The organism is Streptomyces sp. ACA25, assembly GCF_028200735.1.
Lineage (GTDB): Bacteria > Actinomycetota > Actinomycetes > Streptomycetales > Streptomycetaceae > Streptomyces.
This window is the reverse complement of the sequence record NZ_JAQKPV010000009.1, coordinates 170,849-285,625: the sequence shown is the minus strand read 5'-3', so window position 1 is coordinate 285,625 and position 114,777 is coordinate 170,849. Positions and strand designations below refer to the sequence as shown.

Below are 114,777 nucleotides of genomic sequence, written 5' to 3'. Positions count from 1 at the left end.
GCATGCTCCGCCGCGTCTCTCCCGCGTGAGCGTCCGAGCAGAATACGCGGCAGTGAGCTGATCCGTGCGACGGTCGCCGAAGATGGACCGGCACGGGGGAGCCTGTTGTCCGGTTCCCACCGGAACGGGATGATCCGCTCCGTCGGACGCTCGGGCCGCACCGTGCTCCAGGAGCACTGATACCCTGGTAGCCCGTGGACCGGAGGGCAGGAAACCCCCGAACCGCAGCGACGGCACCCCGAGCATCCATCAACGGGGCGCCGGTGTGCAAATAACCTCGCGACCACGGGAGCGCCCCTCTTGGCCATGCCGCCCAATCACTCCACGACCAAGCACATCTTCGTCACCGGAGGCGTCGCTTCCTCCCTCGGCAAGGGGCTCACCGCATCCAGCCTGGGAGCCCTGCTCAAAGCGCGGGGGGTGCGGGTCACCATGCAGAAGCTCGACCCGTACCTGAACGTCGACCCCGGCACCATGAACCCGTTCCAGCACGGCGAGGTATTCGTCACCAACGACGGCGCCGAGACCGACCTGGACATCGGTCACTACGAGCGCTTTCTCGATGTCGACCTCGACGGCAGCGCGAACGTCACCACCGGCCAGGTCTACTCCACGGTGATCGCCAAGGAACGGCGGGGTGAGTACCTCGGTGACACCGTCCAGGTGATCCCGCACATCACCAACGAGATCAAGCACCGTATCCGGCGGATGGCCGCCGAGGACGTCGACGTGGTGATCACGGAGGTCGGCGGCACGGTGGGGGACATCGAGTCCCTGCCCTTCCTCGAGGCGGTCCGCCAGGTCCGGCACGAGGTCGGCCGGGACAACGTCTTCGTCGTGCACATCTCCCTGCTGCCGTACATCGGGCCCTCCGGGGAGCTGAAGACCAAGCCCACCCAGCACTCGGTGGCCGCTCTGCGCAACATCGGTATCCAGCCGGACGCGATCGTGCTGCGTGCCGACCGGGAGGTGCCGGTTTCGATCAAGCGCAAGGTCTCCCTGATGTGCGACGTGGACGAGGCCGCGGTGGTGGCAGCCATCGACGCCAAGTCGATCTACGACATCCCCAAAGTGCTGCACAGCGAAGGGCTGGACGCCTACGTGGTGCGCCGCCTCGACCTGCCTTTCCGGGACGTCGACTGGACGCAGTGGAACGACCTGCTGCGCCGGGTCCATCAGCCGGATCACGAGGTCACGGTCGCGCTCGTCGGCAAGTACATCGACCTGCCCGACGCCTATCTCTCGGTCACGGAGGCGATCCGGGCCGGCGGCTTCGCCAACAGGGCGCGGGTCCGTATCAAGTGGGTCACCTCCGACGACTGCCGCACCGCGGCCGGGGCTGCGGAGCAGCTGGCGGACTGTGACGCGGTGTGCGTTCCCGGCGGCTTCGGCGACCGCGGGGTGACCGGCAAGGTCGCGGCCGTCACTTACGCCCGGGAGAACGGCATCCCCCTGCTGGGTCTGTGCCTGGGCCTGCAGTGCATCGTCATCGAGGCCGCCCGGAACCTGGCAGCCATCGACGGCGCGGACTCCACCGAATTCGACCAGGGTGCGGCGAGCCCGGTGATCTCCACCATGGAGGAGCAGCTGGACATCGTCGCCGGTGAGGGGGACATGGGCGGAACGATGCGGCTCGGCCTGTATCCGGCGAAGCTCGCCGAGGGGTCACTGGTACGGGAGCTCTACGGGGGTGAGCCCTATGTCGAGGAGCGGCACCGTCACCGGTACGAGGTGAACAACACCTACCGTGCCGAGCTGGAGAAGAAGGCCGGCCTGGTGTTCTCCGGTACTTCTCCCGACAACAAGCTCGTCGAGTACGTCGAGTACCCGCGGGAGGTTCACCCCTTTCTGGTAGCCACCCAGGCACATCCGGAGCTCCGTTCCCGTCCCACTCGTCCGCACCCGCTCTTCGCCGGCCTGGTCAAGGCGGCCGTCGAGCGGCAGAGCGCGCAGCGGGAGGCCTGAGCCGTGCCGGCAGAGCTGCACGACACCCCTGCCGCGTGGCCGGTGACCGCCACCGCCACGCCGTTCACCGGCAACAAGACCAGTGTCCGCACCGACGAGGTGCGGATGCCGGATGGTGCTGTTGTCCGCCGGGACTACCAGGTGCACCCCGGTTCCGTCGCGGTCCTCGCCCTCGATGACCGCGACCGGGTCGCCGTCATACGGCAGTACCGGCATCCGGTGCGCCACCGGCTCTGGGAGATCCCGGCGGGCCTGCTCGACGTTCCCGGTGAGAACCCGCTGCACGCGGCGCGCCGTGAACTGTACGAGGAGGCGCACATCCAGGCGGAGGACTGGCGGGTCCTCACGGACGTGTTCACCACTCCGGGGGGATGCGACGAGGCGGTCCGCGTGTTTCTGGCCCGCGAGCTCTCGGTGGTGGAAGGCGACCGGTACGAGGTCTCCGAGGAGGAGGCTGATCTGGAGCACGCCTGGGTTCCGCTCGACGAATTGATCGGCGCGGTACTTGCCGGGGAGCTGCAGAACACCTGTCTGGTGGTCGGAGTGCTCGCGTTGCACGCCGCCCGCACGGCGGACGGTCCCGGCGCCCTTCGCCCGGCAGACGCGCCCTGGCCCGCACGGCCTTTCGAGTCCTGAGAGAGATCGGTTCCCTATGTCCCGTTATGGCATGTTTTGACGTGTCCTGGATGGTGAGGTGAGCGGATTGGCATACGCTCGGTCCTGTGACGGAACAGGCGGTGCACAGCAGTGGTGCGGCGCAAGGGCTGGACTCCCCGGACGCGGCCGGGTTTCTCGGCCGGCGCCGGGAACTGGCGGCCCTCCGCGCCGACATCGGTCGGTCAGGGCTCGACACGCTGGCCGGCCGGCCGGCCGCCCGCAGCCGGGTTCTGCTCGTTGCCGGGCGGCCCGGCACCGGGCGGACCGCTCTCGCCGAGGAGTTCGCCCGACAGCGCACCGTCACCGGGGAGTACCCGGACGGGGTGCTGCGGGCCCGGCTGACCGACCCTGGTGGCGCTCCGGTGCCCGTGGAGCGAGCCGCCCGTGACCTGCTCGGCGCGCTGGGTGCCGTGGCACCGGCCGGCGCCGCGGACGACGAGCTCACCGAGGCCCTGCGCGCCGCTCTGGCGGAGCGCAGGGCCCTGCTGCTGCTCGACGACATCAGTACCCCCGAGCAACTTGTCGAACTGGTGCCGGACAACCGGGACTGTCTCGTGCTGGCAGTGGCCCGCGGGCCACTCACCGGAGTCCCCGACGTCCGTCCGTGCACAGTCGGCTCCCTCGACCAGCCTTCCGCGATCCGGCTGCTCGCCCGCGGCGCCGGCCCGGTCCGGGTCACCGTCGATCCCCGGGCGACCGAGAGCCTGGCCGCTGCCTGCGCCCATCTGCCCGCGGCGCTGGTGCTGGCGGGCGGCTGGCTGACGGCGCACCCCGACGCAGCGGTCGCCGACGCAGCCAAGCGGCTCGCCGATCCTCCGGCGGACGGCATGGAAGGCGCCGAGGAGCCACTCGCGCTGGCCTTCCGGCTCGCCCACTCCGCCCTGCCGCTGCCGGCCGCCCGTATGCTGCGGCTGCTCACCCTCGCTCCGGCCGGCCGGGCCGATGCCCAGACGGCCGCCGCCCTGGCGGGCTGCTCCGTCGCTGCCGCCCGCGACCTCTTGCGGGACTTCGCACGGCTGGGGCTGCTGCGGACGGTTTCCTCGGCCCGCCCGGCGGCCGGCGTGCTGCGGGAGGAAATCTGCGGGGGTCCGCAGTATCTCGTCCCCGGGTGTCTCGATCCCTTTCTGCGCAGGCTGCTGAACGACCGGGAGCGGCCGGCGGAGGTGTTGCTGGCCCGGGCCCGGATGCTGGAGCGGGTGGTCCGGCAACTGCGGTCGTGCCGGGCGGTGACCGAGCCGCTGGGCTCTCCCGCCCGCAACTGGCTGGCCGGGCTGCCCGGCTCCCTGCGGTTCGAGGGCCGCGGGGCTGCCGCCGGATGGCTGGAGTCCCGGCTGCCCGCTCTGCTGGCTGCCGCCCGGCTTGCGGTGGCCGACGGGGAACTCGACACCCTCGCCCGGCGGCTGATCGCGGCACTCACCGCTGCCCTGGTGGCACACCGCGGGCCGGAAGCCGCCGCCCCCGAGCTGTACCGGCTGCACGAACTGGTCCTGGGTGTGGCGGAACGGCAGAAGCTGCCCCGCGAACGGGCTGCGGCCCTGCTCAATCTCGGTGATCTGGACAGCAGGACCGGGCGGGTCCCCGGCGCACTGGAGCGGTATCGCTCCGCGCTCGCCGCCGCACGGTCGGAAGGGGAACAGGCGGACCCGGTGGCTGTCGGCCGGGCGTTGGAGTCCATCGGGGGCACCTACGCGGAGCTCGGCGATTGGAAGCGGGCCGCGGACTGGTACGGCCGCGCGCTGGTTCTCACCCAGTCCCGGCGGGACGTCCCTGCTCAGGCCCGCCTGCACGGCCGGATCGGAGCCGTCCTGACCTTCGACGGGCAGTGGGGGGAGGCGCTGGTGGCTTGGCGGGCAGCGGCTGCCGCCCACCGCAGGCTGGGGGACGCCCGGGCGCACGCCCGGGCGCTGGCCGAGGCGGCCCGGGTGCAGGAGTATGCCGGCCGTCCCGAGGAGTCCCTGCGGACCTGCGGGGCAGCGCTCCGGGCGGCGGAGCAGGCCGGAGACAAACGGCTTCAGGGGGCCCTGCGGCTGCGGCTCGCTGACGGCGCGGAACGGCAGGGGCGGGTCTCCGAGGCGGAGGGGCACCGAGCCGCCGCCCGGTTGCTGCTGCGCTATTCCGCCGCAGGCTCGGCAACACTCAGCACTACTGACGGTCACGCCTAAGAAACGTAGACAACATCGAAAAAGACTAGTCGATTGCAAGGCTGGACACGAGTCGATCCTTCATTAAGAATGGCGGGGCCGCGGTCGTCCGGCTGCTTCCGGTATCCACCCCATATGCCGGTGCATCCCGAAAGGCCGGTATCTTCATCAACCCTCCGCAACCCAAGGACCGTGATCGAACGTGCAGGTCGGCATCCCCCGCGAGGTAAAGAACAACGAGTTCCGTGTGGCCATCACCCCGGCCGGAGTGCACGAGCTCGTCAGGCACGGCCACCAGGTCACGGTGGAGCGGGGGGCCGGATCCGGCTCCTCCATCAGTGACGAGGAGTACCAGCGGGCGGGGGCCCTGATCCTCGACACCGCAGACGAGGTGTGGGCCGGTGCCGACCTCCTGTTGAAGGTCAAGGAGCCCGTTGCCGAGGAGTACCACCGGCTCCGCAAGGACCAGGTGCTCTTCACCTACCTTCACCTGGCTGCCTCCCGTGAGTGCACGGATGCCCTGCTGGCGTCCGGCACCACCGCCATCGCCTACGAGACGGTGGAGACCGCGCGACGTGCGCTCCCGCTGCTGGCTCCGATGTCGGAGGTGGCCGGCCGTATCGCCCCGCAGGTCGGCGCCTATCACCTGATGCGCTCGGCCGGTGGCCGGGGCGTGCTCCCCGGGGGCGTCCCGGGGACCGCGGCCGGTGAGGCGGTGGTGATCGGAGCCGGGGTTTCCGGCTGGAACGCCATGCAGGTCGCTCTCGGCATGGGCTTCCATGTGACGCTGCTGGACACCGACGTCAGCAAGCTGCGCGAGGCGGACAAGATCTACGGCGGTCAGGTGCAGACCATCACCTCCAACACCTTCGAACTGGAGAAGGCCGTGCTTGCGGCGGACCTGGTCGTCGGCGCGGTGCTGATTCCCGGCGCCAAGGCACCGAAGCTGGTCTCCAACGACCTGGTGTCACGAATGAAGTCCGGAAGTGTACTTGTCGACATTGCGATCGATCAGGGTGGCTGTTTCGAGGACTCCCGGCCGACGACACACGCCGAGCCCACCTTCCGGGTGCACGGCTCCGTCTTCTACTGCGTCGCCAACATGCCGGGCGCCGTGCCGAACACCTCCACCTACGCGCTGACCAACGCCACGCTGCCGTACATCGTGCAGGTGGCGAACCGTGGCTGGCGGGCGGCCCTTTCTCGTGACGCTGCCCTTGCGCAGGGCCTCAACACGCATGAGGGGGAGGTTTTTTACACCCCGGTTGCCCAAGCGCACGGGCTTCCGCACGCCGAACTGAACACCCTCCTGGGCTGACGGGCGGGCCCTCGGGCCGACGCGTCAACCTGGCACGTCTCGTTCACCCGGCCGGATCTCTCCTCAGGGATCCGGCCGACGGGGCGTCAGGGGCCTCGACGCGCGCGGGTGACTCGTCGTGAACTTGACCATTCGGCCGATTCGTCGCCGCGGAATCATCCAGGTGATGCGCCATGTGCCCTTGACAGAGGGCCGGTCAATCACCGACAGATCGGTACCGGTCCGGCGGATTGTGTTGCTGCGGACCACCGACACGCCATAGAGTCGCCAAACGTCGGCATGGTGCCACGCTGACTCTGTCGAGAAATATCCTGGTCCCCAAGGAGGTAGGACGACTTGTGAATGAGTCGACATTCACCCCCGGGGGACGGCTTCCAGGAGCACCGCAGCGGATCGTCCCCCCGGTAATGACGGGCAGGGGACCCGTTGCCGTCCAGTCTTCCGCAACCCACCAGAGTCCACCGAGCATGACAGCCCATCAGAGCACGGAAGGCCATACTCCGAACGCTATGGCCCGAGACCGTACGGGAGGCGACCATTCTCGCCTGCCCTCATACGAAGACATCGCCGACGGGCAGTTCTACGACCCCGACGCGGAGTACGAACCCGACCCGGAGTACGCGGCCACCATCGCACCGGACGCCGCCCGGCAGCGCCGGGAACGCATCGGGCCCACCGGCCGTCCGCTCCCGTACTTTCCGATCCCCGGTCCGCTGACCGAACGCGGTCCGGCCAAGGTGATCGCGATGTGCAACCAGAAGGGAGGGGTCGGCAAGACCACCTCGACCATCAATCTGGGCGCTGCGCTCGCCGAATACGGGCGCCGGGTGCTGCTGGTCGACTTCGATCCGCAGGGAGCCCTGTCCGTGGGCCTCGGCGTCAACCCGATGGAGCTCGACCTCACGGTCTACAACCTGCTCATGGAGCGGGGTATGGCACCGGACGAGGTACTGCTGAAGACGGCGGTCGCAGGGATGGACCTGCTGCCCAGCAACATCGACCTGTCCGCGGCCGAGGTGCAGTTGGTCAGCGAGGTGGCAAGAGAATCCTCGCTGCAGCGGGCACTCCAGCCGATGCTGAACGATTACGACTTCATCGTCATCGACTGCCAGCCGTCCCTCGGCCTGCTCACGGTCAACGCGCTCACCGCTGCGCACAAGGTGATCGTTCCGCTGGAGTGCGAGTTCTTCGCGCTGCGCGGCGTCGCACTGCTGACCGAGACCATCGAGAAGGTCCAGGAGCGCTTGAACCCGGCTCTGAGTCTGGACGGGATCCTGGCGACGATGTACGACTCCCGCACCGTGCACAGCCGGGAGGTGCTGGCCCGTGTGGTCGAGGCGTTCGACGACAGCGTTTACCACACGGTCATCGGGCGCACCGTCCGCTTCCCCGAGACCACTGTCGCCGGTGAGCCGATCACCACGTATGCCTCCAACTCCGTGGGGGCTGCTGCTTACCGTCAGCTTGCCAGGGAGGTGCTCGCCCGGTGCCACGCAGAGTGAGTCTGCCGGCAGCCGACGAACTGTTCCGCACCACCGGAGGGGCTGCCGTGCAGTCCTCCACTCCGCACGACCCCGGCGGTACCGCCTCCGCCTCCCCGGGCCGCGGGGAGGCGGAGGACCGGCTTTCCGGCCGGGAAGAGGAACGTCGGTCCGGCCGGAAAGCGAGGACCGGAAGCGACGGTGACCGTTCCGGCGGCGGACCGGATAAGGCGGAGAGAGCCGGGCGGGAAGAGCCGGAGGTTCGGCCCGCTCGGGACACCCCGGTGCCGGCCCAGGCGATGCGGGAGGCCGCCCGGTCCGGCTCCCGGTCCGGATCCTCCGCCGGTGACTCCGGCAGGAGCGGGCAGCCGTCCGGCACAGCCCAGCGGCGCGGCCGGGCGGCCCGCCGTCCCACCGGTCGCGAGCGGCACGACGAGAAGATCACGGTCTACGTCTCTGCCGAGGAGTTGATGGACCTGGAGCACGCCCGCCTGGTGCTCCGGGGAGAGCACGGCCTGGCGGTGGACCGCGGCCGGATCGTGCGTGAGGCGGTCGCCGTGGTGCTTGCCGATCTGGAGTCCCGCGGCGACGCGAGTATTCTCGTCCGCCGCCTCCGGGGTCGATGACCTTTGGGGCGGTAATGTGCCCCCGCGATGAGCTTGTCCGACCCTGACCCCTCCGACCCCCGGATCCCTCGCCGACCACTCGGCCGCGGCCCCGGGAAGGCGGACACGGCTCCCTCCGGCGAGCCGCAGTCCGTCGGCTCTTCTCCCGGGCCTCGGCGGGACGCCGGCCCCGCTCCGGACACCGAAGCCGCCCGGGGGCCGGAGCCCGAAAGGCCCGAGCCGGCTGCGGAACCGAACGAGGGAGCCGCGGCCGGTGACGGTGGGTTCACGATTGTCCTGGACAACTTCGAAGGTCCTTTCGACCTGCTTCTCCAGTTGATCTCCCGGCACAAGCTGGACGTCACCGAGGTCGCCCTGTCCAGGGTCACGGACGAGTTCATGACGCACATCCGCGCCAAGGGGCCGGACTGGGACCTGGACCGCACCACCGAGTTCCTGGTGGTGGCCGCGACACTGCTGGACCTCAAGGCGGCCCGCCTGCTGCCGGCTGCCGAAGTGGAGGACGAGGCGGACCTGGCCCTGCTGGAGGCCCGCGACCTCCTCTTCGCCCGTCTGCTGCAGTACCGCGCGTACAAGGAGATCGCCGACATCTTCCAGGACCGGATGGTGTCCGAGACCCGCCGGCACCCTCGCACGGTCGGTCTGGAGCCGCAGCACGCGGCTCTCCTGCCGGAGGTGGTCCTCAGCCTCGGGACCGAGGAATTCGCGCGGCTCGCCTTCCGGGCCATGCAGCCGCGGCCGGAACCCCGGATCTACATCGAACACATCCACGCCCCGCTGGTGAGCGTCCGGGAGCAGGCCGACGTGCTGATCAGCCGCCTGCGGGAAGTGGGCGAGGCCGACTTCGCCGACCTCGTCCGGGACGCACCGGACACCCTGACCGTTGTGGCCCGGTTCCTCGCCCTGCTGGAGCTCTACCGTGAGCGGGCAGTGTCGCTCGACCAGACGGAGGCCCTCGGGCCGCTCACCGTGCGCTGGAGCGGAGCCGACACCACGCGGCCGCTGGTGACGGGTGAGTTCGACGAGGAGGACACGGGGACGGACGGACGTGCCGAGCGGAGAGGGAGCCGATGACCGAGGGAACCCCTGACGAGCCCGGAGCCCACGGCGTCCCGGGCGGCGCCCGCCGGGAGTCGCGGCGCCCGCCGGGCGCCACGCACCGCGCGGTTGCGGAACTGGCACTCGCGCCGGCCCTGGAAGCGGTGCTCCTGGTGGTCGAGGAACCCGTCACCGAGGAGCACCTCGCCAGGGTGCTGGGCCGGCCGAAGCCGGCCGTAGCGGCCGCCCTGCGTGAGTTGTCGGAAGACTACGCACGGCAGGGCCGCGGCTTCGAGCTGCGGTTCGTCGCCGGCGGCTGGCGGTTCTACACCCGCCCCGCCTACGCGGAAGCGGTCGAGAGCTTCGTGCTGGACGGTCAGCAGGCACGGCTCAGCCAGGCCGCCCTGGAGACCCTGGCGGTGATCGCCTACCGGCAGCCGGTCAGCCGCTCCAGGGTCTCCGCGGTCCGCGGAGTCAACTGCGACGGGGTCATGCGCACCCTGCTGCAGCGCGGCCTGCTGGAGGAGGCGGGCACCGAACCCGAAACAAGTGCGATCCTGTACCGGACGACGCATTACTTCCTGGAGCGGATGGGCCTGCGCGGCCTGGAAGAGCTCCCGGAACTCGCGCCCCACCTCCCCGAGGCGGACGCGGTCGAGGCCGAGAGCCAGGAGGGAGTGCCGTCGTTCGACGTGGATTCAGAAGAATCAGACGACAGCGGCAACCTCCAGACGGAACACTGATGCGAAGCAGCGGCAGGAACAGCAACCGGAACAACCGGGGCGCGGGCAAGGGTCGCGACGACCAGAAAAAGCGCGCGGAGCGGCCGCGTCCCGAAGCCCGCCGGTACGAACAGGCCGGTCAGGAGGGCGGGCCCGGGGCCCGCCCGGCCGGCGCGGGCAAGGGGCAGGGCGGCAAGCCCGGGGGCCGCCCGGCCGGCGCGGACAAGCAGGGCCAGGGTGCGCGCAAGCGTTCCGCTCCCGCGCGCCCCCGCGAGTACGAGGCCCAGATTGAGGAACGCAACCGCAGCAGACACACCAAGCCTGCCCTCAAGCTGCCGAAGACCTTCGGGGAGCCGGAGGGGGAGCGGCTGCAGAAGGTTCTGGCCCGGGCAGGCATGGGCTCCCGGCGGGCCTGTGAGGAGCTCATCGACCGGGCCAGGGTCGAGGTGAACGGCAGCATCGTCCGGGAGCAGGGCATGCGCGTCGACCCGGAGAAGGACGAGATCAAGGTCGACGGACTGACCATCGCCACCCAGTCGTATCTGTTCTTCGCCCTGAACAAGCCCGCCGGGGTCGTCTCCTCCATGGAAGACCCGGACGGCCGTCAGTGCCTGGGCGACTACGTGCAGAACCGGGAGACCCGGCTCTTCCACGTCGGCCGCCTGGACACCGAGACCGAGGGTCTCATCCTGCTCACCAATCACGGGGAGCTCTCCCACCGGCTGACCCACCCGCGCTACGGCGTGACCAAGACGTACCTCGCCGCCATTCAGGGACCGCTGCCGCGTGACCTCGGCAAGCAGCTCAAGAGCGGCATCCAGCTCGATGACGGCTTCGCCCGGGCCGACCATTTCCGGGTGGTGGAGAACACCGGTAAGAACTACCTGGTCGAGGTGTCCCTGCACGAGGGCCGCAAGCACATCGTCCGGCGCATGCTGGCCGAAGCCGGATTCCCCGTCGACAAGCTGGTGCGCACCCACTTCGGGCCGCTCGCCCTGGGCGACCAGAAGTCCGGGTGGCTGCGCCGGCTGACGCAGCCCGAGGTCGGCCGGCTCATGAAGGAGGTCGGTCTCTGACGGACCGGGGGACACCACGCCGGTGGCGGAGCACCGGTGCGGTGTCCCCGGGCTGCTTCCGGCGGCCGTACGGAAGGGCCGCCGCGGCCGATTAGGCTGGGGCGATGCGCACCGCACTCATCATCGGGACCGGTCTGATCGGTACCTCCGCAGCCCTCGCCCTCACCGGCAGGGGTGTGCGGGTGCATCTGCAGGATCATGATCCGGGGCAGGCCCGCACCGCTGCCGCTCTGGGGGCGGGCACCGAGGAGCCCGCCGAGGGGCAGGTCGACCTGGCCCTCGTCGCGGTACCCCCCGGGCACATCGCCGCGACGCTGGCCGCCGCGCAGAACAGCGGCCTGGCCCGCGGCTACCTCGACGTCGGCAGCGTCAAGGGCCGGCCGCGCCGGGAGCTCGCAGCCCTGGGGTGTGACCTCACCTCGTACCTGGGCACCCATCCGATGGCGGGCCGTGAGCGCTCCGGGCCGCTGGCCGCCACCGCCGACCTCTTCGAGGGCCGCCCCTGGGTCCTCACTCCCACCGCGGACACCGACACCGAAGTGCTCAATCTCGCTCTGGAGCTGGTCTCCCTGTGCCGGGCCGTGCCGGTCGTCATGGATGCGGAGGCCCATGACCGGGCGGTCGCGCTGATCTCCCATACTCCGCAGCTGCTCTCCAGCCTGGTCGCCGCCCGGCTGGAAGACGCCGGAGAGGCCGCCGTCCGGTTGTGCGGACAGGGCATCCGTGATGTGACCCGCATCGCGGCCTCGGATCCCCGGATGTGGATCGACATCCTGTCCGCCAACCCCGGGCCGGTCGCTGAGGTCCTGATCGAGGTCGCGGAAGACCTTCAGGAGACGGTCCGCTCACTGCGCGCGCTGGAGTCCCCGGACAAGACAGAACGGGACAGCGGAGCCGCGGGAATCGAGGCCGTGCTGCGGCGTGGGAACGCGGGGCGTGAGCGGGTGCCGGGCAAGCACGGTGCCGCCCCGTCGGTCTATGAGACGGTCGCCGTGCTCATCTCCGACGAGCCCGGCGAGCTGGCCGGGATCTTCGCCGACGCGGGCCGGGCGGGCATCAACATCGAGGACGTCCGCATCGAACATGCCACCGGCCGGCAGGCGGGGCTCGTGCAGCTCATGGTCGAGCCCGCAGCGGCGCCACTGCTCAGCGCCGCGCTGCGCGACAAGGGCTGGTCGATCCGGCAGTAGGTCTGCCCCCACCCGGAGATCCGGGGCGACCAGCGCCCGCCGCGAACGGATACCCTTGCTGCGGGCTGCCGCGCCCGCCACTTCCTCCCGTGCTCGAGCAACTGCAGAAAGGTGTGCACCATCGTGGCTGCAACCACCACCGCCGTCGTCGTCGCCATCGACGGCCCGTCCGGCACGGGCAAGTCGAGCACGTCCAAGGCCGTGGCCGCCCGGCTGGGCCTCGGGTACCTCGACACCGGTGCGCAGTACCGCGCGTTCACCTGGTGGATGCTGCGCCACGGCGTCGACGTGAACGACCCGGAGGCGGTTGCCGCCGTGGCTGCCAAGCCGACCGTGGTCTCGGGGACCGACCCCCTCGCCCCGACGATCACCGTGGACGGCGCCGATGTGGCCCGGCCCATCCGGACCCAGGAGGTCACCGGCGCGGTGAGCGCGGTGAGCGCGGTCCCGGAGGTGCGAGCCCGGATAACCGCGCTGCAGCGCCGGATCGCCGGGGACGCCGGGGACGGAATCGTTGTGGAGGGCCGGGACATCGGCACCACGGTGCTGCCGGACGCCGATGTGAAGATCTTTCTGACCGCCTCGCCCGAGGCCCGCGCGGCCCGCCGCAATGGTGAGCTCACAGGGGCGCCAGGTGCCGCCGGAATCGAGGCGACCCGGGCGGCACTCGCCCGGAGGGACGCCGCGGACTCCAGCCGCAAGACCTCGCCGCTGGCCAGGGCGGAGGACGCGGTCGAGGTGGACACCACCGAGCTGACTCTCGAGCAGGTCGTCGAGTGTGTCGTCACGCTGGTCGCCCAGCATGGGCAGCAGGTCCGGTGACGGCTCCCAGCCCGCGCGGAGCAGCGGTCGGACGACGTGTCGGGATCGGCCTGATGCGGGGTCTGTGGAAGCCTCGGGTACTCGGTGCCTGGCGGGTGCCCGCGACCGGGCCGGTGATCCTGGCCGGTAATCACGTGCACAATCTCGACGGCCCGATGATCATCGGTACCGCGCCGAGGCCCGTGCACTTCCTGGTCAAGAGCGAAGCGTTCGCCGGTCCGTTCGGCCCGCTGCTGCGCGCGCTCGGACAGGTGGAGGTGAACCGGGAGAGCGCCGACCGGGCCGCAGTCACCGGGGCCCTGCGGGTACTCGCCCAGGGCGGCGTGCTGGGCATCTTCCCGGAGGGGAGCCGGGGGGAAGGCGACTTCGCGGAGCTCCGGTCAGGGCTGGCCTACTTCGCCCTGCGGTCAGCGGCGCCCGTCGTCCCGGTGGCCGTCCTGGGTTCGAAGGAGCGGCGAAGCCGGGCGCTGCCCGGCCTGCCACCGCTGCGCGGGCGGATCGACGTGGTCTACGGCGAGCCCTTCCGGGCCGGCGACGGAAGCGGACGGCGTACCCGGGCGGCGCTGGACGACGCGACCCGGCGCATCCAGCGCCGGCTGACCGCACACCTGGAGGAGGCCGGTTGCCGTACCGGCCGCCGGGTGCCAACGGACTTTGCATACCAGGACGAGGGCTGAACTCATGACCGATCGTAATCACCCGGGCGACACCGAGGGGCACGGTGCTCTCGGTGATGCCGAGTACGCCGAGTTCGTGCAGCTCGCCGCGGAAGAGGGTTTCGACTCCGAGGAGATCGACAGTGAACTGGCTGCCGCGGCGGGGGCGGGCCGGCTGCCGGTACTCGCCGTCGTGGGGCGTCCCAACGTCGGCAAGTCGACACTGGTGAACCGCATCCTCGGCCGCCGCGAAGCGGTGGTCGAGGACCGCCCCGGAGTGACCCGTGACCGGGTCACCTATCAGGCCGAGTGGGCGGGGCGCCGCTTCAAGGTCGTGGACACCGGTGGCTGGGAGCAGGACGTGCTGGGCCTGGAAGCGGCCGTGGCCGCACAGGCCGAGTTTGCCATCGCCGCGGCCGACGCGGTCGTCTTTGTCGTCGACGCCACGGTGGGTGCCACCGACACCGACGAGGCAGTCGTCAAGCTGCTGCGCAAGAGCGGAAAACCGGTAGTCCTGTGCGCCAACAAGGTGGACGGCCCTTCCGGGGAGGCCGACGCGGCGTACCTCTGGTCGCTGGGTCTGGGCGAACCGCAGCCGGTCTCCGCTCTGCACGGCCGCGGCACCGGCGATCTGCTGGACGTCGTCCTGGAGGCCATGCCGGAGGCACCGCCGGAGACCTTCGGGGACCTCTCCGGCGGTCCGCGCAGGGTCGCGCTGATCGGCCGCCCGAACGTCGGCAAGTCCTCCATGCTGAACAAGGTCGCGGGGGAGGAGCGGGTGGTCGTCGACAAGACGGCGGGGACCACCCGGGACCCGGTGGACGAACTGATCGAGCTGGGCGGTAAGACCTGGCGGTTCGTGGACACCGCGGGCATCCGGCGCAAGGTGCATCTACAGGACGGGGCCGACTACTACGCCTCGCTGCGTACCGCGGCGGCGCTGGAGAAGGCCGAGGCCGCCGTCGTGCTCATCGATGTCACCGAGCCCATCAGTGTCCAGGACACCCGGATCATCTCGATGGCCGTGGACGCGGGCCGCGCCCTGGTCATCGCGTACAACAAGTGGGACACCCTGGACGAGGAGCGTCGCTACTATCTGGAACGGGAGATCGAACGCGATCTGGTGCAGGTGCAGTGGGCTCCGCGGGTGAACGTTTCGGCGCACACCGGCCGGCACCTGGAGAAGCTCGTGCCGGCCATCGAGACCTCCCTGGCCAACTGGGAGAGCCGGGTGCCCACCGGCAAACTGAACGCCTTCCTCGGGGAGATCGTCGCCTCGCATCCCCACCCGGTGCGGGGCGGGAAGCAGCCCCGGATTCTGTTCGGCACCCAGGCGGGTACGAGGCCGCCGCGTTTCGTGCTGTTCGCCTCGGGCTTCCTGGAGGCCGGCTACCGCCGCTTCATTGAGCGGCGGCTGCGCGAGGAGTTCGGATTCGAGGGCACACCGATCCAGGTGTCCGTGCGAGTCCGCGAGAAGCGCGGCCGGAAGAAGTGACAGCCGGCCCGGCTCACAGGGGGTGTGAGCCGGGCTCCGAGCTGCCGGGGGGCAGGGCCGGAGGAAATCTGTGAGGCGGGAGCCGGAGAGCACCCGGCCCAGGGGGGCCGGGGCTTCTGCCGAACTCCTCGAACCGCAGCTCGTCCTCCTCGCTGCGGTCCCCGGGGAGGGCGCGGAAGAGTCTGCGGTACTCCGCACAGAGCGCGTCGTAGATCGGTGTGGCCGAACCACTCGCGGACTGCTCGTACGAAGGACGCATGCCGGGAATGGGCCGGTACCGGCGGGACGGCTCGGGGCGGGGTTCAAAAGGCTGCACGCCCGTCCAACGATCAGGCGGTCCGGCGGATGCGGGGAGCAGCCGCCGGGCACCTGAATGCCCCTGTGACGCGGGCCCGCTCAGGTGCCGGCCAGCGGCATCGCCGCGGCGACCAGGACTCCCCCGGCCGCGGCCTTCTCGAGCGCTTCCCGCAGCAGGTCCTCACGGGGCTGCTGGCCGATGGCGCCGGCCGGTGCGGCGTAGAGGAGGATGCTCTGTCGCTGGGCCGCGCCGGTGCGCCAGGCATCCGTCACCGGGAGCGGCTCGTGGGCCTGCCACCAGGGGCCGTCCCCGCCGGGCTGCAGCACGGCGTGCAGCTGCCCCATGGCCAGGAGCACCGACCAGCCGGGCAGCACCGGCGGGGCCTTCTCCAGATCGGTCACGGGCATGAAGCCCTGCTCGATGAGCAGCGGCAGAAAATCGTCGCCCGGCCCTTCCGAGCCGGGGCGTGCGATGGGTCCGTCGGGCTCCACCACAAGCGCCGAGTACACCTCGTCGTCCACCAGCACCTGGCCACACGTCACGCCGAGCACGGCCTGGCCGGGCGGGGCCTGTGTGTGCTCTCCGGAAAGGACTTCACCGGTGATGGACCGGACAGCTCCCTGCAGTTGCTCCTCGGAGACGGCGACCACCTGCGAGGCGAAGCACTTGGCGTGCGCGAAGGCCAGCACGGCTGTCTGTTCCCCGACGAAGAGCACTGTGCTCGTGTGCTCCGTCCCGGTGTCGCCCGGAGTGCGGCACGACGTGCAGTCGTAGCTGCCCGGGGCGCTCTCACCGGCGAGCAGCCGTTGGGCTTCCTCTTCACCGATCTCGGCACGTACGTCGTCGCTGACGTCGAGCAAGGGGGACACAGGCACTCCTCGGTTCCTCGGGATCTTCGCCGCCGCGGATCGGCTGCGGCTTGGATGCGCAGTGCTCAACGCCGGAGGGCCGCTCGGAGTCACGCCTGCCGGTGCACGAATCGGACCGGGCGTCCCGCACCGGACGGGCGGGGCTGTCCGATCCCCCGTCGGCCGAAGGACCACGGAATTCTCTTCTGCAATGACCGTCGAGGGCCACCGATGACCGGTGCGGAATTGTCGGGGAGAGTGCCAGGAAATCCGCGTTCCCGGCCTCGGACAAGGCCCGGTGGGACCGGACGGCACCGAATTCGGGGTACCGCCGTAAGAGTGATGGACTGCCGTTGCCGGGGCCACCGTGAGCGCGCGGGCTTGTGACAGAAGTGTGACAGTGCGCGAGTCCGGACGGTACTTCCGGGTGACGACGGCAGGCCGTACGGTGGCGCCATGGCACCTGTACCTTCCGACGCGGGGACTCCTCGCGACAATCCCGACGACTACCTCGGCCTCCCGGCCGGCCGCGCGGAGCAGCAGGCGCACGAACGCGGCTGGACGACAGTGCGAGTCCTGCCTCCGGACGCGATCATCACCATGGAGTACCTGAGCGGACGACTGAACCTCGCCGTCAAGGACGGCGAGGTCGTGCGCTGCTGGCCGGGCTGACCCGGCTCAGTGGCTGCCGACCGGCCGGCCGGGCCGGTCGGCACGCACCGGATGCGTGCGCTCCGGGGCCCGCAGCCGCGCGGTGCTGAGCCGAGGACCGGTGCGCCGGGCGACTCCGGCCGTCACTGGCTCCGGGTCGCCGCGGCGGGCGGGCGGCCCATCGGGCAGTGCGGCACCCACCGGATGCAAGGGCTGGGAGGCCAGCGGTGGAAGCCCTGCCGGGCTGTCGGGCGTGCCGGGCACCAGCCGGGCACGAAGCCGGTCCCGAAGGGTGAGGATGCGCACCTCTGCCCGTGCGATCAGCGGCTCGCACCACGGCAGTGCGAGCAGCACCAGCAGGCCGGCGGCCCAGCCGAGCAGCACGTCGCTGACCCAGTGCGTGCCGAGGTAGACCGTGGTCGCGCCGACGCCCAGCGCGAACACCGCCGCGATCACCGACAGGACCCGGCGGGCCTGGGGGGTGGTCGCCAGGTAGGCGAGGATGCCCCAGGTGACGACAGCGTTGGCGGTGTGCCCGGACGGAAATATGTCCCCGGTCAGGAACATCTCGTTGGAACCGACCACGTTCGCGTAGTGCGGCCCTTCCCGGCCCATGCCGATCTTGGCCGCTCCGACCGTCACGTTCAGCAGGAGGAGGGCGGCGCCCATGATCAGCAGAGGGCGCAGCGTCCGCTGCCGCCAGGAACGCCAGCCCAGCCAGGCGGCGATCAGTACCGCCGTGGGTCCGCGCTGGCCCAGGACCACGAAGTAGTCGAGGAAGGCATGCACCTCGGGCCACTGCTTGTAGGGCCGGAAGAGCATGACCTGCCAGTCGATCCGGACCAGCCAGGAGGTGCTCAGCACCGCCGCCACGATGACCCCGTAGAAGGCCAGGATGGCGCCCAGGAGCGACCGCCGGACGCGGCTCATGCCGGGAACCGGTGCGTCGGGACGCTGAGGCTCCTGCTCCAGGCGGGCAAAGATCTGGTGGGTACGCACTCGCTCAAGATTACAGGCGGTGATAGGAGGGCTTCGACTTGAGCTCGCCTTTGTGATCCCCATGTGATGAAATCGCGATCCGCAGAAGCGTGCCGGAGGTGCAGGAATTCGGGAGATCCAGTGCCGGTCGCGGGTTGTTTCCGCCATTCGGGTGGCTGTTCATATTTCCATTCCTCCGTTCCTTCAGGCGGGTGAGGACGCCCCGGTGGACAACCGGCGCCCGAACGAGGTGCACGGCCGCACCGAAGGCTGGCGTACGCTGTCTGATCGTCCGCCCCTCCCGCTTCGCGCCCGCACTTCCTGGCGGGTCCGCCCGTCGGTGCCGGGAGGCGCGGGCCCACACCCGCGAGGCCCGACTGGGAGGTGCGCAGATGTCCGGGACGACCCCGCCCGGTACCGCATGGGCGAAGGACGTCCCGCCCCGGCCCCGGCCGCCCGCAGCCGGGGAGAAGAGCCGCTGGACGATTCTCGTGGTCCTCTGTGTGAGCCTGCTGCTGGTCGCCATCGACGCCACCGTGCTGCACGTGGCTGTGCCGGCCGTGACCGCCGACCTGCGTCCCGGGCCGGTCGAGCTGTTGTGGATCGTCGACGCCTACCCGCTGGTCTGCGCCTCCCTGCTGATCCTTTTCGGCACCCTCGGGGACCGCATCGGACGCCGCAAAGTACTGCTGATCGGGTACGCGACGTTCGGGGTCGCCTCGGCACTGGCCGCCTACGCGGCCAGCCCGCACCTGCTGATCCTGGGCCGTGCGCTGCTCGGTGCCGGCGGGGCGATGATCATGCCGGCGACGCTGTCCATCCTGCGGCAGGTGTTTCCCGACCGGCGTGAGCGTGCCCTGGCCGTCGGGATCTGGAGCGCCGTGGCTGCCGTGGGGGCGGCCATAGGCCCGCTGTTCGGGGGGGCGCTGCTCGAGCACTTCTGGTGGGGCTCGGTCTTCCTGATCAACATTCCCCTGATGATGATCTGCCTGCCCGTCGGACGCTGGCTCCTGCCCGAGTCGCACGGGGACGGGGCGGGCCCTTGGGACCTCCTCGGAGCCTTGCTGGCCGCGGTCGGCCTGCTCAGTCTCATCCTCGCGCTGAAACGCTGCGGCAGCGGTGAGCTGTTCACCCCGGTCACCTTCCTGGCGGCGGTGGTGGGGGTGGGGCTGCTGGTCGCCTTCGCCCGCAGGCAGCGGGCCCGCAGGTACCCGCTGATCGACCTGTCGGCGTTCTCGCGCCCGGCGTTCGGCACCTCGGTCGGCTGCATCGTGCTGACGGTGCTGGCTCTGGTCGGGCTCGCGCTGATCGCCGCCCAGTACTTGCAGTTGGTACTGGAGCTGAGCCCGCTGCAGACCGGCTTGCGCCTGTTGCCGCTGAGTATCGCGGCCATCGCCGCCGGGCTGCTCGGCTCCCGGATGCTGCACCTGCTCGGCCCGCGTGCCATGGTCGCTCTGGGCTTCGTCCTCACCGCGCTGGCCGTGGTGTGCCTGATGGGCATGGGAGTGCAGGACCGCCCGCTGGTGCTGGCCGGGGGCTTCGTGCTGCTCGGCTTCGGGCTGGAGACGACCCTGTTCGGGGCGTACGAGTCCATGCTGAACGATGCTCCCGCCGAGGAGGCCGGCGCAGCCGCAGCGGTGGGCGAGACCGCGTACCAGTTCGGAGCGGGGATGGGCATAGCACTGCTCGGCAGCCTCATGAACGCGGTCTACGGTCCCGGGATCGGTGGGGTGGCGGGCGTGGGGACGGAAGACTCCGAGGCCTCCGCCCGCTCGCTCGGCGAGGCCCTGGCGGTGGCCGACCGGATCGGCGGTGAGACCGGCGCGGCCCTGGCCGCGTCAGCCCGGGAGGCCTTCGTGGCCGGTATGCACATGACGCTCGTGGTGAGTGTCCTGCTGCTGCTCGCCGGGGCGGTGGCGGCCCTGCGGCTGCCCCGCGGGCTCGGCCCCCGGCTGCCGCCCGCTCCGGCCGGGGCCGGAACCGGGGGCGGCAGCACCTCCGGGGCGGCTGCGGGGCGGGTTCCCGGCCCGGCGGCCGGCGGGCTCGGCGACTCCTCTCCCGAGCCCGTCCGGCAGCCCTGACGCAGCGGCCGGGCCGTCCGTCTCCAGCCCGCCCTGTCGGGTGTCAGCGGTAGGCCGACTGCCCGGTCAGCGCCTGTCCCACCACCAGGGTGTGGATCTCCGAGGTGCCCTCGTAGGTCAGGACGGACTCCAGGTTGTTCGCATGGCGCAGCGGGGGGTACTCCAGACTGATGCCGTTCGCTCCGAGGATGGTGCGGCACTCGCGGGCGATGGCGATCGCCTCCCGGACGTTGTTCAGCTTGCCTGCGCTCACCTGCTCCGGACGGATCCGGCCCTGCTCCTTGAGCCGGCCCAGGTGCAGCGCGAGCAGCATTCCGCTGTTCAGGGACAGCGCCATGTCGGCCAGCTTTTTCTGGGTGAGCTGGAAGCCGCTGATGGGCCGTCCGAACTGGGTCCGGGAGTCCGCATACGCCAGGGCGGACTGCAGGCTGTCGCGGGCAGCTCCCAGGGCGCCGAAGATGATGCCGAAGCGTGCCTCGCCCAGGCAGGAGAGCGGAGCACGCAGACCTGTGGCCTCCGGGAGCTGTGCGGAGGCCGGCAGCCGCACGTCGTCGAAGGAGAGCCCGGAGGTCACCGAGGCACGCAGCGACATCTTCTGTTTGATGTCCTGGGCGGTGAAGCCGGGAGTTCCGCTGGGGACGAGGAAGCCCCGTACCCCGTCCTCCGTGCCGGCCCAGACGGTCGCCACGTCCGCGATGGAGCCGTTGGTGATCCACATCTTGGAACCGTTGAGGATCCAGTCGCCACCGTCGCGCACGGCCCGGGTCCGCATCGCTGCCGGGTCGCTGCCGTGGTCCGGCTCGGTCAGCCCGAAGCAGCCGATCGCCTCGCCGGCGGCCAGCCGCGGGAGCCATTCCTGCTTCTGCTCCTCGGACCCGTAGGCCCGGATCGAGTACATGGACAGCGACCCCTGGACCGAGGCGAAGCTGCGCAGCCCGCTGTCCGCCGCCTCGAGCTCCATACAGGCCAGCCCGTAGCCCACCGCGTTCACTCCGGCGCAGCCGTACCCCTCCAGGTGCATGCCCAGCAGCCCGAGCCTGCCCAGCTCGGGCACCAGTTCCCGGGGGAACCGGCCTGCTTCGAACCATTCCCCGATGTGCGGCCGCACGTGGTCGGAGAGAAACCGGGCGACGGTGCGCTGGATCTCCCGCTCCTCGGCGGTCAGGGCCGAGGAGACGTCGAGGAGGTCGAGCGGGTCCTTGAGTGGCGGAGTGGAGGTTCGCATGGCCCCAGTACAGCATCGGTGGGCCGGAGGCATTCCTCGTGGGAGCGAGACGTGACGAAGATCGCTGACCTGCCCGGACGCAGGCTTTCCGGCGTGCTCAGGTCCGGCCCGGGCCAGGGCACCGGCCAAGGCACACGGCCCCGGGCGGGCGCCCCGCAGCGGCAGGGCGCCCGCCCTTCTCAGCTCTGGTTGAAGAAGCCGCTGTCCGAGGTGCGGCGGCTGTCGCCGCTGACCACCTGATAGTCCGCGGGAGTCAGCAGGAAGACCCGGGTGGCCACTCGCTCTATGGTGCCGCGCAGACCGAAGGTGAGCCCGGCCGCGAAGTCCACCACCCGCTTGGCGTCGGCCGGGTCCAGCACGGTCAGGTTCACCACGACCGGCACACCGTCGCGGAAGAGCTCGCCGATACGGCGGGCGTCCCGGAAGCCGCCGGGTGTGACCGTGGCGATGCGCCCGCCCTGGTCCTGCGCCGTCTCGGCCGCCACCTGGACCCGGGGATCCGTGGTCCAGGGCTCGGCGTCCCCCGGCTCCGGTCCCTCGGAGTATTCGTCGTCGTAGTAGCGCATCTCGCGGTCATCGACGAGCCCCAGCCACGCACTCGCCTTGCGCACCGATCCCATGGACGCCTCCTCTCTCTGTGCGGCCCACTTCGTCCGTCAGCGGCTCGCCGCGGGCCGCCCGCCTTCCTATGGTCGTCCATGCGGCGGGTGATGCACCAAGCGAATAGCCACTCGCACCGGGTTTCGTGACGGTTCTGGTGCACACGATATGGCCATCCATCAGAAATACAGTCTTATGCGCTGGTTGACGGTGTGTAGGATCCACCGCCCGCTTCTGAACGGGTGAGTCCGGTGGTCCGGACGTGAGCATGCTGTGCAGAGTCAGCGACCGCCGGGTGCCGGGCGGGTCCGGCCGGGAGGCCTGCGGAAGCTGAAGCGGACTCGCTCCTGCCCCGGAGCCCTCCCTTCTCCGCCCGGCGAAGCCGGAGCGTGCTCGCGAAACAGCTGTCCGTGCTCTGTTCGGGGTCGTGGCGTCCGCAACTGTGAAAACCCTGTGACGTTAGCGGAGAGGTGCCAACTCTCCCTTGCGAAAGGGCTGGTGAACTCGACATACTCACCGGCACCGCTTGGCATGGACGCGCCTTCACGGTCCGTCCATGCCCTTCCAGGTGTCTTCGCAGCCGAGAAGGCGCCACCCCCACAGGAGGACTCACAAGCGTGACACACCGACGTATTCCCCAGCGACGCGCCGTCATAGCGGCGTCGAGCGTTGCGGCCCTGATGGCCGGAACCTTCCTCGCGACTCAGGCAGGTGCCAGCACTCCCGCTCCGGCTTCGGCTCCTGACACCCTCTCCTCGAGTGCCGCGGGAGAACTCGCCGAAACGCTGGCCTCCGGTCTGCAGAGTGATCAGAACTCCATGTACTACGACGCCGAGGCCCGGACGCTCGTCGTGAATGTGACGGACGAGGCGGAGGCCGCCGAGATCCAGGAGGCCGGCGCCGAGGCGCGGGTCGTCGAGTACGACGCGGCCGAACTGGACACGGTCATGGCGGAGGTGGACGCGTTCGCGGTCCCCGGCACCGCGCGGGCGATCGACCCGGCTACCAACTCGGTCAGGATCACGGTGGACAGCACGGTCACCGGTGAGGCACTCGCCGAGGTCGAGGCCGCTGCCGAGGCACTGGGCGACAAGGCGTCCGTGGAGAAGGTGCAGGGCGAGTTCGAGACGTTCATCATGGGCGGCGACGCCATCTACTCCTCCGGTTCCCGCTGCTCCCTCGGGTTCAACGTCACGGTGGACGGCCAGCCGCACTTCCTGACCGCCGGCCACTGCGGCAGCACAGGCAGCGGCTGGGCCGGTGCTTCGGGCGGCAGCCAGATCGGCCAGATGACGGGCAGCACCTTCCCCGGTGCCGACCACGCGCTGGTGCGGTACACCGGCTCCGTCGACCACCCCAGCGCCGTCAACCTGTACTCCGGCACCCGCAACATCACCGGAGCCGGCAACGCCACGGTCGGCCAGGCGGTGGAGCGCAGCGGCAGCACCACCGGCCGGCACTCCGGCACGGTCACCGGGCTGAACGCGACGGTGACCTACCCGCAGGGCACCGTGCGCGGTCTCATCCAGACCAATGTCTGTGCCGAGCCCGGTGACAGCGGTGGCGCACTGTTCGCCGGCAGCACCGCCCTGGGGCTCACCTCCGGAGGCAGCGGAAACTGCAGCTCCGGCGGAACGACCTTCTTCGAGCCGGTGACCCGGGCGCTGGACGCGTACAACGCGACGCTGCCGTAGTCCGATCCTCACCCGACCGCTTCCGGGGCCTCGCGGTGCCCCGGCGGGGCGCGGAGCCCCCCGCCCGTCAGGGCGGGGGCTCCGCTGTGCTCCGGGGCGGCGGCCTGCCCGCCCGGGCGGCTCAGCGCGGTTCGGCCGCCACCAGTTCCGCGATCTGCACGGCGTTGAGCGCCGCTCCCTTGCGGAGATTGTCGTTGGACAGGAAGAGCGAGAGCCCGTTCTCCGCCGTCTCGTCCCGGCGGATCCGGCCCACGTAGCTGGCATCCCGGCCCGCCGCCTGCAGGGGGGTGGGGATGTCGGAGAGCTCGACGCCCTCGGCCTCCGCGAGCAGCTCGCGGGCCCGCTGGGGTGGGAGCGGGCGCTCGAAGCGGGCGTTGACCTGCAGCGAATGACCGGAGAAGACCGGGACTCGCACGCACGTGCCGGAAACCTTCAGGTCCGGAATCTCCAGGATCTTGCGGCTCTCGTTGCGGAGCTTCTGCTCCTCGTCGGTCTCCTCGAGCCCGTCGTCGACGATCGAGCCCGCCATCGGCAGCACGTTGAACGCGATCGGCCGGAGGTAGTTGTCCGGGGCCGGAAAGTCCACCGCGGTGCCGTCGTGGGTGAGCCGGGTGGCGTCCTGGGTGACGGCGCTGCGCACCTGCTCGTCCAGCTCGGCGACACCGGCCAGCCCGCTGCCGGAGACCGCCTGGTAGGTGGAGACCACCATGGAAACCAGCCCGGCCTCCCGGTGCAGGGGCCGGAGCACCGGCATGGCGGCCATCGTCGTGCAGTTCGGGTTGGCGATGATCCCCTTCGGCCGCTGGGCGACGGCGTGCGGGTTGACCTCGGAGACGACGAGCGGCACCTCGGGGTCCAGCCGCCAGGCCGAGGAGTTGTCGATCACCACAGGGCCGGATCGGGCCACCCGCTCGGCGAGGGCGCGGGACGTGGCGCCGCCCGCGGAGAACAGCACGATGTCGAGCTCGGAGAAGTCGGCGGTGGCCGCGTCCTCGACGGTGACCTCACCGTCGAGCCAGGGCAGCTCGCGGCCCGCTGACCGTGCGGACGCGAACAGCCGCAGCCGGCTGACCGGGAACTTCCGCTCGGCCAGAATCCCGCGCATCACCGCGCCGACCTGCCCGGTGGCTCCTACGATCCCGATCTTCATGACGCTCCTTGCTTTCGTGGGCACATCCCTGCCTGGTTCCCCTACCCTGCCCTGCGGGATGCAGCAGGTGCGAATTCTTTGACTTCGGTCACATCCGCTTCCGCTGCGGTCCGGCCGGCCCGCCCGGGCCGTGGGGACGGGAGCCGAGGAGCAGCGCGGGGAGTTCCCGCATGTCCTGGAAGACGACGGTGCCGGGCCCCTGCAGCCAGGCGGCGGGAGTCAGTCCTCCCGCGTATCCGAAGGAGCGCATTCCGGCCGCGCGGGCTGCCCGGACCCCGTACTGGCTGTCCTCGACCACCGCGCACCCCGCGGGGCCGGCCCCCATCGAAGCAGCCGCGTGCAGGAACAGGTCGGGGGCCGGCTTCCCGCGGCTCACCTCGGTGGCGCTGAAGATCCGCCCCGCGAAACGCTCGTACAGCCCGGTGCGGCCGAGCGTGCGCCGCATCTTGGCATGCCCGCCGCTGGAAGCGATGCAGAACGGCACTCCGAGGGAGTCCAGTACCTCGGTGACACCGTCCACCTCGGTCAGCTCCGCGTCGATGGCCTCGTTCATCCGCCGGGCGTAGCGGTCCTCCCAGAGGTCCGCGGTCTCCTTACCCAGCCGCTCCGCGATCTGCCCGTGCACGGAGCGCTGCGAGCGGCCGAGGAACCGGTCCACGATTTCCCGTTCGCTCATCACCCACCCCAGCTCGGTGCCCAACTGCACGTTGATGCGCAGGGCGAGGCGTTCGCTGTCCACCAGGACGCCGTCGCAGTCGAATATGACCAGATCGAGAGGGGAAGTCACCCGGCCAGGCTATCCGGAGCGGCGGCTTCCGCGCCGGTGGCCACGTTCCGGGGCCGACGGGGAGTACGGGTAACGCTGCCGTAACGAGGGCCGGTTACCATGCGGGCCAGCTTCTTCACGGGGCGTGCCCGGAAGGTGAGAGCGAAGGCGAGGTGGCGGAGCGTGCGACTGACCCCGCACGAGCAGGAGCGGCTGCTCATCCACGTGGCGGCGGACGTCGCCGCAAGGCGGCGGTCCCGCGGTCTGCGGCTCAACCATCCCGAGGCCACGGCTCTGATCACCGCCCATCTCCTCGAGGGCGCCCGGGACGGCCGCACGGTCGCCGAACTGATGGCCTCGGGACGCAGGGTGCTGACCCGGGCCGAGGTGATGGAGGGCGTCCCCGAGATGATCCGCGACGTCCAGGTCGAGGCGACCTTCCCGGACGGCACCAAGCTCGTCACCGTTCATGAGCCCATCACCTGACCCGGAGGCCGCTGTGCCGCACACGTACGAGGCGAAGCGCCGGCCCGCACCGGTCGTCCCCGGTGAGATTCTCCACGCCGCCGGTCCGGTGCGGCTGAACGAAGGCGCCTCCGTCATCCGTCTCACCGTCCGCAACACCGCGGACCGGCCCGTCCAGGTGGGGTCCCACTATCACTTCGCCGAGGCCAATCCCGGCCTCGGCTTCGACCGGGACGCCGCCCACGGCCGGCGGCTCGCGATCGCCGCCGGGACGTCCGTGCGCTTCGAGCCCGGTATCCCCGTGGAGGTGGACCTCGTCCCGCTCGGCGGTCACCGGATCGTGGCCGGTCTCCGGGGGGCCGTGGCGGGTGGGCTCGATGACTGAGCTGAGCCGCGCCGCGTACACCGACCTGTTCGGTCCCACCACCGGGGACCGGGTGCGGCTCGCCGACACCGACCTGCTGATCGAGATCGAGCGGGACCTGAGCGGCGGGCCCGGACGCGCCGGTGACGAGGCCGTCTTCGGTGGGGGCAAGGTGATCCGGGAGTCCATGGGGCAGTCCCGGGCGGGTCGGGCCGCCGGTGCCCCGGACACCGTGATCACCGGTGCGGTCGTGCTCGACCACAGCGGCGTTCTCAAGGCGGACATCGGCATCCGGGACGGCCGCATCACGGCGCTGGGCAAGGCCGGGAACCCCGACACGATGGACGGGGTGCATCCGGAGCTCGTGATCGGCCCGGAGACGGAGATCATCGCGGGCAACGGCCGGATCCTCACCGCGGGCGGCATCGACGCGCACGTGCACTTCATCTGCCCGCAACTCGTCGACGAGGCGCTGGCCTCCGGCATCACCACCCTGGTCGGAGGCGGCACCGGGCCTGCCGAGGGCACCAGGGCCACCACCGTCACCCCCGGCCCCTGGCACCTGGCGCGCATGCTGGAGTCGATGGATTCCAGCCCGGTGAACCTCGCCCTGCTCGGCAAAGGCAGCACCGTTTCCCGGGAGGCGCTGTACAGCCAGCTGCGCGGGGGCGCGGCCGGGTTCAAGATCCACGAGGACTGGGGTGCCACCCCGGCAGTCATCGACGCGTGTCTCACGGTGTGCGAGGAGACCGGTGCGCAGCTGGCCCTGCACACCGACACGCTGAACGAGGCCGGGTTCGTCGGCGACACCCTCGCCGCCCTCAAGGGCCGCACCGTGCACACGTACCACACGGAGGGGGCCGGCGGCGGGCACGCGCCGGACATCATCACGGTGGTCGCCGAGGCCCATGTGCTCCCCAGCTCCACCAACCCGACGCGTCCGCACACCGTCAACACGGTCGAAGAGCACCTCGACATGCTGATGGTCTGCCATCACCTCAACCCCGCGGTGCCCGAGGACCTTGCCTTCGCCGAGTCCCGGATCCGTCCCTCCACGATCGCCGCCGAGGACGTGCTGCACGACCTGGGCGCCCTCTCCATCATCTCCTCCGACGCCCAGGCCATGGGCCGCATCGGCGAGGTCGTGCTGCGCACCTGGCAGACCGCACACGTGATGAAGCGGCGACGCGGTGCGCTGCCCGGCGACGGGCGGGCGGACAACCACCGGGCCCGTCGCTATGTCGCCAAGTACACCATCAACCCGGCGGTGGCACAGGGCCTGGACCACGAGGTCGGGTCGGTGGAGCCGGGCAAGCTGGCCGACCTGGTGCTCTGGGACCCCGCCTTCTTCGGGGTCAAACCGCAGCTGGTGATCAAGGGCGGGCAGATCGCCCACGCGCAGATGGGGGATGCAAACGCCTCCATCCCCACCCCGCAGCCGGTACTGCCCCGGCCGATGTTCGGTGCCTTCGGCCGCGCCCCGGCGGCCAACTCCGTCACCTTCGTCTCCCCGCTCGCCCTGGAGGACGGGCTCCCTGAGCGGCTGGGACTGGGGAAGCGGTTCCTCGCCGCAGGTGATGTCCGGAAGGTCACCAAGGCGGACATGCGCCACAACGATGCCCGGCCCGACGTCCGGGTGGACGCCGACACCTTCACCGTCACCATCGACGGTGATCCGGTCGTCCCGGCCCCGGCGGCCGAGCTTCCGATGGCTCAGCGCTACTTCCTGTTCTGAGACGCTCCCGGCGGAAGGCGGTCAGCGGTGCACCCACCCGGAGCGGCCCTCCTGATCCTTGCCGACGGCAGGTTCCCCGCGGGCGGGCACGCCCACTCCGGCGGGGCGGAGGCCGCGGTCCTGGCCGGCCGCATCACCGGCGCCGGCGACCTCGAGGACTTCTGCCGGGGCCGGCTGCACACCACCGGCCTGGTGGCCGCCGCCCTGGCCGCCGCGGCCTGCGCCGGCCACGACCCCCTGACTCTCGACGCCGCGGCCGACGCCCGGACCCCCTCGCCCGCCCTGCGCGCCGTGGGCCGCAGGCTCGGCCGCCAGCTGCTGCGCGCCGCCCGTGTCACCTGGCCGTGCGCCGCGCTGGAGTCCCTGGCGGAGCTCCGGCCGCGCGGCGCGCATCAGCCCGTGGTGCTCGGCCTGGCCGCCCGCGCCGCCGGTACGACCCCGTACGGGGCGGCGCTGGCGGCCGGGTACGAGGCGGTGTCGGGTCCCGCCACCGCCGTGGTCCGGCTGTTGAGTCTGGATCCCCTGGACGCCACCGCGGTGCTCGCCCGGCTCGCCCCCGACCTCGAGCAGGTCGCGGAGCGGGCCGTGGCCGCCGCGGCCGAGGTGCCGGCCCACGGCACCGACGCGCTCCCCGCGGCCTCCGCCCCGCTCCTGGACATCAGTGCGGAAGCGCACGCCGCCCGTTCCGTCCGTCTCTTCGCTTCCTGACCAGACCGCCCGGCCCTCCCGCGGCCGCAACGACACGGAGCCGCACATGCACCTCGACCCCCCGCACACCTTTCCCGGCCGGCACAGCCGGAGTGCCCCGGACCGTCCCGGCGGCGGGCGGCGGGCGCTGCGGATCGGTCTCGGCGGCCCGGTCGGCTCCGGCAAGACGGCCACCGTCGCGGCGCTCTGCCGCGAGCTGCGCGGGCGGCTGTCCCTCGCCGTCGTCACCAACGACATCTACACCCGGGAGGACGCCGAGTTCCTGCTGCGCAACGCCGTGCTGCCGCCCGAGCGGATCGCCGCGGTGGAGACCGGGGCCTGCCCGCACACCGCGATCCGGGACGACATCTCGGCCAATCTCGAAGCCGTCGAGGACCTGGAGGACGCCACCGGCCCACTGGATCTGGTGCTGCTGGAGTCGGGTGGCGACAACCTCACCGCCACCTTCTCCCGGGGACTGGTGGACGCCCAGATCTTCGTGATCGACGTCGCCGCCGGGGACGACATCCCGCGCAAGGGCGGCCCCGGGGTGACCACCTCCGATCTCCTCGTCGTCAACAAGACGGACCTGGCCCCGTACGTGGGGGCCGATCTGGCGGTGATGGCCCGGGACGCCGCCGAGCGGCGCGGAGCCCTTCCGGTGGCCTTCACCTCACTCACCGCCCCCGATGGGGTGCGTCCGGTCAGCGACTGGGTGCTGGCCCGGCTCGCCGACTGGACCGGCGCCCCGTGACGGCGCCCGCGCCGGCCGGGGTCACGGCCGCCGCCCGGATCACGGCGGTCCGGGGCGGGGCGCTCCCGGTACTGGAGAGCGACGGCCCGCTGGCGCTGCGCCGTACCCGGGCCTCCGGCCCGTACACCCAGGTCACCATGGTCGGGGCGATGAGCGTGCCGTTGGGCGGGGACCGGCTGCGGGTGACGGTGCGGGCCGGGGCGGGCGCCGCGTTGCGGGTCACCTCGGTGGCCTCCATGGTGGCGCTGCCGGGTCCGGACGGCGGCGCCGCGGAGTTCGTCACCGAACTGTCGGTCGGGGACGGCGCCGAGCTGCACTGGCTCCCGGAGCCGCTGATCTCCGCCCGCGGCAGCGAGCTGCGGATGACCACCAGAATCCGTCTCGCCGCCACGGCACGGCTGGTGTTCCGGGAGGAGCAGGTGCTCGGCAGGGCGGGGGAGGAGCCCGGCCGGCTGTCCAGCCGCCTCACCGTGCACCACGCGGGGCGGCCGCTGCTCGACCAGGAGCTGAGCTACGGACCGGGCGTTCCCGGCTGGGACGGCGCGGCGGTGCTGGGCGGCTGTCGCGCGGCCGGCCAGTTGCTGGTGGCCGGCCCCGAGTTCCGGGAGCAGCCCGTTGAGCCCGTGCTGCTGGGCGGGACGGCTGTCCGAACCCCGCTGGCCGGTCCGGCCTCACTGGTCACCGCCGTCGCGCCGGACGCCCTGGAGCTGCGCCGGCTGCTCGACCGCGGCGGAGCATGACGCTCCCGGCCCCTCCGCCGCAGTGCCCCGTCAGGCCTTGCGGAAGCCCGGGGTGCGGTACGCCGCTCCGGTGAGTGACCGACGCTCCGCCGTCGCTGCTCCCCACCACCTGGAGGCCACCCCGATGGCGGAGGTGGCGCACGCCACCCGGGGGTCCGGGTCCGGTGCTGTCCGGAGCCAAGTGCCCCCGGCTCAGAGGGCGATCGAATTTCGCCACAGAGTGCATGTCTCACCCCACTGACCTGCTGATACCTCGTAGTCGCACAAATGTTCGATGGCTGGTTTATGGTGGGTGGGCGTTCGAGGTGTGACGGGTGGCGCGAAGAGGGCAGGAGGTAGATATGTCAGGTTTTGTGCACCTGCATGTGGCCTCCGGGCTCTCCCTCCGTTATGGGGCTTCGCACCCCGAGCGGCTGGCCGAGCGAGCCGCTGAACGGGGTATGGAAGCGCTGGCTCTGACCGACCGGGACACCCTCGGCGGTGCTGTGCGGTTCTCCAGAGCGTGCGCCGGGGCCGGGGTGCGCCCGGTCTTCGGGGTGGAGCTGGCGGTGGAGTCGCCCGCCGAGGAGGCCCGGGAAGCCGCGGCACGGCGCCCGGTGCCGGTGCGCGGCGGAGCCTTCACCGACGAGTCGGTGCCGCGCGCGGTCTTCCTGGCCCAGGAAGGCGCCGCCGGCTGGGCGCAGCTGTGCCGCCTGGTCACCGCGGCCCACGCGGGAGGCGGCGAGCCCGTGCTGCCCTGGCAGGAAGTGACCGGGGACGGGCTGATCGTTCTGCTGGGCCCCGCATCGGCGGTCGGGCGGGCACTGACCGCCGGCCGGCCGGACCGGGCGGCCCGGCTGCTCGGGCTCTGGCGCGAGAGGTGCGGGGACGCGCTGCGGCTGGAGGCCGTCGGCTCGGGGCCGCTGCGGACCGCGGCCCGGACCCTGCAGCTGGCCGCCGGGCAGGGCGTCACTCCGGTGCTCAGCAACGAGGCGCGCTACGCCGACCCGGGGCAAGGTCCGGTCGCCGATGTCCTGGACTCCGCCCGCAGGCTGGTGCCCGTCGACCCCCGCAAAGGGCTCGACAACGGGGACCGGTGGCTCAAGGACCCCGCGGGGATGGCGGCCTCCGCCGGGCGGATCGCCGAGGCGGCCGGCTACCGGCCGGAGGCCGCGCGGCGGCTGCTCGACCTCACCGCGGAGACGGCCGCGATGTGCCGGGTGGATCCCGAGGACGACCTGGGACTGGGCCGCGTGCACTTCCCCGAACCGCAGCTCGTCGGCGCCGGCCGGCGTACCGCGGACCGGGTGCTGCGCTCGCGCTGCGCGGCGGGCATGGTGCTCCGCGGATACGACCGGGACCCGAAGCGCTGGCACCGGCTCGAGCAGGAGCTGCGGATCATCGGGCAGCTCGGCTACGCCTCGTACTTCCTGACCGTCGCGAGCGTCGTCGACGACATTGCCGGACTCGGTATCCGGGTCGCCGCACGCGGCTCGGGAGCCGGATCGCTGGTCAACCACCTGCTCGGGATCTCCCAGGCCGACCCCCTCGAGCACGGCCTGCTGTTCGAGCGCTTCCTGTCCCCGCGCCGGGACGTGCTGCCGGACATCGACATCGACGTGGAGTCCGCCCGCCGGCTGGAGGCCTACCGGGCGATCTTCGCCCGCTTCGGCGAGGAGCGGGTGGCGACCGTCGCCATGCCCGAGACCTACCGGGTGCGGCACGCGATCCGGGCGGTGGGACTCGCGCTGGGCATGGACCCGGCCGAGACCGACCGGCTGGCCAAGGCGTTCCCGCACATCCGGGCCAGGGATGTCCGGAGCGCGCTCGCTGAGCTGCCCGAGCTGCAGGGCATCGACGCCGAGGCGTACGGGCCCCGGATGTGGGACCTGGTCGAGGCGCTGGACGGGATCCCGCGCGGGATGGCCATGCACCCCTGCGGGGTGCTGCTGTCGAACACCTCGCTGCGCTCCCGCGCGCCGGTGGTACCCACCAGCGGCGAGGGATTCTCCATGGTGCAGTTCGACAAGGACGACGTGGAGGACCTCGGGCTGCTCAAGCTGGATGTGCTGGGGGTACGGATGCAGTCCGCGATGGCCCACGCGGTCGGTGAGGTGGAACGCGCCACGGGCGAGCGGCTCGACCTGGACCGGGTGCCGCAGGGCGACCCGGGGACCTACCGGCTGATCCGCTCCTCCGACACCCTGGGGTGTTTCCAGATCGAGTCGCCAGGCCAGCGCGACCTCCTCGGACGGCTGCAGCCCTCCACTTTTCACGACCTTGTTGTCGACATATCGCTGTTCCGGCCCGGCCCGGTGGCCGCGGACATGGTGCGGCCCTTCATCGAGGCCAGGCACGGCCGGAAGCCCCCGCACTACCCGCACCCGGACCTGGAACCGGCGTTGCGCGAGACCTACGGGGTGGTGGTCTTCCACGAACAGGTCATCCGGGTACTGAGCACCATGACCGGCTGGGACCACGCGATGGCCGACGCGGCCCGCCGGGCGCTGGCAGACCGGGAGTGGCGGGAGAGGCTGCGGGCCCGGTTCCGCACCGCGGCCGAGGAACGCGGCTACCCGGCCGCGGTCATCGACCGCACCTGGGAGATCGTGGAGGCCTTCGGTGCCTATGGTTTCTGCAAGGCGCACGCGGTTGCCTTCGCCGTGCCCACCTACCAGTCCGCCTGGCTCAAGACACACCACCCGGCCGCCTTCTACGCCGGGCTGCTGACCCACGACCCGGGGATGTACCCCAAGCGGCTGCTGCTCGCCGACGCCCGGCGCCGCGGGGTGCCGGTGCTGCCCCTGGACGTGAACCGGTCAGCGGACACCTACCGCATCGAGCCGGTACCCGGAGGCAAGGACGCGGAGGCCGCGACGTGGGGACTGCGCCTCGCGCTCGGGGAGGTCCAGGGCATCACCGCGGACGAAGCCCGGCGGATCGCCGCCGGAGCCCCCTACGCCTCGCTGCCGGACCTGCTCGGCCGCGCCCGGCCCTCCAGGACCACCGCCGAACGCCTCGCCAGCGTCGGCGCACTGGACGCCTTCGGCGGCAACCGCCGGGACCTCCTGCTGCATCTGGCCGAGCTGCGCGGGCGGTCGCGCACCGCCGGCGCCCGCCAGGGACAGCTCATGCTGGACACGGACCCGGACACCGGGCCCGACCTGGCCGCTGCCACCGGGCTTCCCGACCTCGACCGGGACGAGCGACTCGGTGCCGAGCTGGGGATTCTCGGCCTGGACGCCTCCCGTCACCTGATGTCCGACCACCACGACTTCCTGCGGGAACTGAACGTGCTGACGGCCCGCAGTCTGCGGCAGGCCCGGCACGGGGAGACGGTCCTGGTCGCCGGTGCCAAGGCCGCCACCCAGACCCCGCCGATCCGGTCCGGCAAGCGCGTCGTCTTCACCACCCTGGAGGACTCCACCGGGCTGATCGACTGTGCCTTCTTCGACGACAGCCACGGCGCCTGCGCCCACACGCTCTTCCATTCCTGGCTGTTGCTCGTGCGCGGAGTGGTCCAGCGCCGCGGTCCGCGCGCCTTCAGCGTGGTCGGCGCCGCCGCCTGGGACCTCGCCGAGCTCGTCGAGCTGCGTCGCACCGGTGGCCTGGACGCGGTTGCCGCCCGGCTGGCGGAGCCCATGGGAGCCGCTCGGGCCGGTCCGGACCGGCGGATCGAGATGTCCACCGGCTACACTCTCCACCCCTGGGCCGATCTGCGACCGGCCGGCGACTCCGGTCAGCCGCCCCGGCACGGCCGCCGGATGTGGCACTCCAGCCCCGGGAGTGCGGGATGACCGCCGGCGAACACCACGGGCATGTGCTGTACGTGCGCTTCGACGGCTGCTCCGAGGAGGTGTACCCCGCGCTGATCGGGCTGCTCCACGGCATCACCCCCGTGGTGCAGCCGGTGCCTCGCGACGCCGCGTTCGCCGATGTGCGGGGAAGCCTGCGCTACTTCGGGTGCGATGCTCTCCAGCTGGCCCAGCGGCTCCGGGTCCAGGCACTCGCCCGGTACGGCGCGGACTGCACCGTCGGGGTCGCGGGCAACCCTCTGCTGGCCCGGATGGCGGCCGAGGACGGACCGCCCGGTGCGGTCCGCCGGGTCCCGGACGAACCGGAAGCCGTCAGCGGCTTCCTGGCCGGCCGGCCGACGGTCGCGCTGCCCGGCGCAGGCCCTGCGACGGTCCGCACGCTCACCCACTACGGGCTCGGCCGGATCGACGCGGTCGCCGCCGCACCCCCCGCCACTCTGCAGCGGATCCTCGGCGCGGCCGCCGGCCGCCGTATCCACGATCTGGCCCGCGGGATCGACCCCACGCCGGTCACCCCGGCCGCGCTGCCGCGTTCGGCGTCGGCGGAGCACCGTTTCGGCCACGACGAGCTCGATCCGGTCATGCGCCGCCGTGCCCTCCTCGCTCTCGCCGACCGGCTGGGCTACCGGCTGCGCGGTGAGGAGCGGACGGCCCGGACCCTGACGCTCACCGTCCGCTATGCCGACCGCTCCGTCACCACGCGCAGCCGTTCGCTCGCCGAGTCCACCGCCCACACGCCCGAGCTGGCCGCCACCGCCTACGCGCTGCACGACGGCCTGGGCCTGCAGCGGGCCCGGGTGCGCGCGCTCACGCTGCGCGCAGAAGGCCTCGTGGCGGCCCGGCATGCCACCCGGCAGCTGTCCCTCGACCCCGCGGACGAGCGGCGCCGACGTGCTGAGGCAGCCGCGGACCGGGCCCGCGGCCGGTTCGGCGGCGGAGCCGTTGGCCCCGCCGCCGCCCACCCTCCGCCGGGCACCGCCGGAGCCGCGTGACGCCGATCGACGTGTCCGAACACGGCGGGGGACCCGCCGGCATGGGCCTGCGGTGCTCCTTCGCCGGGCCGGGATACGGCATCAGCGGGACAGAGCGAGTAGTTCGTCGATCACCGGCTCTGGACCGTCATAGGTGAGGTGTGCGATGGCTGCCATGGGTGCGATCACTCGGCTCCAGGTGTACAGCCGGTCCCCATCGAGCCCGCAGGTGGTCGCCACCCGCTGGCAACGGGCCTCGACACCCTCTTGTCCGGCACCCGCCACCACGTAGTCGACGGCGTCGAAGCACGGGTCACCCACACATGCCTTGGGGTCGATCGCGATCAGACCGCGCGACGGGCCGCCGTCCAGGACGTTGCCGAGGTGCAGATCACCGTGCAGCAACACGAGCCTGGCCTGACTGTCCAGCAACCTCTCACAGCGCCGTATCGCCCGCTGCCACGCGGCCTGGTCGATCCGTGTGCCGATGGCCGGCTCGGACAGCCGCCGGCCGATCCGGACGAAGGCTTCGTCGAACCGACCGCGCAGATCCAGTGGCCAGTGCGCGGGTGGGGCCACGGCGTGCAGCGCGGCAAGCAGCTCTCCCCACTGCTGCGGCAATGACGCCTGCGGCATGTCCTCGGCCTCGGTGCCGGGCAGGACCTCCTCCAACACCATCGCCCCGGCCTCCGCGTCAGCAGACAATACGGCCGGCACCCGACCCGACGGCGCGAACACGCGCAGCATCTCCACCTGCTTGGTCAACAGCACCCGATCCCAACTGAGTTTGAGGACCGCTGGCGTTCCGTCAGGCCATCGACAGCGAAAGACGACAGAGGAGGCTCCACTCTCGAACAGCTCACCGAGCACGAAACCCCACCGCGTGGCCAGCCGCGCAGCGAGGTTCGGAACCTCAGCGAGCCAACCCTCGGCCTCGGGGCCGAATCGACCAACCAACCGCGCGCCGACCTCTTCCATGTTCACCCCGATAGCTTGCACCTCGAACTGCCGCCATGCACAGACATATCGACGCCGCTCCGGGGGACGGCATGCCTCGCCGCAACGCGACACCGCAGGGACTCTCACCCCTCGCGCAAAGCGACGTCCCGACCGTGGACAAGGCGGTGCCGCCGCTTCCCCGAAGGTGGGGGACGGGAAGCGGCGGCACCGGGTCAGGGGGCGGTCAGGCGCGGGGACGGGCCGCGGCGCGGCGGCGGAGGCTCGTGAACACCAGCCCCGCACCGGCAGTCAGAGCGGCGGCGCCACCGGCGGCCAGCAGCACGGTGGTGCTCTCACCGCCCGTCCTCGCGAGGGAGGGCTCCTCCTCGGTGGCGCCCTGCGGGGCGGGCTCGTTTCCCGCGGGTGAGGCCAGGTTCTCCGGGCCGGACTCCGCAGGGTCCTTGGCTGCCCCGCCCCGGTCGTCCGCGCCGCCACCGGCATCCTTCCCGGGCTCGTCGTGGTCTCCGTGGTCCTCAGGGCCGGCGGCGTCCGCGCCGGTCCCGGGCTCCGCCGCAGGCGCTCCGGCCGGCTGAGCGCCTGCGGCGGAGCCGCCGCTGTCCCCGCCGAGGACGACGTCCGAGCAGGTGTAGAAGGCCTCCGGACTGTCGGAGCGCTGCCACACGCTGTAGATCAGATGGCGGCCCTCCCGCTCGGGGATCTCCATGCCGAAGACGTAGGCGCCTTCCTCCAACGGCGGATCGGTGACCTCGCCGAAGGACTCCAGGTCCGCCCAGCGCAGCGGCTGCGTCGGGTCGTACCCCTCCCGCGTGATGAACAGCTCGAAGGACCCGGTGTGCGGCGCGCTGGCCGCGTACCGGAAGGTGTGGGAACCGCTGCTGAGTTCGGTGGCCGGCCAGTCGGCGCGGGGCTGGTCGAGCCCTGCGTACTTGTCGCGGCCCGCGCTGCACAGTGTGCCGTCCGGAATGAGGTCGCGGTGCCGTCCGTCGGCGTTCGCGAGGTTGACTTCGTTCCAGTCGTAGAGGGGCTGCGTGCCGCCGATGGCCACCATTTCCTTGCAGGCGTCCGACTGCGGGTTCTCCGGACCCTCCTGGTGGCACGTCGAGATCCGGCTGACCGGGTTGTCCATCGACCCGTGCGCTGCGGCGGGGACGGCTGCCATCAGGCTGAGCGCCAGTGGGGCGACGGCGAGGGCGCCGACAGTGGCTGCCTTGCGACGGACGGTCATGGGGGGAGTCTCCTTCGGCTGGGACGAATGCCGGCGGGCCGGGAGCCGGTCCCGGCTGGACACCGGCTCCGCGAACTTCGCCCGACGTCTTGGACGTTAGCCGCGCTCACCAGGGATTTCGGCCCTCCGAGGGCTCGCGGGACGATCCTTATGGTCCTCTTAAGGAAGGGCTCACGAGCGGTTAAGAACAGCCGGCCGGGGAGCGCGGAGTCCGCCGTTCCGGTGCGCACGGACGGCCCGCGGCCCGGCACCGTTCTGCGTCCGGCACAATCGGCCGGGTGAAGGTCACCATTGATCAGCAGATCCCGACCGCGCCGTACGAGCAGCTGCGCGCCCAGATCGCCCGACAGGCCAGGGAAGGGACGCTGCCGGCCGGTTACCGGCTGCCGACCGTGCGCGGCTTCGCGGGGGAGTTGGGGCTCGCTGCCAACACGGTTGCCAAGGCGTACCGTGCCCTGGAGGCCGACGGAGTGATCGAGACCCGAGGCCGCAACGGTACGTTCATCGCCGCGGTGGGGGGCGCCGCCGAGCAGGAGGCGGTGACCGCTGCCCTGGAGTTCGCCCGGCGCGCCCGCCGTCTCGGTCTGGACCGTGACGCGGCGCTCACCGCGGCGGAGGACGCCGTCCGGGCGGTCTACGAGGCCCCCTGACCCTTCCGAGCCGCCCCGCTCTCCGTGCACGGCGGGTGCGGCACCTGGCTGGGGCCGCACCCGGCCGGGGTGATTTTCGTTTGGCGGGGCAGCCGATTTCCTCCGCCGGCGCGAGGAGCAGGCCGCGCGCTCGGAACGGCCCAGACAGTTGCCGACCTCGGGCAGCTCGGCACCGTCACGCACATCGAACCATCAAGCACGCGCTGACTGTGGTCTCCGGACCCCCGTGCAACACTGCGGCACATGTCCCTCGCCGATCTCCGTCTTGCCCAGTGGCGGTCTGTCGACCGGCCGGCCGCACACCGCATCGCCTCCGAGGCCGCGGAGCTGGTCGGGGGGCGCGTGACCGCCGTCGAAACCGTTGAGCACCTCAACGCCCCACTGCATCGTGTCCGGATCGAGCGGAATGATCAGGAATTCGCGCTGATACCCGGCGGCACGGTGGTGCTCGGCTTCGATCTCGACGCCTGGCAGCCGACGCCCGAGCAGGCTGCCGATTTCGCGGAGAGCCTGGGTCACGGCTTCGGCCGTGGTCCCGACCTCCGGGCGCACCTCGCCCACGTGCTCAGCCCACGCCGACGTGTCACCCTGGCCACCGTGCTCATGGCCGTGGAGGCCGAGGACCTGACCGGACTACCCGCCGACACTCCGGCCGTGCTCGCGGCTCGCGGCCTGCGGATGCCGAGCTCGGACGAGTGGGAGCACGCCTGCGGAGCCGGTGCCACCACGCTCTTCCGGTGGGGCAACACCTGTCCCCTCGACCGTACCCCCACCGGCGATCACTCCGGGCCGCACAAACAGCTGAACGCCTTCGGCCTGCGGATCGCCCACAACACCTACAGTTCGGAATTGACCAGCGACGTCACCGCAGTACACGGTGGTGACGGCGGCGAGTCGGTATGCGGCGGCTACGGCTGCATGTTGGCCTGGCTGCCCCTGGCCACCGCCAACCGCAACCCTTCCATGGTCGAGTTCGTGTACGGCCCGGACGGAGAAGACCTCTGCGAGGGCTTCTCCACCCGGCCTGTGCTGACGCTCTGAGCCTGCGGCCGGACGGGCCCCCCGCGCACCACGGAGACGTCAGCACCGCACCGGTCCGACCCGCGCGGGCGGCCTGTCAGGCGTGTCGGGACGGGGCACGGCACTACCTGCGGATCCCTGGCCTACGATCACGTGGTGGCTCATTTCCGCGTGGCGCGTCAGTCGTCACTGTCCCCGGCCGAGGCATGGCAGCGGCTCACGGACTGGCCGCGGCACGGCGCCCACGTACCGCTGACCGAGGTCACCGTCGAGCCGCCCGGGCCGACGCGCCCGGGCACACTGGTCGTGGCACGCACCGGGATCGGCCGGCTCGCGTTCGACGATCCGATGGAGGTCGTGCGCTGGGACCCGCCCCTGGGCGATCGTCCGGGCACGTGCCGACTGGAGAAGCGCGGCTCGGTGGTCGAGGGGTGGGCGGACATCGAGGTGTCCTCCCGTAACGGCCGGTCACAGGTCGTATGGAGCGAGGACGTACGGGTGCGGAAGCCCTTGCGGCTGTTCGACGCGCCCGTGGCCTGGTCGGGGCGCCTGCTCTTCGGCCGTCTGGTGAGGGCTCTCCTCAAGGAGTAGGACCGAGCCGCGACCCGGTGCTCGCGAGGGCCGGAGTATGGGCCAACACCGTTGTGGGCAGGCTGATTACAGAGGCCGGAATACCCATGGGTTGCGTCCGGGCGTTAGGGTTACTGTGCCCGCACCGGGTGCCCTCGTACGGGTGGGAGAGTCATGGAGCAGATAACAGCGCGCAGCAGGCCCCGAGTGCCTGCTGTCAACTGCGGGAGCGGTTCCTCCGGTTCGCGGCTGGACCGTCACCTCAGCGTGCTCTCCGGCCCGGCCGTGCCCCAGCGTGAAGCCGACGAGGCGACCATGCTGATGCGTGAGCTGACCAGGCGTGACACACAGCGCACCGCCGCCGCGAGGGGAGCGCAGGTTCTGCTGTTCGCTCCGCTGCGGCGACTGCGCCGCACACTGTTCGGCGGGCGCGGCTGACCGGCCGGTACGACGACGTGACCGGGGTCGCCGCCCTTCTTTTCACTGCGGGGCGGCGTCCACGGACACGGCGAAGGAGAATCGGTCGCCCCGGTAGTGGATCCGCACCACATCCACCGCGCGGTCCTTCTCGTCGTAGGCGATGCCCGTGCAGTGCAGGATGGGACTGAGCAACGGCACGTCGAGGAGCTGGGTCGTCTGCGGATCGGCGAGCCGCGCCTGCACCGTGTTCGCGATCCTGGTGACGGTCACGCCGGCGCGGTCCCGCAGTATCTTCGTCATCGGCCAGCGCTTCAGGTCCGCCGGGTCGAGGCGCTCCGCCACCTCCGCGGGGAGCAGGTTCTCCGCCCAGTTGGAGGGTTCGCCGCTGGTCCGGTCGCAGCGCAGCCGGCGGAAGCTGATGACCTCGGAGAGCCCGGGAAAATACTCGGCGAGCTCGGGGGGCACCGGCACGGGCCCGTGGCCGAGCAGCGTCGTCACGTCTCCGGACTGCTGGGCCACGATGGCGTCCACGGAGCCCAGCAGCCGTACCGGCGCCCCGCGGCGGACGTCCGGTTCGATGAAGGTCCCCCGGCGGCGGTGCCGGCTGATCAGCCCTTCGGTCTCCAGCTCCTTGAGGGCCTGCCGCATGGTCAGGACGCTCACCCCGTAGTGCTCGGCGAGCTGTTCCTCGGTCGGCAGGCGCAGGGGTGCCTCCCGGGCACGGCCGAGTATGGAAGCTCGCAAGGACTGCGACACCTGATACCAGAGCGGCAGCTTCCGGTTCAGCTCGAGTGAGTCGGGAGCGAAAACGGTCACGGCTGGCCCTCCGGACGACGAGGCGAGGAGATGGCTTCAGAGACTGAAGTTGCGTGCAAGACCATCCCACACCTGGTCGTACCCGTGCTGCAGCTGTCCACCGGAGCGCGCCTGCTCGGTGAGGGTCACCGGCCAGCGGGTTTCGAACATGAAGGCGAGGCCGTCGTCGGTCTTCTGCGGCACGAGGTCGGCGGCGCTTGCCCGGTCGAAGGTCTCCCGGTCGGGGCCGTGCGCCGACATCATGTTGTGCAGCGAGCCGCCGCCGGGGCGGAAGCCCTCGGCCTTGGCGTCGTAGGAGCCGCTGATCAGGCCCATGTACTCGCTCATCACGTTGCGGTGGAAGTACGGCGGGCGAAAGGTGTCCTCGCCGACCAGCCAGCGGGGAGCGAAGACCACGAAGTCGATGCCGGCCAGCCCCGGGGTGTCGGAGGGCGAGGTGAGCACCGTGAAGATCGAGGGGTCGGGGTGGTCGTAGCTGATGCTCCCCAGCACGTTGAAGCGTCGCAGGTCGTAGAGGTAGGGCACGTGGGTGCCGTGCCAGGCGACGACGTCCAGCGGCGAGTGGCCGTAGGTGGCCGCCCAGAGGTTCCCGCAGAATTTGTTGATCACCTCCACGGGCCGTTCGATGTCCTCGTAAGCGGCTGACGGCGCCAGGAAGTCGCGGGCGTTGGCCAGCCCGTTCGCGCCGACCGGGCCGAGGTCCGGCAGCACGAACGGACGTCCGTAGTTCTCGCAGACGTATCCCCGGGCGGTGCCGTCCGGCAGGTCCGCGCGGAAGCGCACCCCGCGGGGGATCAGCGCGATGTCACCCGGGGTCGCCCGGATGATCCCGAACTCGGTGTGCAACTGCAGCGTGCCGTGCTCCGGGACGATCAGCAGCTCACCGTCGGAGTTGCTGAACACCCGGTCCCGCATGGAGGTGTTGGCGGCGTAGAGATGGATGGCCAGGCCGCTGCGCTGCCGGATGTCGCCGTTTCCGCCCAGGGTCCGGAGCCCGGTGATGAAATCGGTGTCCGGCGCGGGCTCGGGCAGTGGGTCCCAGCGCAGCCGGTTGGGGTCGGGCTCGGTCTCCGTGAACGGCGCGCCGCGCAGCCCTCCGTTGGCGATCCGGGCGAACGGAGGATGCACCGCGGAGGGCCGGATGCGGTAGAGCCACGAGCGCCGGTTCTGTGCCCGGGGTTCGGTGAAGGCGCTGCCGCTCACCTGCTCGGCGTACAGCGCCAGCGGAGGGCGCTGCGGCGAATTCTGCCCGACCGGGAGCGCGCCGGGGACGGCCTCGCTGCTGTGCTCGTTCCCGAAGCCCGGAGAATACGCAGGCTTCCCGGGGTGCTCGCTGCTCATGTCGGTAGCTCCCGCCGCTCAACTAATCCTGTACTGAACCATAGGAATGAATACGGGGCGCGTCAACGACTCCGACGGAGCGGCCCGCCTTCCGGTTGCATTTCTCCTTTGGCGGCCGGGTGATCCGGGCGAATCTTCTTTCGGTGCGCGCGGGGATCACAAAAGATGAACATTGCTCTACTCTCGGCGCATGCTGAGCCTCCGGAGGGTCCTCACCGTTCTGGCCGCACTGACCGCCGTCCTGACCGGCGCCACTCCCGCACTTGCCCACGACGAACGGGAGGTGGACTTTCCCGACGGCACGCACGGCGTACCGCAGTACCGGGAGGAGGATCCCGACCTCCTGGTGTGCAAGACCGATCCGGGCGACTTCGCCGACCGGATCGCGGGTTTCCCGGCTCCGCTGCGCGAACGGAACGAGCAGCTCTTCGCGCGCTGTACGGAGGAGGGATTCCGGCATCTCCAGGAGGCGGTGAACGCCGTCGAGGAGCCGGGGACGACCATCGCGCTGCTGCCGGGGGAGTACCACGAGGAGCCCTACCGGGCCGAGCCCACCGGCGCCTGCGCCGAACTCGACGCCCCCACTTCCCGGTTCGGGGTGACCGAGTACCAGGTGCTGACCTGGGAACAGCAGCTCCAGTGCCCGCACAACCAGAATCTGGTCGCCGTTCTCGGAATCGAGGACCTGCAGATCGAGGGCACCGGAGCCGGCCCCGAGGACGTCGTCATCGACGCCGGGTACACCAAGCTCAACGCGATCCGGGCCGACCTGGCCCACGGAATCTACCTCCGCAACCTCACCGCCCAGCGGACCCTGTTCAACGCGGTCTACATCCTGGCCACCGACGGCTTCGTGATCGACCGGGCGACCGGCCGGTGGAACGAGGAGTACGGATTCCTCACCTTCGCCAGCGACAACGGCCTCTACACCGGCTGCGAGGCATACGGCAACGGCGACTCCGGCATCTACCCGGGAAGCGCCTCCGACATCAACGCCGGAGTCGACGGATACGAGGTGGAGCGCTACGCGATCGAGATCACCGGCTGCCGGTCCCACCACAACATGGTGGGCTATTCCGGCACCGCGGGTAACTCCGTGTGGGTGCACGGCAACGAGTTCGACCACAACCAGGCCGGTGCCTCCATGGACAGCGTCTTCCCCGGACACCCCGGCCTGCCGCAGAACCACGCGCTGTTCGAGAACAACCTGATCCACACCAACAACCAGAACTACTACGGTCACGTCCGGGACGGCACCTGCTCCCTGCCGGTCGCGGAGCGGGGCTACGAGGACGGAGTGGTCTGTCCGGCGGTCTCCATGCCGCCCGGCACCGGCATCATCACCGCCGGAGGCAACTGGAACCTGTTCCGCGGCAACCATGTGTACGGACACCAGCGCACCGGGTTCTACCTCACTTCCGCACCCGCGTTCCTCCGGGAGGAGACCGCGCTCGGCAAGCAGGCCGACACCTCGCACCGCAACCGCTACGACGACAACGTCCTCGGCCTGACCCCGGACGGCGAGGCCCGCCCCAACCGGCTCGACGCCTGGTGGGACGGCCAGGGACGGAACAACTGCTGGCAGTCCGGCACCGGCAGCAGCAACCCTCCGGTACTCCCGGTCTGCGGGGACGGCCCCACGGAGGTGTCCGGCAGCTCCCACCGGCTGATCGGCGAGCCGGCCAAGATGGCCCACCAACTGGTCTGCGCCGGCTACGACATCGGCACCGCCACCGTGCCGGCCGGCTGCGACTGGTACGGCGCCCGCGGCATCGAACGTGTGGAGACCCAGCTCGCGCTCGCCGTCAGCGTCCTCCTGGCCGCGGTCGGCGGCATGCTGTGGCGGCGCCGTCTGCGGCACAGCCGGACCGCGGCGACGGCGGCCGCCCTCGGCGCCGCGGGTCTGGTGCTGAACGTCGTCGGGGCGACCGGCTCCTGGGCCCACACCGCCGTGGTACCGCTGGCCCTCCTGCTGCTCGGCCTGTGGTGGACGGGCACCGGCCTGGCGCTGCGCGGGACACGGCCCGCTTTCGCCTGGACGACCCTCGCGCTCGGTGGTCTCGCCCTGCTCGACGCCTTCGACAAGTCCGTGCTGCTGGTGCCCTGGCTGCCGGTGAGCCCGGCCTGGCTGCAGCTTCTCCTGGGCCTGGTCTGGGTTGTCTGGGCGGTCGTCGTCGCCGCCCGTGAACCGTCCGCTCCACGCTCCGGGCCCGCCGCGGAGCAGCGCGAGCCCGCCGTGTCCGGCGCGTGAACCCGGCCCGCCGGAGGACGGGTTCACGCGTGCGGCGCGGCGTCCGCCGCCGTCCGGTCGCCGTCGCCGGCCTGCTGTGCGCAGCGGGCCTGGCAGCCGTCGGGTGCGGCGGCGACTCAGGTGGGCCGGAGCCGGCCACCGGCTCCGGCGGGCCGGGCTCCGTCACCATGGAGATCACCGTCAGCGGCCGTACCGTCGAGCCGCCTCCCGGCCGGACCGCTGTGCCGCGGGGCGCCGAGGTCACGCTGCACGTGACGGGAGACACCGCGGACGAGGTGCACGTGCACGGCTACGACCGGCTCGCCGAACTGCACCCCGGCGAGCGGACCACGCTCTTCTTCACCGCCGACCGGACCGGGCTGTTCGAGGTCGAGACGCACGGCAGCGGCCTCGTCCTCACCCAGCTGGAAGTACGGTGACGCCGATCGCCCACGGCATCGGCGGACAGCACGACCTGCCGCTCTCCCCGTTCTACGCCTTCGCCGGTGCTTTCGCCGCCCTGCTGGTCTCCTTCCTGGCGCTCGGCCTCCTGTGGTCCCGCTCGCGGTTCCGTGGAGACCTGGCCGGACGCCCCCTGCCGCCGGCCCTCCAGCGCGCGGCGGACGCCCCTCTCACCCGCAAGCTGCTGCGCGCCCTCGGCCTGGCCGCCTACCTCCTCACACTGGCCGCAGCCCTCTTCGGCAGCCCCGACCCGCAGGCGAACCCCGCCCCGGGACTGCTGTACGCGGTGCTCTGGGCCGGCCTCGTCCCCGTGTCGCTGCTGCTCGGCCCGGTATGGCGGCTGCTCGACCCGTTGCGCACCCTGCACGCCCTGGCCTGCCGCGCCACGGGACGGGACGCCTCCGCGGGCCGCCGGGAACTGCCGGACGGGCTCGGCCACTGGCCCGCTGCCGCAGGGCTGCTCGCCTACGCCTGGACCGAGCTGGCCTCCCCGGACGCCACCGCACCGGCCACCGTCGCGGCGTTCCTGGTGGGCTACAGCCTCGCCCAGCTCGCCGGAGCGGCCCGCTACGGCGACCGATGGTTCGACCGCTGCGACGCCTTCACCGTCTACTCCGCCCTCATCGGCAGCCTCGCCCCGCTCGGCCGCCGCCACGACGGCCGGCTGGTGCTGCGCCTCCCGTTCCACGGACTCGACGCCATTCCCCGCGTCCCCGGACTGACCGCGACCGTCTGTGTGCTGCTCGGCGCCACCGGCTACGACGGCTTCACCAGTGCGCCGCTGTGGGTGCGGACCGTGCAGTCCGGCCCACTGGACCCCACGCTGATCCGCACGCTCGGCCTGCTGGCCACCATCGCCCTGGTCGCGCTGGTGCACGGCGCGTGCACCACGGCCGCCCGGCGGATCGCCGGACGGACCGGCGACCTGCCGGGCCTGTTCGCCCACGCCCTGGTCCCGGTCGCGGTCGGGTACCTGATCGCGCACTACCTCACGCTGCTGCTGTCCGAGGCCCCGCGCACCGTCGTGCTGCTCGCCGACCCGTTCGCCACCGGCGCCGGCACTGCTGTCCCGGCGTCCGCCGCGCTTCCGGGCGCCGGCACGGTTGCCGCGACGCAGGTCCTGGCGATCGTGCTCGGCCATGTCGGGGGAGTGGTCGCCGCCCACGACCGGGCGGTGCGTCACTTCCCGGCCGAGCGGGCTCTCGCCGGTCAGATTCCGCTGCTCGTGCTGATGATGTGCTACACCCTGGGTGGCCTGACGCTGCTCTTCCTCGGCTGACCGGGCAGGATGGACCCGTGCAGAGCCCTTCATCCTCCTTGCGCCGGAGACCCGTGCAGCAGCGCAGCGCCGACCGGCTCGACCGGATCCTGGACGCCTGCGCCCGGGTTCTGGACGAGAGCGGATACGAGGCTCTGACCACGCGGGGGGTCGCCGTCCGGGCGGACGTTCCGATCGGTTCGGTGTACCGCTTCTTCGCGGACAAGCGGGCCATGGCCGAAGCCCTCGCCCGGCGCAACCTGGACGCTTACACCGCACAGGTGGAGAACCGGCTGCGAGGGCTTCCCGGCGACGGCTGGCGTGCCGGGCTCGACGTGTGCTTCGACACGTACGTCGACATGAAGCGCACCGTACCCGGCTTCATCCTTCTCGACTTCGGGCCGCCGGACGGCCGGGACACCGGAGAGGTCAACCGGCGGGTCGCCGAGCAGTTGCACGGCCTGCTGACGGGCCACCTGGGACGGGACCCGTCCGGTGGCCGGCTCGCGCTGGCCTGCCTGGTCGGCGTGCACGCGGCTGACGCGCTGCTGGGTCTCGCGTTCCGCACCGACCCGGAGGGCGACCAGGCGCTCATCGCCGAGACCCGGGCGCTGCTGCGCACCTACCTGGCCGACGTGCTCGACCGGCAGTGACGAGGAGGTCCGCGGTGATCCCGAGGGTGAGGCCGGGCCGCCGGCCTCACCCGCTCAGCGCGGCCGGGGAGCGGCCGGGCACCCGGTCAGCAGCCCCCGCCGGGTACCCGTTCCGCCCGTGCCCGGGCACGGGCCAGCAGCCCGGCCACCCCCCGGCGCCTGCGGTGCGGGTGCAGCATCCGGCACATCCGGCGCAGGGCGTCCTCCACCTCCCCGGAGCGCAGCCCCACCGGGCTGTGCGTCAAGCGCAGCCAGGCGGCGCACGCCTCGTCCAGACGGCCGGTGCGCAGGAGCAGTTCCGCGGACCGTGCGTGGGTCAGCGCCCGCCCCCGCACGTCGGTGTCCGCCCGGGCCGCGGTGGACCGGTGCAGCGCGGCCAAGGCGCCGGACATGTCCCCCAGCGCATCGAGGGCGCGCGAGACCTGGAAGTGCAGAGCCGCCTCCGGGTAGGCGGCGAACGGGCCGGCGGCACCGCTCGCCCGCTCGGTGGCATGTTCCGCGCCGGAGATCGCGGCCAGGGCACCGCGCCGGTCACCGACCCGGCCCAGGACGACGGCGAGCTGCGCCTGTACGTAAGCCTGCTGGGCCGGGGGCCGGGCCGGCGCGGCCCCTGCTGCGGCCTCGGCGAGCCGGAGGGCGGAGGGCAGCTGGCCGAGCCGCTCCGCCTGGGTGCTCATCGCCCGCAGCACCACGCTCCAGGTCTGCCGGTCCCCGGCCTCCGCGGCCAGCAGGTGGGCGCAGGTGAAGTACTGCTGGGCAAGCCCCTGCCGCAGCCCGTCCTGGTACATCCGGGCGAGCAGGAAGGCCAGCCGGGAGGCAGCCGTCATCAGCTCGCGGCGCACCGGCCCGAGTCCGGGGGAGCGCAGCAGCGGGAACACCTCACCGGCAAGGTGGGCGGAGAGCGTGCTCCGGTCGGGCCGGCCGCCGTGAGCGTTGAACGAGGCGGCGAAGCGCCGGGCGGTGTCGTGCAGGGCGAGGACGGTCTCGCGGTGGGGGACGGGCCCGCCGCCGGGTTGCCGCGCCGGCTGCCGAGCGGGGAGTGCGGGCACTGCCGCGTCGAGGGCCCGGTAGGGCCGCTGGAGCGGCTCGCGGCAGTGGGGATCCGCGGTGGAACGGGACAGGGCGAGGAAGCGGCCGACCGGGTCCTGAGTTCCCGGCTCAGGGGTTGCCGCCTCGAAGCCCGCGGTCTCCGGGCGGACGAGCCGCCCGGTGCGCCGGGACAGAGCCTCCGCGACGAGGCTCGGGACCGGGGCCCGCGGCTCGGTGCCGGCCAGCCAGTGGGCGACAGCCGTGCGGTCGTATCGCAGTGCGAGGCCTGTCTCACCGCCCAGGGTGTTGACCGCGCGGGCCAGGCGCTCCTGGGTCCAGCCGGCCTCTCGCAGGAGCCCGCGCAGCAGATCGTTGGGGGCGCGGCGTGGTGACATCCCCCCTTGCTCTCACAGCTGCGGAGGCTGCGGCAGAGGCGCACGGGCGCATCCGCGCGGTGGACGTGCCCCTCGTTCACGCCCTCGGGTTATCTTTCGGGCAACCGCCCGATTCCTGGTGGCCCGCCGGGTCGCCCGTGTCCTCCCCGGCCAGAGGGCCGGCGATTCCTCGGAGGTGGCCGATGAACGACCCCCGCTTGTACGTCACCGCCCCGGCACCGGCCGTGGCCTCACCGGCCCCGGCCGCCCGGCAGCGGGCGCTCCGGGCGGGCCCTCGGCCGGGCTGCGGGAAGAGGGTGCCCGAAGAGGGAGGCGGGCCGGAAGTGAGACACGGCACCCCCCTCGTTGCTGACACCTCAAACTAGCGGCGCTAGTTTGTGCGTATGCAGCCACACGACGGAATGTTCATCGACGGCGGCTGGCGGCCGGCCGTCGGCACCGATGTGATCGACGTACGGAATCCGGCGACCGAACAGGTCATCGGGGCGGTGCCGGCCGGGACCGCGGAGGACGTGGACGCGGCGGTGCAAGCGGCCCGTGCGGCCCTCCCCGGGTGGGCGGCCACCGCCCCCGGGGAGCGGGCCGCGCGCATCGCGGCGCTGCGTGACGCACTCGCCGCCCGGCAGGAGGAGATCGCCGAAACCGTCACCGCCGAGCTGGGCTCGCCGATCGGCTTCTCCCGGAAGGTGCACGCGGGAGTGCCCGTAGCGGTGGCCGGCAGCTACGCCGGGATCGCCGCGGAGTTCCCCTTCGAGGAGCGGGTCGGCAACTCCCGGGTGTTCCAGGAACCCGTGGGAGTGGTGGGCGCCATCACGCCGTGGAACTACCCGCTCCACCAGATCGTCGCGAAGGCCGCGCCGGCCCTCGCCGCGGGATGCACGCTCGTGCTCAAGCCCGCGGAGGACACTCCGCTGGTCGCCCAGCTCTTCGCGGAGGCTGTCCAGCAGGCCGGGGTGCCCGCCGGCGTCTTCAACCTGGTCACCGGCCGCGGCACGGTCGCGGGGGCTGCCCTGGCCGGACATCCTGACCTGGACCTGATCTCCTTCACCGGCTCCACCGCTGTCGGCCGCCGCATCGGGGCGGCGGCGGGCGGCGCGGTCAAGCGGGTGGCCCTGGAGCTCGGCGGCAAGTCCGCCAATGTCATCCTGCCCACCGCCGACCTGGCCAGGGCGGTCAGGACGGGCGTCGCCAACGTCATGGGCAACTCCGGTCAGACCTGCAGCGCATGGACCCGGATGCTGGTGCACACCGACCAGTACGACGAGGCCGTGGAACGGGCCGCCGCGGCGGTCGCGACATACGTTCCCGGAGATCCCCGGCAGGACACCACCCGACTCGGCCCGCTGGTCAACGCCGCCCAGCGGGACCGGGTCAACGGCTACATCGTCCGCGGCACCGAGGAGGGCGCGACCGTGGTGGCGGGCGGCCCCGGCGCGCCCGACGGGCCGTCCACCGGCTACTACGTCCGGCCCACTGTCTTCGCCGAAGTCGGCCCGGACATGACGATTGCCCAGGAGGAGATTTTCGGGCCGGTGCTCTCCCTGCTGAGGTACCAGGACACCGAGGACGCGCTGCGCATCGCGAACGGCACGGTCTACGGACTGGCCGGTGCGGTGTGGGCCGGGTCCGAGGAGGAAGCGGTGGCTTTCGCCCGCCGGATGGAGACCGGCCAGGTCGACATCAACGGCGGGCGGTTCAATCCCCTGGCGCCCTTCGGCGGCTACAAGCAGTCGGGGGTGGGCCGGGAGCTCGGCTCCCACGGGCTGGCCGAGTTCCTGCAGACCAAGTCCCTCCAGCTCTGACACCTCTTCCGTCCCAGCCCCTCCGTCCCCAGGAGTCCACCGCATGGTCCGCGCCGCTGTCCTGCCCGCCGTCGGAGCCCCGCTGGAGCTTGCCGACATCGAACTCCCGGAGCCCGGGCCGGGCCAGGTCCGGGTCCGTCTCGCCGCCGCCGGGGTGTGCCACTCCGACCTCTCCCTGACCAACGGCACTCTGCGTCAGCCCGTACCGGCCGTGCTCGGACACGAGGGCTCCGGGACCGTGGTCTCCGTCGGTGAGGGAGTGACCTCCTTCACCGACGGGGACCGGGTGGTGCTCAACTGGGCGCCCTCCTGCGGGACCTGCGAGTTCTGCGGACGTCTCGCCGAACCCTGGCTGTGTGCGAACGCCAATGCCGCCACCACGCGGCCGTACGCCCGCACAGCTCAGGGAGCCGATCTCTATCCCGGGCTGAGCGTCGCCGCCTTCGCCGAGGAGACCGTCGTCCCCGAACGCGCCGTGCTGCCGCTTCCGGAGGGAGTGCCGCTCGTCGACGCGGCACTGCTGGGCTGCGCGGCCCTCACCGGCTACGGCGCCGTGCACAACTCCGCCCGGGTGCGTGCGGGCGAGACGGTGGCCGTCTTCGGCGTCGGCGGGGTCGGTCTCGCGGTGCTGCAGGCGGCCCGGATCGCGGGCGCGGCCCGCATCTTCGCGGTCGATGTCGCGCCGGAGAAGGAGCAACTCGCCCGGGGGGCGGGGGCCACCGACTACCTCGTGGCCTCGGAGGGCACCGCGAAGGAGATCCGCGGGCTCACCGGCAGGCTGGGCGTGGACGTGGCGGTGGAGTGCGTCGGCCGGGCCGTGACCATTCGTACGGCCTGGGAGTCCACCCGGCGCGGCGGGCGGACCACGGTCGTCGGCATCGGCGGCAAGGACCAGCAGGTGACGTTCTCGGCCCTGGAGATCTTCCACTTCGCACGGACGCTGTCGGGGTGCGTCTACGGCGACTTCGACACCGACCGGCATCTGCCGGTCCTGGCCGGGCACGTCCGGGACGGGCGGTTCGACCTGGGGGCGCTGGTGACCGAGCGGATCGGCCTGGACGGTATCCCCGCGGCGTTCGAGGCGATGCTGGCCGGCCGCGGCGGCCGGTCGCTGGTCGTCTTCGACTGACGGCTCCCGGTGCCGCGGTGGGCCTGTCCGGCCCGGGCCGGACAGGCCCACCGCGGACACCCGGCCCGGGCCGGAGGGCTCAGGGGCCGGACGGCTCCGGGGCCGGGGTGACCGCCGTGGTCCGGCCGGGTCCCTCGGCGTACTGCGCGATCAGCCCGTCCACCAGGGCGCGCAGGCCGGTCTCGAACGCGCCGTCGTCCACCTGCTGCTGATGCTCGGCCAGCAGGTGAGCCTGGTCGAGGTGCGGATAGTCCCGGGCGTAGAGCGCGGCGTCGTCGACGAAGCCGCGGGCGAACGAGCCGAGGGCCGACCCGGCCACGAAGTACCGCATGGCCGCACCGATGTGGGTGGCCTGTGCCCGGGACCAGCCCGCCCGGGTCATGGCGCCGAACACGGCGTCCGCCATCCGCAGCTGGCTGGGCCGGCGGCCGGGCCCCTGGGCGAGATACGGAACGATGTGCGGATGCGCACGGAGCGCCGCGCGGTAGGACCGGGCCCACTCCACCAGCGCGGCCGGCCAGGGGGAGCCGTTGTCGAACATGGCCACCTCGACAGGCGCGCAGACCGTGTCGGCGACCGCGTCCAGGATGTCGTCCTTGGTGCGGAAGTGGTGGTAGAGCGAAGGTCCGCTGACCCCGAGCTCCGCGGCCAGCCGCCGGGTGGAGACCGCCTGCAGACCTTCCGCGTCCACCAGCCGCAGAGCGGTGGCGACGATCCGGTCACGGGTGAGCAGGGGCTTGCGAGGACGGGCCATGGCACTCATAGTAGAGCCGACCACAGAAACTAGCACTGCTAGTTAAACTTGCGCGGCAGAGCTCGCCCGACCGTGCGACGAGGAAAGACGAAGAGGTGCGCCGTGGACCTTGCGCTGTCCCAGGAGCAGGCCGCCGTCCGCCGGCTGGCCAAGGAGTTCGTCGACCGGGAGATCGCTCCGCACGCCACGGAGTGGGACCGGGCGGAGAGCATCGACCGGTCCGTGGTCACCCAGCTGGGCGAGCTGGGTTTCCTCGGTCTGACCATTCCGGAGGAGTACGGCGGGTCCGGCGGCGACCACCTCTCGTACTGCCTGGTGACGGAGGAGCTGGGGCGGGGCGATTCCGCGGTCCGCGGTGTCCTGTCCGTGTCGCTGGGGCTGGTGGCGAAGTCCGTCGCCGCGTGGGGGAGCGAGGAGCAGAAGCACCAATGGCTGCCGGGCCTGTGCTCCGGTGAGGCCATCGGCTGCTTCGGCCTCACCGAGCCGGGCACCGGCTCCGACGCCGCACACCTCACCACCCGTGCCCGGCGTGCGGACGGGGCCACCGGGGACTGGGTCATCGACGGCACCAAGATGTTCATCACCAACGGCACCTGGGCCGATGTGGTGCTGCTCTTCGCCCGCACGGGGGAGGACCCCGGCCACCGGGGCGTCTCGGCCTTTCTCGTCCCGGCCGGCACCCCGGGGCTGACCCGCCGCGAGATCCACGGCAAGCTCGGTCTCCGTGGCCAGGCAACCGCGGAGCTGGTCCTGGAAGGGGTCCGGGTGCCGGACTCCGCCCGGCTCGGTCCGGAGGGCAAGGGTTTCTCCGTCGCCATGTCCGCGCTGGCCAAGGGGCGGATGTCGGTCGCCGCCGGCTGCGTGGGCATCGCCCAGGCCTGCCTCGACGCCGCGGTCGGATACGCGGGGCAGCGGGAGCAGTTCGGCACCCCGATCGCCGGTCACCAGCTCGTGCAGGAGCTGATCTCCGACATCGCCGTCGATGTCGCCGCCGCCCGGCTGCTCACCTGGCAGGTGGCCGACCACATCGAGCGCGGGCTTCCCTTCGACACCGAGGCGTCCGTCGCCAAGCTGTACGCGGGCGAGGCCGCGGTGCGTGCTGCCAACAACGCCCTTCAGGTCTTCGGGGGTTACGGCTACATTGATGAGTATCCGGTCGGCAAGCTGCTCCGCGATGCCCGTGTCATGACCCTCTACGAGGGCACCAGTCAGATCCACAAGCTGCTCATCGGGCGGGCGCTGACGGGAGTATCGGCTTTCTGAGCGGTGGCGGCGCGGTCTCCGGGTCGCGCTCTTCCGGCCCCCGCGGGGGTGAGGCGGAGCGCTGCCGGGCGGGGAGGCGCCCGGACGTCCGCGGCTCTCGGTGGCTAAGCGCCCGCTCAGGGACCCTGTATGGTGTTCGCCCGGTCGACAGAAGCGGGGCGAGTGACACATGGCGGCGAAGCAAGGGCCCGAGAGCGCGGTGGGGAACAGCGGGGAGGCGGCGGCCCCGGACACGGCCCAGCGGCTGCTGCAGGCGGCTGTGGAGGCGTTCGCCGAGCGTGGCTTCCACGCCACCACCACCCGGGACATCGCCGGCCGGGCCGGAATGAGTCCTGCGGCGCTCTACATCCACTACCGCACCAAGGAGGAGCTCCTCTTCCGGATCAGCCTGGTCGGCCACGAGCGGGCGGTGCGGATTCTGACCGAGGCGGCGCAGGGGGCCGGCGGGCCGGCGGAGCGGCTGGCCGTCGCGGTCTCCTCCTTCGTGCGCTGGCACGCCGAGCGCCACACCACCGCCCGGGTGGTCCAGTACGAGCTGACCGCGCTGGGGGAGGAGCACTACGCCGAGATTCTCACCCTGCGGCGGCGGACCGGCGAGATCCTGCGCGGGCTGCTGGAGGAGGGGGCCGCCACCGGCGATTTCCGGGTCGACGACGTCCGGGGCACGGCCCGTGCCGTGCTCTCTTTGTGCATCGATGTGGCAAGGTGGTTCGACGGCAGCGGTTCGCAGAGCCCCGACGAGATCGGCGCGCTCTACGCCGAGCTGGCGCTGCGCATGGCCGGCCGGTCACGTCCTGGTGACAAGGTCCGGTAGGCGCGCCCCCCGGCTGGCGCCCCGGGCCGCCGGCTGATGGGATCAGACCTGACCAGTGCGCGCCACGCGGGAAAAACCGGGAGGGGATGCTCATGTCGCTGAGGGACAACGTGCGGACTGCGGCCAGGTCGGTCGCCCAGGGCGGTGATCCTCGGGAGGCCGTCGGCGGATTGCTCCAGGAGCGGGCCGAGGGCATGGGCGGCGATCCCGAGGACTTCCTGGCCGCCCGGGATCAGGGCGCCTCGGTCGGCACCCGGATCGAGCAGCAGGAGACCTCGCTGAACGGCGCCGGGGAGGCGCTCAACCGCAGCTCGCTGGAGCGGAGCCGCAGCGGCTCCGTACATGTCATCTGTCCCATGGTGATCCCCCGCGGGCGCACCTTCATCACGATGCTCCCCGCGCTGCTGCTGATCGGTCTCGGTGCGGTGGCGAGCGCCGTCCTGCTCGCGGTCGGCGACGGCGGCACCCTGCTGCTCGACCCGGTCTTCGGCATCCATTACTGGCTCCTGGTGCTCGCCGCGACGGCCTTCATGTGGTGGCGGCAGGGCATGGTCATGGTGCCGGACGGCTGCCAGGCGCTGATCACCCGGTTCGGAAAGCTGGAGCAGGTGGTCGGCCCCGGCCGGGTCACCCTGTTGAACCCCTGGAAGCGCGTCTCGTACATCGTCAACACCACGCGCGAGTACCCGTACAACGCCCCGATCCGGGAGGCGCCGACGAAGAGCGGTGTGCAGGCCTCCATCGACCTGTTCGTGCAGTTCCGGATCAATGACCCGGTCGAGTTCATCTACACGCTCGGAGCGGTGCGCGGCTTCGAGGAGAAGCTGAACAACGCCGTCAGCGAGACCACCCGGAGCCTGATCTACGACCAGGAGGCCTCGGCCCTCTACGACATGGTGGGGGAGAACACCAACCGCCTGCTCGACCAGCTCAACCAGCAGTTCAGCCCGGCCGTGGAGCTGACGAACGCCAACATCACCCATGCGGAGCCCTCCAGCAAGGAGTACCGCATGGACCTGGCCGCGCCGGAGATGGTCCGCCTGGCCAAGGAGGCATACACCCACGAGTACGAGCTCCAGCTGCGCAAGGAGCACAACGAGGGCGATCTCACCAAGGAGCTCGCCACCCTCAACGAGACGCTCTCCTCCATCCAGGCCGACATCGCCCAGTACCAGGCGCAGATGGACACCGCCCTGGAACGGGAGACCAACCGCGCCCGCTCGGTGGCCCGGCAGCGCTTCGTGGAGGCGGAGAGCGAGGCCAACGCCAACGCCGCTCTGCTCGAGGCCCAGGCCCTGGACATCCGCGCGGTCAGCGCCGCCGCGGCTCCGGAGATCCTCAACTTCCGCTACCGGCATCATGTGCTCGACAAGCTCGAAGGAGTGTCCGAGCGGATGCCGCAGGTACTGAAGATCGGCGGCGGGGAATCCGCCACCGTCGACTTCCCTCGCATCGCCCGCGGACTCATCGGCGAGACCGGTGCCGAGCTCTTCACCGACGAGGACATGGCCGCCATCCGCAGCCGCCTCACGGAGATCTCCGCCCGGATCGCGGACCGCCAGGAGGAGATCGACGCCCTGCTCGCCAGGGAGCAGACCACCGTCCCGGCACCGGAGATCGACTCCACCGAAGGGGCCGGGGACGAGGCCATCGAGGCGATCCGCCAGTCGGTGTCCGAGGAGGCCATCGGTGAACGGCTGAACGACGCCACCGGCCCGGACGACTCCGGTACCGGCACGCAGCAGGAGGTCAGTGAATGAGCCAGCCGACGCCTGCCGACCGCGGCGGATCCACCATCCAGGAGGCCCTTGCCTCCTGGAGCGACGTCGCCCGGCTCCTCCGGGGCGGTGACAAGGGGGCGCTGGTCCCGGTCGTCATCCCGCGCAACACCCGCCGCACCAGCTGGGCGGTGCTGCTGTGGTTCGGCCTCTTCGCGCTGCTGTCCGGTGTGATGATGCTGATCAACGAGGCACAGGAATCGAGCACGCTCCCCGAGGCCGTCTACCGGGCACTCGCCGTCCCGACCTTCTTCGTCGGAATTCTCTGCCTGCTGCTCGGCGGGCTGTGGTGGTGGCGGTCCTCGATCGTGGAGATCGAGCAGGGCACCGCGGGTGTCCTGACCCGGTACGGAGCCGTCGTCGGGGCCCTCGACCCGGGTCGCCACTACCTGTGGCACCCCTGGTCCCAGGTGGACTTCGTGGTGGACACCTCGACCGAGATCCCGTACTCCGCACCGGTGGTGGCCTGCCCCACCAGGGAGAACGTGCCACTGAAGTCGATCGAGTTCTTCCTGAAGTTCCGCATCACCGACGCGATTCTCTTCGTGCGGACCATCGGCGCGGGCAATTTCGACCTGGTGCTCTCCAACGCGGTCCAGGACGCCATCAGGCAGCGTGGCCGTCAGGTCCGCACCGAGCAGGCCTACGACCTGCGCGGCTCCGACGTGGCGGACATGCAGGAGCTGCTCAACCGCCAGTTGCAGCGCTACGGGGTACGGATCACCGGCAGCAACATCCCCGACGTGCAACTGCCCACCCAGTATCAGAAGCACCTGGCCACCCGGGAGCGGGTCGCCAAGGAGAAGACCGCCTACGAGCAGGAGTGGGAGCTCACCCGCAAGCGGCGCATCGACAACCTGCTCATGGACATCGAGCGGTCCAAGAAGACCCGTGAGGCCAAGGTCATCGAGGTCAACGCGGCGCTGAACCAGGCCCGCAAGGACGTCGCCCAGATGCTCGAGGAGCAGGAGACCGAGGCACAGCGGGTGCGTTTCGAGATCGAGACCCGCGGGCGGACCGGGCTCTCCGCCGCGGAGAACGAGGCCAAGGCCCAGCAGCGGCTGGCTCCCGCCTACCGGGACAACCGCGCGGTGCTCGACTACGAGCTGGCCCGCCGACGGCTGGAGGTCGCCGCGACGCTGGCCGAGCACGCTCCGCAGCCCGTGGTGGTGCAGACCGACGGCAGCTCGGCGGACATGTCCGCGCTCTCCACTCTGCTCACCGCCCAGCTGCTGCCCCAGCTCGCCCGGCGCCGCGGCGGCGGGGCGGCGGGCGAGACCGTGCGCGCCCTCGGCGGCGAGGACGGCAGGCAGCAGGCCGAGGAGGCGCTGCGTCAGGCCCGCGGCGCGCTGTCCGACCGCCCGGACGAGGAGTGAACGCCGGCCGGGGGCGGCACCTCGAGCGCCGCCCCCGGCTCCCCTCCGGTTGTTCGCCCGGAGGCCCTCCCGGTCAGAGGTAGTAGCGGCTGACGCTCTCCGCGACACAGACGGGCTTGGCGCCGCCCTCACGCTCGACGGTGACGGTCAGTGTCAGCTGCACCCCTCCGGTCACCTCGGAGACCTCGGCGATGCGCGCCGTGGCACGCAGCCGCGAACCCACCGGCACGGGGGAGGGGAACCGTACCTTGTTCGTCCCGTAGTTGAGGCCCATCCGGACGCCCTCGACGCTGATCAGCTGCGGGACGAGCGCCGGCAGCAGGGACAGTGTCAGGTATCCGTGTGCGATGGTGGTCTTGAACGGCCCGGACGCCGCGCGTTCGGGGTCGACGTGGATCCACTGATGGTCGCCGGTCGCCTCGGCGAAGAGGTCGATGCGCTTCTGATCGACTTCCAGCCAGTCGCTGGCGCCCAGTTCCTCACCGGCTGCCGCCCGCAGCTCATCGACCGACGCAAAGACCCGGGGCTCTGCCATTGTCAGGTGCCTCCCTCGCAGAAGTGTCCGTACCGCTCTCAGCCCACACGCTAAGCGCTTGCTCAGCATGGCCCGGACTCCGGTGCCTGTCAACGGGGACGCAGCCCTTCCCGAACCACATACCGACTGGTTAGTCTGCCCTGTCGGGCGCGCCGTCACCGGTGGCGCGGCCGAGCCGCGGCTGCGGCGCCTACGCGAGGAGACCGGGAAACATGGAGAGCATGCGGGACACGGCAGTGGTGGTCACGGGAGCGGGCGGAGGCATCGGCGCGGCGCTCGCCAGAAGCTTCGCCGAGCGTGGCGCACGGGTGGTCATCAACGACCTGGACGCCGACAAGGCCCGTGCCGTCGCCGCGGAGACCGGACAGATCGCGGTCCCCGGCGACGCCTCCGACATCGTCCCCGAGGCGATGGAAGCACTCGGCGGAACGATCGACATCTTCTGCGCGAATGCCGGAATCGCCCCGCGGGGCGGCCCGGAGGCCCCGGAAGCGGTCTGGGAGGCCGCCTGGGACGTCAACGTCATGGCGCATGTCCGGGCGAGCCGCGCACTGCTGCCCGACTGGCTGGAACGCGGCAGCGGACGGTTCGTGGCCACCGTCTCCGCGGCCGGCCTGCTCACGGCGCTCGGCTCGGCCCCCTACAGCGTGTCCAAGCACGCGGCGCTCGCCTTCGCCGAGTGGCTCTCGGTCACCTACCGGCACCGCGGCATCGCCGTGCACGCCATCTGCCCGCAGGGAGTGCGGACCGACATGCTGGAGAACGCCGGAGCCATGGGCAGGACGATGCTGGAGCCCGGCGCGATCGAGGCCGAACAGGTGGCGCAGGCGCTGCACGAGGGCATCGCCGAGGACCGCTTCCTGATTCTGCCGCACCCGGAGGCCGCCGAGTACGCTACGGCCCGCGCCGCGGACCCCGAGCGGTGGCTCCGCGGGATGAACCGCGCCCAGCAGAAGCTCGAAAGGTGAAGTGATGGACGAAAGCACGGAGCGCAACGGCACGGCACGCAAGGCTTCGGGCACCTCGGAAGTACCGCAGCGGCTGATGGCCACAGCAACCCGGCTGTTCGCCGCGCGCGGCTACGAGCGGACCTCCGTCCAGGAGATCGTCGACGCGGCCGGGGTCACCAAGGGCGCGCTCTACCACTACTTCGGCTCCAAGGACGATCTGCTGCACGAGGTCTACGCCCGGGTGCTGCGCCTGCAGCAGGAGCGGCTGGACGCCTTCGCCGACTCCGCCGCGCCCGTCGAGCAGCGGCTGCGGGACGCCGCAGCGGACGTGGTGGTGACCACCATCGAGAACCTCGACGACGCCACCATCTTCTTCCGGTCCATGCACCAGCTGAGCCCGGAGAAGCTGAAGCAGGTACGCGCCGACCGCCGCCGGTACCACGAGCGTTTCCGGGCTCTGATCGAGGAGGGACAGGAGGCCGGGGTGTTCACCACGGCGACCCCCGCCGACCTGGTGGTCGACTACCACTTCGGCTCGGTCCACCACCTGTCCAACTGGTACCGGCGGGAAGGCCCGCTCTCCCCGCGGGAGGTCGCCGACCACTTGGCTGATCTGCTGCTGCGCGCCCTGCGCGCCTGATCCCGCCCGGCCCTTCGCCCGGCCCCCCCGGGGGCCGGAGTGCGGCGGCGACCGGGCACCCCCGTCACCGGCAAGGTGATCCCACGAGAGGCAAACGGAGGCCACGTGAAGGCATGGCGAGTCCACGAGAACGGCGAACCGCGCGAGGTGATGCGCCTGGAGGAGACCGACGACCCCACGCCGGGCCCCGGTGAACTGCTGGTCCGGGTACGCGCGGCGAACATCAACTTCCCCGACGCACTGCTGTGCCGCGGGCACTACCAGGTCCGGCCGCCGATGCCGTTCACCCCGGGTGTGGAGCTGTGCGGCGAGGTCCTGTCCGCCGGCGAGGGCGCGGTGGCGGAGACCGGCGCCCGGGTGATCGCCCAGCCGGCCCTGCCCGGCGGAGCCTTCGCCGAGCTCGCCCTGGTCCCGGCGGCGACCGCACTGCCCGCCCCGGCGGAACTCGACGACGCGGAAGCCGCCGCCCTGCACATCGGCTACCAGACCGGCTGGTTCGGGCTGCACCGCAGAGCCCGGCTGCAGCCCGGGGAGACCCTGCTGGTGCACGCCGCGGCCGGCGGTGTCGGCAGCGCCGCCGTACAGCTGGGCAAGGCCGCCGGCGCCACCGTCATCGGCGTGGTCGGCAGCCGGGGCAAGGTGGACACCGCCCGGAAGCTGGGCTGCGACGTGGTGGTGGACCGCAGCTCCGAGGACATCGTGGCGGTGGTCAAGGAGACCACCGGCGGCCGGGGCGCCGACGTGGTGTACGACCCCGTGGGCGGCGACGCCTACGCCAAGTCGGTCAAGTGCATCGCCTTCGAGGGTCGTATCGTGATCGTCGGCTTCGCCGGCGGCACCATCCCCCAGCCGGCCCTCAACCACGCGCTGGTGAAGAACTACGCCATCCTGGGCCTGCACTGGGGTTTGTACGCCAAGAACGAGCCGGCCTCGGTGCCGGCCTGCCACCGCGAGCTCACCGCGCTCGCCGCCCGTGGCGCGATCCGTCCCCTGGTCAGTGAGCGCGTCCCGCTGGCGGAGGCCGCCGACGCCGTGCAGCGGGTCGCGGACGGCACCACGACGGGCCGGGTGGTGGTCACTCCCTGACCTGCTCACCGGCCCGTCGGGTGCGGGGCCCTACTTCTGGTAGCGCTTCAGCTCCCGCCGGGCCAGTGAGCGCTGGTGCACCTCGTCCGGGCCGTCCGCCAGCCGCAGCGTCCGGGCCGAGGTCCACAGCTCCGCGAGCGGGAAGTCCTGGCCCACGCCGCCGCCGCCGTGCAGCTGGACGGCCTGGTCGAGAATGCCCGCCACCGTACGCGGCACCGCGATCTTGATGGCCTGGATCTCCGTGTGCGCTCCGCGGTTGCCCACCGTGTCCATCAGCCACGCCGTCTTCAGCACCAGCAGCCGCAGCTGCTCCACCGCGACCCGGGCGTCGGCGATCCACTCCTGGACCACACCCTGCTGGGCCAGCGGCTTGCCGAACGCCGTCCGGGAGACCGCCCGCCGGCACATCAGCTCGATGCCGCGCTCGGCCATCCCGATCAGCCGCATGCAGTGGTGGATCCGGCCCGGACCGAGCCGCGCCTGGGCGATGGCGAACCCACCGCCCTCCTCCCCGATCAGGTGGTCCGCCGGCACCCGGACGTCCCGGAAGACGACCTCCGCGTGACCGCCGTGCGAGTGGTCCTCGAACCCGTAGGACTGCAGGGCACGCACCACCTCGACCCCGGGGGTGTCCCGGGGCACCAGAACCATGGACTGCTGACGGCGGATGTCGGCACCCTCGGGGTCCGTCTTGCCCATCACGATGAAGACGGCGCAGTCCGGGTTCATCGCCCCGGTGATGTACCACTTGCGGCCGTTGATGACATAACTGTCACCCTGCCGCTCGATGCGTGTCTCGATGTTGGTGGCGTCCGAGGACGCCACTTCGGGCTCGGTCATCGCGAAGGCCGAGCGGATCTCACCGGCCAGCAGAGGGCTGAGCCACCGTTCCTGCTGCTGCGGGCTGCCGAACTCCGCCAGCAACTCCATGTTCCCGGTGTCGGGGGCCGCGCAGTTGAGGGCGGTCGGGGCCAGCTGCGGGCTGCGCCCGGAGATCTCCGCCAGCGGCGCGTACTGCAGGTTGGTCAGACCGGCGCCGTGCTCGGCGTCGGGGAGGAAGAGGTTCCACAGCCCTTCTCCGCGTGCCCGTTCCTTGAGTTCCTCGACCACCGGGGGAGTGTCCCAGGGCGACTTCTGCCGGGCCCGCTGCTCCTGGGCGACCGCCTCGGCCGGGTACACGTGCTCGTCCATGAACGCCAGCAGTCGCTCGCGCAGTTCCTCGGTCCGGGTGTCGTAGGCGAAATGCATGGTGTTCAGTCCTCCTGGAGAGTGGTGAGGCCGCCGTCGATGAAGACCGGGACCAGCTCACCGATCCGGTCGAAGCCCGCGCCGACGGTCTGGCCCTGGGTGTAGCGGTAGTGGATGCCCTCGAGGATCACGGCGAGCTTGAAATACGCGAACGCGGTGTACCAGCCGATCCGGGAGACGTCCCGGCCGGAGCCCGCGGCGTAGCGCTCGACGAGCTCCGAGGCATCCGGGTGACCGGGGGCGTTGCGTGCCGTGGCCAGCACGGACCCCGGCACGTCGAGGGGCCGGCAGTACATCGCCAGCAGTCCGAGGTCGGTCAGCGGATCACCCAGGGTGGACATCTCCCAGTCCAGCACCGCGGTGATCCGGTCCTCGCCGTCCACCAGGACGTTGTCCAGCCGGTAGTCGCCGTGCACGACGGTGGCCTCCGGCGAGCCGGGGATCGTACGGGCCAGCGAGGTCTGCAGCTCGTCGATGCCCGGAAGATCCCGGTCCCGCGAGGCGGCCAGCTGCTTGCCCCAGCGGTGCATCTGCCGCTCCAGGAAACCCTCCGGCCGCCCGAAACCCGCCAGTCCGACTCCGGCCGGGTCGACGGCGTGCAGCGCCACCAGGGTGTCCGGCAGCCCCAGAAGCAGCGCACGGGTGCGCGCCGGGCCGACCGCGGCCAGCTGCTCGGCGGTGCGGTACGGCGTCCCGGAGACGAACTCCATGACGTAGAAGGGAGCCCCCAGCACGCCGTCGTCCTGGCACAGCACCACGGTCTCCGGAACCGGCACCGCGGTCGGCCCCAGGGCGCTGATGACCCGGTACTCCCGGCTCATGTCGTGCGCGGTGGCCAGCACGTGCCCCAGCGGCGGCCGGCGCACCACCCAGTCGGTCGCCCCGTCGGTGACCCGGTAAGTGAGGTTGGACCGGCCGCCCTCGATCAGCTGGGCACGCAGCGGCCCTGCCACGAGTCCGGGCCTCTCCTGGTCGAGGTGGGCGCGCAACCTCGTCAGATCGAGCCCTGGGGGATGCTGCTCCGCCATCGGTCCTGCTCCTCGGATGTGTCGGTGTGGGATGGACGCGGTACCGCGCCGTACGCACGGATGTCAGCGCCATCATGCCGACCAGTCGGTATGACGTCCAGAGGGGGAACCGGAATAGCCGTAACAACCCGCACACCGGCCGCGTGCGCGCTCACCACAGCAGCAGTGCGCCGAGCATCGCGACGATCACGACGACCAGGGCGCTGCCCAGCACCATGGCCGGTTCCGGGCCGGCCGGCCGCCGGGCGGCCAGGAACCGGATCCGCCGGTGAGCGAGGAGCAGGAACACCACCCAGAGCAGCGTTGCCGACGCCGTGAAAAGCAGCGGACCCCGTCCGCCGTCGTGGGCCAGCCCGCGCCAGGCCAGCAGCACCACCACCACGAAGGTCAGGGTGGTGCGCCGCCACGCCATCCGGGTGCGCTCCGGCTGGACCGCCGGATCGCGCGGGTCCTCGTTCACCTTCCTCCGCCGCCCAGCACGACCGAGACCACCAGAACCACTGCGGCCACCGCCGTGCCGACCGCCAGCAGGGCGGGGAACCGGCCGACCGGGAGGTCCTCGCCGCGGCGCATCGCCCGCTCGCAGCGCACCCAGTGGTTGACCGCCCGGACAGCGCAGAGCGCCCCGCCGGCCAGCAGCGCCAGGGCGATGCCGGTGCGCATCGCCCGGCCCAGCTCCGTCAGGAACTGGTCGACCGCGATGCCTCCGGCGACCAGGGCCAGCGCGGTCCGCAGCCAGGCCAGGAACGTGCGCTCGTTCGCCAGCGAGAACCGGTAGTCGGGGGTGGTGCCCTCGGCCTGCGCCCGCCGCGGGGAGAACCACAGCTGCACCGCTGCCAGCACCCGTTTGATCATGCATCGAGCGTAGGCCGGGAACACGTGGACCGCGCACCGGGTGCCGTCACCGCCGTTCCGGGCAGTCCGTACCGTCGTGGGCGGTCCGGACCGCGGCGGTTGCTGTTGACGCCACGTCTGCCGCGGTCGAGGATCGGTGCGACCAGGCGGGCGGGTGAAGGGTGAGCAGGGTGGCGTACGACGCCGATGTGATCGTGATCGGAGCAGGGCTCGCCGGGCTCGCCGCTGTCGCCGAGCTGGCGGACGCCGGCCGGAAGGTGATCCTTCTCGACCAGGAACCGGAAGCCTCCATGGGAGGCCAGGCACACTGGTCCTTCGGCGGGCTGTTCCTCGTCGGCTCCCCCGAGCAGCGGCGGCTGCGCATCCGGGACAGCCCCGCGCTGGCGGCGCAGGACTGGTTCGGCACCGCCGGTTTCGACCGGCCCGAGGACCACTGGCCGCGGCAATGGGCCGAGGCGTACCTGGACTTCGCCGCCGGGGAGAAACGGTCCTGGCTGCACGGCCAGGGAGTGCGCTTCTTCCCCGTGGTCGGCTGGGCGGAGCGCGGGGGCTACGACGCCACCGGGCACGGGAACTCGGTGCCGCGCTTCCACATCACCTGGGGTACCGGACCGGGTCTCGTCGAGCCGTTCGTCCGGCGGGTGCGGGCAGCCGTCGAGCGCGGCCGGGTGGAGCTGCGTTTCCGGCACCGCGTCACCGGCCTCAGCCGCACCACCGGCACCGTGGACACGGTCAGCGGGGAGGTGCTGTCGCCGAGCGCCGCAGACCGCGGAAGGGCCAGCGGCCGCGAGGTGGCGGGGGTGTTCGAGCTGCGGGCGCAGGCCGTCGTCGTCACGTCCGGCGGTATCGGCGGCAATCACGACCTGGTGCGGGCGAACTGGCCGGACCGGCTCGGCACCCCGCCGCAGCGCATGCTCTCCGGGGTACCGGCCCACGTGGACGGGGCCATGCTCGGAATCACCGAGCGGGCCGGCGGCCGTGTCATCAACCGCGACCGGATGTGGCACTACACCGAGGGCATCCAGAACTGGGACCCGGTCTGGCACCGGCACGGCATCCGGATTCTTCCCGGGCCCTCGTCGCTGTGGCTGGACGCCACCGGGAGACGGCTTCCGGTGCCGCTGTTCCCCGGCTTCGACACCCTCGGCACCTTGCAGCACATCATGCAGACCGGCCATGACCACACCTGGTTCGTCCTGACCCAGAAGATCATCGAGAAGGAGTTCGCTCTCTCCGGCTCCGAACAGAACCCGGACCTGACCGGCCGGAGCATCCGTCAGGTGCTGGGACGCGCCCGGTCCGGGGCACCGGGCCCGGTGCGGGCGTTCATGGACCGGGGTGCCGACTTCGTCGTCGAACGGGACCTGGCGTCCCTCGTCCGCGGCATGAACGCGCTGACCGGTGATGCGCTCCTGGACGAGGACGCGGTGCGCCGGGAGATCCTGGCCAGGGACCGCGAAATCGCTCACCCTTTCACCAAGGACCTCCAGGTCACCGCGGTCCGGGGGGCCCGCCGCTATCTCGGCGACAAGCTGATCAGGGTGGCCGCCCCGCACCGCCTGCTGGACCCGAAGGCCGGCCCGCTGATCGCTGTCCGGCTCTCGATTCTCACCCGCAAGACCCTCGGCGGCCTGGAGACCGACCTCTCCTCCCGGGTGCTCACGGCCGACGGCGAGCCGCTGTCCGGCGTCTACGCCGCGGGGGAGGCAGCCGGCTTCGGTGGCGGCGGCATGCACGGGTACCGCTCGCTGGAGGGCACGTTCCTCGGGGGCTGTCTCTTCTCCGGCCGTACAGCCGGCCGTGCCGCCGCCCGCATGATCGGCTGAGGGAGGCACAGGCCCGTGGGCATACCCTCAGCCGATCGTCCGGCTCAGACGCCGCGGAGGCGGTAGCTGCTGGCCATCTGCCCGGCCCGGCAGGTGCTGGGAAGGTTCTGCACCGCGTCGTAGGTGAAGCCGTGCGGGACCGTGCAGGCCCACAGCCCGTCGACGGGCTCGCGGAGGCGGTAACTGGTGGCCATCTCGCCGTTCCGGCAGGTGCTGGGGAGGCTCTGCACCGTGTCGTAGGTGAAGCCGGCCGGCACGGTGCAGGCCCACAGCCCGTCCGAGGGCGGCACCACGTGGTAGACCGCACGCAGCCCGGAGCCGCAGACCCGCAGCTGCACCTGGGTGTGCGTGTAGGTGTAACCGGGCGGAACGGTACAGGCCCAGAAGCCCGAGCTCTGCTGCACCTCGGCCGAGGCGAGCCCTGTGCCGGAGACCGTGGTGCCGGCCACGGCGGTGGTCCCGGTCGTGGGTTCCGGGGCCGCGGAGGCGGTGGCGGAGGGGACGAGGCCGAACAGCAGCGTCGCCGCACCGGCCGTGGCGAGCAGGCAGGCGCGTAAGCGGGACCGCAACATGGGAACAGCTCCTTCGCGGATCACGTCTCAGGGAGAACGGATGAGCGACGTCATGCTGGCAGCGGCCCGTCGCCGCGGCAACAAGGTGCCGCTGTCAAGAGCGGCTGACCGGTCAATCACTCCGCAGGTGGCTCGCGAGGGGGGCGACGCGCGGACCGGAGGAGCGGCGCGCCGTTTTTCGCGGCAGGGCCGCTCTCCGACCCTCATGCCCGGGGATACCTGAGGTGATGTCCGGACACGCGGGACCGGTCCCCGGAGGTCCAGGATGAATGGCTTGTTCGACTGCGTGACGCTGCAGGATCCTGCGATGGTGTCAGGGAATCACCAGGATCTGCCCCACGTAGATGGTGTAAGGCGCCCTGATGTTGTTCGCCGAGGCGATGGACTGCCACGGGACGCCGTACTGCCGGCCGATCGAGTAGAGGGTCTCCCCGCTGCGGACGGTGTGCGTCCGGCGGGGCTCCATGGAGCCGTTCTGGACGTAGGTGTAGAGGTTGCCGGGGCACGCGGTCGCGATGTGGTTGCGGTGGCCGTTGATGCGGTTGGCCGCGCCGCCCTGGTTGCGCAGGCGGGTGATGGCCAGGTGGAAGGCGTCGATGAGCTGGTTGGTGATGGTGTCGTAGTTGGTGGAGCTGCCGCCGGTCAGCCCGCAGACGGCGTACCAGTTCTGATTGCCGGTGTCGGTACCGTTGGCGGCGGTCCGGTGCCCCTCGCCGCGGCCCTGGAAGACGTAGCCGTGGATGCAGGTCAGGTGGGAGTAGGCGATGTCCGCCCAGCCGTTGGTGTCCATGTGGAAGTTCTGGACGCCGCGTACGTGACCTGCGCAGTCGGCGTGGCTGCTCCGGGCCACGCGTGATCCTCCGAGGTGGTGGATGGTGACCCCGCCGTTGCCGGGGGTGATGTTGCGGTTGCGGTTGCGGGGCGCGCGGGCGCCCCATTGCGAGCGGGTGACGAAGGTGGCCATGTCAGTCGGTCCTTCCGTGCAGTCCGCAGTCCACGCTGGCGTTCAGCGGCTCGGCGTGGGCCGCCCGGGTCTCCGGGCCGGCGGCGTACACGGCTCCCGGATGCCACGGGTGGGTGACCACCGGCAGCTCCTCGGGACCGCCGGCGAACGCCGGACCGGCACAGATGACAGGCAGTGCGGCCGCGCCCCCGGCGACCGCTGCGGCTTTTCCGGCCAGGCCGAAAAAGCCGCGTCTCGTGGTGTCGGGCAAGGCTGACTCCTCTGACAGCGGGGGAGGTGGGCGCCCGGCTCCTGAGCGCCGGCGGGACCGGCACTCAGCCCTGTTACCCGATGGAGTCAGTCACTCACCTCTTGTAGGGATTAAGTGATGCCCTGTCAGGTGGTAAAAATGCAAGGCTGTTCGGAGGATTTTATGTGAAAGCTTCTTTGCGTTTTCGGTGCGCCTCCGGCATATCTTCCGCGTGGTTCCGGCTTCGGCGCCGGCCTTCCGGGCCCTGCCGTCCGGAATGCCGCTCCCTGTGCCGTGGCCGGCGCCGCCGGCCGGGGCTCAGCGGACGGCGACCAGCACGCAGCTGGAGCCGTACTGCCAGACGGGCCCGGCCGCTGAAAAACCTGCCTCGGCCAGCAGATCCTGATGGTCTTTCACGTTGAGGCCGTTGTCCGCTCCGGGGCCGAGGCCGCGCGCGTGCCGTTCGGCGAGCAGGGGGGCGAGTTCCGGGGCACGGGCGGCGGCGGTCCACCACTCCTCCCAGTTCTCATGGCCGCGGACGCCCAGCCGGTCCGCTCGGCGGCGGCCGACCCGGGCGGCGAGTGCGGCCACCGACGGATTCGGCTGGCCCAAGTGGTCGCCGTTGACCAGGACGCCGCCCGGCCGCAGCAGGGTGGCGAGTGCGGCGTAGATCTCCAGCAGTTCCCGCTCGGAGGGGTAGTGGAGGGCGGTGGTGGACACGGCGGCGTCCAGTCGTCTGCCCTTCAGCCCGAGCTGCTCCGTCCAGCCGTCCTGCCCGATGCGGGCATCGGTGTAGCGGACGGCGGACCCCTGGCCGGTCGTGCCGGGGTGCCGGCGCCCCAGTTCCAGGAGCAGTGGATCGCAGTCCACCGCCACGATCTCCGCGTCGGGCAGTCTGGCTGCCAGCCGGGTCGCCAGGCTGCCCGGGCCGCAGCCGAGATCCGCGAGCAGCGGCCGGCGGCTGTCGGCTGTGGCCTGCTCCACCACGTCGGCGATCACGGTGAACCGTTCCTCGCGATCGGTCGCGTAGCGTTCCTGCTGGAGCTCCCAGCGCCGGACCCAGTGGGCTGCTGTCGATGCGGTCAGCCGCTCGGCCATGGTGGTGCCTTCGTCTCGTCCGGAGGGGAGCGGCGGGCACCCCGTCGCGGAGCGTCCGGGCAGAGGCCCGGTTCCGCGGTGGGCGGAGGCCCTGCCAGTACGATAATGAAAATCATTATCGTACTGGCAGGGCCTGTCAAGCTCCCCGCCTCTCGGCGAGCGGCCGCTCAGTCGTCCTCGTCCTCGCAGACCACCTCGTCGCGCGGCTGGTAGCGGGTGGTGAAGGATTCCCGCTTGACCTCCTCGCCCCCCTGCTTGAACACCCGCTCGACCTCGACGTCGAAGCCTTCCAGCGGTGGCTGCGGCACACAGTCGTCCGCGATGGCCTCGCGCTTGCCCGGCTCCACGATGTTCGTTCTCGGGCCGGTCACCGACTCGATTTCGTCGTACTTCTTGGTCCCCAAGAAGGTGATGGTGACCTCGGAGTCGGTGGCGTCCGCCATGATGTAGAGGGCGTGATCGGAATCGTTCAGGAAGCGGTGGTCCAGGCTCCCCCAGGCCACGGTGGACTCCCGGCCCTCCGGGTACCGCTCGATGTAGAAGGAGTGTGCGCTGTACTCGACCGGTTTGACACCGGCGAAGAACACCGCGTTGAACATCGTCGTGGCCACGGCCGAGACCCCGCCGCCCTGTGCGGTCTGGTACTGGTCGTCCAGGATGATGATGCCCTCGACGAAGCCGTTCTCCTCCGTGCGGCGCCCGATGGTGTCGTTGAAACTCCAGGTCTCCCCGGGGGGCACCAGGGAACCGTCGATCAGCTCGGCCGCCCGGCCGATGTTCGTCGTGCGGTAGGCCGCCGTGTCGAACCCCACCGTGAACGAGGACATCCGCTCCGTGATGCCCAGCTCGGTGATGGTCCCGCTGGTCAGCTCGGGCTGCACCTCCACGGTCGAGACCGGCCCTGTCCGGGCTGCCCCGGTCTCGGTCAGCAGTGGCATCACGGCCTCTTCCAGCCCGTCGGAGGTGACCTCACGTCCCGGCTTGCCTTCCGTCGCCACCACCACCTCTTCGCCCTCCAGCCGGAGGGTGGCGTTGACCGCGGGGTCGGTGGCGGCGGCCAGCGGCTCCGCCACCAGCGGGTCCTCGGCCAGGCCCTTGCCGTCCAGTACCGGGACGAGTGTTCCCTCGTCGTCCGGCTCCATCGACAGATGGTCCCCGAGAGTGACCGGTGTGAGGGGGATTTCGCTGCCGTTCGCGGTGAGGACAACCGGACCCGACATGGCCGGCTCGGCGAAGTCGTTCATCGCCCGCTCGATCTCCTCCGCGTCCACGGCCGGCTGTGCCGTCGCCGCGGACAGGGAGACGGGGTTGCCGGCCGGGCCGAGGTAACCCGTGCGCAGTTCCTCGACGGCCGCGTCCACGTCCAGAGCGAGCCCGGTGCCGGGCTGGGACGCCACCGGGCTGCCCTCCTCGAAGGAGATACCGCCTTCCTGCGGCTCGCTGCCGCTCTCCTCGGCGAGGGCCTCCAGTTCCGCTCTCGCCTTCGGCTCCTCCACGGTGGTCACCGGGTCCAGCTCACCACCGCTGCGGCCGAAGAGCCGCCCCAGGAACCCCGGGCGCTCGGCCTGCTCCACGGTCTCGCGAAGGTCAACGCCCAGGCCCGCTGCGATCGGGTCGACCTCGTACGTTTCCTCGGCGTCCTCGCCGATCCGTACCGTGAACGTGGCCGACCGGGCCTCGGCCAGCTGCTCGTCGAGAGTCGCCTGCGCGGCCTCGGGGGTCAGACCTCCTATGTCCACCCCCCGGACACTGGTGCCCTCGGCTATCGCGCTGCCGTCGGCCATCGCGCCCACCAGAACCACGGTCCCCAGCCCCAGCACCGCGGCACCGCCGATCAGGGCCGGCTTGGGAAGGGCGGTGACACGCTGCCGCAGGGAGGGCCGCGGTATGTACGGCGGCTCAGTGGGGGGCGGCGGGATGTTCGACACGGATCTCCCTCAGTACTGCAAGCATGATGGCGCAGCGAGACGCACCAGGGCAGGCTAGCAAAACCCGGTTGGCCGGAGGAAAGCCCGATTTTGTGCTGAACCATGCCATCCACGGAAGAAGGGAGCGAAGGCCTTACACTTGCCCACCCCTGCTTCCGCCGTCGCGGTCAGCGGAACGCGCCCCGCACTTCATAGGTGATGCCGCCGGAAGACCTCCCGGTGGTGCCCCGCTGGGAGGAGAAGTACAGGCGGTCACCGGCCGGGTTGAAGGCAGGCCCGCAGATCTCGGAGGCGTTCTGGCCGGTGATCCGCAGGAACGGGGCGACGACCCCGTCCGGGGTGAGGATGCAGATCTCCATGTTCCCGCCGTCCTCGGCCACGTAGAGATCCCCGCTCGCGGTCCCTGTGATGTTGTCCACCCCGGTGAGTGGCGGATCGGGGGTGAGGTTGTCGTCGTAGCGGAGCTCGTAGGTGTCGTCCGCGGCGTTCAGCTGCCAGACCCGGTTGTCGCCCTTGGTGGTGAAGCAGCATTTTCCGTTCGCGTAGTAGCAGCCCTCCCCGCCGTTGAACCGCTTGGCGCCGCTGACCTGGTTCCGGACCGGGGTGCTGCCCGGCCCCGGGGTGGGGTCGGGCACCCGCGCCCAGGCCGCGCTGCCGGAGGTGCCCGACCCGCTCACCAGTACCTCCAGCGTCCCGCCGGCCGCCAGGCTGCCCCAGGTGCGGGGACGGAACCGGTAGAAGCAGCCGTCGCTCTCGTCCTCGGTCAGGTAGATCACCCGGCGGTCGGGGTCGCAGGCCGCGGCCTCGTGCTTGAACCGCCCCATGGCGTCCCGGCGGGCCGCCGCGGTCACCCCCCGGGGGTCCGTCTCGTGGACGTATCCGTAGGACACCTCCTCGCAGGACAGCCAGGTGTGCCATGGGGTGGCACCGCCGGCGCAGTTGCGGGCAGTCCCCGACAGCACGGAGTGGGCGCCGGTGACCCGGCCGTCGCCGTCGAAGCGCAGCGCGCTCGCGCCGCCGGAAGGACTGTCCAGCTCGGCGTTGGACACATAGATCCAGCCGGAGCCGTCCCGGAAGCAGGCGCCTCCGTCCGGAGCGCCGTGCCAGCGGTATCCGGTGCCGGTGACGGTCTGCCCGGACCGGGCGACCACTCGGCTGGTGAAGCCGGAGGGGAGCCGGATGCCGTGGGAGTCCGCGGGTTGCAGCGGCCCGTAAGGGCTGGGTCCGTTCTGCGCGGGAGCGGCGAAGGACTCCCGGGTCATGGTGAAGCCGAGGGCGACCGGAGCGGTGCCGAGTGCGGCGGCCGCGCGGAGAAAGTGACGACGTTCCACAACTGCTCCTCACGGAAGGAGAACCGACAGGCCGACCCTGAGGGCCGGACATGCCGGGCAGAATGCCGACCGCCTGCGCGTGGATGAACTGTGCATGTCATTTTAGGGAGTGAAGGGGCGAGTGAACAGGTGCCACCGGTGCGGCGCACTTCCGCAGCCGGGGCGGTGAACGGGCCGCCCCGCGCTCCGGCTCACACCCCAGGGCAGCGAGGCGTCCGGGGGTGTGTCAGCTCGAACCCCGCACCACGAGTGAGGTGGGCAGACACACGCGCGAACGCGTTCTGCCGGAGCCGCTGAGCTCCTCCAGCAGGAGCTCGGTCATGGTGCGGCCGATCTCCTCGACGGGTTGCCGGACGCTGGTCAGCGGCGGGTCGGTGTGCCGGGCGATGACCGAGTCGTCGAAGCCCACCAGCGCCACGTCGTCCGGGACCTTGCGGCCGCGGTCACGCAGCTCGGCAAGGGCACCTGCCGCCATGACGTCCGAGGCGGCGAAGACCGCGTCCAGGCCGGGACGGCGCTCGAGAAGCTCCCGCATGGCCGCCCGCCCGCCCGCCTCGGTGAAGTCGGCCGTCGCGATCAGCGATTCCTCGGGCTCTGCCCCGCTCTCCCGCAGGGCCTCCCGCCACCCCCGCAGCCGGCTGTGCCCGACGTCCATGTCGAGCGGGCCGGTGATGGTGGCGATGGTGCGGTACCCGCGGTCCAGCAGATGGCGTACCGCTTCCGCGGCTCCGCTCACGTTGTCCGAGTGCGCGTGGCAGAGCGGTTCACCGGCGGAGCGGCGCCCTGCCAGCACGGTCGGCAGCCCGAGCTCCTCCAGGAGGCCGGGCAGCGGATCGTCACGGTGGATGGAGACCAGGAGCACGCCGTCCACGCGGCCCGCGGTGAGGAACTCGGTGAGCCGGTCCAGTTCACGCTGGTCCCGCACCAGGATGAGCAGCAGCTGCAGCTGGGTCTCGGCCAGCGCGGTGCTCACTCCCCGGATGATCTCGGAGAAGTACGGCTCCGAGACCAGCCGGCTCTCCGGTTCGGGGATGACCAGGGCGATGCAGTCGGTCCTGCTGGTGACCAGACTGCGGGCCGCCCGGTTCGGCACGAAGTTGAGCTCGGCGATCGCCGCGTGCACGGCTTCCCTGGCCGCGGCGCTCACCCTGGGGGACCCGTTCAGTACCCGTGAGACCGTTCCGCGCCCGACCCCGGCGCGGGCGGCCACTGTCCGGATGGTCGGCCGCTCACTGGTGCCCATGTTCCCCCGCTCTTCTTTTCCTGGCTCCGTGCTCCCGTGTGCGTCCTGCATCGTGCCAGAGACCTGGACCGGCCGTCCCGGGGTGGTGGGTGCCAGGACACGTATTGGCAACGGAGCTGACTTCTCTTCTTGACATCGCAACTTTCCGGGGACAGTCTTCCACAACTTAGTGGGACCGGTCCCACTCGTGTCAGCAGACACGGGATGGTCTCGGTGACCAGGCACTTCGGCGCGCATTGTGCCGCCGCAAGGAGGACGTCATGGGCAGGGTACGCAGACCATTCGTTTCAAGAAGTGCAGCAGCCGCAGCGGCTGTCGTCTCGCTCGCGCTGGTCGCGGGATGCGGAGGAAGCGACGACAGTGGCGGCGGGGCGTCCGCCGACGGCAAAGTCACCATCACCATGGGGCTGTTCGGCGTCATGGGCTTCGATGAGACCGGGCTCCTCGACCAGTACATGGAGGAGAACCCGGACGTCACCATCAAGGCCGAGGTGGCCGGTGACGAGCAGACCTACTACACGGCCCTCCAGACGCACCTGGCAGCCGGCAGTGGGCTGAAGGACATTCAGGGCATCGAGGTCGGCCGCGCCAAGGAACTCGTCGACACCCAGGCGGGCAAGTTCGCCGACCTGAGCGACTCCTCGGGCGACCACTTCCTGCCGTGGAAGCTCAGCCAGGTGACCGCCGACGACGGCCGGGTCATCGGCCTCGGCACGGACATCGGTCCCATGGCGGTGTGCTACCGCAAGGACATGTTCGAGCAGGCCGGACTGCCCACCGACCGCGACGAGGTCGCCCAGTTGTGGGACGGGGACTGGTCCGCCTACGTCGAGGCCGGCAAGGAGTTCCAGGCCAACTCGGAGGACGGGGACCTCGCGTACATGGACAGCTCCACCGGCCTGTTCAACGCGATGATCTACGGCAACTCCGAGCAGTTCTACAACAAGGAGGGCGACCTGATCTACGCCGAGAACCCGGCCGTCACGGAGGCCTGGGACCTCGCGTCGGAGGCCGCCGGTTCCGGTCTGACCGCCCAGCTCCGGCAGTTCCAGCCCGGCTGGGACCCCGGTCTGGCCAACAGCACCTTCGCCACCACCGTCTGCCCCGCCTGGATGCTCGGCCACATCAGCGAGAAGGCCGGTCCGGAGAACGAGGGCAAGTGGGACGTGGCGAAGGCACCCCGGGGCGCCAACTGGGGCGGCTCCTTCCTCGGTGTCACGGAGGACAGCCCGGTCAAGGAAGAGGCCAAGAAGCTCGTGGCCTGGCTGACCGCCCCGGAGCAGCAGGAGCACATCTTCAAGGAGATAGGCAACTTCCCGTCCTCGCAGGAGGCCCTGCAGTCCGAGTCCGTGACCGGGGCGACGTCCGCGTACTTCAGTGAGGCGCCGATCGGGGAGATCTTCGGTGCCGCGGCGGAGGACATCCCCGACGAGCAGGTGCTCGGCCGCAAGGACGGCACCATCAAGGACACCTTCTCCCAGGGCCTGCAGCTGATCGAGTCGCAGGGACAGAGCCCGCAGGAGGCGTGGGACACCACCGACGAGCGCATCCAGAAGGCCGTCGGCTGACCCAGGTCACCCTGAGGCCCCGGTGGCCGTCGCGGCCCGCGCGGCCACCGGGCGCCTCGCCCCGATCCCTTCGTGTCACAGAAAAGGAAGCCCCCCGTGGCCACTTCCACCTCGGTACCTCATGCGGACGGGCCGCAGGACGTCCCGCCCGGCTCCGCCGGGGGACCTCGCTCCGGATCCGACGGGGGGCGTCCCCGTCAGAAGTGGCGCACCCTCCTCCACCGGCTGGACCTGCGGACAGCGCCTTACGCCTTCATCACCCCGTTCTTCGTCATTTTCGCCGCCTTCAGCTTCTACCCCCTGCTGTACACCTCCTGGATCTCTCTCCACCGGGTGGAGCTCTCCTCCCTGAACGTCATGGAGTGGCAGGGCCTGGACAACTACACCCGGCTGTGGCAGGACGAGCAGTTCTGGAACGCGCTGCTCAACACCTTCACCATCGGCGTGATATCCACCGTCCCCCAGCTGCTCATGGCACTCGGGCTGGCGCACCTGCTCAACTACCACCTGCGCGGTTCGGCATTCTTCCGGGTCGCCGCCCTCACGCCCTATGCGACCTCGGTGGGTGCGGCGGCGCTGGTCTTCACCATGCTCTTCGAGCGCGACTTCGGCATGATCAACTGGGGCCTGAGCCTGTTCGGCTTCGACAACATCGACTGGGAGAACAACAAGTGGCCCGCCCAGATCGCGATCTCCTGCATCGTGATCTGGCGGTGGACCGGCTACAACGCACTGCTCTACCTCGCCGCGATGCAGGCCATCCCCAAGGACCGGTACGAGGCCGCGGCGATCGACGGCGCCTCACGCTGGCAGCAGTTCCGGCAGGTCACCATCCCCGGCATCCGCACCATGATCGTCTTCACTATCGTGCTGTCCACGATCGGTGCCACGCAGCTCTTCGGTGAGCCGCTGATCTTCGGCCAGGGCCCGAACGGTGTCACCGGCGGAGCGGACAACCAGTACCAGACCCTCGGCCTGCTGCTGTACCAGGAGGGTTGGCGGAACTACCAGATGGGACGGGCAGCCACCGTCGCCTGGGCGATGTTCCTCATCCTCATCCTCGTCTTCGTACTCCAGCGACTCACCGCGCGCCTCTTGTCCGGCACGCCGATCAGGAAGCGGTGATCCCATGACCACCGGTACCGCCCCGGTCCGGCCGGACCTCGACCCGCTGAACCCGGACTCCGCACCCCCCGGCCGCCGGCCCCGCATGCGGCTGCGGCAGGGCGCCGGCCGACAGCACCACGCCGGACCCGTTGCTTATGCGCTGCTCATCGTCGTGGCCCTGGTCTCGCTGTTCCCGCTCTACTGGACGATGGTGGCGGCCTCCACCGACAACACCCGCGTCACCCAGTCGCCCCCGCCGTTCCTCCCCGGTCCCAACCTCTTCAAGAACCTCGCGGCAGCCTGGCAGGATGCCGCACTCGGCCAGGCGATGGCCAACAGCCTCATCGTCGCCGGCACCATCGCCCTGTCCACGGTGCTGTTCGCCACCCTGGCCGGCTTCGCTTTCGCCAAACTGCGTTTCCGGGGCCGCAACCTGCTGCTCATGCTGGTCATCGGCACCATGATGATCCCCCCGCAACTCGGCGTCGTGCCGCTGTTCATGATGATGAGCGAGATCGGATGGGGACAGCGGCTGCCAGCCGTCATCTTCCCCACCCTGGTCAGCGCCGTCGGCGTGTTCTTCATGCGGCAGTACCTCGCGGAAGCCCTGCCGGACGAGCTCGTCGAAGCGGCCCGGGTGGACGGGGCGCACTCCCTGCGCATTTTCTGGAGTGTCGTGCTGCCCATCGCCCGGCCCGCGATGGCCGTGCTGTTCATGATCACGTTCGTGCACGCCTGGAACGACTTCTTCTGGCCCTTCATCGCCCTGGACATGAGCAACCCCACCGTTCCGGTGGCACTCACCCAGCTCAGCGCGGGCTATATCCGCGACCAGTCGCTCATCATGGCCGGCGCGCTGCTCGGCACCCTGCCGCTGCTGGTGATGTTCGTCGTGTTCGGCCGCCAGATCGTCGGCGGCATCATGCAGGGCGCCGTGAAGGGCTGAACAACCGCGACCCGGGACACCCCGCTGCCCGGCCGCCCCCGACCCCTCCGCACACCCGTACACCGCACCTTCGGAAGGACCTTCGTGGCCACCGCATCCCACCAGGGCGTACCCGCCCCGGCGACCCCCGCAGCACGCGACTTCCCGTCCGGCTTCCTCTGGGGTACCGCGACCGCCTCCTACCAGATCGAGGGCGCCGCCGCCCTCGACGGGCGCACACCCTCCATCTGGGACACCTACTGCCGCACCCCCGGCAAGGTCCGCAACGGCGACACCGGTGACACCGCCACCGACCACTACCACCGCTGGCGCGAGGACGTCGCCCTGATGGCCGACCTCGGTGTCGGCGCCTACCGCTTCTCGCTCGCCTGGCCCCGTATCCAGCCCACCGGAAGCGGCCCCGCCAACCGGAAAGGGCTGGACTTCTACGCCCGGCTCACCGACGAACTGCTCGAAAAGGGCATCCAGCCCGTCGCCACCCTCTACCACTGGGACCTGCCCCAGGAGCTCGAGGACGCCGGCGGCTGGCCGGAGCGCGCCACCGCGGAGCGCTTCGCCGAGTACGCCGCCCTCGCCGCCGAGGCTCTCGGCGACCGGGTGAAGACCTGGACCACCCTGAACGAGCCCTGGTGCAGCGCCTTCCTCGGCTACGGCTCCGGGGTGCACGCCCCCGGCCGCACCGATGACGTCTCCGCCCTGCGCGCGGCCCACCACCTCAACCTCGGCCACGGCCTGGCCGTACAGGCCCTGCGGGACCGGCTCCCCTCCACGGCCGCGGTGTCCGTCACGCTCAACCTGCACCACGTCCGCCCGCTGACCGACAGCCCCGAGGACGTCGACGCGGCCCGCCGCATCGACGGCGTGGCCAACCGGGTCTTCACCGGCCCGATGCTGCGCGGCGCGTACCCGGCCGATGTGCTGGAGGACACCGCGCACCTCACCGACTGGTCGTTCGTGCACGACGGTGACGTCGCCACCATCCACCAGCCGCTCGACTTCCTCGGCGTCAACTACTACTCACCCACCCTGGTCTCGGCCACCGACGGGACGGCCAGCCACGGTTCCGACGGACACGGCGCCAGCGAGCACAGCCCGTGGACAGGGGCCGACAAGGTCGCCTTCCACCTGACCCCGGGCACCACCACCGCCATGGGATGGGCTGTCGACCCCAGCGGGCTGCGCGACCTGCTGCTGCGCCTGAAGAGCGACTTCCCCGAAATCCCCCTGATGATCACCGAGAACGGCGCGGCCTTCGACGACTACGTCAATCCGGAGGGCGAGGTCAATGACCCCGACCGGATCGCGTACCTGCACGGCCACCTGAGCGCAGTCCACGAGGCCATCGAGGCCGGCGTGGACGTCCGCGGCTACTTCCTGTGGTCCCTGCTCGACAACTTCGAGTGGGGCTACGGATACAGCAAGCGCTTCGGAGCGGTGTACGTCGACTACCCGACCGGCAAGCGCATCCCGAAGGCCAGCGCCCACTGGTACTCCCGGGTCGCCCGCACCAGCACCCTCCCCGCCACCGCCGGCCCGCAGCACTGACGCCGGCCCTCACGCACGGCGCCGCTCCCCCGGCGCCGACGGGGACCCGGGCCCCGGCCGCAGCCCTTCCGCCTGCGCGCCGGGGCCCGGCTCCGGCCGGACCAGGAAGGCGCGGACGCCCGGGGACGGCGACCCGTCCGGCTTCCTCCGCTTCGGTCGACCATAATGCGGGAGTGCCCGACATCCCCGTGACCCTGCCGCCCGACCGGATACCCGCCGGAGCACGGCCGTGGAGCACGGCCGACACCCGTGCCTGGCTCGCGGCCGGCCCTGCCCGGTGGGCACGCCCGGCGTGGGGATTCGCGGCGCTCCTGACCGGCACCGCCTGGGCCGTTTTCACGGACGAGGACCCGGTGTGCACCACCTCGGACCCGTGCGGTCCGCAGTGGTGGGCGCTGCTCCTCCTGGGCGGACTGCTGCTGGAGCTGTGCTGGATCTGGCGGCAGCCCGGGCCGGCGCTGGGTCTGCTGGTGCCGCTGTCCGCCGGGTTCGGATACGAGATGCTCTACGCCTCGGCGGGCGGGGGGTCTCCGGCGCCGCTCGTGGCTGCCGCGTTCGCGGCGGCCGGTCTGACCGCCCGCCTCCTCGCTGCCAACCGGCAGCGCGGGCTCGCGCTCAAGGCGGCGGGCCCGGCCCGTCATCCCCTGCCCGCGGCCGGCAAGTCGTTCCGCAGAGGCTCCCTGGGAGCGGTGATCGGCGGAGCCCTGCTGGCAGTCGCCGGTGTCGCACTCCACCAGGGGCTCGCCACGTCCGCCACCGAGGAGGCCCGCGCCGCGGCAGCCACCCGGTTCGACGTCCCGGTCACCGCGCAGGACACCGAGTCGGTCACCGTGACACTGCCGGACGGCGGGACGCGCACCGTCTCGGCACTGTTCCCGGAGAACCACCCGGTGGGCCGCCCGACCGCCGTCCTGGTGGACGGGGACTGGGCGCGACTGGTCGCCGAACCGTACGACCCCCTGGGCCGGCAGTTCGTGATGCTGGCCACCGGGGTGCCCGGTCTGCTGCTGCTCGGCAACTCCCTGATCGGAAGACGGCGTTTCACCCGGCTGCGCTCCCAGCCGCAACCCGCGCTGCTGGTGCACGTCCGGCAGCACCCGGAGAACGGCCGCGAGCAGGTGTTCGCCCACGACGATCCGTCAGCGGGGATACCCGTCTTCCGCGTCAGCACCCTGCCCGCCTTCGACGGGGCGGACGACGGCGGGGACCAGCCCGCGGACGGCGAGGTCACCGGCGCGGGGCCGGGCCGGGCGGAACCGCCGGACAACCCGTTCACGGCGATGCGCGAGGAATTCGCCGCCGCGGTCCACGGCACCGGCCGGCAACCCCTGCGGGAGGCCGTGCTGTACGGGGTCCCGTGCGCGGGCGCCGAAGTCGCTCTCCTCTCCCGGACCGACGCGGAGGATCCCGAGCCGCTGCTGGAGTGCGCCGTCTCACCGCTGACACCCGCAGAGCCGCGCCGGAGGAACGCCGGTGACCACGGAACCCGCTCCGGCAGGCGCCCGGTGGACGACGTCGCCGCCCGACTGTCCCCGACCGACCGTCCCGTGAGCTGGTCCACCCACGGTGCCTCACGCGGGGTGGCGGCCGGCTACCTGTCCCTGGAGATCCTCGGCCTCTGGGCTCTGACCTCCCACTGGTTCGCCGGCTGGACACTGCTCCTGTGGGCCATGGCCGTCCTCTCGCTGCCCCACGGCGTGGGTGCCATCGCCACGGCGGCACACTGGCGGGTCACGGCCGACCGGGAAGGGCTCTGGGTGACCGGAGCGTGGCGGGTCCGCCGCGTGCGGTGGGACCGCCTCACCGAGGTGCGTCATCACCAGGACGCCCTGCGCTTCGCCACCCGCGACGGGAATCTGCGTCTGCAGCCGGTGGGCTGGAGCTGGCTGGAGCGCCGGTGCCGCGGCCGGGTCGCCGCAGACGAAGTCGCGGACGAGATCCGGGCGCTGCTCCACCACCCGTCCCTGCGGCCCGCCGAGAACGCAGACCCGGGGGAACAGGGCATGCCGCTCGGGCCGGCGATCCTGGCCGGCACCACCCTGCTGATCGCCGCCCTGCTGCTGCTCTGAGGAAGCGGTGCGCGCGGGCGGCCGGGACTCCGGCCCCAAATCGCTTGCCCGCCGTGCTCCGGTGTCCTTGACTGGCCGGTGTGACCATGCTGCCGGACGCCCCGGACCGCCCCGACGCGTACTTCCTGTGCGCCACCCCACGCACCGGCAGCTCGCTGCTCCTGGGGCTGCTGGACTCCACGGGGGTCGCCGGCCGGCCGCAGGCGTACTTCCGGGCCCCCGATGAGCCGTTGTGGGCCGACCGGTGGGGGATACCCCGTGACGAGCAGGGAGATTTCTCCTACCGGGAGTACGTGAGCGCGGCGCTTGCTGCCGGGCGTACCGGTAACGGCGTGTTCGGCGCGAAGCTCATGCGTGGAACCCTGGACGAGTTGCTGGGGAAGCTGGGGGCCGCCCACCCGGACTTCGCCGGCGACAGTCCCAGCTTGCTGAACCGGGCGTTCGGCCGCACCGGCTTCCTGTACCTGCGCCGCGAGGACGTGCTGGCGCAGGCCGTGTCCTGGCTGCGCGCGGAGCAGACCAACACCTGGTTCATCGGCGGCAACGGGGAGATCGGCGGCCCCGGATCAGGAGAGCGGACGCCCGCGTACGATCCGGAGCGGATAGGTCAGCTGCTCCGGTTGATCGATGAGCAGAACGCGTCCTGGGAGGCGTGGTTCGCCTCGCACGGAGTCCAGCCCCACCTGGTGTGTTACGAGGAGATCGACGCCGACGCGACCGGCGTCACCCGGCGTCTCCTCGGCTCTCTCGGGCTCGAGTTGCCCCCCGGACGCGCGATCGTTCTGCGGCACCGGCGGCAGGCCGACGAGCTCAATGACCAGTGGGCCGCCCGCTACCGGGCGGAGCGGAGACAAGCGGACTGAGCCGGCCCTCCGGGACCGCCGTGCCAGGCGGCGGGCCCGTGCGGGGAGAATCGTGCGAGTCCGATGACGACGGCCCGGCAGCCTGCGGTCAGCTTGCCGGCACGGATGTCAGACCCGCTCCAGGGGCCGATGAGGCCCGGTGGGGAGCTCCACGCGGATGCCGTCCCCGGGGAGCACCTCGCCGCCCTCCTCGACGGTTCCCATGATCCCGGCCCGGTACACGGGGTTCCCCGCCTCGTCCCGTCCGACCATGTGCTTCAGCAGCCCGCTCCGGAAGTCATTGATCTGGGAGCAGGGATTGCGGAGACCGGTGACCTCGACCACTGCCCGGCCGCCGAGGTGCAGCCGGGTGCCGGTGGGGAGGGCGAGGAGATCGAGGCCGCGGGTGGTGATGTTCTCGCCGAGATCACCGGGCGACACCTCGAAGCCCACCCGGCCGACCTCTGCGAACAGCTCCTCATGGAGGAGATGCACCTGGCGCAGGTTCGGCTGGGAGGGATCCTTCGCCACTCGCGAGCGGTGCCTGACCGTCACCCCCGCATGCACGTCACCCTCGACACCCAACCCGGTCAGCAGTGTGATGCTGCTCCGGTTCGGCTTGGTGAACGAGTACTCCCCTTTACTGCTGACCGCAGCGACCGTCCCGCTCATCCCGTTGTTCTCCCTTCGTCCGTTGGCCGCCCGCCGTGATGCCGGTCCCGGATTCTCGCACGCTACGGGCCCTGCGGCCCGGAGTCGGTACGCTGCGGCGAACCCGGCACTCCGGTGCCGCGGACGTATGCCTCGAGCGTCTGCGGCGGTCGACCGCCGACGCGACCGATGACCTCGGTCACCTCGTACAGCTCATGATGGGCGCCGATGGCGCGGAACACCTCCCACAGCGCGGACAGGTGCGCGACCGTGTGCGGGTCGCCGAAGAGGCGCATCGCGCGCTGCCGCCAGTCACCGGGCGGCACATCGGTGTAGACGACCCTTCGTCCGTCAGCCCGCCCGAACCTCCCGGCCGCCTCACCCACTGCCAACACCTGCCCGGTGAGCCGCACGACCGGGTCCGGGGGCGGGAGCGCGGCGGTGAGCAGCCCCGCCGCCACGCGTGCCACGTCGGTGCCCGCGACGAGCGGCAGAACGGTCTGCGGTGACCCGAGGGGCAGCGCCAGCTCCGTCCCGCCGCCGGCTCGCACCAGAAAGTCCAGATTCTCGAAGAACACCGCCGCCCGCAGGTGCACCGCGCCCACCCCGGCCCAGTCGAAAACCTGCTCCGCCACCCAGTGCTGCCGCATCCTGGGCGTGCCGGCATCCGGGTCGGCCGCGAGCTGGGAGACCTCGACAACACGCTCCAGCCCTTCCCGGCGGGCCGCCGCGGCGAATGCGCCCGTGGCCTCCAGGAGTCCGTTGGTCACGGGGTAGGTGAAAAAGGCCCGGCGCACCCCTCGCAGCGCCGGGAGTACGGAGGCGATCTCCCGCAGATCGCCGACCACCACCTCGGCACCGAGCGCGCGCAGGGCGTCGGCCCGGGCGTCCTCGGTGCGTACCAGCGCGCGCACCGCGTGCCCCGTGTCCAGCAGCAGCCTGGTGACGTGCATGCCCGTGGCCCCCTGCCGGCCTCCGGCGGCCCCGGTCACCAGCACCGGTGTTTCCTGCCCGCTCGTCATTGCCCCACCTCCTGTGCTCCGGGGAGGTGGACTTCGAACGCACCGAGCCGTTCGAGGGTCCGAAGGAAGGGTCCTGCGGGGAACGCCTCGGCCGGGCTCAGGACGGCGGGCCGGACGGGGCCGTGTCTGTCGGCCAGCCGCACGGCAGCCTCGGCCGAGGCCAGGGCTCCCGCCCGCCACAGATCATGGCCGCGCAGGTGACCGGCGCGGCCGCCCTCTTCGGTGACCGCCTGTACGGCGATGGTGAAGTCGGTCCGGGACCGCGCCGCGTCGTCGAGATGCTCGCTGTCGAAGGTGCCCTCTTCCTCGAAGGTCGCAGCGGTCAGCATCAGGTCGACGTTACGGGCAGGGACGTGCCGGGGGACCGTGAAGGGTTCGAAGGAGGGCAGCGGCGTGATCACTGTGCGTGGCCCCAGCGGCGGCGGAAAGGCGAACACTGCGTTGCGGGGTTCGACGTAGCCGGTACGGAGGGCACCATCGCTGAAGGTGATCCGTTGTGTCTCGGCGAACAGTTGGGCGGCGGTGTTCTTCGCACCGGTGGTCAACCGCCAGCCGCTCACCGCGTACGCGACGACCAGCCGCTCGACGGCGGTCAGGCCGCCGGCCACCGCACCGGCCAGCAGATCACCGAGTCCGCCGTAGAAGCTCAGCCCGGGGATCAGCACGCTGCCGCTGTGCTGCGCCGTCTCCTGGAGGGTGTCGAAGACCCCCTTGACGTGGTGCGGTTCCAGCGCGTGGTCGAGGTAGTGGCAGCCGGCTTCGGCAGCGGCGGTGGCCAGTGGGGCTCCGGTCACGGAGAAGGGGCCCGCGCAGTGGACGACGACGGCCGCCTTGCCAGTGAGCTCGCGCATCGCTGCCGGGTCGTCGACGGACGCCGGGAACGTACGGACCTGGCCGGGTTCCTTGAGCCCGCCGGCCATGGTGCGCAGGGCCTCGGCGTCACGCCCGGCCAGGATCAGCTCCCGGCCCCGGGAGAGCAGCTCGGCCGTGACCAGCCGCCCGGTGTGCCCGTAGGCTCCGTACACCGCAATGAGCCGTGACGTCATGTACCCCACTTCCCTGGTGGCGGCAGGAACTCACCCTCAAACTTACATACCGTCAGTATGTCGGTCAAGGAGCCGGAATGGTCCGCCGTACTCAGTCCGCTCGTTCGGACGCCACTTCCTCCCGGCTGGTCGCCGCGGCGCAGCAGCTGTTCGGTGGGAGCGGATATGCCGCTACGTCGATCGATACGGTTGCCGCGGCCGCTGGGGTGACCAAGGGCGCTGCCTACCATCATTTCCGGTCCAAGCCCGACCTGTTCCGCGCGGTGTTCACCCTCGAGCAGGAGCAGGCAGCCGCGATGCTGGAGCGGGCCGCCGCCCAGCAGTCCGATGCCTGGGCGGCACTGGCCGCCGGGGTCCGGACCTTCCTGGAGCGCTGTCTGGACCCCGGGTTCCGGCGCATCGTCATGATGGACGGCCCGGCCGTCCTGGGCTGGGAGACGGTCCGAGGCATACAGTCCGACCACACCCTGCGGGTCCTGTCGGCCGGCCTGCGCGCCACAGCCCCCGAGGACTCCGACGGGGGTGACCTGGACGCCCGCTGCCGGCTGGTTTTCGGGGCGCTGTGCGAGGCCGGCATGCTCCTGGCCCGTTCCGAGGACCCGGCCCGCGATCTTCCGGTGATCGCGGCAGAAGCGGACCGCCTGCTCGCCGCGCTCACCCGTCGGCCCTCCGGGCCCGCCCTCACCCGGCACCGCCCGCGGCTGACGAGCGATCCACCGCGACAGCGGGAGCGGGCGGCCGGACGGCCCGCCCGTCCGCCCGCCGCTGCCGAGTCGGAGGGATAATGACGCGATGGATGCGGAGACTCTGCTCGTTGCGGCCAGGACCTGTCGGACCACACTCGGAGCCGGTACCTCCCATGACTGGGGGAGGTCCATTCCTGGCTTGGACTGGACGGTGGCCGAGACGGTGGCTCACATCGGTGACGCCCTGCTCTGGTACGCCACCGATCTGGCGGCCGGCCCCCGCGAAATCCGCAGCATGGACCTCAGGGTCCGGCCCGGGACGCCGCCCGGCGAGCTGGTGGCCACGGTCGACTCGCTCGCCACCGTGCTGGCCCGGGTCATCGCCGGAGCCCCGCCCGAGGCACGGGGGTTCCATCCCTTCGGTGCGGCCGATGCCGGCGGCTTCGCGGCGATGGGCTGCGACGAGCTGCTCGTGCACACCCATGACGCCGCACTCGGTCTGGGCCTGCCGTTCACTCCTCCTGCCGCCCTGGCCCGGACCACCCTTGAGCGGCTCTTTCCCTGGGCACCCCGGGACACCGACCCGTGGGAGACCCTGCTCTGGGCCAACGGGCGGCTGGAGCTCCCCGGCCGGCCCCGCCAGAAGAACTGGCGCTGGCACGCCGCGCCTCTGGAGGAATGGGACGGCGCCCCGCCCGCCCATGCCCGCTGAACACCGGGCAGCGCCGCCGTGCGGGTGCCCGCGGGGCGGGCACCCGACGCCCCGCCCCGCAGAAGGGCGCGGGCTCAGCTCTTGCGGGCCATGCCGCCGGCCATCAACAGCCCACTGTGGTCCAGCGGCTCGGTGACCGGTGTCTCCGGCCGCCACAGCGGGAGCGGTACCACGCCTGGCTCGACGATCTCCATCCCGTCGAAGAAGGCGATGATTTCCTCCTTGCTGCGCAGCTGGCCGCGGCCGAGTGCGTTCCGCAGGTTGTCCTCCATGGCGCGGGCCTCGGGGAACGAGTTGCAGAAGTGCGTGAGGAACAGGTAACTACCGGAGGTCAGAACGTCTTTGTAGGTGTTCACGATGCCGGCGGCGTCCTCCTCGTCGAGGATGTGGTGGACCACGGCCACCATCAGCAGTCCGACAGGCCGGGAGAAGTCGAGGAAGCCTTTGATGTCCGGGTGGTCCAGGACGTGCTCGGTGTTGATGATGTCGGCCGTGACCACCCGGGTACGGCTGTCCCGGGCCAGGACCGCCCGGCCGTGGGCGAGAACGATCGGGTCGTTGTCGACATAGACGACCTTGGTGTCCGGGTTGACCGACTGGGCAACCTCGTGCGTGTTCTGCCCGGAGGGAAGGCCTGAGCCGAGGTCGAGGAACTGGTCGATGCCCTGCTCCGCGAGGTAACGCACCCCCCGGATCAGCAGGTCCCGGTTGACTCGTGCGCTGTCGACGCCCGCCGGGGATATCCTCCGGCCCGCTTCGACCAGGGCACGGTCCACCGGGTAGTGGTCGCTGCCGCCGATGGCCGCGTCGTAGACCCGGGCGATGCTGGGCTTGGTGGTGTCGATCTCCACCGGTGCGTACTCAGGATCCGCAGCGGCCCACCCCCAGTCGAAGCCCTCCGTCCTGCCCTCCCGGGCTCCGTTGGTGTCCTTGTGGTCGGCCATGGCGAATCCGTTCCCTCCGACGTCCCGTCAGCTCGGAGATGCAGTCTCGCATGAACGTCCGAGAAGAATCGCGTGGGTACGGCGGTCAACCGCACTGTGTCGAGGGTGTATTGGCGCGGAGCCGCTGTGCTGCGCCGGGGGCGAAGGGCTACAGCTGTCCGCGGACATACTGCCTGCGGAGGGCCCCTGGGGACGGGACCCGGAGTGCTTTCCGGACATTCGTCCGGGACCGGGTGCTGACGGTGCGAGCTCCGGAAACGTTCGGTCCCGCCGCCAGGTGCCGGTCGGCAGGCGGCCGGCCCGGGGGTGCGCGAGGAACCTGCTGCTGGCCTGGTGAGCGGTGCTTGCAGAGATCGAGACGGGGAAATGTCCGGCGGAGGTCTTGCGAGGCTCCCGGGGGCCGTGGTCACGGGAGGTGCCGTGGCATCCCGTTCAGTACCGGGACGCTCCCTCTACCGGAAAAGTTCCGGTAATTATCTGGTCGGCGACCGTGGTGAAGAGTCGACTGTATGCCCGCTGATCAACCCTGTTGAGCTGCGTCTTTGCCGTGCTCAAGCTCTGGGGCCGGCACGCGTGGGTCGGCTCGCCCTCCGGTGAGTGTTCAGGTCTCCGGGACATGCATGGCGGGTGCCGACCGAAAACGACCGGAAGTGACCGGAAGTGAGTGGCGGTACCAGTGGGGTCACATTTACCTTTCATTAACCAACGGGCCAGCGCTGGTTCACCGGGCGGATACCCCACACCACCGGAAGGATTCCACATGGCGCAACTCGCCTTATTTGCATGCAATATCGTCGCTGTGAACCTCCTTGTCTTCGGCCTGTATTTCCCACGCCACCGCCGCCGGGACCTGGTAGTGGCCTATCTCGGCGTGAACGTCGGCGTGGTCGCGGTGGCCAGCTCGCTGAGTGCGGGGAACGGCAGCACCGGACTCGGCCTGGGGCTGGCCCTCTTCGGTGTGCTGTCGATCATCCGGCTGCGTTCCACGGAGCTGGACCAGCACGAAGTCGCCTACTACTTCTCCGCGCTGGCACTGGGCATCCTCGGCGGAGTGGAGACCGGCAACCTCTGGCGATCCGCTGGGCTGATGGCGCTGATCCTGGTGGTGCTGTTCGTGGGTGACCACCCGCGGATGCTCCGCAGTTACCGACGACAGGTGATGGTGCTGGACACCGCCTTCCCGGTGCACACCGCGCTGGTGTCCCACCTGGAGCACATTCTGGGCGCCCGGGTCCACTCGGCCCTCGTCCAGCGGGTCGACCTGGTGAACGACACCACCGTGGTGGACGTGCGCTACCGCGTCACCCCCGGCGGGGGTACCTCCAAGCCCGGCCCCTCGGCACAACCCGATGCGGTCCCTGCCGGGCACAGTGCCTCCATGGGGGTGATGAGGCCGTGAGTGCCGCACCGCTGGACACCGCACTGGACAGCCTTCCGCCGATCGGTCTGGAGGAGCTCCTCGAGTGCGCAATGCTCCAGACCCGCGTGGACCGCAAGTACGTGCTGCCGGCCGCCTCGGTCAACGCTCTGCTCGGCCGGCTCCCTCCCGGGACCCGGGTCCTGGAGATCGATGACACGCGCAGCTTCGCCTACCGCTCGCTGTACTTCGACACGCCCGGCCTGGACAGCTACCTGCTGACCGCGTACCGCCGGCGCAGGCGGTTCAAGATTCGCACCCGTGTCTACGAGCAGTCGGGCGAGTGCTGGCTGGAGGTGAAGGTCTGCGGGTCGCGGGGGAGCACCGTCAAGCGGCGGCTGCCGTACGCGCTGGAGAATGACAATGATCTGGCGCCCGGGCGCCAGTTCGTCGACACCACGCTGGCCGAGCACCACATTCCCGGCAGCGCGCGGCTCACCTTTGTCCCGACCCTGACCACCCGGTACCGTCGCACGACCCTTTACCTGCCGGACTCCGGGAGCCGGGTCACCATTGATACCGGGCTCCGCTGGCGGGACGGTGACCACGAGATGCACCTGCCCGACATGGCGGTGGTGGAGACCAAGACCGGCTCCACGGCGTCCCCCGTCGACCGGCTGCTCTGGCGCCACCGGTACCGGCCCAGCCGCATCTCCAAATATGCGACCGGCCTGGCAGCCCTGCGCCCCGACCTGCCCGCGACCCGGTGGCAGCGCACACTGCGACGGAACTTCCCCCCGGATGCCCGGCGCCCCGTCACCGATGTGAACCTCCCGGCCGAGGCAGTCCCGGGCTCCTCCGGATCCCCCCTCTCCGGTGCCCAGGCCCATGGCTCGCTCGACGCGGACAGATGCCAGGAGGAGGCACTGGCCGGCGGCAGCCGCAGGTGACCCGTTCGACGTGCAGTACAGGTCCATGGCGGGCTCCACGCCTGCCTTCGTCGCGTCACGTAATCGAGGTGCAGCACTGTGCGCAAGACACGGTTGAGTGCGGTGAGCTTACTCGCCGCAGGTTTCCTCCTCATGGCAAGTTTCACGGGTGCGGGCGCAGATCCCGCCCCGCCGTCCGGCATCCCCTCCGAGGCGGCGGCGTCCGCCGTCGGCCCGTCCACCGTGGCGACCGCCGCCACGGACGAGGCCTCGTCGGCCGCCGCCGACGATCTGACGGGGGACATCACCTTCTCCGTTCCGAGCGGGACCTTCCAAGGACAGATGTCCGTCTCCCTCAGCACCCAGGTGAACAACGCGGAGATCCGCTACACCACCAACGGGGAGCTGCCCACTGCCTCCTCGCAGGTGTACTCCGGCTCGCCCCTCCAGTTCACGACGACCACCCAGCTGCGCGCCCAGGCGTTCGCGAGCGGACAGGCCGCCGGGGATCCCGGGACGGCGGTGTACATCGCTCACTCCTTCGACGCCACTCACGACATGCCGCTCCTGGTGATGGACGCCTACGGCGGGGGCAAGCCCGGCCGGCAGTACGAGGACGTCGCCACCATGATCATGGAGCCGCAGGCGGGCACCACCTCGATCTCGGCGGACCCCGCGGTGGCCACCCGGGCCGGTTTTCGCCTGCGTGGGCAGTCCTCGTCCGAGTTTCCCAAGGCGCCCTACCGTCTTGAGCTGTGGAACAACAACGACAAGGACGCCGCCTACCCGGTGCTCGGCATGCCGGCCGAAGCCGACTGGGTGCTGCGCGGGCCGTTCACCGACAAGGCACTGATCCGGGACGCCCTCGTCTTCGACCTGGGCCGTGCCATGGGACTCGCGGCGCCACGCTACGAGTTCGTCGAGCTGTACCTGAATCTTGACGGCCAGCCGATGGGCTCCGACGACTACCAGGGCGTCTACATGCTCACCGAGACCGTCAAGGACGGCCCGGACCGGCTGGACATCGCGAAGCTCGGGAAGAACGACACCCAGCACCCGGAGGTCACCGGCGGCTACCTCTTCAAGTTCGAGTGGTTCGCGGCCGATGAGCCGATCCTCCGCTGCCCCGGTGCCCCGGCGAACTGCTGGCAGGACCTGGAGGTGAAGCGGCCGAAGACGCTCCAGCCCGAGCAGGAGACCTATCTCGCCCAGTACCTCCTGGAGTTCAGCAACGCTCTGCGAGGCCCGAACCCCTCCGATCCGCAGACCGGCTACCCCGCCTACATCGATGTCGACTCCTTCGTTGACATGATCATCATTCACGAGTTGTCGCGGGACATGGACGCTTACATCCGGAGTGCGTATTACCACAAGGACCGGGGGGAGAAGCTCGTTGCCGGACCGCTGTGGGACTACGACCTGACCTTCGGCACCGGTGGGTACTTCAACAACACGCACGCGCACGGCTGGCAGTTCGAGCAGGTCCGGCAGCCGATCGCCAATGACTGGGTCAACCGTCTGATGGACGACCCGTCGTTCCAGCAGCGCGTCGACTCGCGCTGGCGGGAGCTTCGTCAGGGCGTCCTGTCGAACAGCCAACTGGAGCAGCGGATCAACCAGCTGAGTGCGCCACTGGCCAACGGCGCCCAGCGCAACTTCCAGAAGTGGCCGAACCTCACCGACTGGATGGTGGGTCCGTTCATCACCCCGACCGCCAACACGTGGCAGGGTCAGGTCCAGTACCTGCGCGACTGGACGTTCCAGCGGGCCGCCTGGCTCGACTCCTCCGGATGGCGCCCCACCGGGGGAGTGGCCCGGGCCCCGGAGTGATGCCGGGATCCGGCACCGCCTGAGCGGACCGGCGGCGGCACACCCGGTGCCGCCGCCGGTTCCCGTGCGCCGCCGCGACCCGTTCCGGGCGGGCCGAGACAGCAGGAATACCCCCCGGGCAGCGGGCCCCTCGTGGTGCCCTGATCCCGAAATCGAGGTCGTTCACGGGCTGGTCCCCGCGGGCCTCCGGCAGCAAGGAAAGACCCCCAGCTCGGTGGGGGTCTTCAGGAGTGTCCGAGGGGGGACTTGAACCCCCACGCCCGATAAAGGGCACTAGCACCTCAAGCTAGCGCGTCTGCCATTCCGCCACCCGGACAGGGTGTGTGCCGCCGGGCCGACCGGACCGTGGCAACGGGGGAAACCATAGCAAAGTCCGGGAGCCGGTGATCACCCGCCCCGGGAGCCGCAGACCTTGGGGCGTGGCCGGAGAGGGGGCAGGATGGGCGGACCCAGCGTGACCCCAGCATGAGGAGCGAGTGTGAGCCACCCGGACCGCAGCAGCACCGCGGAGCGCGAGGTCGTCGACCTCTGCCGTGATCTCATCCGGATCGACACCAGTAATTACGGTGACAGCTCCGGGCCCGGGGAGCGGGCGGCGGCCGAGTACGTCGCCGAGCAGCTCGCCGAGGTCGGACTCGAGCCGGAGATCTTCGAATCGCAGCCCGGCCGCGCCTCGACCGTCGCCCGCATCGAGGGTGCCGATCCCTCTCGTCCCGCGCTGCTCATCCACGGGCACACCGATGTCGTTCCCGCCAACGCGGCGGACTGGACGCACCACCCGTTCTCCGGGGAGATCGCCGACGGATGCGTGTGGGGCCGCGGCGCGGTCGACATGAAGGACATGGACGCGATGACCCTCGCGGTCGTCCGGGACCGGATGCGTACCGGCCGGAAGCCTCCGCGTGACATCGTGCTCGCCTTCCTGGCGGACGAGGAGGCCGGCGGTACCCACGGTGCGCGGTACCTGGTCGACAACCACCCCGGCCTGTTCGAGGGGGTGACCGAGGCGATCAGTGAGGTCGGCGGATTCTCCTTCACGGTGCACGAGAACCTGAGGCTGTACCTGGTCGAGACCGCGCAGAAGGGCATGCACTGGATGCGGCTCACGGTGGACGGCACGGCCGGCCACGGGTCGATGACCAACCACGACAACGCCGTCACCGAGCTGTGCGAGGCCGTCGGGCGGCTGGGCCGTCACAAGTTCCCCGTCCGGGTCACCAAGACCGTCCGGTCCTTCCTCGACGAGCTCTCCGACGCGCTCGGCACCGAGCTGGATCCGGAGGACATGGAGGAGACCCTCGCCAGGCTCGGCGGTATCGCGAAGATCATCGGCGCCACGCTGCAGAACACCGCGGCGCCGACGCAGCTGGATGCCGGATACAAGGTCAATGTGATCCCGGGGCAGGCCACCGCCCATGTGGACGGGCGCTTCCTGCCGGGGTACGAGGAGGAGTTCCTCGCCGACCTCGACCGGATTCTCGGTCCGCGGGTGCGGCGCGAGGACGTGCACGCGGACAAGGCCCTGGAGACCACCTTCGACGGGGATCTGGTCGCGGCCATGCAGTCCTCGCTGCAGGCCGAGGATCCGGTGGCCCGGGCCGTTCCGTACATGCTCTCCGGCGGCACCGACGCCAAGTCCTTCGACGACCTCGGCATCCGCAGCTTCGGGTTCGCACCACTCAAGCTGCCGCCGGAGCTGGACTTCGCCGGAATGTTCCACGGTGTCGACGAACGGGTTCCGGTGGACGGACTGCAGTTCGGGGTGCGGGTGCTGGACCGCTTCATCGAGCAGTCGTGAGCCTCAGCGAGCATGCGTACTGATGCACGACATTCACCGGGGAGGGTGAACCCTGTGGTGTGGTCGTAGCTTCGTCCCTCCGCCTTCGTTGGTCGTGGTGCGGTCCCCGGCTGGGATCGCGGTTGTCAATGAGGAGGAAGAATGATCAAGAAGGTCGTCGCCGTTGCGGCTGCCACCGGCGGTCTGGTGCTCGCGGGCGCCGGCGTCGCCGTCGCCGACGCGGGCGCCCAGGGAGCTGCTGTGAACTCCCCGGGCATTCTCTCCGGCAATCTCGTGCAGGCGCCGGTGCACGTGCCGCTGAACGACTGCGGCAACACCATCGGAGCGGGAGTGCTGAACCCCGCATTCGGCAACGCCTGCGTCAACTTCTGACGCGTCGCCCCACTTCACGAGGGCTTGACCACGGACGGTCCCGGAGTGCGTGCCTGCGCTCCGGGACCGCCCGGTTCTACGGCGGAGCAGGGCGCCCCGAGGGCCCGCTCCGCCTCCACGAGGCAACAAGGCAGGGGAACAACCATGCGACAGGTCACCAGAAAGGGCCTGATCTCCGTAGCCGCCGCCGGGGGCGTGCTCGCGATCACGGGCGGCACCGCGCACGCGGACTCCCAGGCGTACGGCAGCGCGGCCAACTCGCCGGGCGTACTGTCGGGGAACGTCATCCAGGCGCCGGTGCACGTGCCGGTGAACGTCTGCGGCAACACGGTCAACGTGATCGGTGCGCTCAGCCCGGCATTCGGGAACAACTGCGAGAACACCGGCGGTGGCGGTGACGCCGTGGAGCAGCCGTCCCAGGGGGGAGGCGCCACGGCTGAGGGGACGGCTCAGAACTCGCCGGGCATCGGCTCCGGCAACGTCATCCAGGCGCCGGTGCACGTGCCGGTGAACGTCTGCGGCAACTCCGTGGACGCTGCAGGTGCGCTCAACCCGGCGTACGGCAACTCCTGCGTCAACGAAGCGGGCCAGCCGACGCCGCCGACGCCGCCGACGCCGCCGGTCCCGGAGGTCCCTGAGGTCCCGGAGGTCCCGGAGGTCCCGGAGGTTCCTGAGGTCCCGGAAGTTCCCGAGACGCCGGAGGCTCCCGAGGTGCCGGAGGAGCCGACCGTACCCGGGGCTCCTGAGGAGTCCGAAGAGGCTCCTGAGGAGCCGCAGGAGGCGGCGGCCCCGGCCGCCGAGACCGGGGCGCAGCTGGCGCAGACCGGCGGATCCGAGCTGGGCGCCGCCCTGCCGATCGCGGCAGGTCTGCTGGTCGGCGGTGCCGTGCTCTACCGGCGTGCCCGGGCGGTCCAGCAGGGCTGATCGTCCCCGGTGTCCCTGTGGCGTGAGTCCGCGACCGGCGGGCGCACGCCACAGGCTGTCCGGGGCCGGTGCGGCGTCACCAGGTGGCCCGGACCTGACGGATGATCCGCCGTCTCAGGCGGACCCGTCGGCTGCCGTCGGGATACCGGCGAACCCGGGCCAATTCCCAGTGCCCGTACTCCGCATGGTCGGTCAGCAGACGCGTCGTGGCGGTGCGGGACACCCCCCGCGGAACGTACACATCGCGAAACTCGTATTCCGGCATCGCTCCCATTGTGCGGGCAAGGCCCGGAAGCCGATACCGTCTGAGGTATGTCTGATGCTGTGCAGCGCACCGCTGCCGAGGTCCGAGCCGCCGCCGAGGCGCTGAAGCAGGCGCTCGACCGGCACCTGGAAGCCGTGGAACGACGCGCTTCCACCGCCGATACCGACGTCGATGCCGCCGATCGGGCGGACGGCGAGGTGTTCACCGCGTTCAACGAGCTGGCTGCCGCCGGTGAGGTGTACGACGAACTGCTGTACGACGTCTACGACGAGGTCACCCCGTTCGAGGTGCCGGGCACCGACGCCACCACCGCGTACACGGGGCCCGAGGATCCGGAGACACTCAGCGTTCTCATCCGCCGTGACTACGCCGTGGTCGACCAGCGGCGGCTGCTCGCGCAGGCCGAACGTGTCACCGCGCTCGATCCGGAAAGCGCCGTGGACCAGCCCGGCGGCTCTGAGGCCGCCGGACACAGCATGTACGCCGCCCTCGGCGTGCTGTTCGGCGAGTTCGAGCCTGACGAGATCGCCACCCGGCACCAGGAGTTCGGCCTGGAGGAGGGCGACGCCACCACCTGGGTGGTGGCGAGCGAGGACCGGCCGGAGCCGGGGGAGTGGCTGGCCGCGCCGTTCGAGGGCATCGACCCGGAAAGCGTGGTGTGCCGGTTCGACGTCAGTGAGGCATTCGACGAGGAGGACCCGAAAAGCCCGCTCTGATCCGCCGCCCATGCCGCGGCCGGCGGAGCGCGGCCCCGGCTTCCCCGCACGTCGCGGATGTCCGGGGCCTGCCGGGCTCAGGGCGGGGGCAGCAGGGCGGGCAGGCGGGTCGTCCGGGCCGTTGACGCGGCCCCGGTGACCGCCCGGGCCAGCTCGGGCCCCACGCCCTGCACCACGGAGAGGTGCCGCTCGGCGCGGCTGAACGCGGTGTAGACCCAGGAGCGGTCCAGGGCCGGCCCGGCGTCCCCGGGAAGTACCACCACCACGGCCGGCCAGCGATGGCCGACGGCCTGGTGGGCGGTCAGCGCCCAGCCGTGCCGCACCGTTCCGGCTACCCGCTCCGGGGCCACGTTGATCTGCAGGCCCCCGCAGTCCAGCTGCAGCCCGGTGCTGTCCGCGCCGGTCACCGTGCCGGGCCGGAGATGACCGGGCGCGGGGGAGTAGCTGATCCGGTCCCCGGTGTCGAAGCCCCCGAACCGCCCCGGACCGGGGTTCAGCCGCTCCTTCAGCGCCGCGTTGAGAGCCCTGGTGCCCGCCGCGCCACCGTGCCCGGGGGTGATCACCGGGATGTCGCCGGCCGCGGCCCCGAAAGCCCGGGGAATCGACTCGGTCACCAGTTGCACCGTCCGGTGCACGGCCTCTCCCGGATCGCGCACGGGCACGGTGACGACCTCCTTCTCCGGCGCCTCGACCCGGTTCAGCTCCCCGACGGCGATCCCGGAGACGAGCTCCCCGACGGGACCGGGGTCAGGCGTGCGGGACACCACTCGCCGTGCGGCTCCGGAAGCGCGGACATCGGCCAGCACCTGGCCGGCTCCGGCCGACCCCAGCACGTGAGGGTCCCCGCTGAGCACCAGCCGGGCCTCATCGGGCAGCGATTCCACCAGGGCGGCAGCATCCTCGGCGGAGAGCTGAGGAGCGTCCAGCACGATCAGCAGGTCCAGAGCGAGCGCTCCCTCCTCGTCCCGCCCGGGGCCTTCCCGGCCGGCGAGCAGGCCGCTCACGGTCACCGCCGGGCAGGGTTCCTCCCCCTCTCCGGAGGAGAGAGCTGCCACGAGGCGGTGGCGCCCGTCCTCGGTGTGCGCGGCGGCACACGTCCGCAGGCCGAGCCGGCCGGCCGCGGTGGCCAGCGCGGCGGGCTCGGCCCGGGCGGCCTCCCCGCCGGTGTGCACCACCACAGGGCTGCCCGCAACCGTTCTGATCAGCTCGGCGGCGGACGGTGAGGGGGCAGCCTCGGCGGCCGCCTCCCAGGCCGCGGCGTTTTCCTCCGACGGAGGGGAGAAGGTACTGCGGAGCCGGGCCAGGCCGTCGGCGAGTGACTCCTCGGCCACGGCGTAGCGGTCGAGCCCCAGGAGCAGGCGCACAGACGGCCCGGCGGGCTCCTCCTGCCCGTCCGCCGTCTCCGGTCCCCCGGGGCCACCGGCCTCCGCGGCGCCGGGCAGCGGGTCCTGGAGTACCAGTACCGCCCCCGACTCGATCGCCTCGCGCACCGCGGCGTCGGGGTCCGGCACGGCGTGCTGAGCCAAGTCCCGGCTCACGGCCCCCGGCTCCACGGCGGTGTGGCCGGCCCGGGCCGCCCGTTCCAGCAGCCAGACGGTGAGTGCCTGTGCCCGCCGCGCGTCCCCCGGGCCGCACTCCGGGCCCAGCAGGGCCCGGGCAAAGGCATCCGCCTGCTCCGGCCGCACGCCGGCGACCGCCAGCAGCTGCCAGGGGTCGGAGCGCAGCAGCGCCTCGGCCTGCTCGCCCAGGGCTGCCGCGACCGCCCCGGCCAGCGACTCGGGCGCGCCGCCCGCGCTCAGCAGCGCGGGCAGTCCTTCGGGGACCGGCCCCGGGGCGGAGGGCCCGGAGACCGGCTGCGGGCGGGGGGGCGGCTCGGGACGGCTGAAGAAGGCCGCCGCGGGCTGCTCCCCGCTCTCCACTGCTCGTACCGCGGCACGCAACGCCTCGGCCCTGTCCTGTGAAGGCCCTGCCTCGGCGGGCCTTCCCGGGTCCCCGGGCGGGCCCTGCTCCTGCGCCACTGCCTGCTTGCGGGGGACGGCCGGCTCCGCACGCCCGGTGCCGGAGCCCGGTGCCGGTTCGCTCTCGGTGGTCACAGCGAGCTCCAGTCCTGGTCGGAATTGCGGTGCGCCGGGCGGACGTGTCGTCCGGCGCCGGGCGGATCTAGGGGGAAGACTAAGCTCCGCCACCGACAGGGGTCCTCCCGCTGGTCCGCGGTGCGCGCTCCGGGTGTCGGGGCACGTTGCCGGGCAGGTGCCCGTGCCCGGACGAGCACGTGCTGAGCCGGTGGCCGCGAGCCGCCCCGCAGGGTCGTGGGGGCCCGGGTCCGTTGAGCGCAGGCTCGGCCGCAGGCTAGAGTCCGGGGGACCACATAGGTTACCGATCGGTAGAAGAGGAGTCATCATGCGACTCGGGATCAATCTCGGCTACTGGGGTGCCGGGATGGACGCGGACAATCTCGCGGTCGCACAGGAGGCCGACCGGCTCGGCTACGCCGTGTGCTGGGCCGCCGAGGCCTACGGCTCCGACGCGCCGACGGTGCTGTCCTGGGTGGCCGCCCAGACCGAACGCATCGACGTCGGCGCCGCAATCCTCCAGATCCCGGCCCGGGCGCCGGCCATGACGGCGATGACCGCCGCCACCCTCGACTCGCTGTCCGGCGGCCGCTTCCGGCTCGGCCTCGGTGTCTCCGGACCTCAGGTGTCGGAAGGCTGGTACGGCGTGCGCTTCGACAAGCCGCTCGCCCGCACCCGTGAGTACGTCGAGATCGTCCGCAAGGCCATGTCCCGCGAGCGGCTCATCCACGAAGGGGAACACTGGACTCTGCCGCTGCCCGACGGTCCGGGAAAGCCCATCAAGCTCACCGTGCATCCGGTCCGGGAGCGGATCCCGCTGTACATCGCCGCCATCGGTCCGAAGAACCTGGAGCAGACCGGGGAGATCGCCGACGGCGCGTTGCTCGTCCTGTTCGCGCCGGAGCACGCTGAGGAGACCACTCTCGGATCGGTGCGGGCGGGCCGTGCCAAAGCAGGGCTGGACATGGACGGGTTCGATGTCGTGCCGACCGTGCCGATGGCCGTCGGTGACGACGTTCCGGCGATGGCCGACCATTTCCGGCCCTATACCGCCCTCTACCTCGGCGGTATGGGCAGCCGGAAGCAGAACTTCTACAACAAGCTCGCCCAGCGCATGGGATACGAGCAGGCGGCGGCCGAGATCCAGGAAAAGTACCTGGCGGGCGACAAGGACGGCGCGGCCGCGGCGGTGCCCCTGGAGTTCATCGACTCCACCACGCTGATCGGGCCGGTGGAGCGGATCGCCGACCGCATGCGGGCCTACGCCGAGGCCGGCGTGACCACCCTGTCCCTGGCTCCCGCCGGCTTCACCCTGGAGGAGCGGGTCGCCGGGCTGCGCGCGGGAGTCGAAGCGCTGGAGCGGGCCGGCCTGGCCTGACCCGGCTTCCCGGGCTGCTCGGGCGCCCGGAACACCAGACCCGTGGCGTGTCGGGACACCACTCGGCCACGGCCGTCACCCGGTGCCCCGCCCCGGGTCCCCGCGCGGTCGCGCGGCGGCCCGGGGGGCGCCCGGGCGGGGACCCGTAGGCTGAGGGGCATGCCCACTCTCCTGCTCGTCCGGCACGGCCGGACCGCCGCCAACTCCGCGGGTGTGCTCGCCGGGCGGACGCCCGGAGTCGGACTGGACGAGCTCGGGGCCGAACAGGCCGCCGCGCTTCCCGGCCGGCTGTCCGGAGTGCCGCTGGTTGCCGCCGCGCACAGTCCGTTGCAGCGCTGCCGGGAGACACTCGAGCCGCTGCGTGCCGCCCGTCCGGAGCTGCCGGTGCGGGCGGAGGACCGGATCGTGGAGTGCGACTACGGGGAGTGGACCGGCCGCAAGCTGGCCGAGCTGGCCGAGGAACCGCTGATGAGCACCGTCCAGCGGCAGCCGTCAGCCGCGGTTTTCCCGGGCGGTGAGTCGCTGCGCGCCATGCAGCACCGGGCAGTGGACGCCGCCCGCGAATGGGCCGGGAGGATCGAGCGCGACCACGGCCCCGACGCCCTGTGGCTGATGTGCACGCACGGCGACATCATCAAGTCGCTGGTGGCCGACGCCCTCGGTCTCCATCTCGACCTCTTCCAGCGCATTGCCGCGGGCCCGGCGTCGGTCACCGCGATCCGCTACACCACTGACCGGCCCTTCCTGCTGCGGCTCGGCGACACGGGGGAACTGGGCGGGCTCGCCCCGGACCTCGCAGGAGCCGTAACACCCGAGCGGGGAGACGCGGCCGTCGGCGGCGGCGCTTAGTGCCGTGCCGGTCGCCTTCGCCCGTGACGCCGGGCCCGGAGCCACGGCCCACGGAGACCGGTCGGCCATACCGTGCGGGTGCGGTGCCCGGCACCCGCAGTAGGGTGCCAGTGACTCAGTAATCGATCTCCAGGGAGCAGTACGTTGTCCCGTCAGGTCTACCTTTACGACCCTCCGGACCGGTTCGTCGCCGGAACCGTCGGGCTGCCTGGCCGCCGTACCTTCTTCCTGCAGGCATCCGACGCCGTCCGCACCACCAGCGTCGCCCTGGAGAAGGCACAGGTCGAGGCCCTCGCCGAGCGCATGGACGAGCTCCTGGACGAAGTCGTGCGCCGGTCCGGCGGAAGTACCACGGTGCCCGCCGTCGCGCCGGCCGAACTCACCGACACCGCTCCCCTCCAGACCCCCGTGGAGGAGGAGTTCAGGGTCGGGACCATGGCGCTCGCCTGGGACGGGGACGGGGAGCGCATGATCGTGGAGGCGCAGGCTCTGGTCGAGCTCGAGGCCGACTCCGAGGAGGAGTTCGCCGAGGCCGAGGAGCAACTCCTGCGGGACGACGAGAACGGCCCGCCGATGCTTCGGGTGCGCCTCAGCGGCACTATGGCCCGGGCCTTCGCCAAACGCGCTCAGGAAGTCGTGAACGCCGGACGGCCCCCGTGCCCGCTGTGCAGCCTGCCGCTCGACCCGGAGGGACACGTATGCCCGCGCCAGAACGGGTACCGCCGCGGACCGGCGTAACCGACGAGGAGCTCCTGACCCACGGAGAGCTGACGGTGCACGGGAGGATCCCCGACGCCTCCAACGCGGTGCTCTACGCCACTGTGGAGCTCGGCGGCCGATCCGCGCCCTGCGTCTACAAGCCTGTCGCGGGGGAGCGTCCGCTGTGGGACTTCCCCGACGGCTCACTGGCCCGGCGGGAGGTCGCCGCGCACACCGTCAGCCGGGCGCTGGGCTGGGACCTGGTGCCGCTCACGGTGCTGCGCGACGGCCCGCACGGGGAGGGGATGTGCCAGCTCTGGGTCGGACCCACCCCTGACGCGGACCCCGCGGAGGTGTCGGCCGCCCGGCAGGAGACCGAGGGGCTGCTGGCTCTGGTCGAGGGCGACGAGCCGGGGCCCGGATGGAAGGCGGTCGGGCACGCCCGGCTCGACGCCGGGCGGACCGCGCTGCTCGTGCACGCCGACGACCCGCGGCTGCGCCGGCTCGCCGCCCTGGACGCGGTGATCAACAACGCCGACCGCAAGGGGGGCCACCTCCTGCCGGGCCCGGACGGACGGCTGCACGCCATCGACCACGGTGTGACCTTTCACACCGAGAACAAGTTGCGCACTCTGTTGTGGGGGTGGGCGGGCGAGCCGCTGCCCGGGGCCGTTCTGGAAGCCCTGCGCGGCTTCGACGCCGCACTGGCCGCCGGACGCGCGCCGGCCGGCCGACTGGCCGCGCTGCTCAGCCCGGCCGAGCTGGCCGCGCTGCGGGGACGCACCGCCGGGTTGCTGGCCACCGGCCGTCACCCGCTTCCCGGTGGTGACTGGCCCGCCATTCCCTGGCCACCGGTCTGAGCCCGCGCGGTGCCGACGGTCCGGCCGGAGCGGTCCGGCACCGGGAAGGGCGCGGACCGGCAGGCGCCAGCCCGCGGTTTCCGGCCACACTGGCCGGTTCGGGCGGTGTCGATGTCACCGGGCCCGGCGGTTAGGCTCGGGGCATGCATGCCTGGCCAGCCTCCGAGGTCCCCGCCCTGCCCGGCGAGGGGCCTGACCTCCGGATTCATGACACCGCGACGGACGGGCGGGTCACCCTGAACCCCGGCTCCGTCGCCCGGCTCTATGTGTGCGGCATCACGCCGTACGACGCCACCCACATGGGGCATGCGGCCACCTTCACCGCGTTCGACCTCGTGCAGCGGGTGTGGCTCGACACTCAGCGCCAGGTCGTCTACGTGCAGAACGTCACCGATATCGACGATCCGCTGCTGCAGCGGGCCGTCGCCACCGGTGAGGACTGGACAGCGCTCGCGGAACGGGAGACCGCGCTGTTCCGCGAGGACATGACCGCACTGCGCATGCTCCCCCCGCGGCACTTCATCGGAGCGGTGGAGTCGATACCGCGGATTGTGCCGGCGGTCGAGCGGCTCCGGGAGCTGGGAGCGGCCTACGAGGTCGACGGTGACATCTACTTCTCCGTGGAGGCCGACGCGCACTTCGGGGAGGTCTCCGGTTACGACCAGGAGATGATGCGGCTGCTCTCCGCGGAGCGGGGCGGTGACCCCGACCGCCCCGGCAAGAAGAACCCCCTCGACCCCATGCTCTGGACGGCGGCCCGGGCGGGCGAACCGTCCTGGGACGGCGGGTCGCTCGGCCGCGGTCGCCCCGGCTGGCACATCGAGTGCGTGGCCATCGCGCTGGAGTACCTCGGCATGGGCTTCGAGATCCAGGGCGGCGGATCCGACCTCGTGTTCCCGCACCACGAAATGGGTGCCTCGCACGCCCGGACGCTGACGGACGAGGCCCCCTTCGCGCAGTCCTACGTGCACGCCGGGATGGTCGCCTACCAGGGCGAGAAGATGTCCAAGTCCAAGGGGAACCTGGTCCTCGTCTCCGCGCTGCGCCGGGCGGGCACCGATCCGGCCGCCATCCGGCTGGCGCTGCTCGCCCACCACTACCGGGCCGACTGGGAGTGGACCGATGACGTACTGGAGGAGGCGGTCCGGAGGCTCGGGAGGTGGCGGGCAGCCGTCTCCCGTCCGGACGGGCCGTCGGCCGACGGCCTGCTGGCCGAGATCCGCGCGGCGCTGGCCGACGATCTCGATGCCCCGGCGGCACTCGCCGCGTTCGACCGCTGGGCGGCCCTCCAGCAACGTGCCGGGGGCCAGGACCCCGGAGCTCCCGGTGTCGCGTCCCGGGCGGCTGACGCCCTGCTCGGCGTGGCGCTCTGAGAACGGGGCCGGGCCGGAGTCTCCCGGCCCGGCCCCGCCCCTCAGTCCGGCCTTCCGCCGTCGCCGGCATCCGGGGAGCCCGGTGCGTCCGGCGGGTCGGCATCACCGCCCGGCGCCTGCCGGTACGGCCGGGCATGCCCGGCCTCGGCGTCCCGGTCCCGAGCTTCCCGCAGTGACGAGGACGGCGCCCCGCCCGGGCCCGGAGCGTCGCCCCGTCGCCGCAGATACCGTTCGAACTCCTTGGCGATGGCCTCGCCGGAGGCCTCCGGCAGCTCCGCGGTGTCCCGGGCCTCCTCCAGGGACTGGACGTACTCGGCGACCTCGCTGTCCTCGGCGGCCAACTGGTCCACTCCGACCTGCCAGGCGCGGGCGTCCTCCCCGAGGTCCCCGAGCGGCACCGGCATCTTGAGCAGGTCCTCCAGGGAGTGCAGCAGCGCGAGTGAGGCCTTGGGATTGGGGGGCTGGGAGACGTAGTGCGGAACGGCGGCCCACAGGCTCACCGCGGGGAAGCCGGCATGGGCACAGGCCTCCTGCAGGATGCCCACGATCCCGGTGGGGCCCTCGTACCGGGATTCCTCCAGGTTCATGGTGCGGGCCAGGCCGTCGTCGGAGGTCACGCTGGTGACGGGCACCGGCCGGGTGTGCGGGGTGTCCCCGAGCAGCGCGCCCAGGACCACGACCATCTCGACGCCCAGCTCATGGGCGAAGGCCAGGATCTCGTTGCAGAACGACCGCCAGCGCATGCTCGGCTCGATGCCGCGCACCAGCACCAGGTCACGGGCCCGGCCCCCGCCGTCCTCGGCGCTGATCCGCACCACGGACAGCCGGGTGGTCGGCCAGGTCACCCGGCGGCTGCCGCCGTCCAGCCACATGGTCGGGCGGTTGACCTGGAAGTCGTAGTAGTCCTCCGCGTCCAGCGCAGCGAAGACCTCGGCCTTCCATTCCCGCTCGAGATGTGCGACCGCGGCGGAGGCGGCGTCACCGGCATCGTTCCAGCCTTCGAACGCGGCCACCATGACCGGGTCGACCAGCTCGGGAACACCCTCGAGCTCGATCACCCAGTGCCTCCTTCCGGCCGGACGGAGCGGTTCTCCGGCCCGGCTGCTGTATCTGTTCCGTGCGGAGCCAAGCCTACGGCGTGACCGTGCCCAGCCCGCAGCCTTCGTACGCCTGAGGGCGGTGACGGGTGTGCCGCCGCTAAGGCGGGGCGGCCGGTCCGACCCAGTCCCGGCGGTAGGCCAGCCAGTCGCCGGGCGTGGCCGCGTAATCCACGTAGAGCCCCACGCCGAAGCGCTCGCGGAGGATGTCCTCCCGGCTCAGGCCGAGCCGTACGCCGCGGACGGCTGACGGCACCGTCTCGGCGCGGTGCAGCAGATCCCGTTCGTGGAGGAACGGCAGACCGATGAGGAGATCGGTGTCCTGCGGGGTGACCTGCAGTGCGAGTTCGGTCTGCTGTGCGACGTAGCCGCCGTACAGGCTCTCCAACGGGGTCACGGCGTCGTGGCCCGGCACCGCGATCTGGTCGACCCGTTCGGAGACTTCGCGGAAGTAGCTCTGGGCCCACCACTTCGGACGGTCGGCCACCGGAGCGGCGACCGTGTGGAGCGCGGGGAGCGGTTCGATCTGGTGGGCGGTGGCGGAGAGCACCGCGTCGACCTCGTGCAGCGCGGCACCCAGGTCCTCCAGCAGCTCCAGGTAGCCGGGATCGCCGGAACGCACCCCGTCGACCTGCAAGTGGATCCCGTCGAAGCCGAGCTCCAGCACCTGCCGCGCGCCGGCCACCACGTTCCCACGGGTTTCCGTGTCGTCCAGCCGCAGGCGACCGTCCCCCGGGTGTTCGTCCCCGGCGGGCACCGTGCCCAGCCACGCCTGGACCCGGACACCGGGCAGCTGCTCCGCCATCGCGCCGGTCAGCCAACGGGCCCGTGGGGACCGGCCGGCGGGCAGCGTCCCGTCGTGGGAGAGCGGGCCGGTGTGCACGAACACGTCGCGGACGCCCGTGCCGTCCAGCCGCGCGGCCAGGGTGGCGAGATCGGTCTCGTCGTGCCGTCCGTCGACCCAGGCGGGACCCAGCCAGAGCGCGTCACGGTCACGGGTGTGTGCCTGCGGGTCCGGGCTCCCCCCGTACATGGCCCGGAGAAAGACCAGAAGCATGATGAAGGGCATCAGGAGCAGCAGGGCGAGCGTGCCGGAGACCAGTCGCACGGTGCGGCGGGCGGGGAGCAGCCGGCCCACCGCGCTGCGCCGTGCGGCGTTCACCTGCATCCGGCCCGTCACCCCCGCTCGCCCCGGCATGCGTGCGGGGCACTCTTCCATACGAGCGGGGGGTTGGCCATGGGCACCGGTTCACCCGAGGTCCGGCCGCCGGGCGGTCCGGTGGACAGCTGCGGCGGGCTCCCGCCCAGGGGTCACTTCTCACCCGGTGTGGGCTGTTGCTCGGGCTCCTTCTCCGGCGTTTCGGGCTCGTCCTCGATCCAGCCCATGGTCCGCTGGACCGCCTTGAGCCAGTTGCGGTACTCGCGGTCTCGCCGTGCCGGGTCCATCCGCGGGTGCCACCGGGCGTCCTCGCGCCAGTTCTCCCGCAGCTCTTCGGTACTGGACCAGAAGCCCACCGCGAGTCCGGCGGCGTACGCGGCGCCGAGCACCGTGGTCTCGGGGATTTCCGGCCGCACCACGGGGGAGTCGAGGAAGTCGGCGATGTTCTGCATCAGCAGGTCGTTCGACGTCATCCCGCCGTCGACCTTGAGCGTGGCGAGCTCCACGCCCGAGTCCTTCTTCATCGCGTCGACGATCTCCCGGGTCTGCCAGGCGGTGGCCTCCAGGACGGCCCGGGCGATGTGCGCCTTGGTGACGTAGCCGGTCAGGCCTGCGATGATGCCGCGTGCGTCGGACCGCCAGTACGGTGCGAACAGCCCGGAGAACGCAGGAACGAAGTACGCGCCGCCGTTGTCCTCCACCGAGGAGGCCAGCGTCTCGATCTCGGCCGCGGTCGTGATCAGCCCCATCTGGTCGCGCATCCACTGCACGAGCGCGCCGGTGACCGCGATGGCGCCCTCCAGCGCGAAGACGGGCGGCTCGGTGCCGATCCGGTACGCCACCGTGGTCAGCAGCCCGCGGTAGGAGTTGACGGGCTTCCCACCGGTGTTCATGAGAAGGAAGGTGCCGGTGCCGTAGGTCGACTTCCCCTCACCCTCGGCGAAGCAGGTCTGCCCGAACAGCGCGGCCTGCTGGTCGCCGAGCGCGGAGGCCACCGGTACTCCGTCGAGGGCGCCGCCCTTGACATGGCCGTACACCTCGGAGGAGGACCGGATCTCGGGCAGCAGGCCGGCGGGCACCTCCATGGACTGCAGGATCCGCTCGTCCCATTCCTGGCGGCGCAGATTCATGAGCATCGTGCGGGAGGCGTTGGTGACGTCGGTGACGTGCCGGCCGCCGTCGGCACCGCCGGTGAGCTTCCAGATGATCCAGGAGTCCATCGTGCCGAAGAGCAGCTCACCACGTTCGGCGCGCTCGCGCAGGCCCTCGACGTTGTCCAGCAGCCAGCGGATCTTCGGGCCGGCGAAGTAGGAGGCCAGCGGCAGTCCGGTCTCCCGGCGGAAGCGGTCCTGGCCGACGTTGCGCCCCAGGTCCCGGCACAGCTGGTCGGTGCGGGTGTCCTGCCACACGACGGCGTGGTGCACCGGTTCGCCGGTCTTCCGGTCCCAGAGCAGGGTGGTCTCGCGCTGGTTGGTGATGCCGACGGCCTTGACGTCCTCCCGGGCGATCCCGGCCTTCTCGATGGCGCCGGCCACCACTTCCTGGACGTTCGCCCAGATCTCGGAGGCGTCGTGCTCGACCCAGCCGGGCCGGGGAAATATCTGCTCGTGCTCCTTCTGTTCCATGGCGACGATCCGGGCGCTCCGGTCGAAGATGATGCAGCGGCTGGAGGTCGTGCCCTGGTCGATGGCCGCGATGTACCCGTGGGGAGTGATCGAGGAAGCGGGGTCGTGTGTGTCACTCATGTGGTGGCTCCTGAGGGGGCGGCGTCCGCCGGACGAGCGGACGGGAGACGGTGCGGGGGAGGTCAGGTCACGAGCTGGAAGATCCAGGCGGCGAGGGCGGCGCCGATCAGGGGGCCCACTACCGGAACCCAGGCGTAGCCCCAGTCGGAGCGCCCCTTGTTGGGCAGCGGCAGCAGGGCGTGCACGATGCGGGGGCCCAGGTCGCGGGCCGGGTTGATCGCGTAACCGGTCGGCCCGCCGAGGGAGAGACCGATCCCGACGACGACCAGCGCGACCATGAGCCCGGCGGCCCCGCTCAGCTGGAGCCCGTCGTTGAGCCCCATGCCGAGGATGGCCAGCAGCAGCACGAGGGTGGCGACGATCTCCGTGGCGAGGTTCTGCACGGGGTTGCGGATCTCCGGGGCGGTGGCGAAGATGCCGAGCACCGGCCCCTGTTTCGGCGGTGAGGGGTGAGCGCTCTCCGCGGGTGCTTCGGCCCGTTCCACCGGGCCCGGGCCCTGCTCGTTCTCCTGGGTCGCGGACGCACCGGGAATGCCGGAACCGCCGACGATCTCCCGGTCTCTGAGGTGTGCCTCGAAATGCCCGAAGTACGCGACCCAGACAAGCGTGGCCCCGATCATCGCACCGACCAGCTGACCGGCGAAGTAGACCGGCACGTCGCCCCACTCGCCGGTGTCGATGGCGAGTCCGACCGTGACGGCGGGGTTGATGTGCGCGCCGGAGATCTCCACGGCGGCGTAGACACCGGTGAGGACGCCGAGACCCCAGCCGAAGGTGATGGCGAGCCAGCCTGCGCCGAACGCCTTGGACTTTTTCAGGGTCACGGCGGCGACCACGCCGCACCCGAGCAGGATGAGCAGGCCGGTGCCGAGGATCTCACCCATGAAGATGTCGGAGCTGGACACACTGACTCCTTTGTCGGTTGCCCGGAGGGATCCCGCTGACCGCCGCCCCTCGTTCGGCATCGTCGATCGGGAGAGGACAGCATTTCCTCTCGGATGACCCCTGTCGGCAGGACCGAAACAAGGACCGGTCAGATGTCCATCTTGCGTGAGAGGCGCGTCGTGCGCCTTGTGTGGCCCGGACGGTGACGCCGGCCGCCCCGGTCCGGAGCCGGGGCCGGGACTGTCCGGTCATCGGGACGGTTCCCGCCGATGGGGGACCGGGCGGATACGCTGACCGGGTGCGCTCCCTGTCCGGGAGCGCAAAGCCGACAGCCGTCGCACCCCTGGGAGTACTGCCATGGCCATGCCCACCCTGCCCCCCGCCACTCAGCCCGACCGAGCCGCAGCCCTGCGCGAAGCACTGGCTTCGCGGGTGGTGGTGGCGGACGGCGGGATGGGGACGATGCTGCAGGCGGCGGACCCGTCGATGGAGGATTTCCAGCAGCTGGAGGGGTGCAACGAGGTTCTGAATGTCACGCGTCCGGACATTGTGCGGGCGGTGCATGAGGAGTATTTCGCGGTCGGTGTGGACTGTGTGGAGACGAACACCTTCGGTGCGAATTTCGCGGCGCTGGCGGAGTACGACATCGCCGGGCGGGTGGCTGAGCTGTCGGAGGCCGGAGCGCGGGTCGCCCGCGACGTGGCTGACGGGTTCACCGCGGGTGACGGCCGGGCGCGGTGGGTGCTGGGTTCGATGGGTCCGGGGACCAGGCTGCCGACGCTGGGGCATGCCCCCTACGGGGTGCTGCGGGACGCGTACCAGCAGAACGCGGAAGGGCTGGTGGCAGGGGGCGCGGATGCGCTGCTGGTGGAGACCTCGCAGGATCTGCTGCAGACCAAGGCGGCGGTGATCGGTGCCCGGCGCGCGCTGACGGCAACCGGCGCCGAACTGCCGGTGCTCGTTCAGGTGACGGTGGAGACAACGGGTGCGATGCTGCTGGGCTCGGAGATCGGGGCGGCGCTGACCGCGCTGGAGCCGCTGGGCATCGACATGATCGGCCTGAACTGCGCGACGGGTCCGGCGGAGATGAGTGAGCACCTGCGGTACCTGGCACGGCATGCTTCGGTGCCGGTCTCGTGCATGCCGAACGCGGGTCTGCCGGTGCTGGGCTCGGACGGCGCGCACTATCCCCTGACGCCGGAGGAGCTGGCGGACGCGCACGAGGGGTTCGTGGCGGAGTTCGGACTGTCGCTGGTGGGGGGGTGCTGCGGGACGACCCCCGAGCACCTGCGGCAGGTGGTGGAGCGGGTACGGGGTGTGGTGCCGGGGGTGCGGGATCCGCGGCCGGAGGCGGGGGCGTCGTCGTTGTACCAGGCGGTGCCGTTCCGGCAGGACACCTCGTATCTGGCGATCGGGGAGCGCACGAACGCCAATGGGTCGAAGAAGTTCCGCACCGCGATGCTCGAGGGGCGCTGGGACGACTGTGTGGAGATCGCCCGCGAGCAGATGAGGGAGGGGGCGCATCTGCTCGATGTGTGTGTGGACTATGTCGGCCGGGACGGGGCGGCGGACATGGCGGAGCTGGCCGGGCGGCTGGCGACGGCTTCGACGCTGCCGCTGGTGCTGGATTCCACCGAGCCGGCTGTGCTGCGGGCAGGGCTGGAGAAGCTCGGGGGCCGGGCGGTCATCAACTCCGTCAACTATGAGGACGGCGACGGGCCGCAGTCGCGATTCGCGCAGGTGACCGCACTGGCGGCCGAGCACGGCGCCGCGCTCATCGCGCTGACCATCGACGAGGAGGGTCAGGCCCGCACCGTGGAGCACAAGGTCGCGGTGGCGCAGCGGCTGATCGCCGATCTGACGGAGAACTGGGGCATCGGGGAGTCCGACATCATCGTCGACTGTCTGACGTTCACGATCTGCACGGGGCAGGAGGAGTCCCGCAAGGACGGCGTGCACACGATCGAGGCGATCAGGGAGCTGAAGCGGCGGCACCCGCGGGTGCAGACGACGCTGGGGCTGTCGAACATTTCCTTCGGGCTGAACCCGGCTGCCCGACAGGTCCTGAACTCGGTGTTTCTCGATGAGTGTGTGAAGGCGGGGCTGGACTCGGCGATCGTGCACGCCTCGAAGATCGTGCCGATCGCCCGCCTGGCGGAGGAGCAGGTACAGGCAGCGCTTGACCTGATTTACGACCGGCGGCGTGCCGACTACGACCCGCTGCAGCACCTGCTGGAGCTGTTCGAGGGGGTCGATGCCCAGGCGGTCAAGGCAGGCCGGGCCGAGGAGCTGGCCGCTCTGCCACTGGAGGAACGGCTCCAGCGGCGCGTCATCGACGGCGAACGCAAGGGCCTGGAAGCCGACCTGGACGCCGCCCTGGCCCAGCGGCCCGCCCTGGCCATCGTCAACGACACCCTCCTGGCAGGTATGAAGGTCGTCGGAGAGCTTTTCGGCTCCGGCCAGATGCAACTGCCCTTCGTCCTGCAGTCCGCCGAGGTCATGAAAGCCGCGGTCGCGTACCTGGAACCGCACATGGAGAAAACCGACGACGACGGGAAAGGCACCATTGTGCTGGCCACCGTCCGCGGTGATGTCCACGACATCGGCAAGAACCTCGTCGACATCATTCTGTCCAACAACGGCTACACCGTCGTCAACCTCGGCATCAAACAGCCCGTCTCCGCGATCCTGGACGCTGCCCGCGAACACCGCGCCGACGTCATCGGCATGTCCGGACTCCTGGTCAAGTCCACCGTCATCATGAAAGAGAACCTCCAGGAACTCAACACCCGCAACATGGCCGCCGACTACCCTGTCATCCTGGGCGGTGCCGCCCTCACCCGTGCCTACGTCGAACAGGACCTCCACGCCCTCTACGACGGCGAAGTCCGCTACGCCCGCGACGCCTTCGAGGGCCTGCGGCTCATGGACGCCCTCATCAACGTCAAACGCGGCGTGCCCGGCGCCGTTCTCCCCCCACTGAAGCAACGCCGCGTCCCGCACCGCGAACAGCCCGCCGCCCCGCCGCAGGGGAACACCGCCGAGGTAACCGTACGTTCCGACGTGGCCACCGATGTCCCCGTCCCGCGGGCCCCCTTCATCGGCACCCGCGTCGTCAAGGGCATCGCCCTGAAGGAGTACGCCGCCTGGCTCGACGAGGACGCCCTCTTCAAAGGCCAGTGGGGGCTGAAAGGCACCCGCAGCGGCGACGGCCCCGGCTACGAGGAACTCCTCGCCACCGAGGGCCGCCCCCGGCTGCGCGGCTGGCTGGAACGCCTGCACACCGACAATCTTCTCGAAGCCGCAGTCGTGCACGGCTACTTCCCCGCTCACGCCGAAGGCAACGACCTTGTCCTGCTTCACCCTGACGGAACCGAACGCACCCGGTTCACCTTTCCCCGGCAGTCCCGCGGCCGCCGGCTCTGTCTGGCTGACTACTTCCGCCCCAAGAGCTCCGGCGAAACGGACATTGTCGCCCTCCAGATCGTCACCGTCGGCAGCCGCATCGGTGAAGCCACCGCCGAACTCTTCGAAAGCAACTCCTACCGCGACTACCTCGAACTCCACGGACTGTCCGTCCAGCTCGCCGAAGCACTCGCCGAATACTGGCATGCCCGCACCCGCGAAGAACTCGGCATCGCCGGCAACGATCCCGACCACCTCAGCGGCATGTTCCGCACCGAATACCAAGGCTGCCGCTACTCCCTGGGCTACCCCGCCTGCCCCGACCTGGAGGACCGCGCGAAGATCGCCGACCTCCTCCAGCCCGAACGCATCGGCGTCAAACTCTCCGAGGAGTTCCAGCTCCACCCCGAACAATCCACCGACGCCCTCGTCCTCCACCACCCCGAAGCCACCTACTTCAACGCCCGCTGAAAGGTACTTCGCCCGGGATACGGAGCCTCACCCGTTCGGCTGAATGGGAAGGTGCTCGTCCGGCCCCGCACATAGAATGATCCGTCCGGTGAAGGCCGGTCGTCGGCTCCCTGCACAGGGAGCCGACGACCGGCCTTCTCGTCCCCTCACGGAGGTGCCTGCGTATGACGAGCTTCATCCCCGCAGTGGACACCCGCACGACCGCCGTCCCGGCTCCGCAGGCCGTGCTTCTCGACATGGACGGCACCCTCGTCGACACCGAGGGCTTCTGGTGGGACACCGAGGTGGAGGTGTTCCGTGCGTTGGGGCACACACTGGCCGAGGAGCACCGGGAGGTCGTGGTCGGAGGTCCGATGACCCGCAGTGGCGCTTACCTCATCGAGGTGACCGGCGCGGACATCGAACTGGCCGAGCTGACCGTCCTGCTCAACGCCACGTTCCTGAAGCGCCTGGACAGCGGTGTGTCCCTGATGCCCGGTGCCCAGCGGCTGCTGACCGAGCTGGCGGCCCACGAGGTGCCCACCGCTCTGGTGTCCGCCTCGCACCGGAGCATCATTGACCGGATGCTGGTATCCATCGGCGCGGAACACTTCTCGCTGACCGTGGCCGGTGATGAGCTGGGGCGGACGAAGCCGTATCCGGATCCGTATCTCGCCGCGGCGGCCGGGCTGGGAGCCGATCCTGCCCGGTGCGTCGCTGTGGAGGACACCCTCACCGGAGTCACCGCTGCCGAGGCTGCCGGCTGCCGGGTGATCGCCGTGCCCTCTGTGGCGCCCGTCCCACCGTCCCCGGACCGGACCGTGGTCGGGTCGCTGGCCGAGGTCGACCTTCCCTACATCCGGTCACTGTGGGCGGATCCCCTCGGTCCGGTGCTCCCGACTGGCTGAATCCTTGCACCGTGGCCACAGGTGTCCGTGACCTTCCTCACGAGCGCCCCGCGCCGGGCGTGCGCGGTGAGGTGCCGTCAGCTCACTCCGGGAACTGTTCCGCTGTCGGATTTGTCGGGATGCTGCGTGTTTCCCCGGTGAGCTCCGGCCTGTGAGGCGGGTCCGGCGTGCCGGTAGTTGCAGTACCGGACGACCTGTCCGGCACCGTGGCCCGTCAGCCAGCCCTGTTCGCTCCGGCTAATGTCAAGGAGCCCGGCCCTTCGTGCGGTTCGCCCCGTTCGTCGGAGTGCCCGGACCGGGACGTTTCGTGGAGAAGTGAGGACAGGTACGTGAGGAAGTGTGTCCAGTGGGGAGCGCTCCCACTCTCGGTGGGGATCACCGCCGCACTGCTCACCGGATGCGGGTGGGACGGTGAGGGCGGGGAGAGCAATGGTCCGCCCATCGTCATGGGAATGACCGACGAAGTCTCTTCCCTCGACCCCGCATCCGGCTACGATCCCGGTAGCTGGCTGGTCTTCAACAACGTTTTCCAGTCTTTGCTGAGCTTCCCCAATGGTGGTACCGAGCCCCAGCCGGAGGCAGCCGAGGAGTGCGCCTTCACCGATGAGTCGAGCCGGCGCTTCGCCTGCACCCTCCGGGAAGGGCTGGAATTCAGCAACGGGAACCCGCTCACCTCCGAGGACGTGAAGTTCTCCTTCGAGCGGTCGCTGCGGATCGACGACGAGCACGGGCCGGCCGCCGTGATGCTTTCGACGATCGAGGAGATCGAGACTCCCGACGACCGCACTGTCGTCTTCCATCTGAGCCAGCCGGATGCCACCTTCCCGCAGAAGATCGCCTCCGGTGCCGGAGCCATCGTCGACCACCGGGAGTACCCGGCCGACGCGCTGCGCACCGACGGCGAGGCGGTGGGGTCCGGCGTCTACCGCCTGGACAGCTTCTCCGGCCAGGAGGCGGTGTTCTCCGTCAGCCCGAGCTACCGCGGCCCTGCGCGGGTGCAGAACTCCGGCATGACCATGAAGCTGTACGACGGAGACCAGGAGGCGCTGAAGAGCGCGCTCACCGCCGGAGAGGTGGACCTGGCCTACCGTGGGCTCGCCGCCAGGGACATCGCGGAGCTGGACATGTCCGCGGTTTCCGGTCAGCGAGGGATCAAGGTCGTCGACGGCACCAGCGCCGAGGTGATGCACCTGGTCTTCAACCTCGACGACGACACGGCCGGGAAGCTCGGGGTGCGGCAGGCGATCGCTCATCTCCTCGACCGCTCCGCACTGGTGCGGGACGTGTACGAGCGCACCGCCGAACCGCTCTACTCGATCGTTCCGGCCGGCATCGTCGGTCACAACACGGCCTTCTTCGAGGCGTACAGCGACTACCCGCAGCCGGACAAGGCGGAAGCCGCCCTGCGTGCCGAAGGACTCACCGAGCCGGTCGAGCTGACCCTGTGGGGCACTCCGGTGCGTTTCGGCCCGGGCACCGTGCCGGCCCTCCAGCACGTCGCCGAACAGCTCAACTCCTCCGGACTGTTCCGGGTCTCCGTGCGCAGCGTCGAGCTCGAGGAGTACGAGCAGGGGATGGAGAGCGGGGACTACGGCGCCTATGTCCGCGGCTGGGTGCCCGACTATCCCGATCCGGACAATTTCACCGATCCCTTCTTCGGTGAGGACAACGTGCTCTACAACAACTACGAGCCCGGCCGCATCACCGAGGAGCTCATCCCCCGTACCGCCGGGGAGAGCGACCGGGGCCAGACCGTCGCCGACTTCGCCGAACTGCAGCACATCGTCGCCGAGGAGCTCCCGATCATCCCGCTGTGGCAGGGACGGCAGTACGCCGTGGCGGCCGAGAGCATCAACGGTCTGCAGTGGACCCTGGACGCCTCCACCGTCTTCCGGTTCTGGGAGATCAGCAAGACGTCCCGGGAGTAACGCGCCGCACCGCCCCCGGACGTGCGAGGCCGTCGCGGACCGACTCCCGCTCCCCGGCGGTGAGGAGGCCCCGGCGGCCTCGGCGCGGAGGGACGGGCGCGTCCCGCCCTCCGCAGGCCGGTGCGAGCCGGGCGCAGGCCGCCGCCCCGGCGGTCAGCTGCCGGGACGCACCAGCCCGCTCTCGTAGGCGTACACCGCGGCCTGTACCCGGTCGCGCAGCTCCAGCTTCGTCAGCAGGTGCCCCACGTGCGTCTTGACCGTCGTCTCACTGACGAAGAGGTCCGCCGCGATCTCGGCGTTCGACAAACCGCGCGCCACCAGCTTCAGTACCTCCAGTTCGCGTTCGGTGAGTGTGTGCAGAGCGTCGGGGAGCGGCTCCTCACCCGAGGGCAGCTTCTCCGCGTACTTGTCCAGCAGCCGGCGCGTGATGCTGGGGGCCAGCATCGCCTCACCGGCCGCCACCACCCGGATCGCCTGCACCAGCTCCGTGGCGGGCGCGTCCTTGAGGAGGAAGCCGCTCGCGCCCGCCCGTAGCGCCTCCACCACGTACTCGTCCAGGTCGAATGTGGTGAGCACCAGCACCTTGGCGGGCCCGTCCTTCGTCGGTCCGGTGATCCGGCGGGTGGCCTCCACCCCGTCCATCCGCGGCATCCGGATGTCCATCAGCACCACGTCGGGCTGCAGCGCGCGCACCTGATCGAGGGCCTGCAGTCCGTCCCCCGCCTCACCGATCACGGCCAGGTCCTGCTCCGTCTCGAGAATCATCCGGAAACCGGTGCGCAGCAAGGGCTGGTCGTCCACCAGCAGTACGCGGATCGCCACGGGTTTCCTCCAGGGCCGGTCGGACAGCGGGCCCTCATTCTTGCTCACGGCCGGGCGGACGCCTCTCCCGGGACCGGGGCGGGCTCCGCCGGCCCGCCGGACCCACCCAGCGGGAGCGGAGGCTGCACGAGCAACGGGTAGGGCGGAGGAGTGCCGCCGAATTCCGGGCACCGAGCCCGGTGGTCGCACCAGCCGCACAGTTTGCTGCGCTTCGGCCTCCAGTCCCCGGTCTCCGTCGCCAGCCGGATGGCCTCCCACAGCGCCAGCAGTTTCCGCTCCACCCCCAGCAGTTCCGACTCGCCCGGATCGTAGGTCAGCACATCGCCACTGCCCAGATACACCAACTGGAGCCGGCGGGGTACCACTCCGCGCAACCGCCACAGCACCAGAGCGTAGAACTTCATCTGGAAGAGAGCGCCGGCGGAGTACTCCGGACGCGGGGCCTTGCCCGTCTTGTAATCGACGATCCGCACTTCGCCCGTCGGCGCGACATCCACCCGGTCGATCACCCCGCGCAGCCGCAGCCCGGAATCAAGCTTCGTCTCGACGAACAGCTCCCGTTCCGCGGGCTCCAGCCGGGCCGGATCCTCCAAAGAGAACCATCGTTCCACGAGCGCCTCCGCCTCCGCGAGCCACTCCGCGAGCCGGGCCGTGTCCGTGTCGCCGGGCCCGTCCGAGTCGTCCGGACTCCCGGAGCCGTCCCGGCTCGACGAACCGTCCGCGGCGGTCTCGCGCTCCGCGGGGAACAGCCGAGCCAGCTCCGGACGCCGGGCGAGCAGCCGCTCCCATTCCTGCACCACCAGGGCCCGGGCCCTGGGCACGCTGCGCTGGGCGGCCGGCACGTCGAAGAGCCGCTCCAGCACGGCGTGCACCACCGTCCCCCGGGTGGCGGCCGGGCTGGGCTCCTCGGGCAGCTTGTCGATCACCCGGAACCGGTAGAGCAGCGGGCACTGCATGAAATCGGAAGCCCGCGAGGGCGACAGCGAGCTCGGACGGGTAACGGCAGGGCCTTCCATGGGACGAAGCCTACGGGCGGTCACCGACAGTCCGTAGGGGCATACCATCGACTGCGGGGCCCGCCGGCAGGCATGATCGTGTTCTCCGGAGGTCCCCGAGGCGTACGGGGCGTACGCCTCGACGAGCGGAGCGACCACTCGCGGGCACAGCAACAAGGGGATCCGGTGGGAGACACGGAGCGAGAGCAGCCGCCGGGCACCGACGGAAAGCAGGGAGCCGACGGACGCCAGGGAAGGCGGTGGCCGGGCGGCGGCAGCATCGTCATGGGGCGCCTCTTCGGGGTGCCCATTCACGTCGCACCCAGCTGGTTCCTGGTCGCGGCCCTCATCACCTGG

102 protein-coding genes and 1 tRNA gene (1 of these 103 running past the window's edge) are annotated in these 114,777 nt (G+C 71.3%); 66 read left to right on the top strand and 37 right to left on the bottom strand.

What is annotated here, in order from left to right:
• The first annotated feature begins 306 nt into the window (after positions 1–306).
• The 13 genes from PJ985_RS16320 to der all read left to right on the top strand — a co-directional run bounded on the left by PJ985_RS16320 (position 307) and on the right by der (position 15,187).
• On the top strand, positions 307–1,965 hold the full coding sequence (locus tag PJ985_RS16320) for a CTP synthase (RefSeq protein WP_271684498.1): 1,659 nt from the start codon (positions 307–309) through the stop codon (positions 1,963–1,965).
• A 3-nt stretch (positions 1,966–1,968) separates the two neighbouring features.
• The gene (locus PJ985_RS16315; RefSeq protein ID WP_271684497.1) at positions 1,969–2,601 is read left to right on the top strand and encodes an NUDIX domain-containing protein; all 633 of its coding nucleotides are present in this window, start codon (positions 1,969–1,971) and stop codon (positions 2,599–2,601) included.
• Positions 2,602–2,687: 86 nt separating this feature from the next.
• A complete protein-coding gene (locus PJ985_RS16310; protein WP_271684496.1) occupies positions 2,688–4,784 on the top strand; it encodes a tetratricopeptide repeat protein in 2,097 nt (698 codons plus the stop codon).
• Between the two features lie 181 nt (positions 4,785–4,965).
• Entirely contained in the window at positions 4,966–6,081 is a 1,116-nt protein-coding gene (gene ald, locus PJ985_RS16305) for an alanine dehydrogenase (RefSeq protein ID WP_271684495.1), read from the top strand.
• Between the two features lie 467 nt (positions 6,082–6,548).
• Positions 6,549–7,583, top strand: a complete 1,035-nt coding sequence (locus PJ985_RS16300) for a ParA family protein (protein ID WP_443033496.1) — start codon at positions 6,549–6,551, stop codon at positions 7,581–7,583.
• On the top strand, positions 7,568–8,188 hold the full coding sequence (locus tag PJ985_RS16295; RefSeq protein WP_271684493.1) for a hypothetical protein: 621 nt from the start codon (positions 7,568–7,570) through the stop codon (positions 8,186–8,188). The genes PJ985_RS16300 and PJ985_RS16295 overlap by 16 nt, the downstream gene beginning before the upstream one ends.
• A gap of 27 nt (positions 8,189–8,215) precedes the next feature.
• Positions 8,216–9,262 (top strand): segregation/condensation protein A, encoded by a 1,047-nt coding sequence (locus tag PJ985_RS16290; RefSeq protein ID WP_271684492.1) that lies wholly within the window; start codon positions 8,216–8,218, stop codon positions 9,260–9,262.
• The gene (gene scpB, locus PJ985_RS16285; protein WP_271684491.1) at positions 9,259–9,969 is read left to right on the top strand and encodes an SMC-Scp complex subunit ScpB; all 711 of its coding nucleotides are present in this window, start codon (positions 9,259–9,261) and stop codon (positions 9,967–9,969) included. The genes PJ985_RS16290 and scpB overlap by 4 nt, the downstream gene beginning before the upstream one ends.
• Positions 9,969–11,024, top strand: coding sequence for a pseudouridine synthase (locus PJ985_RS16280; protein WP_271684490.1), 1,056 nt, complete (start codon positions 9,969–9,971; stop codon positions 11,022–11,024). The genes scpB and PJ985_RS16280 overlap by 1 nt, the downstream gene beginning before the upstream one ends.
• A 104-nt stretch (positions 11,025–11,128) precedes the next feature.
• The gene (locus PJ985_RS16275; protein WP_271684489.1) at positions 11,129–12,214 is read left to right on the top strand and encodes a prephenate dehydrogenase; all 1,086 of its coding nucleotides are present in this window, start codon (positions 11,129–11,131) and stop codon (positions 12,212–12,214) included.
• Positions 12,215–12,337: 123 nt separating this feature from the next.
• A complete protein-coding gene (gene cmk, locus PJ985_RS16270) occupies positions 12,338–13,036 on the top strand; it encodes a (d)CMP kinase (RefSeq protein WP_271684488.1) in 699 nt (232 codons plus the stop codon).
• 53 nt (positions 13,037–13,089) lie between these two features.
• Entirely contained in the window at positions 13,090–13,713 is a 624-nt protein-coding gene (locus tag PJ985_RS16265) for a lysophospholipid acyltransferase family protein (protein ID WP_443033495.1), read from the top strand.
• 4 nt (positions 13,714–13,717) lie between these two features.
• On the top strand, positions 13,718–15,187 hold the full coding sequence (gene der, locus PJ985_RS16260) for a ribosome biogenesis GTPase Der (RefSeq protein WP_271684486.1): 1,470 nt from the start codon (positions 13,718–13,720) through the stop codon (positions 15,185–15,187).
• A 396-nt stretch (positions 15,188–15,583) separates the two neighbouring features.
• Here the strand turns inward: der and PJ985_RS16250 are convergent, their stop codons facing one another.
• Positions 15,584–16,354, bottom strand: a complete 771-nt coding sequence (locus PJ985_RS16250) for a hypothetical protein (RefSeq protein ID WP_271684514.1) — start codon at positions 16,352–16,354, stop codon at positions 15,584–15,586.
• 435 nt (positions 16,355–16,789) lie between these two features.
• On the opposite strand from PJ985_RS16250, the gene PJ985_RS16245 reads away from it, so the two are divergent.
• On the top strand, positions 16,790–17,005 hold the full coding sequence (locus PJ985_RS16245) for an I78 family peptidase inhibitor (protein ID WP_271684484.1): 216 nt from the start codon (positions 16,790–16,792) through the stop codon (positions 17,003–17,005).
• A gap of 6 nt (positions 17,006–17,011) precedes the next feature.
• Here the strand turns inward: PJ985_RS16245 and PJ985_RS16240 are convergent, their stop codons facing one another.
• Positions 17,012–17,983 carry a phosphatase PAP2 family protein gene (locus PJ985_RS16240; protein WP_271684483.1) on the bottom strand — a complete coding sequence of 324 codons (972 nt, stop codon included), beginning with the start codon at positions 17,981–17,983 and terminating at the stop codon, positions 17,012–17,014.
• A 371-nt stretch (positions 17,984–18,354) separates the two neighbouring features.
• Between PJ985_RS16240 and PJ985_RS16235 the strand changes: the two genes are divergently transcribed.
• Positions 18,355–20,043, top strand: coding sequence for an MFS transporter (locus PJ985_RS16235; protein WP_271684482.1), 1,689 nt, complete (start codon positions 18,355–18,357; stop codon positions 20,041–20,043).
• Positions 20,044–20,086: 43 nt separating this feature from the next.
• Here the strand turns inward: PJ985_RS16235 and PJ985_RS16230 are convergent, their stop codons facing one another.
• Entirely contained in the window at positions 20,087–21,268 is a 1,182-nt protein-coding gene (locus PJ985_RS16230; protein WP_271684481.1) for an acyl-CoA dehydrogenase family protein, read from the bottom strand.
• 179 nt (positions 21,269–21,447) lie between these two features.
• Entirely contained in the window at positions 21,448–21,888 is a 441-nt protein-coding gene (locus tag PJ985_RS16225) for a cell division protein SepF (RefSeq protein WP_271684480.1), read from the bottom strand.
• Positions 21,889–22,485: 597 nt separating this feature from the next.
• On the opposite strand from PJ985_RS16225, the gene PJ985_RS16220 reads away from it, so the two are divergent.
• Entirely contained in the window at positions 22,486–23,562 is a 1,077-nt protein-coding gene (locus tag PJ985_RS16220) for a S1 family peptidase (protein WP_271684479.1), read from the top strand.
• Between the two features lie 121 nt (positions 23,563–23,683).
• On the opposite strand, the gene PJ985_RS16215 is transcribed toward PJ985_RS16220, so the two are convergent.
• Together PJ985_RS16215 and PJ985_RS16210 are read right to left on the bottom strand one after the other, a co-directional pair.
• Positions 23,684–24,712, bottom strand: coding sequence for an aspartate-semialdehyde dehydrogenase (locus PJ985_RS16215; RefSeq protein WP_271684478.1), 1,029 nt, complete (start codon positions 24,710–24,712; stop codon positions 23,684–23,686).
• Positions 24,713–24,800: 88 nt separating this feature from the next.
• Positions 24,801–25,499 carry an HAD family hydrolase gene (locus PJ985_RS16210; RefSeq protein ID WP_271684477.1) on the bottom strand — a complete coding sequence of 233 codons (699 nt, stop codon included), beginning with the start codon at positions 25,497–25,499 and terminating at the stop codon, positions 24,801–24,803.
• A 162-nt stretch (positions 25,500–25,661) separates the two neighbouring features.
• On the opposite strand from PJ985_RS16210, the gene PJ985_RS16205 reads away from it, so the two are divergent.
• The 8 genes from PJ985_RS16205 (at position 25,662) to PJ985_RS16170 (ending at position 35,009) form a co-directional block, all read left to right on the top strand.
• Positions 25,662–25,964, top strand: coding sequence for an urease subunit gamma (locus PJ985_RS16205; protein WP_271684476.1), 303 nt, complete (start codon positions 25,662–25,664; stop codon positions 25,962–25,964).
• Positions 25,948–26,328 (top strand): urease subunit beta, encoded by a 381-nt coding sequence (locus PJ985_RS16200; protein WP_271684475.1) that lies wholly within the window; start codon positions 25,948–25,950, stop codon positions 26,326–26,328. The genes PJ985_RS16205 and PJ985_RS16200 overlap by 17 nt, the downstream gene beginning before the upstream one ends.
• Complete coding sequence (locus PJ985_RS16195; protein WP_271684474.1) at positions 26,321–28,042, top strand: urease subunit alpha; 1,722 nt, start codon at positions 26,321–26,323, stop codon at positions 28,040–28,042. The genes PJ985_RS16200 and PJ985_RS16195 overlap by 8 nt, the downstream gene beginning before the upstream one ends.
• A 27-nt stretch (positions 28,043–28,069) precedes the next feature.
• A complete protein-coding gene (locus tag PJ985_RS16190; protein WP_271684473.1) occupies positions 28,070–28,750 on the top strand; it encodes an urease accessory protein UreF in 681 nt (226 codons plus the stop codon).
• A gap of 46 nt (positions 28,751–28,796) precedes the next feature.
• Entirely contained in the window at positions 28,797–29,483 is a 687-nt protein-coding gene (gene ureG, locus PJ985_RS16185) for an urease accessory protein UreG (protein ID WP_271684472.1), read from the top strand.
• On the top strand, positions 29,480–30,223 hold the full coding sequence (locus tag PJ985_RS16180; protein WP_271684471.1) for an urease accessory protein UreD: 744 nt from the start codon (positions 29,480–29,482) through the stop codon (positions 30,221–30,223). The genes ureG and PJ985_RS16180 overlap by 4 nt, the downstream gene beginning before the upstream one ends.
• 341 nt (positions 30,224–30,564) lie before the next feature.
• Positions 30,565–33,999 (top strand): DNA polymerase III subunit alpha, encoded by a 3,435-nt coding sequence (locus tag PJ985_RS16175; protein WP_271684470.1) that lies wholly within the window; start codon positions 30,565–30,567, stop codon positions 33,997–33,999.
• Positions 33,996–35,009, top strand: a complete 1,014-nt coding sequence (locus PJ985_RS16170; RefSeq protein ID WP_271684469.1) for a DNA polymerase Y family protein — start codon at positions 33,996–33,998, stop codon at positions 35,007–35,009. Before PJ985_RS16175 ends, PJ985_RS16170 begins: the two co-directional genes overlap by 4 nt.
• 81 nt (positions 35,010–35,090) lie before the next feature.
• Here PJ985_RS16170 and PJ985_RS16165 read toward each other — a convergent pair whose 3' ends face one another.
• Both PJ985_RS16165 and PJ985_RS16160 read right to left on the bottom strand, forming a co-directional pair.
• Positions 35,091–35,966: an aminoglycoside phosphotransferase family protein gene (locus PJ985_RS16165; protein ID WP_271684513.1), complete on the bottom strand. Its 876-nt coding sequence runs from the start codon at positions 35,964–35,966 to the stop codon at positions 35,091–35,093.
• Positions 35,967–36,171: 205 nt separating this feature from the next.
• The gene (locus tag PJ985_RS16160) at positions 36,172–37,173 is read right to left on the bottom strand and encodes a lytic polysaccharide monooxygenase auxiliary activity family 9 protein (protein WP_271684468.1); all 1,002 of its coding nucleotides are present in this window, start codon (positions 37,171–37,173) and stop codon (positions 36,172–36,174) included.
• A gap of 269 nt (positions 37,174–37,442) precedes the next feature.
• Between PJ985_RS16160 and PJ985_RS16155 the strand changes: the two genes are divergently transcribed.
• The 4 genes from PJ985_RS16155 to PJ985_RS16140 all read left to right on the top strand — a co-directional run bounded on the left by PJ985_RS16155 (position 37,443) and on the right by PJ985_RS16140 (position 39,851).
• A complete protein-coding gene (locus tag PJ985_RS16155; RefSeq protein ID WP_443033499.1) occupies positions 37,443–37,823 on the top strand; it encodes a GntR family transcriptional regulator in 381 nt (126 codons plus the stop codon).
• Between the two features lie 243 nt (positions 37,824–38,066).
• Positions 38,067–38,864, top strand: coding sequence for a hypothetical protein (locus PJ985_RS16150; protein WP_271684466.1), 798 nt, complete (start codon positions 38,067–38,069; stop codon positions 38,862–38,864).
• A gap of 135 nt (positions 38,865–38,999) precedes the next feature.
• Complete coding sequence (locus PJ985_RS16145; protein ID WP_271684465.1) at positions 39,000–39,434, top strand: SRPBCC family protein; 435 nt, start codon at positions 39,000–39,002, stop codon at positions 39,432–39,434.
• Positions 39,435–39,587: 153 nt separating this feature from the next.
• Positions 39,588–39,851: a hypothetical protein gene (locus tag PJ985_RS16140; RefSeq protein WP_271684464.1), complete on the top strand. Its 264-nt coding sequence runs from the start codon at positions 39,588–39,590 to the stop codon at positions 39,849–39,851.
• Between the two features lie 42 nt (positions 39,852–39,893).
• Here PJ985_RS16140 and PJ985_RS16135 read toward each other — a convergent pair whose 3' ends face one another.
• Together PJ985_RS16135 and hmgA are read right to left on the bottom strand one after the other, a co-directional pair.
• A complete protein-coding gene (locus PJ985_RS16135; protein WP_271684463.1) occupies positions 39,894–40,649 on the bottom strand; it encodes a GntR family transcriptional regulator in 756 nt (251 codons plus the stop codon).
• Between the two features lie 36 nt (positions 40,650–40,685).
• Positions 40,686–41,990 carry a homogentisate 1,2-dioxygenase gene (gene hmgA / locus PJ985_RS16130; RefSeq protein WP_271684462.1) on the bottom strand — a complete coding sequence of 435 codons (1,305 nt, stop codon included), beginning with the start codon at positions 41,988–41,990 and terminating at the stop codon, positions 40,686–40,688.
• 190 nt (positions 41,991–42,180) lie between these two features.
• Between hmgA and PJ985_RS16125 the strand changes: the two genes are divergently transcribed.
• From PJ985_RS16125 to PJ985_RS16110, 4 genes are read left to right on the top strand one after another with little or no spacing between them, the layout of a single operon-like run.
• Complete coding sequence (locus PJ985_RS16125) at positions 42,181–44,241, top strand: right-handed parallel beta-helix repeat-containing protein (protein ID WP_271684461.1); 2,061 nt, start codon at positions 42,181–42,183, stop codon at positions 44,239–44,241.
• Positions 44,242–44,270: 29 nt separating this feature from the next.
• Positions 44,271–44,660: a hypothetical protein gene (locus PJ985_RS16120; protein ID WP_271684460.1), complete on the top strand. Its 390-nt coding sequence runs from the start codon at positions 44,271–44,273 to the stop codon at positions 44,658–44,660.
• Positions 44,657–45,961 carry a hypothetical protein gene (locus PJ985_RS16115; RefSeq protein WP_271684459.1) on the top strand — a complete coding sequence of 435 codons (1,305 nt, stop codon included), beginning with the start codon at positions 44,657–44,659 and terminating at the stop codon, positions 45,959–45,961. Before PJ985_RS16120 ends, PJ985_RS16115 begins: the two co-directional genes overlap by 4 nt.
• 53 nt (positions 45,962–46,014) lie before the next feature.
• Positions 46,015–46,593: a TetR/AcrR family transcriptional regulator gene (locus tag PJ985_RS16110; protein ID WP_271684458.1), complete on the top strand. Its 579-nt coding sequence runs from the start codon at positions 46,015–46,017 to the stop codon at positions 46,591–46,593.
• 86 nt (positions 46,594–46,679) lie between these two features.
• On the opposite strand, the gene PJ985_RS16105 is transcribed toward PJ985_RS16110, so the two are convergent.
• Positions 46,680–48,017, bottom strand: coding sequence for a hypothetical protein (locus PJ985_RS16105; protein WP_271684457.1), 1,338 nt, complete (start codon positions 48,015–48,017; stop codon positions 46,680–46,682).
• A gap of 383 nt (positions 48,018–48,400) precedes the next feature.
• Here PJ985_RS16105 and PJ985_RS16100 point away from each other — a divergent pair, with 383 nt between their 5' ends.
• The gene (locus PJ985_RS16100) at positions 48,401–49,819 is read left to right on the top strand and encodes an aldehyde dehydrogenase family protein (protein ID WP_271684456.1); all 1,419 of its coding nucleotides are present in this window, start codon (positions 48,401–48,403) and stop codon (positions 49,817–49,819) included.
• 43 nt (positions 49,820–49,862) lie between these two features.
• Positions 49,863–50,948 carry an alcohol dehydrogenase catalytic domain-containing protein gene (locus PJ985_RS16095; protein ID WP_271684455.1) on the top strand — a complete coding sequence of 362 codons (1,086 nt, stop codon included), beginning with the start codon at positions 49,863–49,865 and terminating at the stop codon, positions 50,946–50,948.
• 79 nt (positions 50,949–51,027) lie between these two features.
• Here the strand turns inward: PJ985_RS16095 and PJ985_RS16090 are convergent, their stop codons facing one another.
• Complete coding sequence (locus tag PJ985_RS16090) at positions 51,028–51,702, bottom strand: TetR/AcrR family transcriptional regulator (protein WP_271684454.1); 675 nt, start codon at positions 51,700–51,702, stop codon at positions 51,028–51,030.
• A 102-nt stretch (positions 51,703–51,804) separates the two neighbouring features.
• Between PJ985_RS16090 and PJ985_RS16085 the strand changes: the two genes are divergently transcribed.
• The 4 genes from PJ985_RS16085 to PJ985_RS16070 all read left to right on the top strand — a co-directional run bounded on the left by PJ985_RS16085 (position 51,805) and on the right by PJ985_RS16070 (position 56,933).
• The gene (locus tag PJ985_RS16085; protein ID WP_271684453.1) at positions 51,805–52,965 is read left to right on the top strand and encodes an acyl-CoA dehydrogenase family protein; all 1,161 of its coding nucleotides are present in this window, start codon (positions 51,805–51,807) and stop codon (positions 52,963–52,965) included.
• 169 nt (positions 52,966–53,134) lie between these two features.
• Positions 53,135–53,779, top strand: coding sequence for a TetR/AcrR family transcriptional regulator (locus tag PJ985_RS16080; protein WP_271684452.1), 645 nt, complete (start codon positions 53,135–53,137; stop codon positions 53,777–53,779).
• Positions 53,780–53,871: 92 nt separating this feature from the next.
• Positions 53,872–55,539, top strand: coding sequence for an SPFH domain-containing protein (locus tag PJ985_RS16075; protein ID WP_271684451.1), 1,668 nt, complete (start codon positions 53,872–53,874; stop codon positions 55,537–55,539).
• On the top strand, positions 55,536–56,933 hold the full coding sequence (locus tag PJ985_RS16070) for an SPFH domain-containing protein (RefSeq protein WP_271684450.1): 1,398 nt from the start codon (positions 55,536–55,538) through the stop codon (positions 56,931–56,933). Before PJ985_RS16075 ends, PJ985_RS16070 begins: the two co-directional genes overlap by 4 nt.
• A 73-nt stretch (positions 56,934–57,006) precedes the next feature.
• On the opposite strand, the gene PJ985_RS16065 is transcribed toward PJ985_RS16070, so the two are convergent.
• Positions 57,007–57,468, bottom strand: a complete 462-nt coding sequence (locus tag PJ985_RS16065; RefSeq protein WP_271684449.1) for a MaoC family dehydratase — start codon at positions 57,466–57,468, stop codon at positions 57,007–57,009.
• A 212-nt stretch (positions 57,469–57,680) separates the two neighbouring features.
• Between PJ985_RS16065 and PJ985_RS16060 the strand changes: the two genes are divergently transcribed.
• The 3 genes from PJ985_RS16060 to PJ985_RS16050 all read left to right on the top strand — a co-directional run bounded on the left by PJ985_RS16060 (position 57,681) and on the right by PJ985_RS16050 (position 60,144).
• The gene (locus PJ985_RS16060; RefSeq protein WP_271684448.1) at positions 57,681–58,436 is read left to right on the top strand and encodes an SDR family NAD(P)-dependent oxidoreductase; all 756 of its coding nucleotides are present in this window, start codon (positions 57,681–57,683) and stop codon (positions 58,434–58,436) included.
• 4 nt (positions 58,437–58,440) lie between these two features.
• Positions 58,441–59,058 carry a TetR/AcrR family transcriptional regulator gene (locus tag PJ985_RS16055; RefSeq protein ID WP_271684447.1) on the top strand — a complete coding sequence of 206 codons (618 nt, stop codon included), beginning with the start codon at positions 58,441–58,443 and terminating at the stop codon, positions 59,056–59,058.
• Between the two features lie 105 nt (positions 59,059–59,163).
• On the top strand, positions 59,164–60,144 hold the full coding sequence (locus PJ985_RS16050) for an NADPH:quinone oxidoreductase family protein (RefSeq protein ID WP_271684446.1): 981 nt from the start codon (positions 59,164–59,166) through the stop codon (positions 60,142–60,144).
• Between the two features lie 30 nt (positions 60,145–60,174).
• Here the strand turns inward: PJ985_RS16050 and PJ985_RS16045 are convergent, their stop codons facing one another.
• The 4 genes from PJ985_RS16045 to PJ985_RS16030 form a co-directional block, all read right to left on the bottom strand.
• Positions 60,175–61,392: an acyl-CoA dehydrogenase family protein gene (locus PJ985_RS16045; RefSeq protein WP_271684445.1), complete on the bottom strand. Its 1,218-nt coding sequence runs from the start codon at positions 61,390–61,392 to the stop codon at positions 60,175–60,177.
• 5 nt (positions 61,393–61,397) lie between these two features.
• Positions 61,398–62,420 (bottom strand): phosphotransferase family protein, encoded by a 1,023-nt coding sequence (locus tag PJ985_RS16040; RefSeq protein WP_271684444.1) that lies wholly within the window; start codon positions 62,418–62,420, stop codon positions 61,398–61,400.
• Between the two features lie 151 nt (positions 62,421–62,571).
• Positions 62,572–62,880, bottom strand: a complete 309-nt coding sequence (locus tag PJ985_RS16035) for a DUF202 domain-containing protein (protein ID WP_271684443.1) — start codon at positions 62,878–62,880, stop codon at positions 62,572–62,574.
• Positions 62,877–63,275, bottom strand: coding sequence for a YidH family protein (locus PJ985_RS16030; protein ID WP_271684442.1), 399 nt, complete (start codon positions 63,273–63,275; stop codon positions 62,877–62,879). The genes PJ985_RS16035 and PJ985_RS16030 overlap by 4 nt, the downstream gene beginning before the upstream one ends.
• Before the next feature lie 170 nt (positions 63,276–63,445).
• Here PJ985_RS16030 and PJ985_RS16025 point away from each other — a divergent pair, with 170 nt between their 5' ends.
• Positions 63,446–65,101: an FAD-binding dehydrogenase gene (locus PJ985_RS16025; protein ID WP_271684441.1), complete on the top strand. Its 1,656-nt coding sequence runs from the start codon at positions 63,446–63,448 to the stop codon at positions 65,099–65,101.
• A 44-nt stretch (positions 65,102–65,145) separates the two neighbouring features.
• Here PJ985_RS16025 and PJ985_RS16020 read toward each other — a convergent pair whose 3' ends face one another.
• The 7 genes from PJ985_RS16020 to PJ985_RS15990 form a co-directional block, all read right to left on the bottom strand.
• Positions 65,146–65,673, bottom strand: coding sequence for a hypothetical protein (locus PJ985_RS16020; protein WP_271684440.1), 528 nt, complete (start codon positions 65,671–65,673; stop codon positions 65,146–65,148).
• Positions 65,674–65,986: 313 nt separating this feature from the next.
• A complete protein-coding gene (locus tag PJ985_RS16015; RefSeq protein WP_271684439.1) occupies positions 65,987–66,637 on the bottom strand; it encodes a LysM peptidoglycan-binding domain-containing protein in 651 nt (216 codons plus the stop codon).
• 1 nt (position 66,638) lies between these two features.
• Positions 66,639–66,887 (bottom strand): hypothetical protein, encoded by a 249-nt coding sequence (locus PJ985_RS16010; protein WP_271684438.1) that lies wholly within the window; start codon positions 66,885–66,887, stop codon positions 66,639–66,641.
• Positions 66,888–67,184: 297 nt separating this feature from the next.
• Complete coding sequence (locus tag PJ985_RS16005) at positions 67,185–67,964, bottom strand: class I SAM-dependent methyltransferase (protein WP_271684437.1); 780 nt, start codon at positions 67,962–67,964, stop codon at positions 67,185–67,187.
• Between the two features lie 167 nt (positions 67,965–68,131).
• Positions 68,132–69,892 carry a VanW family protein gene (locus PJ985_RS16000; RefSeq protein WP_333909862.1) on the bottom strand — a complete coding sequence of 587 codons (1,761 nt, stop codon included), beginning with the start codon at positions 69,890–69,892 and terminating at the stop codon, positions 68,132–68,134.
• 167 nt (positions 69,893–70,059) lie between these two features.
• Positions 70,060–71,223, bottom strand: a complete 1,164-nt coding sequence (locus PJ985_RS15995) for an alkaline phosphatase PhoX (protein ID WP_271684436.1) — start codon at positions 71,221–71,223, stop codon at positions 70,060–70,062.
• Between the two features lie 226 nt (positions 71,224–71,449).
• Positions 71,450–72,466 (bottom strand): LacI family DNA-binding transcriptional regulator, encoded by a 1,017-nt coding sequence (locus PJ985_RS15990; protein ID WP_271684435.1) that lies wholly within the window; start codon positions 72,464–72,466, stop codon positions 71,450–71,452.
• A gap of 260 nt (positions 72,467–72,726) precedes the next feature.
• On the opposite strand from PJ985_RS15990, the gene PJ985_RS15985 reads away from it, so the two are divergent.
• From PJ985_RS15985 to PJ985_RS15960, 6 genes are all read left to right on the top strand, one after another.
• The gene (locus PJ985_RS15985) at positions 72,727–74,034 is read left to right on the top strand and encodes an ABC transporter substrate-binding protein (RefSeq protein ID WP_271684434.1); all 1,308 of its coding nucleotides are present in this window, start codon (positions 72,727–72,729) and stop codon (positions 74,032–74,034) included.
• Positions 74,035–74,130: 96 nt separating this feature from the next.
• Positions 74,131–75,159, top strand: coding sequence for a carbohydrate ABC transporter permease (locus PJ985_RS15980; RefSeq protein ID WP_271684433.1), 1,029 nt, complete (start codon positions 74,131–74,133; stop codon positions 75,157–75,159).
• Positions 75,160–75,163: 4 nt separating this feature from the next.
• A complete protein-coding gene (locus PJ985_RS15975) occupies positions 75,164–76,087 on the top strand; it encodes a carbohydrate ABC transporter permease (protein ID WP_271684432.1) in 924 nt (307 codons plus the stop codon).
• 84 nt (positions 76,088–76,171) lie between these two features.
• Entirely contained in the window at positions 76,172–77,632 is a 1,461-nt protein-coding gene (locus PJ985_RS15970) for a GH1 family beta-glucosidase (protein ID WP_271684431.1), read from the top strand.
• Between the two features lie 173 nt (positions 77,633–77,805).
• Entirely contained in the window at positions 77,806–79,701 is a 1,896-nt protein-coding gene (locus PJ985_RS15965; protein ID WP_271684430.1) for a hypothetical protein, read from the top strand.
• Positions 79,702–79,787: 86 nt separating this feature from the next.
• On the top strand, positions 79,788–80,564 hold the full coding sequence (locus PJ985_RS15960; protein ID WP_271684511.1) for a Stf0 family sulfotransferase: 777 nt from the start codon (positions 79,788–79,790) through the stop codon (positions 80,562–80,564).
• 108 nt (positions 80,565–80,672) lie between these two features.
• Here PJ985_RS15960 and PJ985_RS15955 read toward each other — a convergent pair whose 3' ends face one another.
• The 3 genes from PJ985_RS15955 to PJ985_RS15945 all read right to left on the bottom strand — a co-directional run bounded on the left by PJ985_RS15955 (position 80,673) and on the right by PJ985_RS15945 (position 83,262).
• Positions 80,673–81,215 (bottom strand): MOSC domain-containing protein, encoded by a 543-nt coding sequence (locus PJ985_RS15955; RefSeq protein WP_271684429.1) that lies wholly within the window; start codon positions 81,213–81,215, stop codon positions 80,673–80,675.
• A gap of 62 nt (positions 81,216–81,277) precedes the next feature.
• Entirely contained in the window at positions 81,278–82,216 is a 939-nt protein-coding gene (locus PJ985_RS15950; RefSeq protein ID WP_271684428.1) for an NmrA family NAD(P)-binding protein, read from the bottom strand.
• Positions 82,213–83,262 (bottom strand): saccharopine dehydrogenase NADP-binding domain-containing protein, encoded by a 1,050-nt coding sequence (locus PJ985_RS15945; protein ID WP_271684427.1) that lies wholly within the window; start codon positions 83,260–83,262, stop codon positions 82,213–82,215. Before PJ985_RS15945 ends, PJ985_RS15950 begins: the two co-directional genes overlap by 4 nt.
• Positions 83,263–83,339: 77 nt before the next feature.
• On the opposite strand from PJ985_RS15945, the gene PJ985_RS15940 reads away from it, so the two are divergent.
• Both PJ985_RS15940 and PJ985_RS15935 read left to right on the top strand, forming a co-directional pair.
• A complete protein-coding gene (locus PJ985_RS15940; RefSeq protein ID WP_271684426.1) occupies positions 83,340–84,047 on the top strand; it encodes a TetR/AcrR family transcriptional regulator in 708 nt (235 codons plus the stop codon).
• A gap of 7 nt (positions 84,048–84,054) precedes the next feature.
• Positions 84,055–84,660 (top strand): maleylpyruvate isomerase N-terminal domain-containing protein, encoded by a 606-nt coding sequence (locus PJ985_RS15935; protein WP_271684425.1) that lies wholly within the window; start codon positions 84,055–84,057, stop codon positions 84,658–84,660.
• Positions 84,661–84,734: 74 nt separating this feature from the next.
• On the opposite strand, the gene PJ985_RS15930 is transcribed toward PJ985_RS15935, so the two are convergent.
• Complete coding sequence (locus tag PJ985_RS15930) at positions 84,735–85,604, bottom strand: SAM-dependent methyltransferase (protein WP_271684424.1); 870 nt, start codon at positions 85,602–85,604, stop codon at positions 84,735–84,737.
• Positions 85,605–86,403: 799 nt separating this feature from the next.
• On the opposite strand from PJ985_RS15930, the gene PJ985_RS15925 reads away from it, so the two are divergent.
• The 3 genes from PJ985_RS15925 (at position 86,404) to PJ985_RS15915 (ending at position 89,720) form a co-directional block, all read left to right on the top strand.
• On the top strand, positions 86,404–87,003 hold the full coding sequence (locus PJ985_RS15925) for a DUF4956 domain-containing protein (protein ID WP_271684423.1): 600 nt from the start codon (positions 86,404–86,406) through the stop codon (positions 87,001–87,003).
• Positions 87,000–87,911: a polyphosphate polymerase domain-containing protein gene (locus tag PJ985_RS15920; protein ID WP_271684422.1), complete on the top strand. Its 912-nt coding sequence runs from the start codon at positions 87,000–87,002 to the stop codon at positions 87,909–87,911. Before PJ985_RS15925 ends, PJ985_RS15920 begins: the two co-directional genes overlap by 4 nt.
• A 132-nt stretch (positions 87,912–88,043) precedes the next feature.
• Positions 88,044–89,720, top strand: a complete 1,677-nt coding sequence (locus PJ985_RS15915; protein ID WP_271684421.1) for a CotH kinase family protein — start codon at positions 88,044–88,046, stop codon at positions 89,718–89,720.
• Between the two features lie 231 nt (positions 89,721–89,951).
• Here PJ985_RS15915 and PJ985_RS15910 read toward each other — a convergent pair.
• Positions 89,952–90,036 (bottom strand) — tRNA-Leu (locus PJ985_RS15910).
• Between the two features lie 162 nt (positions 90,037–90,198).
• Here PJ985_RS15910 and PJ985_RS15905 point away from each other — a divergent pair.
• The 3 genes from PJ985_RS15905 to PJ985_RS15895 all read left to right on the top strand — a co-directional run bounded on the left by PJ985_RS15905 (position 90,199) and on the right by PJ985_RS15895 (position 92,814).
• A complete protein-coding gene (locus PJ985_RS15905) occupies positions 90,199–91,518 on the top strand; it encodes a M20/M25/M40 family metallo-hydrolase (RefSeq protein WP_271684420.1) in 1,320 nt (439 codons plus the stop codon).
• Between the two features lie 141 nt (positions 91,519–91,659).
• Complete coding sequence (locus PJ985_RS15900; RefSeq protein WP_271684419.1) at positions 91,660–91,890, top strand: chaplin; 231 nt, start codon at positions 91,660–91,662, stop codon at positions 91,888–91,890.
• Positions 91,891–92,034: 144 nt separating this feature from the next.
• Entirely contained in the window at positions 92,035–92,814 is a 780-nt protein-coding gene (locus PJ985_RS15895) for a chaplin (protein ID WP_271684418.1), read from the top strand.
• Between the two features lie 76 nt (positions 92,815–92,890).
• Here PJ985_RS15895 and PJ985_RS15890 read toward each other — a convergent pair whose 3' ends face one another.
• Positions 92,891–93,079, bottom strand: a complete 189-nt coding sequence (locus tag PJ985_RS15890; protein WP_271684417.1) for a DUF5703 family protein — start codon at positions 93,077–93,079, stop codon at positions 92,891–92,893.
• Positions 93,080–93,126: 47 nt separating this feature from the next.
• On the opposite strand from PJ985_RS15890, the gene PJ985_RS15885 reads away from it, so the two are divergent.
• Positions 93,127–93,795: a hypothetical protein gene (locus PJ985_RS15885; RefSeq protein WP_271684416.1), complete on the top strand. Its 669-nt coding sequence runs from the start codon at positions 93,127–93,129 to the stop codon at positions 93,793–93,795.
• A 77-nt stretch (positions 93,796–93,872) separates the two neighbouring features.
• Here PJ985_RS15885 and PJ985_RS15880 read toward each other — a convergent pair whose 3' ends face one another.
• The gene (locus PJ985_RS15880; protein WP_443033498.1) at positions 93,873–96,131 is read right to left on the bottom strand and encodes a helix-hairpin-helix domain-containing protein; all 2,259 of its coding nucleotides are present in this window, start codon (positions 96,129–96,131) and stop codon (positions 93,873–93,875) included.
• A 64-nt stretch (positions 96,132–96,195) separates the two neighbouring features.
• Between PJ985_RS15880 and PJ985_RS15875 the strand changes: the two genes are divergently transcribed.
• From PJ985_RS15875 to mshC, 5 genes are all read left to right on the top strand, one after another.
• Positions 96,196–97,245 (top strand): LLM class F420-dependent oxidoreductase, encoded by a 1,050-nt coding sequence (locus PJ985_RS15875; RefSeq protein ID WP_271684414.1) that lies wholly within the window; start codon positions 96,196–96,198, stop codon positions 97,243–97,245.
• A gap of 159 nt (positions 97,246–97,404) precedes the next feature.
• A complete protein-coding gene (locus tag PJ985_RS15870; protein WP_271684413.1) occupies positions 97,405–98,094 on the top strand; it encodes a histidine phosphatase family protein in 690 nt (229 codons plus the stop codon).
• A gap of 144 nt (positions 98,095–98,238) precedes the next feature.
• A complete protein-coding gene (locus PJ985_RS15865) occupies positions 98,239–98,832 on the top strand; it encodes a DUF3090 domain-containing protein (protein WP_271684412.1) in 594 nt (197 codons plus the stop codon).
• Positions 98,793–99,653 carry an SCO1664 family protein gene (locus PJ985_RS15860; protein WP_271684411.1) on the top strand — a complete coding sequence of 287 codons (861 nt, stop codon included), beginning with the start codon at positions 98,793–98,795 and terminating at the stop codon, positions 99,651–99,653. Before PJ985_RS15865 ends, PJ985_RS15860 begins: the two co-directional genes overlap by 40 nt.
• A 143-nt stretch (positions 99,654–99,796) precedes the next feature.
• On the top strand, positions 99,797–101,026 hold the full coding sequence (gene mshC / locus PJ985_RS15855) for a cysteine--1-D-myo-inosityl 2-amino-2-deoxy-alpha-D-glucopyranoside ligase (protein ID WP_271684410.1): 1,230 nt from the start codon (positions 99,797–99,799) through the stop codon (positions 101,024–101,026).
• Between the two features lie 41 nt (positions 101,027–101,067).
• Here mshC and PJ985_RS15850 read toward each other — a convergent pair whose 3' ends face one another.
• The 4 genes from PJ985_RS15850 to PJ985_RS15835 all read right to left on the bottom strand — a co-directional run bounded on the left by PJ985_RS15850 (position 101,068) and on the right by PJ985_RS15835 (position 105,932).
• Positions 101,068–102,084 (bottom strand): PAC2 family protein, encoded by a 1,017-nt coding sequence (locus PJ985_RS15850; RefSeq protein WP_271684409.1) that lies wholly within the window; start codon positions 102,082–102,084, stop codon positions 101,068–101,070.
• 139 nt (positions 102,085–102,223) lie between these two features.
• The gene (locus tag PJ985_RS15845) at positions 102,224–103,321 is read right to left on the bottom strand and encodes a hypothetical protein (RefSeq protein ID WP_271684408.1); all 1,098 of its coding nucleotides are present in this window, start codon (positions 103,319–103,321) and stop codon (positions 102,224–102,226) included.
• A gap of 113 nt (positions 103,322–103,434) precedes the next feature.
• On the bottom strand, positions 103,435–105,027 hold the full coding sequence (gene glpK / locus PJ985_RS15840) for a glycerol kinase GlpK (RefSeq protein WP_271684407.1): 1,593 nt from the start codon (positions 105,025–105,027) through the stop codon (positions 103,435–103,437).
• 62 nt (positions 105,028–105,089) lie between these two features.
• On the bottom strand, positions 105,090–105,932 hold the full coding sequence (locus tag PJ985_RS15835) for an MIP/aquaporin family protein (protein WP_271684406.1): 843 nt from the start codon (positions 105,930–105,932) through the stop codon (positions 105,090–105,092).
• Between the two features lie 337 nt (positions 105,933–106,269).
• Here PJ985_RS15835 and metH point away from each other — a divergent pair, with 337 nt between their 5' ends.
• The 3 genes from metH (at position 106,270) to PJ985_RS15820 (ending at position 112,603) form a co-directional block, all read left to right on the top strand.
• Entirely contained in the window at positions 106,270–109,788 is a 3,519-nt protein-coding gene (metH, locus tag PJ985_RS15830) for a methionine synthase (RefSeq protein WP_271684405.1), read from the top strand.
• Between the two features lie 164 nt (positions 109,789–109,952).
• On the top strand, positions 109,953–110,675 hold the full coding sequence (locus tag PJ985_RS15825) for an HAD family hydrolase (RefSeq protein ID WP_271684404.1): 723 nt from the start codon (positions 109,953–109,955) through the stop codon (positions 110,673–110,675).
• 329 nt (positions 110,676–111,004) lie between these two features.
• The gene (locus PJ985_RS15820) at positions 111,005–112,603 is read left to right on the top strand and encodes an ABC transporter substrate-binding protein (RefSeq protein WP_271684403.1); all 1,599 of its coding nucleotides are present in this window, start codon (positions 111,005–111,007) and stop codon (positions 112,601–112,603) included.
• Positions 112,604–112,756: 153 nt separating this feature from the next.
• Here the strand turns inward: PJ985_RS15820 and PJ985_RS15815 are convergent, their stop codons facing one another.
• Both PJ985_RS15815 and PJ985_RS15810 read right to left on the bottom strand, forming a co-directional pair.
• On the bottom strand, positions 112,757–113,425 hold the full coding sequence (locus PJ985_RS15815; protein WP_271684402.1) for a response regulator: 669 nt from the start codon (positions 113,423–113,425) through the stop codon (positions 112,757–112,759).
• A gap of 44 nt (positions 113,426–113,469) precedes the next feature.
• Entirely contained in the window at positions 113,470–114,441 is a 972-nt protein-coding gene (locus PJ985_RS15810; RefSeq protein WP_271684401.1) for a RecB family exonuclease, read from the bottom strand.
• Between the two features lie 165 nt (positions 114,442–114,606).
• Here PJ985_RS15810 and PJ985_RS15805 point away from each other — a divergent pair, with 165 nt between their 5' ends.
• Positions 114,607–114,777 carry the start of a site-2 protease family protein gene (locus PJ985_RS15805; RefSeq protein WP_271684400.1) on the top strand. 1,074 nt of this gene lie beyond the right edge of the window, so only the first 171 of its 1,245 coding nucleotides appear in the window; it begins with the start codon at positions 114,607–114,609; its stop codon lies off the right edge, out of view.

Bases quoted from the DNA above. Each gene is read 5' to 3' on its own strand.
- PJ985_RS16320 (WP_271684498.1), top strand. From the start codon at position 307: ATGCCGCCCAATCACTCCACGACCAAGCACATCTTCGTCACCGGAGGC.
- PJ985_RS16300 (WP_443033496.1), top strand. From the start codon at position 6,549: ATGACAGCCCATCAGAGCACGGAAGGCCATACTCCGAACGCTATGGCC.
- PJ985_RS16290 (WP_271684492.1), top strand. From the start codon at position 8,216: ATGAGCTTGTCCGACCCTGACCCCTCCGACCCCCGGATCCCTCGCCGA.
- scpB (WP_271684491.1), top strand. From the start codon at position 9,259: ATGACCGAGGGAACCCCTGACGAGCCCGGAGCCCACGGCGTCCCGGGC.
- PJ985_RS16280 (WP_271684490.1), top strand. From the start codon at position 9,969: ATGCGAAGCAGCGGCAGGAACAGCAACCGGAACAACCGGGGCGCGGGC.
- PJ985_RS16275 (WP_271684489.1), top strand. From the start codon at position 11,129: ATGCGCACCGCACTCATCATCGGGACCGGTCTGATCGGTACCTCCGCA.
- PJ985_RS16265 (WP_443033495.1), top strand. From the start codon at position 13,090: ATGCGGGGTCTGTGGAAGCCTCGGGTACTCGGTGCCTGGCGGGTGCCC.
- der (WP_271684486.1), top strand. From the start codon at position 13,718: ATGACCGATCGTAATCACCCGGGCGACACCGAGGGGCACGGTGCTCTC.
- PJ985_RS16245 (WP_271684484.1), top strand. From the start codon at position 16,790: ATGGCACCTGTACCTTCCGACGCGGGGACTCCTCGCGACAATCCCGAC.
- PJ985_RS16235 (WP_271684482.1), top strand. From the start codon at position 18,355: ATGTCCGGGACGACCCCGCCCGGTACCGCATGGGCGAAGGACGTCCCG.
- PJ985_RS16230 (WP_271684481.1), bottom strand. From the start codon at position 21,268: ATGCGAACCTCCACTCCGCCACTCAAGGACCCGCTCGACCTCCTCGAC.
- PJ985_RS16225 (WP_271684480.1), bottom strand. From the start codon at position 21,888: ATGGGATCGGTGCGCAAGGCGAGTGCGTGGCTGGGGCTCGTCGATGAC.
- PJ985_RS16215 (WP_271684478.1), bottom strand. From the start codon at position 24,712: ATGAAGATCGGGATCGTAGGAGCCACCGGGCAGGTCGGCGCGGTGATG.
- PJ985_RS16200 (WP_271684475.1), top strand. From the start codon at position 25,948: ATGAGCCCATCACCTGACCCGGAGGCCGCTGTGCCGCACACGTACGAG.
- PJ985_RS16195 (WP_271684474.1), top strand. From the start codon at position 26,321: ATGACTGAGCTGAGCCGCGCCGCGTACACCGACCTGTTCGGTCCCACC.
- ureG (WP_271684472.1), top strand. From the start codon at position 28,797: ATGCACCTCGACCCCCCGCACACCTTTCCCGGCCGGCACAGCCGGAGT.
- PJ985_RS16175 (WP_271684470.1), top strand. From the start codon at position 30,565: ATGTCAGGTTTTGTGCACCTGCATGTGGCCTCCGGGCTCTCCCTCCGT.
- PJ985_RS16170 (WP_271684469.1), top strand. From the start codon at position 33,996: ATGACCGCCGGCGAACACCACGGGCATGTGCTGTACGTGCGCTTCGAC.
- PJ985_RS16165 (WP_271684513.1), bottom strand. From the start codon at position 35,966: ATGGAAGAGGTCGGCGCGCGGTTGGTTGGTCGATTCGGCCCCGAGGCC.
- PJ985_RS16160 (WP_271684468.1), bottom strand. From the start codon at position 37,173: ATGACCGTCCGTCGCAAGGCAGCCACTGTCGGCGCCCTCGCCGTCGCC.
- PJ985_RS16150 (WP_271684466.1), top strand. From the start codon at position 38,067: ATGTCCCTCGCCGATCTCCGTCTTGCCCAGTGGCGGTCTGTCGACCGG.
- PJ985_RS16140 (WP_271684464.1), top strand. From the start codon at position 39,588: ATGGAGCAGATAACAGCGCGCAGCAGGCCCCGAGTGCCTGCTGTCAAC.
- hmgA (WP_271684462.1), bottom strand. From the start codon at position 41,990: ATGAGCAGCGAGCACCCCGGGAAGCCTGCGTATTCTCCGGGCTTCGGG.
- PJ985_RS16125 (WP_271684461.1), top strand. From the start codon at position 42,181: ATGCTGAGCCTCCGGAGGGTCCTCACCGTTCTGGCCGCACTGACCGCC.
- PJ985_RS16105 (WP_271684457.1), bottom strand. From the start codon at position 48,017: ATGTCACCACGCCGCGCCCCCAACGATCTGCTGCGCGGGCTCCTGCGA.
- PJ985_RS16100 (WP_271684456.1), top strand. From the start codon at position 48,401: ATGCAGCCACACGACGGAATGTTCATCGACGGCGGCTGGCGGCCGGCC.
- PJ985_RS16095 (WP_271684455.1), top strand. From the start codon at position 49,863: ATGGTCCGCGCCGCTGTCCTGCCCGCCGTCGGAGCCCCGCTGGAGCTT.
- PJ985_RS16090 (WP_271684454.1), bottom strand. From the start codon at position 51,702: ATGGCCCGTCCTCGCAAGCCCCTGCTCACCCGTGACCGGATCGTCGCC.
- PJ985_RS16080 (WP_271684452.1), top strand. From the start codon at position 53,135: ATGGCGGCGAAGCAAGGGCCCGAGAGCGCGGTGGGGAACAGCGGGGAG.
- PJ985_RS16075 (WP_271684451.1), top strand. From the start codon at position 53,872: ATGTCGCTGAGGGACAACGTGCGGACTGCGGCCAGGTCGGTCGCCCAG.
- PJ985_RS16070 (WP_271684450.1), top strand. From the start codon at position 55,536: ATGAGCCAGCCGACGCCTGCCGACCGCGGCGGATCCACCATCCAGGAG.
- PJ985_RS16065 (WP_271684449.1), bottom strand. From the start codon at position 57,468: ATGGCAGAGCCCCGGGTCTTTGCGTCGGTCGATGAGCTGCGGGCGGCA.
- PJ985_RS16060 (WP_271684448.1), top strand. From the start codon at position 57,681: ATGGAGAGCATGCGGGACACGGCAGTGGTGGTCACGGGAGCGGGCGGA.
- PJ985_RS16055 (WP_271684447.1), top strand. From the start codon at position 58,441: ATGGACGAAAGCACGGAGCGCAACGGCACGGCACGCAAGGCTTCGGGC.
- PJ985_RS16045 (WP_271684445.1), bottom strand. From the start codon at position 61,392: ATGCATTTCGCCTACGACACCCGGACCGAGGAACTGCGCGAGCGACTG.
- PJ985_RS16040 (WP_271684444.1), bottom strand. From the start codon at position 62,420: ATGGCGGAGCAGCATCCCCCAGGGCTCGATCTGACGAGGTTGCGCGCC.
- PJ985_RS16030 (WP_271684442.1), bottom strand. From the start codon at position 63,275: ATGATCAAACGGGTGCTGGCAGCGGTGCAGCTGTGGTTCTCCCCGCGG.
- PJ985_RS16020 (WP_271684440.1), bottom strand. From the start codon at position 65,673: ATGTTGCGGTCCCGCTTACGCGCCTGCCTGCTCGCCACGGCCGGTGCG.
- PJ985_RS16015 (WP_271684439.1), bottom strand. From the start codon at position 66,637: ATGGCCACCTTCGTCACCCGCTCGCAATGGGGCGCCCGCGCGCCCCGC.
- PJ985_RS16005 (WP_271684437.1), bottom strand. From the start codon at position 67,964: ATGGCCGAGCGGCTGACCGCATCGACAGCAGCCCACTGGGTCCGGCGC.
- PJ985_RS15990 (WP_271684435.1), bottom strand. From the start codon at position 72,466: ATGGGCACCAGTGAGCGGCCGACCATCCGGACAGTGGCCGCCCGCGCC.
- PJ985_RS15985 (WP_271684434.1), top strand. From the start codon at position 72,727: ATGGGCAGGGTACGCAGACCATTCGTTTCAAGAAGTGCAGCAGCCGCA.
- PJ985_RS15975 (WP_271684432.1), top strand. From the start codon at position 75,164: ATGACCACCGGTACCGCCCCGGTCCGGCCGGACCTCGACCCGCTGAAC.
- PJ985_RS15960 (WP_271684511.1), top strand. From the start codon at position 79,788: ATGCTGCCGGACGCCCCGGACCGCCCCGACGCGTACTTCCTGTGCGCC.
- PJ985_RS15955 (WP_271684429.1), bottom strand. From the start codon at position 81,215: ATGAGCGGGACGGTCGCTGCGGTCAGCAGTAAAGGGGAGTACTCGTTC.
- PJ985_RS15950 (WP_271684428.1), bottom strand. From the start codon at position 82,216: ATGACGAGCGGGCAGGAAACACCGGTGCTGGTGACCGGGGCCGCCGGA.
- PJ985_RS15945 (WP_271684427.1), bottom strand. From the start codon at position 83,262: ATGACGTCACGGCTCATTGCGGTGTACGGAGCCTACGGGCACACCGGG.
- PJ985_RS15940 (WP_271684426.1), top strand. From the start codon at position 83,340: ATGGTCCGCCGTACTCAGTCCGCTCGTTCGGACGCCACTTCCTCCCGG.
- PJ985_RS15935 (WP_271684425.1), top strand. From the start codon at position 84,055: ATGGATGCGGAGACTCTGCTCGTTGCGGCCAGGACCTGTCGGACCACA.
- PJ985_RS15930 (WP_271684424.1), bottom strand. From the start codon at position 85,604: ATGGCCGACCACAAGGACACCAACGGAGCCCGGGAGGGCAGGACGGAG.
- PJ985_RS15915 (WP_271684421.1), top strand. From the start codon at position 88,044: ATGGCAAGTTTCACGGGTGCGGGCGCAGATCCCGCCCCGCCGTCCGGC.
- PJ985_RS15900 (WP_271684419.1), top strand. From the start codon at position 91,660: ATGATCAAGAAGGTCGTCGCCGTTGCGGCTGCCACCGGCGGTCTGGTG.
- PJ985_RS15895 (WP_271684418.1), top strand. From the start codon at position 92,035: ATGCGACAGGTCACCAGAAAGGGCCTGATCTCCGTAGCCGCCGCCGGG.
- PJ985_RS15890 (WP_271684417.1), bottom strand. From the start codon at position 93,079: ATGCCGGAATACGAGTTTCGCGATGTGTACGTTCCGCGGGGGGTGTCC.
- PJ985_RS15885 (WP_271684416.1), top strand. From the start codon at position 93,127: ATGTCTGATGCTGTGCAGCGCACCGCTGCCGAGGTCCGAGCCGCCGCC.
- PJ985_RS15875 (WP_271684414.1), top strand. From the start codon at position 96,196: ATGCGACTCGGGATCAATCTCGGCTACTGGGGTGCCGGGATGGACGCG.
- PJ985_RS15870 (WP_271684413.1), top strand. From the start codon at position 97,405: ATGCCCACTCTCCTGCTCGTCCGGCACGGCCGGACCGCCGCCAACTCC.
- PJ985_RS15860 (WP_271684411.1), top strand. From the start codon at position 98,793: ATGCCCGCGCCAGAACGGGTACCGCCGCGGACCGGCGTAACCGACGAG.
- mshC (WP_271684410.1), top strand. From the start codon at position 99,797: ATGCATGCCTGGCCAGCCTCCGAGGTCCCCGCCCTGCCCGGCGAGGGG.
- PJ985_RS15845 (WP_271684408.1), bottom strand. From the start codon at position 103,321: ATGCCGGGGCGAGCGGGGGTGACGGGCCGGATGCAGGTGAACGCCGCA.
- glpK (WP_271684407.1), bottom strand. From the start codon at position 105,027: ATGAGTGACACACACGACCCCGCTTCCTCGATCACTCCCCACGGGTAC.
- metH (WP_271684405.1), top strand. From the start codon at position 106,270: ATGGCCATGCCCACCCTGCCCCCCGCCACTCAGCCCGACCGAGCCGCA.
- PJ985_RS15825 (WP_271684404.1), top strand. From the start codon at position 109,953: ATGACGAGCTTCATCCCCGCAGTGGACACCCGCACGACCGCCGTCCCG.
- PJ985_RS15810 (WP_271684401.1), bottom strand. From the start codon at position 114,441: ATGGAAGGCCCTGCCGTTACCCGTCCGAGCTCGCTGTCGCCCTCGCGG.